At 63.6% G+C, this 108598-nt stretch carries 120 protein-coding genes (1 of these 120 only partly in view); 65 read left to right on the top strand and 55 right to left on the bottom strand.

All coding sequences use genetic code 11. The annotated features are described in order from the left end of the window. Positions 1-140: 140 nt before the first annotated feature. The 3 genes from X750_RS151940 (at position 141) to X750_RS151950 (ending at position 1240) form a co-directional block, all read left to right on the top strand. Complete coding sequence (locus tag X750_RS151940; RefSeq protein WP_023673918.1) at positions 141-563, top strand: metallopeptidase family protein; 423 nt, start codon at positions 141-143, stop codon at positions 561-563. 65 nt (positions 564-628) lie between these two features. Further along, complete coding sequence (locus X750_RS151945; protein ID WP_023673919.1) at positions 629-949, top strand: type II toxin-antitoxin system RelE/ParE family toxin; 321 nt, start codon at positions 629-631, stop codon at positions 947-949. A gap of 9 nt (positions 950-958) precedes the next feature. Then, a complete protein-coding gene (locus tag X750_RS151950) occupies positions 959-1240 on the top strand; it encodes an XRE family transcriptional regulator (protein ID WP_023673920.1) in 282 nt (93 codons plus the stop codon). Positions 1241-1270: 30 nt separating this feature from the next. On the opposite strand, the gene X750_RS151955 is transcribed toward X750_RS151950, so the two are convergent. The 3 genes from X750_RS151955 to X750_RS1000000167535 all read right to left on the bottom strand — a co-directional run bounded on the left by X750_RS151955 (position 1271) and on the right by X750_RS1000000167535 (position 3306). Beyond that, positions 1271-1477 carry a DUF1737 domain-containing protein gene (locus X750_RS151955; RefSeq protein WP_023673921.1) on the bottom strand — a complete coding sequence of 69 codons (207 nt, stop codon included), beginning with the start codon at positions 1475-1477 and terminating at the stop codon, positions 1271-1273. A 39-nt stretch (positions 1478-1516) separates the two neighbouring features. Continuing rightward, on the bottom strand, positions 1517-2392 hold the full coding sequence (locus tag X750_RS151960; RefSeq protein ID WP_023747408.1) for a CoA ester lyase: 876 nt from the start codon (positions 2390-2392) through the stop codon (positions 1517-1519). 539 nt (positions 2393-2931) lie between these two features. Next, positions 2932-3306, bottom strand: coding sequence for a hypothetical protein (locus X750_RS1000000167535; protein WP_348524469.1), 375 nt, complete (start codon positions 3304-3306; stop codon positions 2932-2934). A 100-nt stretch (positions 3307-3406) separates the two neighbouring features. Here X750_RS1000000167535 and X750_RS01000000162875 point away from each other — a divergent pair, with 100 nt between their 5' ends. The 4 genes from X750_RS01000000162875 to X750_RS151975 are packed head-to-tail and all read left to right on the top strand — an operon-like array spanning position 3407 to position 8020. Beyond that, positions 3407-4540 carry a DUF4173 domain-containing protein gene (locus tag X750_RS01000000162875; protein WP_348524468.1) on the top strand — a complete coding sequence of 378 codons (1134 nt, stop codon included), beginning with the start codon at positions 3407-3409 and terminating at the stop codon, positions 4538-4540. A 4-nt stretch (positions 4541-4544) separates the two neighbouring features. Then, the gene (locus X750_RS151965; RefSeq protein WP_023747407.1) at positions 4545-5240 is read left to right on the top strand and encodes a response regulator transcription factor; all 696 of its coding nucleotides are present in this window, start codon (positions 4545-4547) and stop codon (positions 5238-5240) included. Beyond that, positions 5228-6823, top strand: coding sequence for a HAMP domain-containing sensor histidine kinase (locus tag X750_RS151970; protein WP_023747406.1), 1596 nt, complete (start codon positions 5228-5230; stop codon positions 6821-6823). The genes X750_RS151965 and X750_RS151970 overlap by 13 nt, the downstream gene beginning before the upstream one ends. A gap of 30 nt (positions 6824-6853) precedes the next feature. After that, complete coding sequence (locus tag X750_RS151975; RefSeq protein WP_023747405.1) at positions 6854-8020, top strand: FAD-binding oxidoreductase; 1167 nt, start codon at positions 6854-6856, stop codon at positions 8018-8020. 208 nt (positions 8021-8228) lie between these two features. Here the strand turns inward: X750_RS151975 and X750_RS151980 are convergent, their stop codons facing one another. Both X750_RS151980 and X750_RS151985 read right to left on the bottom strand, forming a co-directional pair. Beyond that, a complete protein-coding gene (locus X750_RS151980; protein ID WP_023747404.1) occupies positions 8229-8960 on the bottom strand; it encodes a DUF72 domain-containing protein in 732 nt (243 codons plus the stop codon). Positions 8961-9105: 145 nt separating this feature from the next. Beyond that, positions 9106-9531 (bottom strand): GNAT family N-acetyltransferase, encoded by a 426-nt coding sequence (locus X750_RS151985; RefSeq protein WP_023747403.1) that lies wholly within the window; start codon positions 9529-9531, stop codon positions 9106-9108. Between the two features lie 162 nt (positions 9532-9693). On the opposite strand from X750_RS151985, the gene leuD reads away from it, so the two are divergent. The 5 genes from leuD to leuB all read left to right on the top strand — a co-directional run bounded on the left by leuD (position 9694) and on the right by leuB (position 13588). Continuing rightward, on the top strand, positions 9694-10299 hold the full coding sequence (leuD, locus tag X750_RS151990; protein WP_023694556.1) for a 3-isopropylmalate dehydratase small subunit: 606 nt from the start codon (positions 9694-9696) through the stop codon (positions 10297-10299). A gap of 64 nt (positions 10300-10363) precedes the next feature. Next, positions 10364-11287 carry a hypothetical protein gene (locus tag X750_RS151995; RefSeq protein ID WP_023747402.1) on the top strand — a complete coding sequence of 308 codons (924 nt, stop codon included), beginning with the start codon at positions 10364-10366 and terminating at the stop codon, positions 11285-11287. Positions 11288-11588: 301 nt separating this feature from the next. Next, the gene (locus tag X750_RS152000) at positions 11589-11972 is read left to right on the top strand and encodes a RidA family protein (RefSeq protein ID WP_023683820.1); all 384 of its coding nucleotides are present in this window, start codon (positions 11589-11591) and stop codon (positions 11970-11972) included. 12 nt (positions 11973-11984) lie between these two features. Further along, a complete protein-coding gene (locus X750_RS152005) occupies positions 11985-12335 on the top strand; it encodes a VOC family protein (protein WP_023683821.1) in 351 nt (116 codons plus the stop codon). A gap of 149 nt (positions 12336-12484) precedes the next feature. Then, positions 12485-13588 (top strand): 3-isopropylmalate dehydrogenase, encoded by a 1104-nt coding sequence (gene leuB / locus X750_RS152010; protein WP_023683822.1) that lies wholly within the window; start codon positions 12485-12487, stop codon positions 13586-13588. An 8-nt stretch (positions 13589-13596) separates the two neighbouring features. Here the strand turns inward: leuB and X750_RS152015 are convergent, their stop codons facing one another. The 4 genes from X750_RS152015 to X750_RS152030 form a co-directional block, all read right to left on the bottom strand. Then, on the bottom strand, positions 13597-13974 hold the full coding sequence (locus X750_RS152015) for a MarR family transcriptional regulator (protein WP_023683823.1): 378 nt from the start codon (positions 13972-13974) through the stop codon (positions 13597-13599). A gap of 70 nt (positions 13975-14044) precedes the next feature. Then, positions 14045-14473 carry a polyketide cyclase gene (locus tag X750_RS152020; protein ID WP_023747401.1) on the bottom strand — a complete coding sequence of 143 codons (429 nt, stop codon included), beginning with the start codon at positions 14471-14473 and terminating at the stop codon, positions 14045-14047. Positions 14474-14665: 192 nt separating this feature from the next. After that, complete coding sequence (locus tag X750_RS152025) at positions 14666-15388, bottom strand: DUF805 domain-containing protein (RefSeq protein ID WP_023747400.1); 723 nt, start codon at positions 15386-15388, stop codon at positions 14666-14668. Between the two features lie 324 nt (positions 15389-15712). Next, entirely contained in the window at positions 15713-17554 is a 1842-nt protein-coding gene (locus X750_RS152030; RefSeq protein ID WP_023747399.1) for a DEAD/DEAH box helicase, read from the bottom strand. Between the two features lie 190 nt (positions 17555-17744). On the opposite strand from X750_RS152030, the gene X750_RS1000000167360 reads away from it, so the two are divergent. From X750_RS1000000167360 to X750_RS152040, 3 genes are all read left to right on the top strand, one after another. Continuing rightward, entirely contained in the window at positions 17745-17870 is a 126-nt protein-coding gene (locus X750_RS1000000167360) for a hypothetical protein (RefSeq protein ID WP_023671697.1), read from the top strand. A 106-nt stretch (positions 17871-17976) separates the two neighbouring features. Beyond that, on the top strand, positions 17977-19011 hold the full coding sequence (locus tag X750_RS152035) for an aspartate-semialdehyde dehydrogenase (RefSeq protein ID WP_023671698.1): 1035 nt from the start codon (positions 17977-17979) through the stop codon (positions 19009-19011). 177 nt (positions 19012-19188) lie between these two features. Then, entirely contained in the window at positions 19189-19641 is a 453-nt protein-coding gene (locus tag X750_RS152040; protein ID WP_023671699.1) for a GNAT family N-acetyltransferase, read from the top strand. Positions 19642-19644: 3 nt separating this feature from the next. Here X750_RS152040 and X750_RS152045 read toward each other — a convergent pair whose 3' ends face one another. Beyond that, positions 19645-20052 (bottom strand): ACT domain-containing protein, encoded by a 408-nt coding sequence (locus X750_RS152045; RefSeq protein WP_023671700.1) that lies wholly within the window; start codon positions 20050-20052, stop codon positions 19645-19647. A 357-nt stretch (positions 20053-20409) separates the two neighbouring features. Here X750_RS152045 and X750_RS152050 point away from each other — a divergent pair, with 357 nt between their 5' ends. The 3 genes from X750_RS152050 to X750_RS152060 all read left to right on the top strand — a co-directional run bounded on the left by X750_RS152050 (position 20410) and on the right by X750_RS152060 (position 21788). Beyond that, complete coding sequence (locus tag X750_RS152050) at positions 20410-20820, top strand: DoxX family protein (RefSeq protein WP_023687655.1); 411 nt, start codon at positions 20410-20412, stop codon at positions 20818-20820. Positions 20821-20834: 14 nt separating this feature from the next. Then, a complete protein-coding gene (locus X750_RS152055; RefSeq protein ID WP_023747398.1) occupies positions 20835-21371 on the top strand; it encodes an SRPBCC family protein in 537 nt (178 codons plus the stop codon). Between the two features lie 153 nt (positions 21372-21524). Next, positions 21525-21788: a YMGG-like glycine zipper-containing protein gene (locus X750_RS152060; RefSeq protein ID WP_023687657.1), complete on the top strand. Its 264-nt coding sequence runs from the start codon at positions 21525-21527 to the stop codon at positions 21786-21788. A gap of 87 nt (positions 21789-21875) precedes the next feature. Here X750_RS152060 and X750_RS152065 read toward each other — a convergent pair whose 3' ends face one another. The 7 genes from X750_RS152065 to X750_RS152095 form a co-directional block, all read right to left on the bottom strand. Then, entirely contained in the window at positions 21876-22721 is an 846-nt protein-coding gene (locus tag X750_RS152065) for an acyl-CoA thioester hydrolase/BAAT C-terminal domain-containing protein (RefSeq protein WP_023747397.1), read from the bottom strand. An 87-nt stretch (positions 22722-22808) separates the two neighbouring features. Beyond that, on the bottom strand, positions 22809-23210 hold the full coding sequence (gene rpsP / locus X750_RS152070; protein ID WP_023671705.1) for a 30S ribosomal protein S16: 402 nt from the start codon (positions 23208-23210) through the stop codon (positions 22809-22811). Between the two features lie 105 nt (positions 23211-23315). Further along, positions 23316-23642, bottom strand: a complete 327-nt coding sequence (locus X750_RS152075) for a chorismate mutase (RefSeq protein WP_031242810.1) — start codon at positions 23640-23642, stop codon at positions 23316-23318. Positions 23643-23649: 7 nt separating this feature from the next. Next, on the bottom strand, positions 23650-25236 hold the full coding sequence (ffh, locus tag X750_RS152080) for a signal recognition particle protein (RefSeq protein ID WP_023747395.1): 1587 nt from the start codon (positions 25234-25236) through the stop codon (positions 23650-23652). A 383-nt stretch (positions 25237-25619) separates the two neighbouring features. Then, complete coding sequence (locus X750_RS152085) at positions 25620-26570, bottom strand: type II CAAX endopeptidase family protein (protein ID WP_023747394.1); 951 nt, start codon at positions 26568-26570, stop codon at positions 25620-25622. A gap of 149 nt (positions 26571-26719) precedes the next feature. Continuing rightward, on the bottom strand, positions 26720-27319 hold the full coding sequence (locus X750_RS152090; RefSeq protein ID WP_023683834.1) for a DUF1236 domain-containing protein: 600 nt from the start codon (positions 27317-27319) through the stop codon (positions 26720-26722). Between the two features lie 62 nt (positions 27320-27381). Beyond that, a complete protein-coding gene (locus X750_RS152095; protein WP_023683835.1) occupies positions 27382-28479 on the bottom strand; it encodes a putative zinc-binding metallopeptidase in 1098 nt (365 codons plus the stop codon). A gap of 293 nt (positions 28480-28772) precedes the next feature. Between X750_RS152095 and X750_RS152100 the strand changes: the two genes are divergently transcribed. Then, entirely contained in the window at positions 28773-29570 is a 798-nt protein-coding gene (locus X750_RS152100) for a lytic transglycosylase domain-containing protein (protein ID WP_023671711.1), read from the top strand. Positions 29571-29661: 91 nt separating this feature from the next. Here X750_RS152100 and X750_RS17950 read toward each other — a convergent pair whose 3' ends face one another. Then, on the bottom strand, positions 29662-30240 hold the full coding sequence (locus tag X750_RS17950) for a hypothetical protein (protein WP_023698860.1): 579 nt from the start codon (positions 30238-30240) through the stop codon (positions 29662-29664). A gap of 139 nt (positions 30241-30379) precedes the next feature. Further along, positions 30380-31612 carry an argininosuccinate synthase gene (locus X750_RS152105; protein WP_023747393.1) on the bottom strand — a complete coding sequence of 411 codons (1233 nt, stop codon included), beginning with the start codon at positions 31610-31612 and terminating at the stop codon, positions 30380-30382. Positions 31613-31800: 188 nt separating this feature from the next. Here X750_RS152105 and X750_RS152110 point away from each other — a divergent pair, with 188 nt between their 5' ends. Next, complete coding sequence (locus tag X750_RS152110; RefSeq protein ID WP_023747392.1) at positions 31801-32442, top strand: LysE family translocator; 642 nt, start codon at positions 31801-31803, stop codon at positions 32440-32442. Here X750_RS152110 and X750_RS152115 read toward each other — a convergent pair. The 5 genes from X750_RS152115 to X750_RS152135 all read right to left on the bottom strand — a co-directional run bounded on the left by X750_RS152115 (position 32414) and on the right by X750_RS152135 (position 35816). Then, positions 32414-32881 (bottom strand): hypothetical protein, encoded by a 468-nt coding sequence (locus tag X750_RS152115; RefSeq protein ID WP_023747391.1) that lies wholly within the window; start codon positions 32879-32881, stop codon positions 32414-32416. The two genes, X750_RS152110 and X750_RS152115, sit on opposite strands and share 29 nt — an antisense overlap. Beyond that, the gene (rlmN, locus tag X750_RS152120) at positions 32878-34110 is read right to left on the bottom strand and encodes a 23S rRNA (adenine(2503)-C(2))-methyltransferase RlmN (RefSeq protein WP_023702598.1); all 1233 of its coding nucleotides are present in this window, start codon (positions 34108-34110) and stop codon (positions 32878-32880) included. Before rlmN ends, X750_RS152115 begins: the two co-directional genes overlap by 4 nt. A 109-nt stretch (positions 34111-34219) precedes the next feature. Next, positions 34220-34723 (bottom strand): invasion associated locus B family protein, encoded by a 504-nt coding sequence (locus X750_RS152125; protein ID WP_023671718.1) that lies wholly within the window; start codon positions 34721-34723, stop codon positions 34220-34222. A 314-nt stretch (positions 34724-35037) separates the two neighbouring features. Next, complete coding sequence (locus tag X750_RS152130) at positions 35038-35400, bottom strand: YkvA family protein (RefSeq protein WP_023687669.1); 363 nt, start codon at positions 35398-35400, stop codon at positions 35038-35040. 119 nt (positions 35401-35519) lie between these two features. Then, the gene (locus X750_RS152135) at positions 35520-35816 is read right to left on the bottom strand and encodes a 4a-hydroxytetrahydrobiopterin dehydratase (protein ID WP_023698863.1); all 297 of its coding nucleotides are present in this window, start codon (positions 35814-35816) and stop codon (positions 35520-35522) included. Between the two features lie 104 nt (positions 35817-35920). Here X750_RS152135 and X750_RS1000000164375 point away from each other — a divergent pair, with 104 nt between their 5' ends. Further along, positions 35921-36448, top strand: coding sequence for a low molecular weight protein-tyrosine-phosphatase (locus tag X750_RS1000000164375; protein ID WP_084567134.1), 528 nt, complete (start codon positions 35921-35923; stop codon positions 36446-36448). Here the strand turns inward: X750_RS1000000164375 and thpR are convergent. Together thpR and X750_RS152145 are read right to left on the bottom strand one after the other, a co-directional pair. Beyond that, positions 36352-36948, bottom strand: coding sequence for an RNA 2',3'-cyclic phosphodiesterase (gene thpR / locus X750_RS152140; RefSeq protein WP_023671722.1), 597 nt, complete (start codon positions 36946-36948; stop codon positions 36352-36354). The two genes, X750_RS1000000164375 and thpR, sit on opposite strands and share 97 nt — an antisense overlap. Before the next feature lie 180 nt (positions 36949-37128). Next, a complete protein-coding gene (locus tag X750_RS152145) occupies positions 37129-37773 on the bottom strand; it encodes an arylesterase (RefSeq protein WP_023747390.1) in 645 nt (214 codons plus the stop codon). A 104-nt stretch (positions 37774-37877) separates the two neighbouring features. Here X750_RS152145 and X750_RS152150 point away from each other — a divergent pair, with 104 nt between their 5' ends. From X750_RS152150 to X750_RS152165, 4 genes are all read left to right on the top strand, one after another. Continuing rightward, on the top strand, positions 37878-38579 hold the full coding sequence (locus X750_RS152150) for an ABC transporter ATP-binding protein (RefSeq protein WP_023747389.1): 702 nt from the start codon (positions 37878-37880) through the stop codon (positions 38577-38579). Further along, positions 38579-41128: an ABC transporter permease gene (locus X750_RS152155; RefSeq protein ID WP_023747388.1), complete on the top strand. Its 2550-nt coding sequence runs from the start codon at positions 38579-38581 to the stop codon at positions 41126-41128. The genes X750_RS152150 and X750_RS152155 overlap by 1 nt, the downstream gene beginning before the upstream one ends. A gap of 239 nt (positions 41129-41367) precedes the next feature. Further along, the gene (locus X750_RS152160) at positions 41368-42108 is read left to right on the top strand and encodes a Bax inhibitor-1/YccA family protein (RefSeq protein ID WP_023671726.1); all 741 of its coding nucleotides are present in this window, start codon (positions 41368-41370) and stop codon (positions 42106-42108) included. A 117-nt stretch (positions 42109-42225) separates the two neighbouring features. Next, positions 42226-42807: a GNAT family N-acetyltransferase gene (locus tag X750_RS152165; protein WP_023747387.1), complete on the top strand. Its 582-nt coding sequence runs from the start codon at positions 42226-42228 to the stop codon at positions 42805-42807. A gap of 116 nt (positions 42808-42923) precedes the next feature. Here X750_RS152165 and X750_RS152170 read toward each other — a convergent pair whose 3' ends face one another. From X750_RS152170 to acnA, 3 genes are all read right to left on the bottom strand, one after another. Continuing rightward, positions 42924-43310, bottom strand: a complete 387-nt coding sequence (locus X750_RS152170) for a DUF2794 domain-containing protein (protein ID WP_023683844.1) — start codon at positions 43308-43310, stop codon at positions 42924-42926. Between the two features lie 582 nt (positions 43311-43892). Next, on the bottom strand, positions 43893-44672 hold the full coding sequence (locus X750_RS152175) for a thioredoxin family protein (protein ID WP_023683845.1): 780 nt from the start codon (positions 44670-44672) through the stop codon (positions 43893-43895). Positions 44673-45052: 380 nt separating this feature from the next. Next, on the bottom strand, positions 45053-47743 hold the full coding sequence (acnA, locus tag X750_RS152180; protein WP_023715753.1) for an aconitate hydratase AcnA: 2691 nt from the start codon (positions 47741-47743) through the stop codon (positions 45053-45055). A 285-nt stretch (positions 47744-48028) separates the two neighbouring features. On the opposite strand from acnA, the gene ccmA reads away from it, so the two are divergent. The 4 genes from ccmA (at position 48029) to X750_RS152200 (ending at position 50424) form a co-directional block, all read left to right on the top strand. Continuing rightward, a complete protein-coding gene (gene ccmA / locus X750_RS152185) occupies positions 48029-48637 on the top strand; it encodes a heme ABC exporter ATP-binding protein CcmA (RefSeq protein ID WP_023747386.1) in 609 nt (202 codons plus the stop codon). A gap of 229 nt (positions 48638-48866) precedes the next feature. After that, positions 48867-49532, top strand: coding sequence for a heme exporter protein CcmB (gene ccmB, locus X750_RS152190; protein ID WP_023687678.1), 666 nt, complete (start codon positions 48867-48869; stop codon positions 49530-49532). Between the two features lie 122 nt (positions 49533-49654). Further along, on the top strand, positions 49655-49846 hold the full coding sequence (gene ccmD, locus X750_RS152195) for a heme exporter protein CcmD (RefSeq protein WP_023671735.1): 192 nt from the start codon (positions 49655-49657) through the stop codon (positions 49844-49846). Further along, the gene (locus X750_RS152200) at positions 49843-50424 is read left to right on the top strand and encodes a DsbE family thiol:disulfide interchange protein (RefSeq protein WP_023671736.1); all 582 of its coding nucleotides are present in this window, start codon (positions 49843-49845) and stop codon (positions 50422-50424) included. The genes ccmD and X750_RS152200 overlap by 4 nt, the downstream gene beginning before the upstream one ends. A 185-nt stretch (positions 50425-50609) precedes the next feature. On the opposite strand, the gene X750_RS1000000166365 is transcribed toward X750_RS152200, so the two are convergent. Further along, on the bottom strand, positions 50610-50777 hold the full coding sequence (locus X750_RS1000000166365) for a hypothetical protein (RefSeq protein WP_023671737.1): 168 nt from the start codon (positions 50775-50777) through the stop codon (positions 50610-50612). Between the two features lie 286 nt (positions 50778-51063). On the opposite strand from X750_RS1000000166365, the gene X750_RS152205 reads away from it, so the two are divergent. Further along, entirely contained in the window at positions 51064-51984 is a 921-nt protein-coding gene (locus tag X750_RS152205; RefSeq protein ID WP_023671738.1) for an SMP-30/gluconolactonase/LRE family protein, read from the top strand. 164 nt (positions 51985-52148) lie between these two features. After that, on the top strand, positions 52149-52355 hold the full coding sequence (locus X750_RS152210) for a 4-oxalocrotonate tautomerase family protein (RefSeq protein WP_023683852.1): 207 nt from the start codon (positions 52149-52151) through the stop codon (positions 52353-52355). Positions 52356-52438: 83 nt separating this feature from the next. Here the strand turns inward: X750_RS152210 and X750_RS152215 are convergent, their stop codons facing one another. The 8 genes from X750_RS152215 to X750_RS152250 form a co-directional block, all read right to left on the bottom strand. Continuing rightward, positions 52439-52987, bottom strand: a complete 549-nt coding sequence (locus X750_RS152215) for an NADPH-dependent FMN reductase (RefSeq protein WP_023683853.1) — start codon at positions 52985-52987, stop codon at positions 52439-52441. Positions 52988-53046: 59 nt separating this feature from the next. Further along, the gene (locus X750_RS152220; RefSeq protein WP_023683854.1) at positions 53047-53667 is read right to left on the bottom strand and encodes a pyridoxamine 5'-phosphate oxidase family protein; all 621 of its coding nucleotides are present in this window, start codon (positions 53665-53667) and stop codon (positions 53047-53049) included. 60 nt (positions 53668-53727) lie between these two features. Next, a complete protein-coding gene (locus X750_RS152225) occupies positions 53728-54399 on the bottom strand; it encodes a septation protein A (protein WP_023687683.1) in 672 nt (223 codons plus the stop codon). Positions 54400-54460: 61 nt separating this feature from the next. Continuing rightward, the gene (ftsY, locus tag X750_RS1000000167530; RefSeq protein ID WP_023752719.1) at positions 54461-55357 is read right to left on the bottom strand and encodes a signal recognition particle-docking protein FtsY; all 897 of its coding nucleotides are present in this window, start codon (positions 55355-55357) and stop codon (positions 54461-54463) included. Between the two features lie 1103 nt (positions 55358-56460). After that, positions 56461-57780, bottom strand: a complete 1320-nt coding sequence (gene mtaB, locus X750_RS152235) for a tRNA (N(6)-L-threonylcarbamoyladenosine(37)-C(2))-methylthiotransferase MtaB (RefSeq protein ID WP_023706745.1) — start codon at positions 57778-57780, stop codon at positions 56461-56463. Then, a complete protein-coding gene (gene dapF / locus X750_RS152240; protein ID WP_023706744.1) occupies positions 57780-58664 on the bottom strand; it encodes a diaminopimelate epimerase in 885 nt (294 codons plus the stop codon). The genes mtaB and dapF overlap by 1 nt, the downstream gene beginning before the upstream one ends. Positions 58665-58737: 73 nt before the next feature. Next, on the bottom strand, positions 58738-58899 hold the full coding sequence (locus X750_RS1000000164360; protein WP_023683859.1) for a DUF1328 family protein: 162 nt from the start codon (positions 58897-58899) through the stop codon (positions 58738-58740). A gap of 94 nt (positions 58900-58993) precedes the next feature. Next, positions 58994-59560: a hypothetical protein gene (locus X750_RS152250; protein WP_023671747.1), complete on the bottom strand. Its 567-nt coding sequence runs from the start codon at positions 59558-59560 to the stop codon at positions 58994-58996. 433 nt (positions 59561-59993) lie between these two features. Here X750_RS152250 and X750_RS152255 point away from each other — a divergent pair, with 433 nt between their 5' ends. Next, positions 59994-60533, top strand: a complete 540-nt coding sequence (locus X750_RS152255; RefSeq protein WP_023687689.1) for a protease inhibitor Inh/omp19 family protein — start codon at positions 59994-59996, stop codon at positions 60531-60533. Positions 60534-60717: 184 nt separating this feature from the next. Then, a complete protein-coding gene (gene zapE, locus X750_RS152260) occupies positions 60718-61902 on the top strand; it encodes a cell division protein ZapE (RefSeq protein ID WP_023699243.1) in 1185 nt (394 codons plus the stop codon). A gap of 208 nt (positions 61903-62110) precedes the next feature. On the opposite strand, the gene X750_RS152265 is transcribed toward zapE, so the two are convergent. Beyond that, on the bottom strand, positions 62111-62536 hold the full coding sequence (locus X750_RS152265; RefSeq protein WP_023708755.1) for a GNAT family N-acetyltransferase: 426 nt from the start codon (positions 62534-62536) through the stop codon (positions 62111-62113). Between the two features lie 234 nt (positions 62537-62770). Between X750_RS152265 and mdh the strand changes: the two genes are divergently transcribed. The 11 genes from mdh (at position 62771) to lpdA (ending at position 74653) form a co-directional block, all read left to right on the top strand. Further along, entirely contained in the window at positions 62771-63739 is a 969-nt protein-coding gene (gene mdh, locus X750_RS152270) for a malate dehydrogenase (protein ID WP_023670541.1), read from the top strand. Positions 63740-63772: 33 nt separating this feature from the next. Next, complete coding sequence (gene sucC / locus X750_RS152275; RefSeq protein WP_023706741.1) at positions 63773-64966, top strand: ADP-forming succinate--CoA ligase subunit beta; 1194 nt, start codon at positions 63773-63775, stop codon at positions 64964-64966. 6 nt (positions 64967-64972) lie between these two features. After that, a complete protein-coding gene (locus X750_RS152280; RefSeq protein WP_023706740.1) occupies positions 64973-65344 on the top strand; it encodes a cupin domain-containing protein in 372 nt (123 codons plus the stop codon). A gap of 3 nt (positions 65345-65347) precedes the next feature. Further along, the gene (locus X750_RS152285; RefSeq protein WP_023747383.1) at positions 65348-65839 is read left to right on the top strand and encodes a DUF1579 family protein; all 492 of its coding nucleotides are present in this window, start codon (positions 65348-65350) and stop codon (positions 65837-65839) included. 12 nt (positions 65840-65851) lie between these two features. Beyond that, on the top strand, positions 65852-66757 hold the full coding sequence (sucD, locus tag X750_RS152290) for a succinate--CoA ligase subunit alpha (protein WP_023745419.1): 906 nt from the start codon (positions 65852-65854) through the stop codon (positions 66755-66757). 128 nt (positions 66758-66885) lie between these two features. Then, entirely contained in the window at positions 66886-69873 is a 2988-nt protein-coding gene (locus X750_RS152295; protein WP_023706737.1) for a 2-oxoglutarate dehydrogenase E1 component, read from the top strand. A gap of 48 nt (positions 69874-69921) precedes the next feature. Further along, positions 69922-71214, top strand: a complete 1293-nt coding sequence (gene odhB / locus X750_RS152300; protein WP_023683869.1) for a 2-oxoglutarate dehydrogenase complex dihydrolipoyllysine-residue succinyltransferase — start codon at positions 69922-69924, stop codon at positions 71212-71214. A 16-nt stretch (positions 71215-71230) separates the two neighbouring features. Beyond that, positions 71231-71968 (top strand): DUF4241 domain-containing protein, encoded by a 738-nt coding sequence (locus X750_RS152305; RefSeq protein WP_050485860.1) that lies wholly within the window; start codon positions 71231-71233, stop codon positions 71966-71968. Then, on the top strand, positions 71965-72471 hold the full coding sequence (locus X750_RS152310; protein ID WP_023736766.1) for a hypothetical protein: 507 nt from the start codon (positions 71965-71967) through the stop codon (positions 72469-72471). The genes X750_RS152305 and X750_RS152310 overlap by 4 nt, the downstream gene beginning before the upstream one ends. After that, complete coding sequence (locus X750_RS152315) at positions 72468-73223, top strand: SDR family oxidoreductase (protein ID WP_023683871.1); 756 nt, start codon at positions 72468-72470, stop codon at positions 73221-73223. Before X750_RS152310 ends, X750_RS152315 begins: the two co-directional genes overlap by 4 nt. 23 nt (positions 73224-73246) lie before the next feature. Beyond that, on the top strand, positions 73247-74653 hold the full coding sequence (lpdA, locus tag X750_RS152320; RefSeq protein ID WP_023747382.1) for a dihydrolipoyl dehydrogenase: 1407 nt from the start codon (positions 73247-73249) through the stop codon (positions 74651-74653). Positions 74654-75500: 847 nt separating this feature from the next. Here the strand turns inward: lpdA and X750_RS152325 are convergent. Continuing rightward, positions 75501-76565, bottom strand: coding sequence for a TraB/GumN family protein (locus X750_RS152325; protein WP_023747381.1), 1065 nt, complete (start codon positions 76563-76565; stop codon positions 75501-75503). A 73-nt stretch (positions 76566-76638) separates the two neighbouring features. After that, positions 76639-77577, bottom strand: a complete 939-nt coding sequence (locus X750_RS152330) for a tyrosine recombinase XerC (protein ID WP_023747380.1) — start codon at positions 77575-77577, stop codon at positions 76639-76641. 118 nt (positions 77578-77695) lie between these two features. On the opposite strand from X750_RS152330, the gene rimM reads away from it, so the two are divergent. Both rimM and trmD read left to right on the top strand, forming a co-directional pair. Next, the gene (gene rimM, locus X750_RS152335) at positions 77696-78295 is read left to right on the top strand and encodes a ribosome maturation factor RimM (protein WP_023747379.1); all 600 of its coding nucleotides are present in this window, start codon (positions 77696-77698) and stop codon (positions 78293-78295) included. Further along, the gene (trmD, locus tag X750_RS152340; RefSeq protein WP_023747378.1) at positions 78292-78990 is read left to right on the top strand and encodes a tRNA (guanosine(37)-N1)-methyltransferase TrmD; all 699 of its coding nucleotides are present in this window, start codon (positions 78292-78294) and stop codon (positions 78988-78990) included. Before rimM ends, trmD begins: the two co-directional genes overlap by 4 nt. Here the strand turns inward: trmD and X750_RS152345 are convergent. Then, on the bottom strand, positions 78972-79724 hold the full coding sequence (locus tag X750_RS152345; RefSeq protein ID WP_023706728.1) for a sulfite exporter TauE/SafE family protein: 753 nt from the start codon (positions 79722-79724) through the stop codon (positions 78972-78974). The genes trmD and X750_RS152345 overlap by 19 nt on opposite strands. 325 nt (positions 79725-80049) lie before the next feature. Here X750_RS152345 and rplS point away from each other — a divergent pair, with 325 nt between their 5' ends. From rplS to leuC, 7 genes are all read left to right on the top strand, one after another. Next, the gene (gene rplS, locus X750_RS152350) at positions 80050-80610 is read left to right on the top strand and encodes a 50S ribosomal protein L19 (RefSeq protein WP_023747377.1); all 561 of its coding nucleotides are present in this window, start codon (positions 80050-80052) and stop codon (positions 80608-80610) included. A 152-nt stretch (positions 80611-80762) separates the two neighbouring features. Next, positions 80763-81191, top strand: coding sequence for an organic hydroperoxide resistance protein (locus X750_RS152355; RefSeq protein WP_023706727.1), 429 nt, complete (start codon positions 80763-80765; stop codon positions 81189-81191). Then, on the top strand, positions 81188-81685 hold the full coding sequence (locus X750_RS152360; protein ID WP_023683877.1) for a MarR family transcriptional regulator: 498 nt from the start codon (positions 81188-81190) through the stop codon (positions 81683-81685). The genes X750_RS152355 and X750_RS152360 overlap by 4 nt, the downstream gene beginning before the upstream one ends. 237 nt (positions 81686-81922) lie before the next feature. Continuing rightward, the gene (locus tag X750_RS152365) at positions 81923-82723 is read left to right on the top strand and encodes a transporter substrate-binding domain-containing protein (protein ID WP_023687705.1); all 801 of its coding nucleotides are present in this window, start codon (positions 81923-81925) and stop codon (positions 82721-82723) included. Positions 82724-82892: 169 nt separating this feature from the next. Beyond that, a complete protein-coding gene (locus tag X750_RS152370; RefSeq protein ID WP_023747376.1) occupies positions 82893-83708 on the top strand; it encodes an amino acid ABC transporter permease in 816 nt (271 codons plus the stop codon). A gap of 58 nt (positions 83709-83766) precedes the next feature. Continuing rightward, entirely contained in the window at positions 83767-84402 is a 636-nt protein-coding gene (locus X750_RS152375; protein WP_023747375.1) for a class I SAM-dependent methyltransferase, read from the top strand. A 277-nt stretch (positions 84403-84679) separates the two neighbouring features. Continuing rightward, entirely contained in the window at positions 84680-86089 is a 1410-nt protein-coding gene (gene leuC, locus X750_RS152380) for a 3-isopropylmalate dehydratase large subunit (RefSeq protein WP_023747374.1), read from the top strand. A 108-nt stretch (positions 86090-86197) separates the two neighbouring features. Here leuC and X750_RS152385 read toward each other — a convergent pair whose 3' ends face one another. Then, positions 86198-86509 (bottom strand): hypothetical protein, encoded by a 312-nt coding sequence (locus X750_RS152385; protein WP_023706723.1) that lies wholly within the window; start codon positions 86507-86509, stop codon positions 86198-86200. A gap of 163 nt (positions 86510-86672) precedes the next feature. Between X750_RS152385 and X750_RS152390 the strand changes: the two genes are divergently transcribed. Further along, positions 86673-87869, top strand: coding sequence for a GGDEF domain-containing protein (locus X750_RS152390; RefSeq protein WP_023747373.1), 1197 nt, complete (start codon positions 86673-86675; stop codon positions 87867-87869). 37 nt (positions 87870-87906) lie between these two features. On the opposite strand, the gene X750_RS152395 is transcribed toward X750_RS152390, so the two are convergent. Then, the gene (locus tag X750_RS152395) at positions 87907-88278 is read right to left on the bottom strand and encodes a hypothetical protein (protein WP_023708760.1); all 372 of its coding nucleotides are present in this window, start codon (positions 88276-88278) and stop codon (positions 87907-87909) included. 252 nt (positions 88279-88530) lie between these two features. Here X750_RS152395 and X750_RS152400 point away from each other — a divergent pair, with 252 nt between their 5' ends. The 7 genes from X750_RS152400 (at position 88531) to X750_RS152425 (ending at position 94152) form a co-directional block, all read left to right on the top strand. Then, positions 88531-89001 (top strand): hypothetical protein, encoded by a 471-nt coding sequence (locus tag X750_RS152400; RefSeq protein ID WP_023709350.1) that lies wholly within the window; start codon positions 88531-88533, stop codon positions 88999-89001. Between the two features lie 240 nt (positions 89002-89241). After that, on the top strand, positions 89242-89661 hold the full coding sequence (gene sdhC / locus X750_RS152405) for a succinate dehydrogenase, cytochrome b556 subunit (RefSeq protein ID WP_023747372.1): 420 nt from the start codon (positions 89242-89244) through the stop codon (positions 89659-89661). Continuing rightward, on the top strand, positions 89661-90059 hold the full coding sequence (gene sdhD, locus X750_RS152410) for a succinate dehydrogenase, hydrophobic membrane anchor protein (RefSeq protein ID WP_023683885.1): 399 nt from the start codon (positions 89661-89663) through the stop codon (positions 90057-90059). Before sdhC ends, sdhD begins: the two co-directional genes overlap by 1 nt. A 1-nt stretch (position 90060) precedes the next feature. After that, complete coding sequence (gene sdhA / locus X750_RS152415) at positions 90061-91890, top strand: succinate dehydrogenase flavoprotein subunit (protein WP_023706721.1); 1830 nt, start codon at positions 90061-90063, stop codon at positions 91888-91890. A 40-nt stretch (positions 91891-91930) separates the two neighbouring features. After that, on the top strand, positions 91931-92710 hold the full coding sequence (locus X750_RS152420) for a succinate dehydrogenase iron-sulfur subunit (RefSeq protein WP_023670510.1): 780 nt from the start codon (positions 91931-91933) through the stop codon (positions 92708-92710). Between the two features lie 65 nt (positions 92711-92775). Further along, positions 92776-93513: a nucleotidyltransferase domain-containing protein gene (locus X750_RS0132630; protein WP_023706720.1), complete on the top strand. Its 738-nt coding sequence runs from the start codon at positions 92776-92778 to the stop codon at positions 93511-93513. A 6-nt stretch (positions 93514-93519) separates the two neighbouring features. Further along, positions 93520-94152, top strand: coding sequence for a DUF480 domain-containing protein (locus tag X750_RS152425; RefSeq protein WP_023708761.1), 633 nt, complete (start codon positions 93520-93522; stop codon positions 94150-94152). 205 nt (positions 94153-94357) lie between these two features. Here the strand turns inward: X750_RS152425 and X750_RS152430 are convergent, their stop codons facing one another. Next, entirely contained in the window at positions 94358-94783 is a 426-nt protein-coding gene (locus X750_RS152430; RefSeq protein ID WP_023670508.1) for an OsmC family protein, read from the bottom strand. Between the two features lie 219 nt (positions 94784-95002). On the opposite strand from X750_RS152430, the gene X750_RS152435 reads away from it, so the two are divergent. Further along, positions 95003-95218 carry a hypothetical protein gene (locus X750_RS152435; RefSeq protein WP_023698372.1) on the top strand — a complete coding sequence of 72 codons (216 nt, stop codon included), beginning with the start codon at positions 95003-95005 and terminating at the stop codon, positions 95216-95218. After that, positions 95215-95571, top strand: coding sequence for a YciI family protein (locus tag X750_RS152440; protein WP_023698373.1), 357 nt, complete (start codon positions 95215-95217; stop codon positions 95569-95571). The genes X750_RS152435 and X750_RS152440 overlap by 4 nt, the downstream gene beginning before the upstream one ends. A gap of 12 nt (positions 95572-95583) precedes the next feature. Here X750_RS152440 and X750_RS152445 read toward each other — a convergent pair whose 3' ends face one another. From X750_RS152445 to X750_RS152485, 9 genes are all read right to left on the bottom strand, one after another. Then, positions 95584-97191 (bottom strand): GMC family oxidoreductase N-terminal domain-containing protein, encoded by a 1608-nt coding sequence (locus X750_RS152445; protein ID WP_023747371.1) that lies wholly within the window; start codon positions 97189-97191, stop codon positions 95584-95586. Further along, positions 97188-98726: an FGGY-family carbohydrate kinase gene (locus tag X750_RS152450; protein ID WP_023706717.1), complete on the bottom strand. Its 1539-nt coding sequence runs from the start codon at positions 98724-98726 to the stop codon at positions 97188-97190. The genes X750_RS152445 and X750_RS152450 overlap by 4 nt, the downstream gene beginning before the upstream one ends. After that, on the bottom strand, positions 98719-99561 hold the full coding sequence (locus X750_RS152455) for an aldolase (protein ID WP_023709349.1): 843 nt from the start codon (positions 99559-99561) through the stop codon (positions 98719-98721). Before X750_RS152455 ends, X750_RS152450 begins: the two co-directional genes overlap by 8 nt. Then, a complete protein-coding gene (locus X750_RS152460) occupies positions 99473-101281 on the bottom strand; it encodes a glycerol-3-phosphate dehydrogenase/oxidase (protein ID WP_023706715.1) in 1809 nt (602 codons plus the stop codon). The genes X750_RS152455 and X750_RS152460 overlap by 89 nt, the downstream gene beginning before the upstream one ends. 77 nt (positions 101282-101358) lie before the next feature. Then, complete coding sequence (locus tag X750_RS152465; protein ID WP_023706714.1) at positions 101359-102354, bottom strand: aldo/keto reductase; 996 nt, start codon at positions 102352-102354, stop codon at positions 101359-101361. Further along, entirely contained in the window at positions 102344-103324 is a 981-nt protein-coding gene (locus tag X750_RS152470) for a sugar-binding transcriptional regulator (RefSeq protein ID WP_023706713.1), read from the bottom strand. The genes X750_RS152465 and X750_RS152470 overlap by 11 nt, the downstream gene beginning before the upstream one ends. Before the next feature lies 1 nt (position 103325). Then, entirely contained in the window at positions 103326-104312 is a 987-nt protein-coding gene (locus X750_RS152475; protein ID WP_031196674.1) for an ABC transporter permease, read from the bottom strand. Between the two features lie 17 nt (positions 104313-104329). Continuing rightward, entirely contained in the window at positions 104330-105856 is a 1527-nt protein-coding gene (locus X750_RS152480) for a sugar ABC transporter ATP-binding protein (protein WP_023747370.1), read from the bottom strand. Positions 105857-105926: 70 nt separating this feature from the next. Beyond that, positions 105927-106898 carry a substrate-binding domain-containing protein gene (locus X750_RS152485; RefSeq protein WP_050587743.1) on the bottom strand — a complete coding sequence of 324 codons (972 nt, stop codon included), beginning with the start codon at positions 106896-106898 and terminating at the stop codon, positions 105927-105929. A gap of 402 nt (positions 106899-107300) precedes the next feature. On the opposite strand from X750_RS152485, the gene X750_RS152490 reads away from it, so the two are divergent. Next, a complete protein-coding gene (locus X750_RS152490; protein WP_023747369.1) occupies positions 107301-107831 on the top strand; it encodes a hypothetical protein in 531 nt (176 codons plus the stop codon). 16 nt (positions 107832-107847) lie between these two features. Further along, positions 107848-108486 carry a glycerol-3-phosphate 1-O-acyltransferase PlsY gene (plsY, locus tag X750_RS0132625; RefSeq protein ID WP_023670502.1) on the top strand — a complete coding sequence of 213 codons (639 nt, stop codon included), beginning with the start codon at positions 107848-107850 and terminating at the stop codon, positions 108484-108486. Between the two features lie 22 nt (positions 108487-108508). On the opposite strand, the gene X750_RS152495 is transcribed toward plsY, so the two are convergent. Then, positions 108509-108598 carry the end of a ubiquinone biosynthesis hydroxylase gene (locus tag X750_RS152495; RefSeq protein ID WP_023747368.1) on the bottom strand. The gene runs 1167 nt beyond the window's last position, so 90 of the gene's 1257 nt are visible here — the last part of the coding sequence; the start codon falls outside the window, past its right edge — the gene reads right to left on this strand; its stop codon occupies positions 108509-108511.

Genomic DNA, 108598 nt, shown 5'->3' with positions numbered 1-108598 from the left:
ATTCCTTGATCAAAGGTGACGAGGCCAACCTTGGACTTTGGTCGCAGCCATTCGGCGCAAAGAAACAGTCATTGGCCAGGTACCCGGTCCATTTGCCGAGTCCGGAGGGAAAGCCTATATGCCGGATCAAAGGACAAAGCATGGCCCGCATCTACAAGACCCGCACCTGGCACGATGAACTCTCGCCTTCGATCGAGGAGATCGAGTTTCTGGCGCTGGAGGCGTACGCACATCTGCCCGACGATTTTCGCAAGCTGACCGGCGAGATCGTCATCATGATCGCCGAATTCCCGACCGACGAGATCATGGACGATCTGTCGCTGGAGACACCGTTTGATCTGCTTGGCCTGTTCGAGGGCCGCGGCATCGCCGAGCGCTGGAACCCGCAGACCGGCGAAGGCCCGAACCGCATCACCCTCTACCGCCGCGCCATCCTCGACTATTGGGCCGAAAACGAAGAGACGCTGGGCGACATCGTCACCCACGTGCTGATCCACGAGATCGGCCACCATTTCGGCCTGTCGGACGACGATATGGAAAAGCTTGAAGAGGCGGCGGAGTAAGGCTGTGCGATATTCAGGTGGCGAGCCTGCTTGTGAAATTATACAAGTTTTGATATAAAGTCTGTATGCCGACCAAGCGACTGGAGTTTCTTGGAGATTCTCTTGCCAAGCTCCGGGCTTTTCCAGAGGCGGTGCGCAAGGAAACGGGCGTTCAACTGCACAAGGTTCAACTCGGATTTGAGCCAAGCGATTGGAAGCCGATGACGACGATAGGCCTAGGCGTACGGGAAATCCGTGTCCGAGACGATGCTGGCGCGTTCCGGGTGCTTTACGTCGCCAGCATAGGTGACGCCGTCTTTGTCTTGCACGCCTTCCAGAAGAAGACGCAACAGACGGCGAAACGAGACTTGGCTCTTGCCGCATCGCGGTTCAGGCAAATTCAGTGAGACATGCTCATGGAACGTCAAAGCTTTGAAAATGTCTGGGATGCGCTGGAAGACACCCCGGCTCAGTCCGCCAACATGACTATGCGCTCCAATTTGCTGATCGCGATCGAACAGCGGGTGCGGAGTTGGGACGTTACCCAAGCCGAAGCAGCCAACCGGCTCGGGATTACCCAGCCACGCCTTAGCGATCTTCTGCGGGGCAGGATCGCGAATTTTAGTCTGGACACCTTGATCAATCTGGCCACACAGGCCGGACTTACAGTGCGTCTTGATATTGCCGAGGCAGCCTAGCGCTGTCTTAGACAGGCTGGCAAAGCTCGCCTACCAATCACTCAGCTTCGTATCCGGCCCGTATTCCTGGCCGTCGATATCCTTCACCACCGCCTGGCCGCAGCGCATCGATTTGGTCTTCTTGTCATAGGCGTAGGTCGGTGAGCCGTACAGGTGCCAGCCCTTGTTCAGCGCCGCGGTGACCTTGTGGCAGAAGGTTGAATCGTCGGGGGCGGACAGAAAGCGGTAAAGTCTCATGGGTCAGATCCTGTCGTGAGTTCGTCTTTTCGGGGCGGATCATGCGCCGATGGCCTTCGCCAGCAGTTTTTCGGCTTGCACCAGGTGCAGCCGTTCGACCATCCTGCCATCCAGCGCAATCACGCCCTTGCCGGCATTTTCGGGCAAGGCGAAAGCCTCTTTCACCGCGTGCGCCTCGGCCAAGGCTTCGGGCGCGGGCGCAAAGGCGCGGTTGGCGGTTTCGATCTGGGCGGGGTGGATCAGCGTCTTGCCGTCGAACCCCATGGCGGCGGCTTCCGTGCATTCGCGCGCAAACGCGTCGAGGTCGCGAAAATCGTTGGAGACGCCGTCGAGTATGTCGATGCCGCCGGCCCGCGCCGCCAGCACCATCTGCATCAGCCAAGGCACGAGGTAGCGCCGATCAGGCGTCGCCAGAATGCCGGTTTCCTTGACCAGATCGTTCGTTCCGGCAACGAAACAATTTAGCCGCGAAGCGCGATCGCGGCCGAGTTCGGCAATGGCGCCGATATTGAGCATGGCCTTGGGCGTCTCGATCATCGCCCAGAGCTTGACGCTGTCGGGGGCAAAATTGTCGTCGAGCACGTCGCCGACTTCGAGGATATCGCGCGGCGTGGCGACCTTGGACAACAGGATGCCGTCGGGCTCGAATTTCGCCGCGGTCAGCAGGTCATCGTTGCCCCATTCGCTGGACAGCGCGTTGACGCGCACGATCATCTCGCAGCGGCGTTTCGGTCGGCTGGCGAAAATGCCGGCCAGTTTGTCCCGCGCGGCGATCTTGTCTGAGGGCGCGACGGCGTCTTCGAGGTCGATGATCACGGCATCGCAGGCCAGCGTCGCGATCCTGGCCAGCGCCTTGTCGTTGGAGGCGGGGACGTAAAGCACCGAGCGGCGCGGGCGGTAAGGTTCGCTTGTCATGGCCGATCTATGCCGCGTGGGGGCGGGTGAGGCAAGCGTCCGACCGGTACCTGATGACGAGCCAACTGCGAAAGCTTGCGCTGCCCCGCCCGTCCCGCAGCAGTTGCGGAAGGGGGGCCTTTCCTCTCCCCCGTCGATCGGGGGAGAGGTGTCGAGCGAAGCTCGACGGAGTGGGGGTCGACCCATGCGCTCAGTGCCCTTCCGATGTCCGTTCGCGGCGACTGCCAGGTGGTTCCCCCACTCCGTCTCGGCTTCGCCGAGCCACCTCTCCCCCCTCCGGAGGGAGAGGAAAGGAGCCTGGCTGGGACAGCGCCAACGTCCGGAAAGATGGGGGGGGAGCGCCCCGGCCGTAAGCACAGGTCCTGCACGAAAACTGCACATCCCTGCGGAAAACCTCCTCCGCTCCGCCCCGCCGTTTCCATGCGAGCCCGCGACAACAGCGGCATGCAACAGCGAAACGCTCACCTTTGGTCCTTGCCCTATCGCCTGCGCAGCGAAAGCTGGTGGTTGGTCGATCCGCCCCGGGCGGCGGCCCGCCCTTACCTGGAAGCGAGCCTGCTCCCTTTTATCCGCCCACCGGCCGAGCGGACCCAGCCCATCAGGAAAATCCGCGCATGACATCGTTTGCAAGCTTTTCCAGCCGCTTCGGCATCGCCGTCCTGCTCGTGGCGCTGGCGGATTTTTTCTTTTACGGCCAGCCCGCCGGGATCACGGTGCTGCTGTTTGCCATCCTGATCGCCGGCGCGGTGGTCGCTGTGCATCCTGCCTTGAATTCCCCAAGACCCTGGCTCAAGCCGGCCGCTTTGTTCGTCGCGCTGCTGCCGCTGGCCGAGAATGTCAGCGTGCTGTCGGTCGCGATCGCGCTTGTAGCGTTGATCGTGTTTGCGCTGTCGCTGGTCGGGCGGCTGCGGCACGGCATCGCCCGCATTGCCGGCCAGGTCGCGCTGTTCCTGCTGGCGGCGCCGCTGCGCCTTGCCTGTGACGTCTTCCGCTGGCGCCGCACGGTGCGCCGGCTTGGCGNGGCTTGGCGGCCGCCGTATCCGCCTGGCTTCCATCATCGTCTGGGTCATGCCGGTGACGCTGGGCGCGGTGTTCCTGCTTTTGTTCGGCGCCGCCAACCCGGTCATCGAATACTGGCTGTCGCTGATCGACCTGATGAAGCTGCTCGATCTCATCCAGCTGGCGCGGATCGTCTTCTGGCTGTTCGTGCTCGCCGGCGTCTGGGCTTTCCTGCGGCCTCGCCTGCCGCGCTTGCTGCGCCGCCTTCCACCTTTGACGCCGCCTGCAGCCGTGGCCGCACCGGCCGCGACCAAACCCGCCACAACGATCGAGGACGTCGTCTTCGGCAAGGCCGCGATCTGGCGCGCGCTGATCGTCTTCAATGCCCTGTTTGCGCTGCAGACCGGGCTCGACGCCGCCTATCTCTGGGGCGGGGTCGCCCTTCCCGACGGGTTGAGCTATGCCGCCTATGCGCATCGCGGCGCCTATCCGCTGATCGCCACCGCGCTGCTGGCCGCCGGCTTCGTGCTGGCGGCGCTGCGGCCGGGCAGCGAAACCTCAGGCGATCCGCTGATCCGCCGGCTGGTCTATGCCTGGGTGGCGCAGAACATCGTGCTGGTCATCTCGTCGATTCTCAGGCTCGATCTCTACATCGGCGTCTATGCACTGACCTACTGGCGCATCGCCGCCTTCGTCTGGATGGGGTTGGTGGCGTCAGGGCTTGTACTGATCATTGCCCGCATCGCGCTTGGAAAATCCAACGAATGGCTGCTCTCCGCCAATCTTGCGACGCTATCGGCGACGCTTTATGCCTGCTGCTTCATCAACTTCGCCGCAACGATCGCCAATTTCAATGTCGACCATTCCCTTGAAATGACCGGCGACGGCACGCCTATCGATACCGAATATCTGCGCTCGCTCGGCGCTGCCGCCATGCCGGCGCTGGACCGCCTCTACATGCACCAATTCGGAAACCAAACCACCTATCTGGCCGATCAAATGATGATCGACGACACTATCGCCGAGCAGAGGCAGTGGCGCGCCTGGAGCTTTCGCGGCTGGAGGCTCGTGCAGGTTCTCGACAAGAGAGGTCCGCTCGTGCTTCCTCCACCTACCCAGCCCTCGCAACCTTCAGTGCCGGACCGTTAGATCCATGCCGCATCAGATCCTGGTCGCCGACGACGATCCGCACATACGCGAGATCATCTGCTTTGCGCTGGAAAAGGCCGGGATGAAAACGCAGGCCGTCGCCGACGGCGCGGCCGCCCTGCAGGCGATCGAACGCCGCGAGCCCGACCTCGTCGTGCTCGACATCGGCATGCCGGAGATGGACGGGCTGGAAGTCTGCCGGCGGCTGAGGCAGCGCTCCGACGTGCCGGTTCTGTTCCTGTCGGCGCGAGACGAGGAGATCGACCGCATCCTCGGGCTCGAAATGGGCGGCGACGACTATGTGACGAAACCGTTCAGCCCGCGCGAGCTGGTGGCGCGCGTCAACGTCATCCTGCGCCGCGCCCGCCCGGTGGCGCCCGACCCGGTCGACGACAAGAACTTCGCGCATGGCAAGCTCAGCCTGGCGCCGGCCAGCCACGGCGCCAGTTTCGACGGCAAGGCGCTGGCGCTGACGGCGATCGAATTCTCGATCCTGAAAGGGTTCCTGGCGCGGCCGGCGCATGTGCTGGGCCGCGACCTGGTGGTCGCCAGCGCCTATGCCGCCAACATCCACGTCGCCGACCGTACCGTCGATAGCCACATCCGCAACATCCGCGCCAAGCTGGCGGCGGCGGGCTGTCTCGACGCCATCGAAACCGTGCATGGCGTCGGTTTCCGGCTCGGCCGATGCGGCGCCTGAGCGACGCCAAATGGATCGGCACCAAATGGCGGCCAAGGCTGGCCACGGTGGTTCTCGCCATCCTCATCATGGTGCTGGCGCTGCCGCTGGTCGGCCTGTTCTTCTTCCGGCTTTATGAAAACCAGCTGATCCGCCAGACCGAGGGCGAGCTGATCGCGCAAGGCGCCGTCATCGCCGCCATCTATGCACAGAATATCAGTGACGCCGGCATTGCCCCGGAGAAGCTTGGGGTGCCGATGCAGGCTGACAGCGGCGATGCCAGCCGCGGCGACGACACGCCTTACCAGCCGATCGAGCCGACACTCGATCTCGCCTCCGACTATTTGCTGCCGACCCGGCCCGCCGGCATTGTTGCCGCCACCGATTCGGCCTTTGCGGCGATCGGCGCGCGGCTGTCAGGCATTCTCGACACCACGCAGAAAACCACCTTGGCCGGCTTCCGGCTGCTCGACCCACATGGCGTCGTCATTGCCGGGCGCGATGAGGTCGGACTGTCGCTGGCCAATGTCGAGGAGGTGCGCACCGCCCTTACCGGCCACTATGCCAGCGCGCTCAGGCAACGAATTCCCGACCAGCCGCCGCCGCCGCTCTATTCGGTCAGCCGGGGCACCAAGGTCCGCGTCTTCGTCGCCATGCCAATCGCGGTCGACGGCCACGTCGCCGGCGTGATCTACCTGTCTCGAACGCCGAACAACATCGTCAAGCATCTCTATGGTGAGCGCGGCAAGGTGACGCTGGCGGCCATCGCCATGCTCTTCGGCATGCTGCTGATCGCGCTGGTGTTCCTGCGCACCGTGAGCCGGCCGATCTACGCGCTGATGGAGCGCACGAGGCGCATCGCCGCCGGCGACCGCGACGCGATCCGGCCGCTCGACCATCACGGCACGCGCGAAATGGCCGAGCTGTCCGCGGCCTTTCTCGACATGGCCGAAAAGCTGCAGGCGCGCTCCGACTCGATCCAGACCTTTGCCACCCATGTCTCGCACGAGCTCAAATCGCCGCTGACGGCGATCCAGGGCGCGGCTGAACTCTTGCGCGATTCCGGCGAGGCGATGGACGCGGCAGAGCGCAAGCGGTTTTCCGGCAACATCGTCAACGATGCCGGAAGGCTCAATCTGCTGGTACGGCGCCTGCTCGATCTGGCGCGCGCGGAAAACCTGGCGCCGAGCGGCGAAAGCACGTCGCTCGATGCGGCGCTGGCATTGCTGCCGGTGGACGGCAGGCTGGCTGTGACCATCGAGACGGGCGGCGAAACCGGTCTGCGCATCTCGGCCGAGAATGCGGCGATCGTGCTTGCCAACCTGATCGACAATTCCGCCAGGCACGGCGCGACCCAGGTTTTGCTGGCGGCTGCCAGCGCCGAAGGCAAGGTGACCATTGCGGTCAGCGACGACGGCGCCGGCATCTCGCCGAGCAACAGGGCACGCATTTTCGAGCCGTTCTTCACCACGCGGCGCGAGTCCGGCGGCACCGGCATGGGCCTCGGCATAGTGCTGGCCCTCCTGAAAGCGCATGATGGCACGATCGCGCTGGTTGACTCCGGGCGCGGCACGCGCTTCGAGATCATTGTGCCGGCGGCGTGAAGGATGCCGGCGGCCGGATCGGAGAACAAAGTGCGCTACGACACCGTCATCATCGGCGGAGCCATCGTCGGCTCCTCGGTCGCCTATTATCTGCGCGAGGAAGGCTTTTCCGGCTCCATCGCGCTGATCGAACGCGACCCGCAATTCGCCCATGCGGCAACGACGCTGTCCATGGCCTCGATCCGTCAGCAATTCTCGATTCCGGAAAATATCCGGCTGTCGCAGTTCACGCTCAACCTGTTCCGGCGACTGAAGGAGACCTTCGGCACCGATGCCGATATCGGTTTTCGCGAAGGCGGCTATCTCATCCTGGCCGGCGAGGCCGGGTTGCCGATCCTGAAAGCCAACCACGAGGCGCAGGTCGCCGAGGGCGCCGACATTCTGCTCGAGGACGCCGACCAACTGGCAAAGCGCTTTTCATGGCTGTCGACCGAAGGCATCAGCGCCGGCGCCTTCGGCCGCAGCGGCGAGGGCTGGTTCGACGCTCATGCCATGCTGACGCTGTTCCGCAAGGCGCTGCGCGACAGACAAATCGATTTCATCGCCGCCGACGTCACCGGCATCGAGAGGCAGGGCAACCGCGTCACCGGCGTGGACCTCGACAATGGCGAAAGACTGCAAGCCGGCATCGTCGTCAATGCCGCCGGGCCGAATGCCGGCAAGGTGGCCGGCATGGCGGGACTCGTGCTGCCCGTCGAGCCGCGCAAGCGCAACGTTTTCGTCTTCGAGGCGCGGGAAAAATACGCCGACATGCCGCTGCTGGTCGACCCATCCGGCATCTATGTCCGGCCTGAAGGCTCGGTCTATCTCACCGGCGGCGCCGAGCCGGAGGAGGGCGATGGCCCCGCCGACCCCCGGGATTTCGACGTCGACTGGCCGCTGTTCGAAGAGGTGATCTGGCCCGTGCTGGCAACCCGCATCCCCGCCTTCGAGGCGATCAAGCCGACCCGCGCCTGGGCAGGCCATTACGACTACAACACGCTCGACCAGAACGCCGTGGTCGGCCCGCATCCAGAGGTCGGCAATTTCATCTTCGCGAATGGGTTTTCAGGGCATGGGCTGCAGCAGGCGCCGGCCGTCGGCAAGGCGCTGGCGGAGCTGTTGGTGCATGGCGGGTATCGGACGGTGGATTGCTCGGCGTTTGGGTACGAACGGGTGGTCGAAGGGCGGGCGTTTCGGGAATTGAACGTGATTTGAGGCGGGCGGAATAGGATCGCTCTGTCGAGTTCCCGCCCACCCCCTCTGCCCTGCCGGGCATCTCCCCCGCAAGGGGGGAGATTGGCAGCTTCGGCGAAGGCGCCATTCTTGCAACGTCGGCGATTGGCGAAAGCGGTCGCGGCATCTGATCTCCCCCCTTGCGGGGGAGATGGCCGGCAGGCCAGAGGGGGTGCTGTCCCGCGAGCGTCTAAGCAACCATCGCACTGACAGCCATCGCGTTCCCCAGTGCATGCCCGGCGGCCGTGTTGTCGAAAATCCCCCAGACCTCGGCACCGGAAGCGGCCGTTGCTTCCACTTGCCGCGCAAACCGGTCGAGCGTTTCGGTATCGTAACCCGAATAGTAGATGCGCGGCGCGCCGTGCCAGCGGAAATAGGCAAGGCCGGGCCAGCCACCCGGCCCTGCTGCCTCCGGAACCGAAGCCGGGTCGGCGGCGACCCGGGCGACCTGGTGACCGGCCAGCAGTGCGTCCGTCTCGGCACCGAACCAGGTGGGATGGCGCGGCTCGCATGCCAGCCTTGCCCGGATACGCTTGCCCAACATGTCGAAGAGACCGCCGGCGACCTCCGGCTCGAAGGGCAAGCTCGGCGGCAGCTGCACCAGAAGCACGCTCAGCTTTTCGCCGAGACCTTCGACCTGCCCGAGAAAGTCCTCTGTCAGCCCCTCGCAATCGGCGAGGCGATGCTCATGGGTCATGCTCTTCGGTGCCTTGACCGCGAAGCGGAAGTGCTCCGGCACGGCGTGAGCCCAGCGCTCATAGGTCTCGCGGCGGTGCGGCTTGTAGAACGAGGTGTCGATCTCGACGACCGGAAAGCGTTTTCCGTAACGTTCGAGATGCGAACCGGACTGCGGAAACTCAGCCTTGTATCGAGACGGAATTCCCCAGCCGGCGGTGCCTATGAGAGATCGGCGATTTCCCATGCTGGGGATGTGGACCGGATGAAGCGCGGGTCAAGGGCGGCAAGGAGGCGTTGCTCAGCAGGGTCCTGAACACCGTTCCGCATTGCCCGATAACCTTGCCCGCCTTGACTGCCCAACCCGGTCGGCAATTGCGCCCGATGCGGCGTCAGCCCTCGCGGGAGAACCAGAACGCGTCGGCCATGCGCTTCATGCCGATACGCTCGTAGAAGCCGACGGCGTCGGGCATCGAGATCAGGCTGATGGCGACCGAAGGCCCAAGCTGCCGGCGGGCCTCGTCCATCAGGCCCTTGCCGATGCCGACGCCTTGCGCCGATTGCGACACGGCGAGCTCTGAGACGTAGCACACCCAGGAAAAATCGGTGATGGCCCTGATAACGCCGATCAGCGGCCTGCCTTCGATGTCGAGCCGCGCCGTGAGCACTAGGTTCGCGCCCGAAAGCATCGCCTGCAGCCGGGCGTCGTCATCGACGGGGCGTGTTTCGCCGAGCGTGGATTCGACCAGAACGCGGCGGAACTCGGCGACGTCGAGCTCAGGCTCCCTGGCATAGATAATCTTCGATTGTGCGGTCATGGGCGCAAGGTGCACCAACGGCAGCCGGTTTTAAAGACAGTGCCGCGCCGATCTTTCGATCGGGCCGCGCACCAACAGTTGCCTTTTATTTGCCGGCGGCTTTGTGTAAACCGGGCGCAGCAAACCCTGACGCAACGAATTCGATCAAGAAGGGCAAAAGCCATGGAAAAATTCACCAAGCTCACCGGCGTCGCCGCACCGATGCCGATCGTCAATGTCGACACCGACATGATCATCCCCAAGGATTATCTCAAGACGATCAAGCGCACCGGGCTCGGCAGCGGCCTGTTCGCCGAAATGCGCTACAAGGACGATGGCTCGGAAAACCCCGACTTCGTGCTCAACAAGCCAGCCTACCGCAAGGCGCAGATCCTGGTCGCCGGCGACAATTTCGGCTGCGGTTCGAGCCGCGAACACGCGCCGTGGGCGCTGCTCGATTTCGGCATTCGCTGCGTCATCTCGACGTCGTTCGCCGACATTTTCTACAACAACTGCTTCAAGAACGGAATCCTGCCGATCACCGTCAGCCCCGAAGACCTGGAGAAGCTGATGGACGACGCCTCGCGCGGCTCCAATGCGACGGTGTCGGTCGACCTCGAGGCCAAGGAAATCCGCGGCCCCGACGGCGGCGTGGTCACCTTCGACCTCGACGACTTCAAGCGCCACTGCCTGCTGAACGGTCTCGACGATATCGGCCTGACCATGGAGAAGGCCGGCGCCATCGCCTCGTTCGAGAAGAAGAACGCTGCCGAGCGTCCTTGGGCCTGAGTGGTACGAGATGGCCCGGCCGCCACAAAGCCGGGTTCGTGGCGGCTGAACGGAGGGGACAGTCATGACACGTTTTCTTCTTGCCGGCGCCTGCGCGCTGGCGTGGATGCTGATGCCGGTGGCCGGCGCGCAAGCACAGACCGACAAGATACTCGTGCCGGCAGAAGATCCGTCCGCCGCCGATCCGGGCGCGTCGAACAATGCGGCCCTGGCGGACGATGACAGCCAGGGGCCGGTCCCGTTCGAGGGCGGGCAGCTGACCATCACCCAGCCGGAGCAGGATGGCGAGAAGGTGCTGGCCTATGACGGCAAGCAGCTGGCCAGCAATTACGACGTGTTCTTCGACAGAACAGTCAAGGTCGGCGGCGTCGACGTGGCGCTGGTCGATGTCGGCGACGGCGGCAACCAGTGCGGCCCGGCCAAGGTCATCGTCTGGAAGCCGGAAGGCGGCGAGATACAAAGCCTCAAGGTCGAACAGGACGAATGCGGGGCGCCGCCGGCGGCGGTGGCCGACAACGCCATCTATTTCGTGCCGTATCTGTTGCCGGGCGATACGAAGCAAGCGCTGCAATGGTCGCCCAGCGACGGGCTGACGATCTCGGGCGACCTGACCTACGCGCCGGAGCCGGGTACGGACTGGAAGGACGTCGATCCGGCCAAATACCAGAACATCATCGACGCCTTCCACAATGAGGCCGTCTACAAGGCGGCGCAGACGCTGCTCGGCGACACCATGCCCGACATGGCAACCAGCCTGCTGGTCGGCGGCGGCACCGAAAAGACGGCGTCGGGCGCCTTCTACGCCACCGGCTGCGTGCCGCACGCATGCGGCAGCAATGACGGTTTCATGGCGGTCGACCCGGCCAAGCACACGCTCTACTTCGCCCGCCGCGGCGACAATGGCGAGCCGCAGGCCTGGCCGCCGGTGGCGGACTGGCCGGCGGATGTGAAGGAAGCAATGGACAAGGCGCAGGAGTCGGGGAACTAGGGTTTGCGGCAGCGCGGCGAACACTCGGTGTTCATGCTTGTTCCGTCGCGATCCGTCACACCCCCTCTGCCCTGCCGGGCATCTCCCGCTCAAGGGGGGAGATCAGACGTCACTCTGGCTTTCGCCAATCGCAAAGGTGGAAAGCGAGAAAGGCGTCCGAACTTGCTAATCTCCCCCCTTGAGGGGGAGATGGCCGGCAGGGCAGAGGGGGGTGCTGTCCCGCCGACGACCAAGATTTGCAGGGCCCATGGCCCGGCCGGCCCTTTCCCTGCAAAAGTGTCCGAAACCACAGCGAGGCTCCATGCGCACACTCATCTCCACCGGTTCGCCCTTCGAAAAAACCGCCGGCTATTCGCGCGCGGTGGTGCAGGGCGACTGGTGCTTCGTGTCGGGAACGACCGGCTACGACTATGCGACGATGACCATGCCGGAAACGGTGGAGGCGCAGACGCGCAATTGCCTGGCGACCATCGCGGAGGCGCTGAGGGATGGCGGCTTCGACATGGCCGATGTGGTGCGGGCGCATTACTACATCACAGACCGGGCCATCGTGGACGTCGTCTTCCCCATCCTCGGCGAGGCTTTCGGCGAGATCAGGCCGGCGGCGACGATGATCGTGTGCCAGCTCAACAAGCCGGAAATGAAGATCGAGATCGAAGTCACGGCGCTGCGGCGTACGGCTTGAGGAGGCAAAGCCATGACGGTCCGGCGCATCGTGGCCAATATCGGGACACCAGACGCGGCAGCGGCGAAACGCTTCTATCAGGACGTGCTTGGCCTCGATGTGCTGATGGATCAGGGCTGGATCGTCACCTTAGGCTCCGACGCACGGATGCAGGTGCAGATCAGCTTCATGGCCCAGGGCGGCTCCGGCACGCCGGTGCCGGACCTCTCCATCGAGGTCGACGATGTCGATGCGGCGCTGCAACGCATGAAGGCCGCCGGCTTTGCCATCGAGTATGGTCCCGCCGACGAACCCTGGGGCGTACGGCGGTTTTATGTGCGCGATCCGTTCGGCCGGTTGGTGAATATTTTGTCGCACAAGTGATTTGTTCCTCTCCCCCGCCTCTGGCCACGGCGAGGAACCCAGGTCTTGAGACGCGGGCGCCGTCGTAGCGTTCTTCATCCCCTTGCGCCGCAAGCTCTTGGCGTTTAGCAAGGCCGCGGTTTCTCCAAACAGTGTTGGGACGGTTCTCCATGGCTTCGAAAAATCTTCTCCTGCTCGCCGGCGACGGCATCGGCCCCGAGGCGATGGCCGAGGTGAAGAAGCTGATCGCGGCCATGAACGCAAAGCTCGGCAGCGGTTTTGCCACTGATGAAGGCTTGGTCGGCGGCTGTGCCTACGACGCGCATGGCGCGGCGATTTCGGATGCCGACATGGCAAAGGCGATGGCTGCGGACGCCGTGCTGTTCGGCGCCGTCGGCGGGCCGAAATGGGACAAGGTGCCTTACGAGGTGCGTCCCGAGGCCGGGTTGCTACGGCTGCGCAAGGATATGGAGCTGTTCGCCAATCTCCGGCCCGCCATCTGCTATCCGGCGCTGGCCGCGTCGTCCTCGCTGAAGCAGGAAGTCGTCGAGGGCCTCGACATATTGATCGTGCGCGAGCTTACCGGCGGCGTCTATTTCGGCGAGCCGAAGCAGATCATCGATCTCGGCAACGGCCAGAAGCGCGGGATCGACACGCAGGTCTACGACACGTTCGAGATCGAGCGGATTTCGGGCGTCGCCTTCGAGCTGGCGCGCACGCGCAAGAACCACGTGACATCGATGGAAAAGCGCAACGTCATGAAATCCGGCGTGCTGTGGAACGAGGTCGTCACCCAGACCCAGAAGACTCGCTATGCCGACGTCAAGCTCGACCACATGCTGGCCGATGCCGGCGGCATGCAGTTGGTGCGCTGGCCAAAGCAGTTCGACGTCATCGTCACCGACAATCTGTTCGGCGACATGCTGTCCGACATCGCCGCCATGCTGACCGGATCGATCGGCATGCTGCCGTCGGCCTCGCTCGGCGCGCCCGATGTGAAGACCAGGAAGCGCAAGGCGCTGTACGAGCCGGTGCATGGCTCGGCGCCCGACATTGCCGGACAGGGCATCGCCAACCCGATCGCCATGATCGCGTCGTTTGCCATGTGCATGCGATATTCCTTCGGCATGGTCGATGAGGCCGACAAGCTCGAAGGCGCAATAGCCGCCGTGCTCGACGACGGGCTCCGGACGAAGGATATTTTGTCCGAGGGCATGACCGAAGTCGGCACTGTCGCAATGGGCGATGCCATCATCGCCAAGTTCCTGGCTTAGCGGCCGACTCAGCGGATCTCGCCGGCCAGCCGTTTCAGCAGGCCGACGAGTTGCGCCTCATCCACGGTTGAGAAAAAAGCAGCGTCGGCGGCTTCGACGGCGACGATAGCGCGCTGGACTGCGGCCGTCCCCGTCGTGGAGACGCGGATCACCTTGGCGCGGGAATCCCGCGGGTCGGTGTCCCGCACAATCAGTCCCTTTGCCTCAAGCCGGGCGACGACGTCCGACGTCATCTTCACCTCGGTGCCGGCCTGCGCGGCGAGTTGGACCTGGTTGGGCGGCTCGCCATATCGGCCGAGCCACATCGCCGAAGCCAGCAGCACGAACTGGACATGGGTAAGGTCAAGCGGGGCCAGCGCCGCCGTCATGACGCGCTGCCAGCGCATGGTGGTTCGCCAGAGCAGCAAGCCGGGGCTCTCGGATGGTCCGCTGAAGCGCGTGTTCAGATCCCCTTGATCAGCCACCGTTCGCCAACACCATTGCCTGCTCGAACAGTTTAGCCATCGAAGTGTCGAAATCGCCGCTGATCTGCGGCCCGAGCTCTGGTCCGACCTCGGCGGTCGATGGGCCGGAAATATCGAGGCGATGCGTCACTTGAGTGCCACCCTCGACCGGCGTCAGCGTATGCCTGAACAACAGTTTCGTGTCGCCGAACGAGGTCTCGTCGGCATAGGTTACAGCGTCGACGAGGTCGACGATCGTCGATTCGAAGGTGTCCTGCCCGACGGGCGTTACAGAGACGCGGGTGCCCTTGGCGAACGGGCCGTGCAGTACGAAGGTATCGGACCCTTCGTAGGTGAGGCGGCCTTCGTGAAGCGCCTTGAGCGCGTTCCAGATGGCCTGCGCCGAAAGGGGGGGAATTGCGGTGTACTCGTTGGTCCACATTTGTCTTGGCCCATCATCCGTTTTCGATCGTCGATTTGATGATTGCACAGATTATCTGTGCACAGAGTAAATGGCAAGAGAAATATTTCGTTCGTTCGGTCAAAACAGCAGCTGCCTTCCCGGCTGCGACCTAAGCCATTGTTATAGCACGGCTGTCCGCAAACAGCCGGCTGCTCATTTCTTGGTGCGGGTCTAGGCTCCGCCTCCTCCAGGCACCGGCCCCCACTGGTTTTCGTGGGCCTGGGTCGGGATCAATCCGAGTATCAGCGCGAGGATCAGCGTAGCCGGAGCGAACATGAAGGTGATTGCGAAGTAAGGTATTGCCAGCCAGCCGGTCAGGCCGATGTCGTGCAAGCGGCGCATGACGAGCCCGACCCAGGGCAGGAACGTCGCTAGCCAAAACAGCCCCCAGACGCCGATCATCACAATCGGCCAGTTGCCGGCTTCGAAATTGCCGACGGCCTGGTCGGCGAGGGCGCCGGCAATTCCGACCAGGATGAAGCTGACGGTCCAGAACAGGCAGTAGCCCCAGAATTCCTTGCGGCGGGCGCGTTCGGCGAAGTTGATGTAGTTGCGCGTCACGCCTCGCCAGAAATAACCCGGCATTCCGCTATCGCGAACCGCGCCGTCTTCCGCCAGGCGGCCGAAATGCTGTGGCGCGGCTGAAGCGGCAGCCGCCTTGGGCGGCGCGGCGCTTGCCGCTGGCGCAGCGGTGGCGGGACTGGCGGGCTGGGCGCGGATTGAAAAAACGTCGCGCGCCTGACCGCTTGCCGGCAGAAACTCGACCACAGCGCCGTTCGCGATCACGGTATCACGGCGCAGATCCTCGCGCGCGAAGGTGTAGCGGTTGCCGTCCGCCCCGGTGATGAAGCCGAAACCCTGGGCCTCGTCATAGTGAAGAACTTCGCCGCGCATTTAGCCTCGCCCCCGTGTAGGCACAGACTGTTCAAAGTTGCGGCGGACTGCAAGGGGGTGGACGAAATGGAGGGCAAACGGTTCAGGCATGAGTTGCTTTATTTTCCGGTGCGTTGGCGCTGCCCCTCACCTGCCTGCCGGCATCCTCTCCCCGTATAGTGACGGGGAGAGGGGTCGCTGTTATCGACGATTCCGCCAATCGCCAACGCTGCAAGAAGAGCGCCAAGGCTGCGGTCCGCCCTTTCTCCCGTCACTATACGGGGAGAAATGCCCGGCAGGGCAATGAGGGGCAGCGCCTGCATCTTTAATTGGCCGATAAGAGCCTCAAACCGGCCGCTTCTTCGGCTTCTTGTTCTTCGGCGGTCCCGCCTTGTCGAATTTCGGTTTCCCGGCCCAAGGCTTTGCATCGCCGGCGGGCCGTTCCCGCTTCTCGAATTTCGGCTTGTGTGCGCTTTGCGGCGCCTCGAACGGGCGCTTGCCGCGATGCGGCTTCTTGTCGGGCTTCGGCGCCTGGTAGCCGGCGCGCGACAGGTCGGGCGTGCCGTCCAGCCGCTTCACCACGATGTTGCCCTGCAGCTTCTTGTCGGGGCCGAGGGCGGCGAGGAAGCGATCGGCCCAGTCGGCCGCGATCTGCACGTAGGTCTCATCCTGCTGCATCTTGATGGAGCCGATCTCGCGCTTGGAGATGTTGCCGGTGCGGCACAGCATCGGGATCAGCCAGCGCGGCTCGGCATTCTGCTTGCGCCCGATCGACAGCGAGAACCAGACGCTGTCGCCGAAATCGTCGCGCCGGCCTGGCGCTTCATCGCGGCGCTCGAATTTTTCGCCCGCCGGTTTGTCACGCGAAGGCGTGAACGGTGCGACCTCCGTCAGTTCCTCGGGCGCCGAGCGGCTGGCGCGGCATTGGCGCACGAAGGCGGCGGCCACCTGTTCGGCGCCATGCCTGGCCAGAAGCGCGTCGATGAAGCCGCGCTCGTCCTCGGCAATCGGCTCTTCGAAGGCTGGATCGGCAAGGATGCGCTCGTCGTCGCGCTTGATGACTTCGTCGGCGGAGGGCGGGCTCGCCCATGTCGCCTTCAGCCCGGCATTCTGCAGCAGCCGTTCGGTGCGCTTGCGGGCGCCGTTGGGCACGATCAGCGCGCTGACGCCCTTGCGTCCGGCTCGGCCGGTTCGGCCGCTGCGGTGCAGCAGCGTTTCGGGATTGGTCGGCAGATCGGCGTGGATGACCAGTTCGAGATTGGGCAGGTCGATGCCGCGCGCTGCGACGTCCGTGGCAATGCAGACTTTGGCGCGGCCGTCCCGCATCGCCTGCAGCGCGTGGGTGCGTTCGTTCTGGCTGAGCTCGCCCGACAGTGCGACGACGGAAAAATTGCGGTTGTTGAAGCGTGCCGTCAGATGATTGACGGCGGCGCGGGTGTTGCAGAACACCAGCGCGTTCTTCGCCTCGTAAAAGCGCAGCACGTTGATGATGGCGTTCTCGCGGTCGGGATAGGCGACATTCAGCGCCCGGTATTCGATATCGAGATGCTGCTTTTCCTCGCCGCCGGCCGAGATGCGTACGGCGTCGCGCTGATAGCCTTGCGCCAGCGTGGCGATCGAGCGCGGCACGGTGGCCGAAAACATCAGCGTGCGGCGCTGAGCCGGTGCGGCATCGAGGATGAATTCGAGGTCCTCGCGAAAGCCGAGGTCGAGCATCTCGTCGGCCTCGTCCAGCACCACGGCTTTCAGCGCCGACATGTCGAGGGAGTTGCGGGTGATGTGGTCGCGCAGGCGGCCGGGCGTGCCGACGACGATGTGGGCGCCGCGCTCCAGCACGCGCCGTTCGGAGCGCATGTCCATGCCGCCGACGCAGGACGCGACGGTGGCGCCGGTCGGCGCGTAGAGCCATTGCAATTCGCGCATCACCTGCAGAGCGAGCTCGCGCGTCGGCGCCACGGCCAGCGCCAGCGGTGCGCCAGCCTGGTCAAAACGCTCGGCGCTTCCAAGAAGGGTCGGCGCCAAAGCGAGGCCGAAGGCGACGGTCTTGCCTGAGCCGGTCTGCGCCGACACCAGAGCGTCGGACTCGCCGAGCTCCAGCACGGCCTTCTGCACTGGCGTCAGCTCGGTATAGCCGCGTTTTTCCAGCGCTTCTGCCAGCGCAGGAACAATAGCTTCGAAATTGGACATCTCACTCTTTCGGAATTCAGGGTCTGGGCTCATCATGGAGCACATGCCGGGGCTGACGCACGCCAGCCAAACACTATTTGGGCGTTCGTACTTCTTGCGGCCGCTATTGTACAGGGCAGGCGTGTGCCTGGCCGCAATTGACTCCTGACGCAAACCGCGTAAAAGCCGGCATCGAACGGGATCATTTTCGATGCGCGGCCTTCTGATGGCTCTTCTTGCCTTCGACTTCCCCGGCCACAATCATGGGGCCGGGCGCGTCGGCGCGTCTTACCGTTCCAGCAAAACCATGGCCAAAAAAACCACCACCACGGTGTGATTCCCTTGGCCTAACCACCCTCTCCCGGGTCCGGCCCGGGGGACGGACCCGCATTGGCCGGCGGGTTTTCTCCAAAAACCAAGCGGAGAGGGACAGGAGATTTCTGATGAGTTTCAAGGTTGCGGTAGTCGGCGCCACGGGCAATGTGGGTCGCGAAATGCTCAACATACTGGAAGAGCGCGGCTTTCCGGTAAGCGAAGTCGTGGCGCTGGCCTCGCGGCGCAGCCAGGGCACCGAAGTGTCGTTCGGCGACCGTTCGCTGAAGGTCAAGACGCTCGACCAGTATGATTTTTCCGACACCGACATCTGCATCATGTCGGCCGGCGGCAACGTCTCGAAGGAGTGGTCGCCGAAGATCGGCAAGCAGGGCTGCGTCGTCATCGATAACTCGTCGGCCTTCCGCTATGATCAGGACGTGCCGCTGATCGTGCCGGAAGTGAACCCGGATGCGATCTCGCTGTTCACCCGCAAGAACATCATCGCCAATCCGAACTGCTCGACGGCGCAGCTGGTCGTGGCGCTGAAGCCGCTGCACGATGTCGCCACCATCAAGCGCGTCGTCGTCGCCACCTATCAATCGGTATCCGGCGCCGGCAAGGAAGGCATGGACGAACTCTTTACACAGACCCGCGCGGTGTTCGTCGCCGATGGCGTCGAGGTCAAGAAGTTCACCAAGCGCATCGCCTTCAACGTCATTCCGCATATCGACGTCTTCCTCGACGACGGCTCGACCAAGGAAGAGTGGAAGATGGTCGCCGAGACCAAGAAGATGCTCGACCCCAAGATCAAGCTGACGGCGACCTGTGTGCGCGTGCCGGTGTTCATCGGCCATTCCGAAGCCGTCAACATCGAGTTCGAAAAGCCGATCACCGCCGACGAGGCGCGCGATATCCTGCGCGAAGCGCCGGGCTGCCAGGTCTTGGACAAGCGCGAGGATGGCGGCTACATCACGCCGCTGGAATCGGCCGGCGAGGACGCCACCTTCATCTCGCGCATCCGCGAGGATTCGACCATCGACAACGGCCTGTCGATGTGGATCGTCTCCGACAATCTGCGCAAGGGCGCGGCGCTCAACGCGGTGCAGATCGCCGAGCTTCTGGTCGAGCGCGGCCTGATCCAGCCGAAGAAGAAGGCGGCATAGTTTATTCGCTCACGGGCCGTATCTCCGCTGCCGCGGCGGGCCCTCCGCGGGGGCGCCGGAAAGCCGGCGGCCCGCAGTCGCGGGCTCGGCCTTCGGCCGAAGCCTTCCTTCTCCCGTTCACGGGGAGAAGGTCCCGGCAGGGGGATGAGGGCAGCGCTGACCTCTGTTGAGACGCCTTTGAACGATCCCACCAAAATCGTGCTGCGACCCGCCACGGCTTTGGATGCCGCGACCATCGCCATTGTCATGCGGGCCGCACTTGGCTCGTTCTCCTGGATGCCGGTCATCCACACGCCGGATGAGGATCTTGCCTTCATCCGCGAGATCGTGCTGTCCCGGCAGCAGGTGACGGTCGCCGAGGCCGGCACCGGCATTGTCGGCTTCATTGCCCTGAGCGGCGATTGGGTGGAACAGCTCTATCTCGACCCCGCCTGGACGGGGCAAGGCATAGGCAGCCGGCTGCTGGTGCAAGCGACCGCCGCGCTACGGATCGTTAAACTGCATTGCTTCCAGGCCAACACCGGCGCGCGTCGCTTCTACGAGCGCCATGGCTTTCGCCCCGAGGCGTTCGGCGCGGGCACCACCAACGAAGAAGGCCTGCCGGATATTCTCTACGTGCGTCGAGCTTGATATTCAGCCGGCGTTATCCTTGGCCAGTTGGCGCAATAACTCCATCGCTTCCTCGGCCCGCTCAGCGGGCACGAACAGATGGTCATGATAGAAAGCAGAGACCGGATTGACGCCCATGCCGGCGGCGGCAAGCCGGGCGGTGATGGCGGCGAGGAAGCCGACGGCTTCCAGCGAGGAGTGGACGTTCAGGGTGATCATGCGGCAGCGGAACGAAGCGGTCAGCCCGGCCGCCCGTGCCGCGTCCTCGGTCACGATCAGTGTCACACCCTCGCGCTCGCGAAAGACCATCACGGGATCGAGGCCTGCCTGCCGGCTGATTCCAGGTGTGAGCGTAGCGAACACGTAGACGTCCGGCAGCAGTTCCGGCGTCATCGCCGCCAGCAGCTTTTTCAGATCAGTCTCGCCGGCCATTCGCTCGTCTCTCGCCCAGCCCTATCAATAGCCGTGACTGGTGGATGTCGATAGTCCGTCAAGGTGGAGGGACAGCGCCCCCCTCTGCCCTGCCGGGCATCTCCCCCGCAAGCAGGGAGATCGGCGGTTTCGATGCTCCGCTCATTCATGGAACATTGCCGAAGCGGTCGAGCGTGTAATCTCCCCCCTTGCGGGGGAGATGGCCGGCAGGCCAGAGGGGGGTGTGAAGGATCGCCACGCAGCGGCTTTTGCTTGCTGCTACCCAAAAAGAATCCGCACCCTGTAGGATCGCCGCCCCATCGCTCGTCCTTGGTCCGAAGCCAGCAAACGGCTCGAACCGCTTAGGAGGGAACACCCGTGAGTATTTCTCAAACCATGCCCGTCTCATCGGGCGCCCTGTGGACCGGCCGCGTGCTCAGCGGCCTCATCATCCTGTTTATGATCTTCGACGGCGTCATCAAGCTGCCGCCGCTCGATGTCGTCACCCAGACCATGGTGCCGCTCGGCTGGCCGGCCGATGTCAATGTCGCGCGCACGCTCGGCATTATCGGGCTGATCTCGACCGCGCTCTATGCGCTGCCCCGCACCTCGGTGCTCGGCGCCATCCTGCTCACCGGCTATCTCGGCGGCGCCATCGCCACAAATATGCGCGTCGGCAGCCCGTTGTTTTCGCACACGCTGTTTAGCGTCTATCTCGGCATCATCCTGTGGGGCGGTCTCTATCTGCGCGACCCAAGCGTGCGCGCCCTGATCCCGTTCAGCCGTTAAGCGAGGAGAAAAACATGCTCAGCACCATTCTCATCCTCCTGGTCGTCATCATCGCCGCCGTGCTCATCTATGCGGCGACGAGGTCGAATGATTTCGTCACCGCCCGCACCGCCCGCACCGCCCGCATCAAGGCCGCGCCGGAAGCGATCTTTCCGCTGATCAACAATTTCAAGCACTGGCCGGAATGGTCACCCTACGAAAAGCTCGACCCGCTGATGAAGCGCACGCTGTCGGGCGCTGATGCCGGCAAGGGCGCCGCCTACGCCTGGGAAGGCAATGCCAAGGCCGGCAAGGGACGCATGGAGATCGTCAATTCCGTGCCATCCTCGCTGGTGTCGCTGAAGCTCGACTTCGAGAAGCCGTTCCGGGCCAGCAACAGCGTCGACTTCACCCTGAAGCCCTCGGGCGACACCACCGCAGTCACCTGGGCAATGCGCGGCAGCCGGCCCTTCATTGCCAAGCTGATGGGCCTGTTCATGAGTTTCGATACGCTGATCGGCAAGGATTTCGAGGCTGGCCTCGCCAATCTGAAAAAGGCAGCCGAAAGGTAGAAAAGCCTGGATTTTCAACAAGCTCGGCGGCGGTCGGCACGAATGTGACCGGCGCGGACACCGCGATCTCTCACGTCATCGGGATCAAATCAGCCGTCTGGGAGTTAGAGCCGTGGCGGCGAGGACGGCGATCCGCGTGAGAGAGGAACGATAATGAAAAGAGCGATGATCATTCTGGTACTGGCGACCGCACTGGGTGCGTGCTCGCAAACCGAAAAGGGTGCCGCGGTCGGCGGCCTCGGCGGCGCGGCGGTTGGCGCAGCTGTGGCAAATGATCCGGTTCAGGGCGCCGTCGTCGGCGGCGCCGTCGGCGCCGTGGCCGGCGCGCTGATCGGCCGTGCCAGCGAAAGCGGTCAATGTCGCTACCGCGGCCGCAACGGGCGCACCTACATCGCCAGCTGCCCCGACGGTTATTGAACACAGCCAGGTCCAACATCGGAAACCGGCGGCTATAGATCGCCGGTTTCGCTGTTGCCTAAGGCAGCTGGACCATGGCTGCCTGCGCTACAGCAATCCCCGGATATGCTCCCAAGCCAGGCGGCCCAGGCGTGTGTCGGCGTCGTCATTGCCGCCATGGGCGTGCAGCCCCGAGCGCGGCGTGTTTTCGCCCGGCAGCAGAATGCGGTGGCCGGCGTCGGGCACTGAGACGAGGCAGGTGGTCATTGCTGTGTCCTGGCGACGCCGAACGATCGACTGGGCAAAATCCAGCGATGGCCATAGCGCGTCGTCGCCGCCCGCAACCAGAACAATGTCGGCTGAAATAGCTTCGGCGGGAATGGCAGCCTTGGCCGCTGCGTCCTTGAAGGTTTGCAAGGCACGTAGGAAGAGCCCCCGGTAGGACACCAGACCATCGACATACTCAGCGTTCCAAGCGGGATTGCTTGGGACAAACGGCAAAGGAATCCCCTCGAGCGTCCACGACGATCGTTCCGGCCAGCTGACGCCGTCGCGGCCCGGCCCGATATTGCCCCAGACCACCGATGTCGGGCTGATCGCAACCACGAGGCCGATGCGTGGATCGTGAGCCGCCGCAAGCAGGGAGGCCTCGGCGCCTTTCGAGGTCCCGACATAGACGATGCGCCGGCATCCCATCTGGACAAGATAGTCGGTCGCCGCGAAAAACGTTTCGAGCGGGATCTCGCAAATGCCGGGCACCTGACCTTCGCCGCCAAACCATTGCAGCGCGAGAGCGGATGCTCGTTCCTTGGCAAAGAGCCGGGCGCGGGTGACGTCGATGCGGCCGCTCGATCCGCTGAGCACGACGACGCCTGTCGTGGCGCCGGCGCATCGCAACAGCGTTCCGGCTACGCCGCCGAAAAGGGTCTCTTCCGTGACGGTCCGCTCAGTCATCTTTCGTTCGAACGCATATGACATCGCCGCACATTAGCAAAACGGCGGGCACAGGCCCGCCGTTTTGTCGATGCGATGACGCGATGCTTATTCGGCGGTGGCGGCTTCCGCTTCGGCCGGGGCTGCAGCAGCGGCGGCAACGGCGGCGGCAGCGTCTTCCTGGGCCTTCTTCAGCAGAGAGGCGCGTTCCTGCGCCTTCTTGCCGGGCTCGGCCTTCTTCGGGTTGGAGCGGGCTTCGCGCTTGAGGAGGCCGGCCTCATCGAGGAAGCGCAGCACGCGGTCGGTCGGCTGGGCGCCGTGCGACAGCCAATGCTTGACGCGGTCGGCGTCGACCTTGACGCGCTCGCCGTCCTTGGGCAGCAGCGGGTTCCACGAGCCGATCGACTCGATGAACCGGCCGTCGCGCGGCGAACGGGCGTCGGCGATGACGACGTGGTAGTAAGGGCGCTTCTTCGAGCCCGCACGGGCCAGTCTGATCTTCAAGGGCATTTCATTTCTCCTAAAATTTCTGATCTCAGTGTTGGGTTAATGGCTTTGTCTGGTGCAGGCCGTTGTCCCAAAACCGCTGCGCACTTTTGGGCGACATGCACTTTGTTAGCCGGTTTTGCTTGCGCCGTTGGACGCGGCGATCTGCTCGTGATGGCGGATCACTTCGCGGACGACGAAGTTGAGGAATTTTTCCGCGAAATCGGGGTCGAGATGGGCGTCCTTCGCCAACTGGCGAAGGCGGGTGATCTGCTCCTGCTCGCGCGCCGGGTCGGCGGGCGGCAGGCCATGCTCGGCCTTGAGCACGCCGACCGCCTTGGTGCAGCGGAAGCGCTCGGCCAGCATATGGATGAGGGCGGCGTCGATGTTGTCGATCGAGGCGCGATAGCCGGCCAGGATGGTGCGTGCGTGGGCCATGCTCTTTTCTTCGTTCATAGCGTCCTCACTTCTTCTTTCCGAGCCCGGGCAGACCACCGCCGCCAAGGCCGGGAAGCTTCATGCCGCTGGGCAGACCGGGCAGGCCACCGCCGCTCGGGGTGGGCAGGCCCTTCATGCCGCCAAGACCGGGCATCTGCTTCTGCAAGGCTTCGAGCTGCTTGGGATCCATCTTGGAGAGGTCGGGCATGCCGCCGCCCATCATGCCCCCGGGGCCGCCCGGCATCATGCCGCCGAGGCCCATCTTGGAGGCAAGGCCGCCCATCATGCCGCGCATCAGGCCGCCGCCTTTGCCCTTGCCGCCCATCGCCTTCATCATGTCGGCCATGCCGCGATGCATCTTCAAGAGCTTGTTGATCTCGGCCGCATCGGTGCCGGAGCCGGCGGCGATGCGCTTCTTGCGCGAATGTTTCAGCATGTCCGGATTGGCGCGCTCGGCCTTGGTCATCGACGAGATGATGGCGAGTTGGCGGCCGAACATCTTGTCGTCGAGGCCGGCGGCCGCCATCTGGTCCTTCATTTTGCCCATGCCGGGCATCATGCCCATGATGCCGCCCATGCCGCCCATTTTCGACATTTGCTGAAGCTGGCCGGCAAGGTCGTTCAGGTCGAACTTGCCCGACTGCATCTTTTTGGCCATCGCCGCCGCCTGCTCGGCGTCGATGTTTTCGGCGGCCTTTTCGACCAGCGAGACGATGTCGCCCATGCCGAGGATGCGGTCTGCAATACGCTTGGGGTGGAATTCCTCCAGCCCGTCCATCTTTTCGCCGGTGCCGATCAGCTTGATCGGCTTGCCGGTGACGGCGCGCATCGAAAGCGCGGCACCGCCACGGCCATCGCCGTCCATGCGGGTCAGCACCAGGCCGGTGATGCCGACGCGCTCGTCGAAGCTTTTGGCAAGGTTGACGGCGTCCTGGCCGGTCAGCGAATCCGCAACCAGCAGGATTTCGTGCGGGCTCGACATCTTCTTGATGTCGGCCATCTCCACCATCAGCGGCTCATCGATATGGGTGCGGCCGGCGGTGTCGAGGATGACGACGTCATGACCGCCGAGCTTGGCTGCCTGGACGGCGCGCCTGGCGATGTCGACCGGGTTCTGGCCCGCAATGACAGGCAGGGTCGCGACTTTGACCTGCTCGCCGAGCTGGCGCAGCTGCTCTTGCGCCGCGGGCCGCCGCGTGTCGAGCGAGGCCATCAGAACCTTCTTGTTCTGGCGCTCGGTCAGGCGCTTGGCGATCTTGGCGGAGGTCGTCGTCTTGCCGGAGCCCTGCAGGCCGACCATCATGATGACGACCGGCGCCGGCGCATTGAGGTCGATGGCGACGCCCTCGGCGCCGAGCATGTCGACCAACTCGTCATGGACGATCTTGACGACCATCTGTCCGGGCTTGATCGACTTGACGACAGCCGCGCCGACGGCCTTCTCGCGCACCTTGTCGGTGAAGGAACGCACCACTTCCAGCGCAACGTCGGCTTCGAGCAGCGCACGGCGCACCTCGCGCAACGCCGCCGAGACATCAGCCTCCGACAGCGCGCCGCGGCCGGTCAGGCCGTTCAGGATGGAGCCAAGGCGCTCCTGAAGTGATTCAAACATTGGTCAACCCGCCGCGCGAGAGCGCCTTGGATTCATGGTGATCCCTGTCGGGCCGATGGCCCTCCACGCCTCTTGTGCGCTCCTGCAACGAGTTAAACATTCCGTTTCCTTTTTCTCAGGCACCCCGATGGTGCCCGAGAGGTAGTGCGTTCGCGCCGCTCATCCAAGCAAAGCTCAAAACCAAAAAGCACCCGGGGGCGCTCAGCGCTGCCGGATGTTGGCCTCCAGGATCTGTTTACAGCACCCACCTCAAAAGGTTTTGGCGTCCTGGTCGGCTTGCTCGGAGGGATACTCGTCGCGGATTTCGGGGCTGTAGACAGGAAATCGGCCGAAGAGTCAAGACAAGGGCGGCTTGCCGGTCTCTGGATCGTTCCCTGTTTAGTTCACCCTGCATCCCGAGGGTCGGCCGTAACCTTCAGCGGCGAGCGCGGGTGCAGAAGCAGCAGGATCGTCAGCAAGGTGCAGACGATACCGATGGCGGCGATGATGACGGCATCCGTCGTCGTCCAGTCCGGACCTTCCAGCGGCTTGGCGTTGAACAGGGCGAAGGAATTGTAGTTCTCCTGATGCGAGATCAGCAGGAAGCCGGTGAGATTGTTGCCGAGATGGGCGCCGAAGGCGGCGCCGAGATTGCCGGTGACATAAACCACCAGCGTCAACAGCAAGGCGAAGGCGGCGATCGAGGTCAGCACGCAGGCGTTGATGGCGGGGGTCGAGCCCGGGCTCCAATGCAAGGAGGTGAACAGCAAAGCGGGCAATAGCGCCCACACGTAAGGGCTCTCGAAGCGCCTGGCCAGGCCGCGCACCAGATAGCCGCGAAACAGCATCTCCTCGGACGAGGTCTGCAGCAGGGTCAGCGCCACGATCGGGAGCAGGAACAGCAGCCAGGTCGACAGGTTGATCGTGCCGCGGGCGATTTCGGGCTGTAGCCAGTAGAGCAGGATTTCGGAAAGCGCCGATGTGATCAGCACCGCGACCAGGCCCTTGAGGAAGCCCGACAAGGACAGGCGGCGGCTGGCACCGAAAAGCGCCGAGAGCGGCTCGCCATGGACGAAACGCATGGCAAGCCAGAGGCCGAGCCAGATGCCGGCAAACGAGGTGAGTGCGGTGAGTATGCCGATGGGCGAGCCCAGAAAGCCCTGAAGCGGCCCGCGCGGATCGCCCGGCAATACATGCCAGAGGATGGCGACATAGGTGCCGCCAAGCACCACAACCAGGGTGATCGCCACCCAGAACAGGACGACGACCGCCGTTCCGATTAGCAGCCGCGGCAGGTTCGTCTTTTCGGTGGCCGTGTTGCGATAGCGCTCGAAGGCGGTTGGATCTGATATCACGCGAGTTCCTCTGCCGAACGCATCGGGTCGCATGATCTAGGGGATCGTCGGCTCTCGCGCAATTGCTGCTGTTTCAGCGAGCCCTTGTGCCGCCCTCAGCCTCGGCAGGAGGGCGGCACGAGTTCACTTGTCATTCTTTCCAGGCAAAATCAGCGCACGACGTACATGATGCGCCGTGTCTGCGGGTCGACCAGCGCCTGCTGGCCATTCACATAGACGTAGCGGTAGCGGTAGTCGGGGATTTCGCGTAGTTCGACCGTGTCGGGCAAGGTAGCGCCGGTCACCACCTCGCCCTCGAGATAGACAGGATCGAGCCGGTGCGTGCTGACATAGGTGCCGACTTCCGCCGGTGGCCTGTCGATGGCGTCGACGGGGCCGTCGTCGGACAGAATCGCACCGGTATAGGTATCGGGATAATCATCCTGCGGCGGTGTAACCACGGTGATGGCGGCGTCGGCGGGGCGGCGTGTCAGAACGACCCGGTTGCCGCCGAAATCGGCCGTGACATAGTCGGAATAGACCCAGCCCTGGCCTCCGGCTTCGGCAATGGTGCACCATTTGCTGTTTTCGATGCAGCCATTGAGCGTCGCCGACTGGCCGGCGGCGAGCACGCCGATCACAGGATATTGCGGGCCGGGGCCGGCGCGCACATTAAGATCGGTGACGGCCGAGACGGCGGTATCGGCGAGTGCCGCACCCGACATCGCGACAAGCGCCCCGGCGACGGCCGGAAACAATATGCGTCTCATGGTTTCTCTCCCTTTCATGGTCCCTCGCGACACCAAACGAAACCAGAGCGCATGCGTTCCGGCTAAAATACCGACGCCAGCTCACGATTTGTTCCGGTTTCTTTCGGCAAACCGGTCAAAAGCTCATGCACGAAGCTGAGTTTCTGCGCCGTCACGTCCGAAATGACGAAGGGATAAAGATCGGGCAGGCCCATGCAGCGGTTGATCGAGTTGGAGGCTTCCGAGAGTACCAGCCAGCGGGCGAGAATCTTTCCGAACGGCTCGGGCACGGCGTTGGGTTCCGCGGGCGCCGCCTGCAACCGGCCGCCGGTGTCGCCTTGCGGCAGCACATTGGTCTCCATCGTCTCAAGCTGGCCGAGTGGAAAATTCAGCGCGTGCACCATCTCCAGCGTGTCGGTGATGTGGAGATGGTGCGCCCAGGTCTCGGCCCAGTCCTCCCATGGATGCGACGTCGCATAGGCGGAGATGTGGTTCTGCTGCCAGTCGGGCGCAGCGCCATTGGCGTAATAGGCCTTCAGCGCCTGCTCGTAGTCCGGGCGTTCGTCGCCGAACAGCGCCCGGAAGGCTTCGAGCCGTTGCGGCACGTCGCGGATCAGCCGGTCCCAGTAGTAATGGCCAAGCTCATGACGGAAATGACCGAGCAGCGTGCGGTAATTTTCGCCCATCTCGACGCGCCGCCGCTCGCGCTCGGCCGAGTCCGCCTCGGCGACGTTGAGCGTGATCAGGCCGTTGTCGTGGCCGGTAAGGATGCGTTCGCCGCCGGGACCGCCGCCGATCGGATCGGCAATGAAGTCGAAGGCGAGGCCGATTTCATCGCCGTGCTTGTGCTTGGGCGCTACCGGAAGGCCGAAGGCGAGCAGCGAATAGACGGCGCGCTTCTTGGCCGCCTCGACGCGAATCCAGCGGCGGCGGTTGCCGTCGACGGAGAGGTCGGGGATCAGCTGGTTCAGCACGCAGGCGCGGCAGTAAGTATGGCCCGGTTCGGCCATCCAGTTGCAGGCGCATTCATCCGCATTGGTGCAGTGGAAGATGCCGTCGACATCAGACAAGGCAAAGCGCGCATGCTCGGGATCGTAAAGCACGAGACTCCCGCAATTCAGGCACTGCGCATTCTCGAAGTAGAGGCGGTGGCCGCAATGCGGGCAGTCGAACAGTTTCATGTCGATCTCGATGCGTCAGGCGTTGGCGTATGGCGTCAGAGGAGGAATATGGTGCGGAGCGGCGCCTCGCCCAAACGCCCGCCACGGGCCGCCGTTCCATGCCCCCGTCACCTCTTTTTACCCGAGCAGCGAATTCGCCTGCCCGGCGCCGGGCGTTTCGGCCACAATAAGCACTTGATCGTAAGCAAATTCCGCTGCATTGGCCAGGGTAGCGCCGGGGGTACGGTGACAATGGCGCGTTTCGCTGGCAAGTTCGCAACCGGGACGTGATTCAGGCAATCAGGAGAGAAAGCATGGCATTGCTTGCCAAGGGAAAGATTATTGCTGCCGCGGTGGTCGCGGTACTCGCGCTGGCGACGGGCGCGCAGGCGGCGGCCAGCTGCGGCAAGACCGGCGCGGGCTTCGAAGCGTGGAAGCAGGACTTTGCCGCGCAGGCCAGGTCCGAAGGTGTTGGTGGGAAGGGTCTGGCTGCTCTGGCCGGTGCCAGCTACGCGACAAAGACAATCTCCGTCGACCGCGCCATCCACAAGGCGTTCAGCGGTTCGGTGGACGCCTTCATGAAGCGCCGTGGCGGAGCTGCGATCATTTCCAGGGGCCGTGCGCTGAAGAAGTCGAATGCGGCGATGTTCGACAGGATCGAGAGCAATTACGGGGTGTCGCCGGGCGTGTTGCTGGCCATCTGGGGCATGGAAACCGGCTTCGGAGCCTCCCTGGGCAACCAGAACACGGTCTCCGCCATTCTGACGCTTGCCTATGATTGCCGTCGCCCGGGGTTCTTTTACCCGCACGCCATTGCGGCGCTGAAGCTGGTCGATCGCGGCGCGCTGAGCGCCTCGTCGGTCGGCGCTGCGCATGGCGAGATCGGCCATACGCAGTTCCTGCCCGGCAATGTCCTGAAGTATGGCGTCGGCAACGGAAATCTGCGCGACAAGGCGACGGCCTTGGCTTCGACGGCCAACTTCCTCAAGGCTCATGGCTGGCGGGCGGGTGCGAGCGCGAGTGCGAATATGGGGGCCATCGCCGGCTGGAATTCCGCCAGCGTCTACCAGCAGGCCATCGCCCAGATCGCCGACGCGATCGACGGCGGCTGACAGAAATATCCAGATCGAAGAACGGAAAGCCCGGCCATGCGCCGGGCTTTTTGTTGGTGCGTGAGGCAAGAGCGGCGAGCGCCTGGGTTCCTCAATTGCCCACGTAGCCGCCGCCCGACGGGCATTTCTCGGAAGCGGGAACCTCGAAGGAGCCGCTGTAAACATTTGAGCAGGTACGGAACTTGGAGTTCCTCCGCATTGGCGGAACCGCCTTTGGCCTGCCCTCTATATCGATTTTGGTCGGTTGGTCGAGCTGAGCGTAGCCGCTCACTGGGCATTTGCGGGAAGCGGGAATCTGGTAGGTACCGGTAATACCGTTGCAGGTACGGAAGTTGGAGTTCCGCGGCGCTGGCGCGGCCCTGGCAGCCGCCTTTGACTTGCCCTTGATGACCAGCCATATCTCGGTGGGCAGGTCTAGCTGCACTCTGTTCAAATCGGAGTAGCTGATCCGCCCGCTGCGGACCCCTTCGCCAAGGCGCTGGCAGAACAGGGCTGGCATGCGCTCCTGCGAGACGCCCATGAAAGAGGCGATTTCGTGCTTGAACGTGATGCTCCACAAATGGACTGCGGAGATGCACCCGTCCTGCTCGCGTTTCGCGGCCGCCTGCGAGGACTGGCATCCGGTAAAGACGATGGCCGCCGCAAGCATGAGAAAAATGGCGTTTTTCACGATCAGAATCCCTCGTCCCGCGAAGGAATTTAGATGAGGCTTTTAAAAGGTCAAACGGAAACCATGTCAGCCAGCTTGGCCTCTTATATTAGAGGTACCAAATAAAAACCCTGCGTGACCGCCGGGTTTTCCTGGAACACTAGTTTGGTTCACCCTTGCGGCTCCTTGCCGCCAGCGTCCTCAGCCGCAGCGCGTTGAGGCGGATGAAGCCGGCGGCGTCCTTCTGGTCGTAGGCGCCGCGGTCATCCTCGAAGGTGACCAGTGCGTCGGAATAGAGCGTCTTCTTTGACTTCCGGCCGGTGACCATGACATTGCCCTTGTAGAGTTTCAGGCGCACCGTGCCTTCGACGTCCTCCTGGCTCTTGTCGATCATCGCCTGCAGCATCAGCCGCTCGGGCGAGAACCAGAAGCCGTTGTAGATCAGCTCGGCGTAGCGCGGCATGAACTCGTCCTTGAGGTGGCCGGCGCCGCGGTCGAGCGTGATCGATTCGATGGCGCGGTGGGCGACGATCAGGATGGTGCCGCCGGGGGTCTCGTAGACGCCGCGCGATTTCATGCCGACGAAGCGGTTCTCGACCAGATCGAGCCGGCCGATGCCATTGTCGCGGCCAAGATCGTTGAGGGCCGTCAGCATGGCGGCCGGCGACAGCTTCTTGCCGTTCAGCGCAATCGGATCGCCCTTCAAAAATTCGATCTCGATCTCGGTGACCTTGTCCGGCGCGTCCATCGGCGAGACGGTGCGCTGATGGACGAATTCCGGCGGCTCGCTCCACGGGTCTTCCAGCACCTTGCCCTCGGAAGAGGAGTGCAGAAGGTTGGCGTCGACCGAGAACGGCGCCTCCCCCCGCTTGTCCTTGGCCACCGGGATCTGGTGCTGCTCGGCGAAGTTGATCAGGTCGGTGCGCGACTTGAACGACCAGTCGCGCCACGGCGCGATGACCTTGATGTCGGGATTCAGCGCATAGGCCGACAGCTCGAAACGCACCTGGTCGTTGCCCTTGCCGGTGGCGCCGTGCGCAATGGCATCGGCGCCGACCTCCTGGGCGATCTCGACCAGGTGCTTGGAAATCAACGGGCGGGCGATCGAGGTGCCGAGCAGGTAGGTGCCTTCATAGACGGCGTTGGCGCGAAACATCGGGAAGACGAAATCCGAGACGAATTCCTCGCGCACATCGACGACGCGGATATCCTTGATGCCCATCATCTCAGCCTTCTGGCGCGCCGGCTCCAGCTCGCCACCCTGGCCGAGATCGGCGGTGAAGGTGACGACTTCGGCGCCGAGCTCGGTCTGTAGCCATTTCAGGATGATGGAGGTGTCGAGACCGCCGGAATAGGCGAGCACGACCTTCTTGACGTCTTTTGTCTTGGGCATTGCTGGGGACATTTTGGCGGTTCCGCGCGTGAGTTTCGCGGGCGAGGTATCACGGCATTTCCGGCCAGCGCAAGGGATGAACGGGCGCCGGCCGCCGCAGCCGCTGGACCAGATGCCACGCCAGTCAGTTGCTGGCGTGAGCGGGGAGGCTGCGTTATAGACCGACGATCATTCGCCAGGGGCCACCGATGTCCTTCATTCCCGACACCACAACACTGATCCAGTTCGCCATCGCCACCATGATCCTGGCGATCACGCCGGGGCCGGATATGACGCTGTTCGTCTCGCGAACACTGAGCCAGGGCCGCGCCGCCGGCTTTGCCTCGCTGGCGGGTGCTCTGTTCGGAACGCTGATCCACACAACTTTGGTGGCGGTCGGCATCTCGGCGCTGATCGTCGCCTCGCCGATGGCCTTCCTGGTGCTGAAAATCTTCGGCGCCGCCTATCTGGTGTTCCTGGCCTGGCAGGCGATGACCAAGGGCTCGGCGTTTTCACCGCAGAAGAAGAACGGGCCGCAGATTTCGCTGTTCCGCAGCTGGGCCGCCGGACTCGGCGTCAATTTGCTCAACCCGAAGATCATCCTGTTCTTCATGACGTTTCTGCCGCAGTTCGTCTCGGCTCACGATCCGAACGCGCCGGGAAAACTGTTCTTCCTCGGCCTCATGTTCATCGTGCTGTCGATCCCTGTGACGGCGCCGATGGTGTTTGCCGCGGAAAGGTTTTCGGCGGCGATGAAGGCCAGCCCGCGGGTGACGCGGGTCGTCGACTATCTCTTTGCCGGTGTGTTTTCGGCCTTCGCGCTCAAGATCCTGACCGCTCAGGCGAAGTAGCGGCCTGCCACCAGCTTCCGGCCCAGCGGCCGGCGCTTAGCCAGTAGAAGATGCCGCCGACCATGCCGCAGCCGATCACCGGGGCGATGGCGCGCGGTTCGGTGACGTCGAAATCCACGTTCTGGTGGACGAAGCCGAGGAAGGCCGCGGCCACGACGCCGCCCGCGAGTGCATAGAACAGCCAGTCGCGGCGGCTGAGGACCTCGGAGATCAGGATTGCGACCACCGCCGGTATGAAAGCGAAATAGGCGACAAACAGCGCCACGAACGGGATCGAAAAATACAGCGCCGCGGCCGCCGCTGGGTGCGCATCGTCCGGCATATAACCGACGGAAGCCAGGAACAGCACGTTGAGAAAGGCGCTCGCCGCCAATGAGGCGACGACATAGCCGAACAGGATGACAGCGAAACGGAGGATATAGGCGAAGAGGCGGCTCACGCCTCGCCATGCCCCGCAATCATCATGGCTTCCAGCGCCAGGCGGTCGACCTTGCGCATGCGCTCGGAGTCGGATTTGAGCTGGCCGCAGGCGGCCAGGATGTCGCGGCCGCGCGGGGTGCGGATCGGCGAGGCATAGCCGGCATTGTTGATGTAGTCGGCAAACTTCTCGATCGTCTCCCAGTCCGAGCACTGGTAGTTGGTGCCCGGCCACGGGTTGAACGGGATCAGATTGATCTTGGCTGGAATGCCTTTGAGCAGCTTGATCAGCCCCTTGGCGTCCTCGATGGAATCGTTGACGTCCTTCAGCATCACATATTCGAAGGTGATGCGCTTGGCGTTGGACAGGCCGGGATAGGCGCGGCAGGCCTCGATCAGTTCCTTCAGCGGATACTTCTTGTTGATCGGCACAAGCAGGTCGCGCAGATCGTCATTGGTGGCGTGCAGCGAGATCGCCAGCATGACGCCGATCTCCTCGCCGGCGCGGAAGATCTCGGGCACGACGCCGGAGGTCGAGAGCGTGATGCGGCGCTTCGACAGCGAAAGCCCATCACCGTCGGAGGCGATCAGCAGCGCCTTCTTCACGGCTTCAAAATTGTAGAGCGGCTCGCCCATGCCCATCATGACGACGTTGGAAACTTTGCGGCCCTCGGCCGGGACGATGGCGCCGTCGGGTGTGTCGCGGTCGGGGAAGTCACCCAGCCGGTCGCGGGCGGTGAGCAATTGCGCCAGGATCTCTTCCGCCGTCAAATTGCGCACCAGCTTCTGCGTGCCGGTGTGGCAGAACGAGCAGGTCAGCGTGCAGCCGACCTGCGATGAGATGCATAGCGTGCCGCGGCCTTCCTCGGGGATGTAGACGGTCTCGATCTCGACGGGACGGCCGGCGCCGCGCGGCGGAAAGCGGAACAGCCATTTGCGCGTGCCGTCGGAGGAAATCTGCTCCTCGACGATTTCGGGCCGGGCGACGGTAAAATGCTTGTCGAGTTCGGCGCGCAGATCCTTGGAGATGTTGAACATGCCGGCAAAATCGGAGACGCCGCGCACATACATCCAGTGCCAGAGCTGTTGGGCGCGCATTTTCGCCTGGCGCTCGGGCACGATGCCGGCACTGATGAGGGCCTCGCCGAGCTCGGTCCGGGTCAGGCCGATCAGCGACGGCTTCTCGGGCGTGGCGCGAGTGCGCAACGCGTCGCGTGCGCCCTCATTGGTGAGATCGAAGGAAAGGGTCATATCAGCGCCAATATAAGCGAATTGCGGCCGATTTCATCCATCGTGCCGAAAGAAGCGCGGCGCATAGCACAGGTTGCGGCGAGAGTCATGCGGCGGGAACCGCGCTAGCCTACTTGCACTTGGCGATCGACGTCAGCGCGGCCGAGATGCCTTTCAGCGAAAACACATAAGTCGTCGGATTGCCGCGGCCAGACTTCGCCGAGACCTTCATGTCGGTGCCAGTCTTCATGGCGGCGATCAGCACAGGCTCTTCGGCGGCGTTCTCGACCCAGGCCGACTTGCCGCGGGTGAACATCGAGAACGTCTTCTTGTCGATGGTGACGGTGGCCTTGGAGCCTTCCTGGAATGTGTAGCCGGCGATGAATTGCGGCTCGTAGGACACTTGCTGGCCCGGGCGCTGGCTGACGAAGAAGAACATGTCGCCGTGATCGAGCGTCGGCGGCTGCTTGTCGGTCGGCACGGTGAGCACATAGCAGACCTTGCCGCCCTGCGCCTGGTAGCTGTAGGTGCCCCAGGCATTGTGCTGGCCGATCTTGGTCGCCTGCTGCGCCAGCGCCGGCGCGGCAAAGGCCACCAGGACCAGGCTCGAGACTAGTGCAATCAATCCGCGCATCGCTTTTCCCGTATTCCAAATGGTGCGGGGCAGGCCGGCTTGGCGTCCTGCCCGTCGCTTCATTTTGATTTAATCTGGGTTACCAAACGGTGAATTTCCCTTGGAAAAGGACATTCACCCATGGAAACCACCGCCATTTCCGCGCCGCTTCTTGAAAAAACGGCTTTCGCAATGTCCCTGCGGCGACTTGGAGGCCACGAAAGCGGCAAGAGTTTGACTTTTCGAACGGCCGCAGCGGAACCCGAAGCCAAGCCGCTATCGTCCTGTTTGAGCGGAGGATTTCTTCTGAACCCAGTTGCCAACGCGACGCCGATTCAGCTCTTGTCGGCGATCGCCTCCTTGGCGGCCTTGCGGTGCGCAGGGGTGATATGGGCGCTTACCGCGGAGATCGCGGCGGTCAGCACGGCGATGTCGTCGGTGAAGCCGAGGCCGAAGACGAAATCGGGTATGACATCGACCGGCAGCACGAAATAGCCAAGCGCTGCCAGCAATATGCCCTTGGCACGCAAAGGCGTCTTCCTGTCGAGCGCGCAATAATAGCCGGCGACGACCTCTTCCATGAACGGAATCTGCCGGGCGGCCTTCTTGGCCGTGCGCCAGAATTTGGCGCGCACTTCACTCTCGTCGCCGAGCTTGCTGCCGAAGCCGAAGAAATCAAAACCGGGCTGCTGCGCCATCAATCCTCTCCTTGCCGGCCGTCGCGCTACGCGTTGCGCGCGGCCGCCACGGAAAATGTGGTGAAAGTCCCGGTCCACTGCAAGAGGATGGCGCCGATTTGGCGTTGCCGCCCCAGCGTTCAGCCGCCTGCATACCCATTCATCTTCTTGGCCAGCGCGATGTCGAGCGCGGTGACACCGCCGGCATCATGGGTGTTGAGCGTCACGTCGACAGTCTTGTAGACGTTCGACCAGTCGGGATGATGGTCCATCTTCTCGGCGGCCAGCGCGACGCGGGTCATGAAGGTGAAGGCTTCGGAAAAATTCTTGAAGACAAAGCTGCGCTTGATGGAGGCGCCATCGGCTGCCTGCGACCAGCCAGGCAGTTCGGCCAGTGCGGCGGCGATGGCGTCCTTGCTGAGTTTCTCTCTCTTCATGATGATTTCCCGTGCTATCCCACATATCGACCCTCACCATAATGCAAGTCGCCCAAAAGTCCTTTGCGTTTTGGGCTTCCAAATGCACGAACGGCGCATATCGAATGAGCGTAAAGCCGATAAATTCCATACTCTTCTTCTGCCTCGGCAACATCTGCCGTTCACCCCTGGCCGAAGGCGTGTTTCGCGCCGTGCTGGCGGAGCGCGGCCGCGACATGGTGCTGGACGATATTGTGCTGGACTCTGCGGCGACCGGCGGCTGGAACCTCGGCGAAGCGCCCGACCCGCGCTCGATCGCGATTGCGGCCCGCCACGGCATCGACATATCAGGGCAGCGGGCACGCAAGGTCAGGCCGGGGGATTTTTCGCGCTTCGACCTGATCCTCGGCATGGATAGGCAGAATGTCCGCGACCTCAAGGCGTTGGCGCCGGCCGGTGCGCGCGAACGTATTCATCTCTTGGCAGAGTTTGCGCAGGGCAAAACCCGCGACGTGCCGGATCCCTATTATGACGGGGCCGAAGCGTTCGCTTCGGTCTACCGCATGATCCGCGAAGCGTCGGAGGCGCTGGCGACGAGATTGGTGGCGCGGGCGTCGACGCCGGAGAGCGGCCACGCCTCCTCGACAATGTAGGGGCCGCCGCCGACCGAATCGCGCGACGACATCAGCACGAAGCGGCCGACGCGAAACGGTAGCGTCGCAAAATTGCCGCGCGCCGACAGGTACTGGGCGACGTCGAGCGGGCTCGAATTGCGCAAGCGTGCCAGCGTAACATGCGGGGTGAACTTGCGCGGGTCGGCGGGCAGGCCGAGCCGCTGGCAGATGCGGTCGATTTCGCTCTGCAGCGCCGAAAGGTCGGGCGAGGCGAAGACGCCGGCCCAGACGGCGTGCGGCTTCTTCTGGCCGAAAGCGCCAACTCCGGACAGGGTGAGCGAGAAGGATGGGCGGTGCACCCGGTCGAGCGCGTTGGCGATTTCGTCGGCGATATGGCCTTCGACGTCGCCGATGAAGCGCAGCGTCAGATGGTAGTTTTCGACATCGATCCAGCGGGCTCCGGGCAGGCCGCCCCTGAGCAGGGACAGCGAAAGAGCGGCGTCACGAGGTATTTCGAGGGCGGTGAAAAGACGCGGCATGGTGAGCCTCCCTTCCTCGAATCGAACTGTGCCCCTAGCGAATCATCGATAGTCAAACGGGGCAAGTGGTTTGTTGGTTGCAGGCATTTTTACGAACAGGCGAACCGGGCCCTCTGCAGCCCGGTCTTTTGTCAAAGTTCGCGCGAGGCGAACGCCGCGTTATTCTCGTCAGGCCGGCGTTCAACCGCCACCCTGAACTGCCGCAACAGCCTTCTCCACGGCGGGCAGGATGCGCTCGACCATCACTGCGACGCCCTTCGGATTGGGATGCAGGCCGTCCTCCAACTGCAGGCCGGACTGTCCGGCGACGCCATCGAGAAAGAACGGATAGAGCGGCACATCGTATTTCGCGGCCAGCTTTGGATAGATCGCATCGAAGGCGTTATGGTAGTCGGCGCCGAGATTGGGAGCGGCGCGCATGCCGGCCAAAAGCACCGCGATCTTGCGCGCTTTCAGCTTCGCCAGCATGTCGTCCAGGTTCTTTTCCGTAATGCTGGGCGAGACGCCGCGCAGCATGTCGTTGGCGCCGAGTTCGAGGATAACCAGCCTTGTCCCATCCGGCACCGACCAGTCAAGCCGCGCCAAGCCGCCGCTCGAGGTGTCGCCTGAAACGCCGGCGTTGGCTACGGTGACGTCATGGCCTTTGGCGCGCAGCGCAGCTTGCAATTTGTCGGTAAAGCCATCGCCAGGCCCGAGGCCGAAACCGGCCATCAGGCTGTCGCCGAAGCCGACGATGGTGAACGTCTCGGCGCTCACGGACGAAATGGCGCCGCAAAGGGTGACGAAAAGGACGAGCCCTGCGGCATTCAAGCGTTTGAAAGATATCTTGCGTTTGAAAGACATGTGGCAGGCCCCATATACCCGAGGAATTCTTCCGGCGGCGGCTTCCGGCAAGCAGAGCCTTCATCCTGATATAGGACGCTTTAATTGTGACAGAAGCCGTCATCGCGCTGAAAGACATATCCCTGACCCTGGGCCAAGGGGCTTCGTCGGTGCATGTGCTGAAAGGCGTCAGCCTTGACGTGACGCGCGGCGAGGCGACCGGCATTGTCGGCCCTTCGGGTTCCGGCAAGTCGACCTTGCTGATGGTGCTTGCCGGGCTGGAGCAGGTCGATTCGGGGACGGTGCGGATCGCCGGCGAATTGCTGAACGGCAAAAGCGAGGACGAGATCGCATCGTTTCGGGGCCGAAACATCGGCATCGTCTTCCAGTCGTTCCATCTCATTCCCAACATGACGGCGCTCGAAAATGTCGCGGTGCCGCTGGAACTGGCCGGCCATGCCGATCCGTTCGGTGTCGCGGCGCGCGAGCTGGCAGCGGTGGGCTTGAGCGACCGCGTCACCCACTATCCGGGCGAGCTGTCCGGCGGCGAACAGCAGCGCGTGGCGATCGCCCGCGCGCTGGCGCCGTCGCCGCGCATTCTCATCGCCGACGAGCCGACCGGCAATCTCGACCATGCGACGGGGCGGCAGGTTGCCGACCTTTTGTTCGCCAAGGCGGCCGAGCGCGGCATGACCTTGTTGCTGGTCACGCACGATCCGGCCCTTGCGGCGCGCTGCTCGCGCCAGGTCTCGATGCGCTCGGGCCGCATCGAGGATGCGCCGGTAGCGCAGGTCAAGGTGCCGGCCTGATGCCACTGTCGCAGACGATGAAGCTCGCGTTCCGCTTCTCGCTGCGCGAGATGCGCGGCGGGTTGTCGGGTTTCCTGATCTTCCTTGCGTGCATCGCGCTCGGCGTCGCTGCAATCGGCGGGGTCAATTCGGTGGCGCAGGCGATCACCGCAGGCGTTGCAGGCCAGGGCCAGACGCTGCTTGGCGGCGACTTGCGCTTCCAGCTCAACCAGCGCGATGCGACGCCAGCCGAAAGCACCTTCCTCGACCGCCTCGGCACTGTGTCGCACAGCGCCAATATGCGCTCGATGGCGCGGCTGGATGACGGCTCCGACCAGGCGTTGGTTGAGGCCAAGGCCGTCGACGACGCCTATCCGCTCTATGGCGCGCTCGAGACCGCGCCGCAGCTTGGCAGAGAGGATTTGTTCGGCGAGAAATCAGGCGTCTTTGGCGCCGCCGCGCCCGACCTGTTGTTCGACCGGCTGAATGTGGAGATCGGTGACCGGCTGAAGGTCGGCAGCGCGACATTCGAATTGCGGGCCAGGCTGGTGAGCGAACCGGATGCGGTGTCGGACGGTTTCGGCTTCGCGCCACGGCTGATGGTCTCGACCGCGGGGCTTGCCGCGTCCGGCCTGATCCAGCCGGGCAGCCTGGTCGAGAATGCCTACAAGGTTCGGCTGCCGGCCGGCGCCAGCGAGGCCGATCTCAAGACCATCCAGGATCGGGCGGCGAGCGATTTCCCTGAAGCCGGCTGGTCGATCCGCACGCGTTCCAATGCGGCGCCGGCGCTGTCGGCCAACATCGAGCGCTTCTCGCAATTCCTGACGCTGGTCGGGCTGACGGCGCTGGTGGTCGGCGGCGTCGGCGTTGCCAATGCGGTGCGCGCCTATCTCGACGGCAAGCGCGGCGTCATCGCCACCTTCAAGAGCCTTGGCGCCTCGGGCGGCTTCGTCTTCACCGTCTATCTCGTGCAAATCCTGATGATCGCCGGCCTCGGCATCGCGCTTGGCCTCATCCTCGGCGCCGCCATGCCGTTTGCGGCGAGTGCGGCGCTTCAGTCGGTCATTCCGGTGCCGGCGCAAGGCGGTCTCTATCCGGACGCGCTGGCTATGGCGGCGCTGTTCGGGCTGCTGGTGACGCTTGCCTTCGCGCTGTTGCCGCTCGGCCGCGCCCGCGATGTGCCGGCGACCGCGCTGTTTCGCGAAATGGGTTTTGAGGGCCGCGGCTTTCCACGCCTGCCCTATCTTGCCACGGCGGTCGGCATCGCGCTCGCTTTGGCGGCGCTCGCCATCCTGTTTTCCGGCGACCGGCGCATCGCCTTGATCTTCGTCGGCGCGACGATCTTTGCCTTTCTGGTGTTGCGCCTGGTCGGTGCGCTGGTGCAGTGGGTGGCGCGCAAAAGCCCGCGTGTGCGCTCGGTCGCGCTCAGGCTCGCCATCGGCAATATCCACCGGCCCGGCGCGCTGACGCCGTCCGTCGTGCTGTCGCTGGGCCTCGGGCTGACGCTTTTGGTGACGCTGGCGCTGATCGACGGCAATCTCAGGCAGCAGATCTCCGGCAGTCTGCCGGAACGGGCGCCGAATTTCTTCTTCGTCGACATCCAGAATAGCGAGGTCGATGCCTTCTCGACACTGATCGGCAAAGAAGCGCCGAAGGGAACGCTGGTCAAGGTGCCGATGCTGCGCGGCCGGGTGATGGCGCTGAACGGCGTTAGTGTCGACAAGGCCAATGTGCCATCGGAAGGCGCCTGGGTGCTGCGCGGCGATCGCGGCCTGACCTACCACGCCAAACAGCCGGCCAATGCGACATTGACAGAGGGCAGCTGGTGGCCGGAGAACTACAGCGGCGAACCGCTGGTCTCGTTCTCCAACGATGAAGGCAAGGCGCTCGGCCTGAAGCTCGGCGATACCGTCACCGTCAATGTGCTCGGACGCAATGTGACGGCCAGGATCGCCAATTTCCGAGAGGTGCAATGGGAGACGATGGGCATCAACTTCGTCATGGTGTTCTCGCCTAATACTTTTGCAGGCGCGCCCCATGGCTGGCTGGCGACGCTGACCGAAAAGGATGCCACGGCAGCAGAGGATGCCCGCCTGCTTAACGCCGTCACCCGCGCCCTCCCGGCGGTGACGACAGTTCGGGTCAAGGACGCGCTCGATGTCGTCAACCGGCTGGTCGGCCAGCTCGGCACGGCGATCCGGGCGGCGGCCGGCGTGGCGCTGATCGCTTCGGTGCTGGTGCTGGCCGGCGCGCTCGCCGCGGGAAATCGCGCCCGCATCCACGATGCCGTGGTGCTGAAGACGCTGGGCGCCACGAGGCGCACGCTGATCGCGGCGTTTTCGCTGGAATACATGCTGATCGGCCTGGCCACCGCGGTGTTTGCGTTGGCTGCCGGCGGCATCGCCGCCTGGTACGTCGTTGCCCGCATCATGACGTTGCCGTCGCATTTCATGCCGGAGGTGGCAGTGGCGACCTTGGTGTTTGCGCTGGTGATCACGGTCGGCATCGGCCTTGCCGGCACCTGGCGGGTGCTCGGGCACAAGGCGGCGCCGGTGCTGCGCGACCTCTAGGCCCCAAACGGCAAGGTTGGCCGAATCTGCCGTTTCCGATTAAATCTTGGTAATGTGCAGTCATGGAAGCCCAAGAAAACCGGCTTCCGGAGATTCACCAAGCGTTGCAGCCCGTTACGGTCTTGTTCTTGACGTCAAGAACCATCATATTTCGCCACAGGCATGCTGGAGCCCCGCCAGCGGCGCCCAGGTCCGAAAGGGCCTGACACCGTACGGGGCAGAAGCAACAGAGGATTCCAATGGCTGAGCCCATTCGCAACTACCAGACTTCGGCCGTGCCGGGCGCGCGCGCCGACATCGACCAAGGCCTGCGCACTTACATGCTCAAGGTCTACAATTTGATGGGGCTTGGCCTCCTCATCACCGGCGTCGCCGCCTGGGGCGCTTTCCAGCTCGCCGTCACCGGCGACGGACAGCTGACCGCTTTCGGCACGCTGATCTATGCCAGCGCCTTCCGCTGGGTGGTCATCCTGGCTCCGCTCGCCGCCGTCTTCTTCCTGTCGTTCAGGATCCAGTCGATGAGCGTGGCCGCGGCGCAAACCACCTTCTGGGTCTATTCGGGCCTGGTCGGCCTGTCGCTGTCGACCATCTTCCTGGTCTACACCGGCGCCTCGATCACTCAGACCTTCTTCGCCACGGCGGCCGCCTTCGGCGCGCTGTCGCTCTACGGCTACACGACCAAGCGCGACCTTTCGGCGTTCGGCTCGTTCCTGGTCATGGGCGTGGTCGGCCTGGTGATCGCCATGCTGATCAACATCTTCCTGCAATCGTCGGCGCTCGGCTTCGCCATCTCGGCGATCGGCGTGCTGATCTTCGCCGGGCTCACCGCCTATGACACGCAGACCATCAAGGAAATGTACTACGAAGGCGATCAGGCCGACGTTGCCGGCCGCAAGGCGATCATGGGCGCGTTGAGGCTATATCTCGACTTCATCAACCTGTTCATGTTCCTCCTGCAGTTCATGGGCGATCGCCGCTAGGCGGTCTTCCCATCAGGCAACTGGACCAGCTGATATCAAGAGGGCGGCCAACGGCCGCCCTTTTCTTTTGTGCCGGCCTTTGCTGTCATGGAGGCAGATGAATCGTCTGCATAAATCATGAGCACTATTTCCATCCGCGCGGCCTTGGAAGGCGACCTCGGCCGAATCACCGAGATCTACGGCGATGCCGTGACGCATGGCACCGCGAGCTATGAGCTGGAGCCGCCCAGCCGCACTGAGATGGGTGGGCGCTTCGACAGCCTGACGGCGGGGGGCTTTCCCTATCTGGTGGCGGAACGAGATGGCGCGCTGCTCGGCTACGCCTATGCCGGCGCGTTCCGGCCGCGCCCGGCCTACCGCTTCATCGTAGAGGATTCCGTCTATGTCGCGCCTGATGCGAAGGGCCAGGGCGTCGGGCTGCTGCTGATGCAGGCGCTGATTGAAGCCTGCCGTATGGCGGGCTTTCGCCAGATCGTCGCGGTGATCGGCGACGGCCATCCAGACAGCGCCTCGGTGCGGCTGCATGAAAAGCTCGGCTTTCGCCATTCCGGTCGCCTGGAAGGCTCCGGCTACAAGCATGGGCGCTGGCTTGACACGGTGTTCATGCAGCTGTCGCTGAATGGCGGCGTAACGGTTCCGCCCGATCCGCATTCGCTGCCGGAGCGGAAGTTTCGTGAGAGCCTGAGGAGGGGGAATTGAGGAGTTGAAGAACTGAAGAATTGAGGATTTGAATAGCTGAGAACAAACCCGGCGGTATTTCGACCGTTACATCCTCTTTCTTCAATTCTTCAGTTCTTCAATTCCCCAATTCTCAATTAGGCCTGGACAATCTTCAGCTTAGCATCGAAGACGTTGAGCACGCGACCGAGTTCCTGGCCGCGCTTGAGGATTCGGCCGCCGGCGGCGATGACGGCGAAGGCGCCTTGCCGGCGTGCCAGTTTCGGATCCTTGACGATCTGGAACAGCGGCACTTCGCTGGCCCGGCGGAAGACTGAAAACACAGCCCGATCAGACAGATGATCGATGGCATAGTCGCGCCATTCGTTGGCGGCGACCATGCGTCCGTACAGCCTCAGGATCTCGTCGAGTTCACGCCGGTCGAAACGGACCGGCTGGTCGAGGCGTTCGCGTCGCGCCTCGTGCAGCGGGATCAATATTGCGGATGCGTCCCCATCCTCCGTCCCACCGCTGCGATCGGTCATCCCGCGATCCCTTTGAAAATGAATATCGCTTGCAGAAGTTGGCGTGTTCGCCGGGGAATTGCAAGGCCCGGCTAACCATCCCGGGACTGCGCTGTTTTCGCAACGTCCAGTCACTTTTATAAAACGCGGTGTTTGAATTGGTGATGCCTCGCCACATTTCCGCCATTTTTTATCCGCGCTCATGCCCCAATGTCCGACGAATTTACCGGCGTTGCCTGAGACGGTTCGGTCCGGCACCGGCTCGTAAACCCCAAGCCCCCCGCCCACGGGTCTGCGTCGGATCGAACCAACCTCGGACTTTCCTCAGGGAGAGACCGGGTGCGACGATCCCAAAACCTAAATGACCGACGTCAGAAGCAAGCTGACGTCGGTTTTTTTGTTTTTGGCTGCTTGAAGAATTTGCTGGAGCTGCGGTGCCCAGTTTGCGGGCGCATCCCCTCACCCGGATTGCCAGCCGAATTGCAACAGCAATTCGGGCCAATCCGACCTCCCCCGAGCGGAGAGGAGTTCGCGCCAGCGCTGATTCAGCCTCTTCTCCCCTCGGGGAGAAGATGGCCGAGAGCGGCCGGATGAGGGGGCCTCTTAAGGCTTGTGAATAAACGCCGCGCCCAGAATAGGCCCCGGCAGGCCGTCCTTGCCGACCGATTGCAGCAGCACGGCGCAGCCGCCTTTCTTGGCGATCTCGGTCATCGGCAATTCGTAGCGCTGCGCCTTGCCGTGCCACATGCCGGCGGTCTGGATGCCGGTGACGGCGTTCCAGTAGGTCATGCTGCGGCCGGTGTTCTCGCCCTTGGCGATGGTCACCGTCTGCGGTGGTTCGAAATAGACGATGACGACATGGGCGTCGCTGGGGCCGCTACCGGCGTCGCCGGCATCGATCATGACGCGATCGCTGGTGCGGCTGACCTTGACGCTGACCCGCATGCCTTCACCGGATTTCTCCATGCGGGCAAGCGCGCCGTCGACCTCCTTGCGGCTGGCGCCGTTGACATGGCTGCGACCATTGATGACGGCTTGCGGCGTGTAGACGGAGCGGGTGCCGAAGGCGCGCATATAGTCATATTGCCGGTCGGTATTGTCCTTGCTGCTCAGCGTGTCCTGCCAGCCGAGATAGTCCCAGTAATTGACGTGGTAGGCGAGCGCGACGACGTTGTCCTTGGCCGCCAGCTCGGCAAAGAACGCGTCCGCCGGCGGGCAGGAATTGCAGCCCTGGCTGGTGAACAGCTCGACCACGCCCAAGGGCCTGTCAATCTGCGGTTTGTCGGTCTGGGTCGTTCCCGATTCCTCGGCGAACCCGGTACCGGCAAGCGCCGAGAAGGCCAGCGCAAAAGCCGCAAGCCGCAGAGGGTGTCGAGGTGCCATGATCGTTCCGATTCCCGCCGGTGACGCCGGCCTTGTTCTGGTTGCCCAGATTTGTGGCAGAAGCGACAGTCAACGGGAAGTCACGTTGCGGTGAAATTTTTGCTGCCGCAACCATGGGTATGGCCCCTACAGGCGGAGCACTTCACCGCCCGGTTCGATCGGGAGCATGGCATCATGAGCGTGGGGCAGATCTTGCTGAGCCCAGCCGGTTTTTACTCCTGTCGTACAGGGCGGAGCTTCGATCGGGTCGGGCAATGCTTTGGAAAGACTGGGAGTAGGGAGTAGGGAGTAGGGAGTAGGGAGTAGGGAGTAGGGAGTAGGGAGTAGGGGGATGTCGTTCCCCGCTACCGCCCAATCCCTACTGCCTAAGCCCCTGGCCGCTACGCGGCCAGATCGCGCAGCACGTATTGCAAAATGCCGCCATTCTTGAAGTAATCGAGTTCGTCCAGCGTATCGATGCGGCAGATGATCGGCACGTTCTTCACGGTGCCGTCGCCATAAGTCACCTTGGCGATCATCGTCTGGCGTGGCTTGATGGTGCTTATGCCGTCGATCTCGACCAGCTCGTCACCCTTGAGGTTGAGCGAGGCCCATGAGGTGCCTTCCTCGAAGACGAAGGGGATGACGCCCATGCCGACCAGGTTGGAGCGATGGATGCGCTCGAAGGACTGGGCGATGACGGCACGGACACCGAGGAGATTCGTTCCTTTAGCTGCCCAGTCGCGCGAGGAGCCGTTGCCGTATTCGACGCCGGCGAAGATGACCAGCGGCACGCCTTCCTTTTTGTATCTCATCGCCGCGTCGTAGATCGATTCCTCTTCCTTCGACGGGTAGTGGATGGTGTAGCCGCCCTCGCGGCCGTTCTCGCCCAGCATGTGGTTGCGGATGCGGATGTTGGCGAAGGTGCCGCGCATCATCACCTCATGGTTGCCGCGCCTTGTGCCGTACTGGTTGAAGTCGGCAACGCCGACGCCATGGTCGGTGAGGTATTTGCCGGCCGGGGAAGCGGCCTTGATCGAACCCGCCGGTGAGATGTGATCGGTGGTGATCTTGTCGCCGAACAGGCCGAGCACGCGCGCGCCCTTGATGTCGCCGATCTTGCCGAAACCGGAGGTCATGCCGGCGAAATAGGGCGGGTTCTGCACATAGGTCGAGTTGTCGTCCCAGGCATAGGTCTGGCCTTCCGGCGCCTTGACGTTCTGCCAGTATTCGTCGCCCTTGAAGACGTCGGCATATTTGCGGGCGAACAGCTCACGTGTGACGTTCTTCTCGATGAACTCCTGGATCTCGGCCGAACTCGGCCAGATATCCCTGAGATAGACCGGCTTGCCGTCACGGCCTTCGCCGAGTGGCTCGGTGGTCAGGTCCTTGGTGACGGTGCCGGCCAAAGCATGGGCTACCACCAGCGGCGGCGACGCCAGATAGTTCGCCTGCACGTCAGGCGAAACGCGGCCTTCGAAATTGCGGTTGCCGGAGAGCACCGCGGCGGCGATCAGGCCCTTATCGTTGATGGTCTTGGAGATCGGCGCTGGCAACGGGCCCGAATTGCCGATGCAGGTGGTGCAGCCGAAACCAACCAGGTTGAAGCCGATCTGGTCGAGCTCCTTCTGCAGGCCGGACTTTTCCAGGTATTCGGCGACCACCTGGCTGCCCGGCGCCAGCGAGGTCTTCACCCACGGCTTCTGCTTGAGGCCGAGCCGGTTGGCGTTGCGCGCCAAGAGGCCGGCGCCGATCAGCACGCTCGGGTTGGAGGTGTTGGTGCAGGACGTGATGGCGGCAATGACGACATCGCCATGACCGAGATCATGGTCGGTGCCTTCGACGGCATAGCGCTTGTGGATTTCGGCAGCCTTCTTGTACTCGGTTTCCATCGCCTTTGCGAAGCCGGCCGGAATGCCTTCGAGCGGAACGCGGCCTTCGGGGCGCTTGGGACCTGCCATCGACGGCACGACGCTGTCGAGCTCGAGTTCGAGCAGGTCAGTGAAGACAGGGTCGGCCGAGCCGGCGTCACGCCACATGCCTTGCGCCTTGGAATAGGCCTCGACCAGGGCGATGCGGCTTTCCTCGCGGCCCGACATTGTGAGGTAGCGGATGGTCTCGCCGTCGACCGGGAAGAAGCCGCAGGTGGCGCCATACTCGGGCGCCATATTGCCGATGGTGGCGCGGTCGGCCAGCGTCATGTTGGACAGGCCCGGGCCGAAGAACTCGACGAACTTGCCGACGACGCCCTTCTTGCGCAGCATCTGGGTGACGGTCAGCACCAGGTCAGTGGCGGTGATGCCTTCCCTAAGTTTGCCGGTGAGGCGGAAGCCGATGACTTCGGGCAACAGCATGGAAACCGGCTGGCCGAGCATCGCCGCCTCTGCCTCGATGCCGCCGACGCCCCAGCCGAGCACGCCAAGGCCGTTGATCATGGTGGTGTGCGAATCGGTGCCGACGCAGGTGTCGGGATAAGCGGTGGTTTCGCCGTCTTCCGTGTTGGTCCAGACGACCTGACCGAGATATTCGAGGTTAACCTGATGGCAGATGCCGGTGCCGGGCGGCACGACGCGAAAATTGCGGAACGCCTGCTGGCCCCATTTCAGGAATTTATAGCGCTCTTCGTTGCGCTCATATTCGAGCTCGACATTCCTGGCAAAGGCCAGTGGCGTGCCGAATTCGTCGACGATGACGGAGTGGTCGATGACGAGGTCGACCGGCACCAGCGGATTGATCTTCTGCGGATCCCCGCCGAGCGCCTTGAGGCCGTCGCGCATGGCGGCAAGGTCGACCACCGCCGGGACGCCGGTGAAATCCTGCATCAGGACACGCGCCGGGCGATAGGCGATCTCGACGCCGGCGGTGCCCTTGTCCGTCAGCCAGCCGGCCACAGCCTGGATAGAGTCCTTGGTGACGGAGCGGCCGTCTTCATTGCGCAAAAGGTTTTCCAGCAGCACCTTCATCGAATAAGGCAGCTGGGCAATGCCGGTGAGGCCGTTCCTCTCGGCCTCGACCAGATTGTAATAGACATAGTCCGCGCCACCCACGGTGAGGGTGCGGCGGCAATTGAAACTGTCGAGGGATTTTGACACGTGCGGTCCGTCCTTGTCTGTTCAGCCTGAAAGGGAACGGACGCCGATGGGCATGCAATCACGCGCAAAGGTGCGGGTACGGCCATTTCCGCTGTCCGTTCCCAGCCAACCCGAGCCGTTCAAGGCGGCGCGTGCGCTGGTTCGGCGCAAATTCTGTTCCCGTGCCGACCGCTGGCACGGATGTCCCGCATATAGAGAATTTTCTGGAATAGTTCTAGACAGTTGCGGAGCAAATTTGTGCGATGCGGCAGCTATCGCGCGGTAAAGTTTTCGGGACGGGCAGGCATGCGGCTGATTGCCGAAAATCTGGGCGGCGAACGCGGCGGCGAGACGGTCTTTTCCGGCATCGGTTTTGCGCTCGACAAGGGCCAGGTGCTGGTCGTCACCGGGCCGAACGGTTCGGGCAAATCGACGCTGCTCAGGGTCATCGCCGGGCTGCTGCCGAAGGCGCAAGGCGACGTGCGCATCGAGGGCGGCGGCGAGACGTTTCCGACGATCGCTTCGGCGGTCCACTATCTCGGCCACCTCAATGCAATGAAGACGGCGCTCAGCGTGGCGGAGAATCTGCGCTTCTGGCGCGATTTCAACGGCGATGGGCAGTCGGGTGTGGGGGAGGCGCTGGAGACGGTTGGTCTCGGCGGCATCGGCCATCTGCCTTTCGGATATTTGTCGACCGGGCAAAGGCGGCGGGCGGCGATTGCGAAATTGCTGGTCAGTCATAAGCCGCTGTGGCTGCTGGATGAGCCGACGGCTGGGCTGGACAAGGCCTCGGAGGCGCGGTTTGCGGGGCTGATGACGAGGCATTGCGCAGAAGGTGGGATTATTGTCGCGGCGACGCATTTGCCACTGGGATTGGATGGAGCACAGGCATTGAGGATGGGAGCAACAGGGTGATGCCGGCATTCCCGCCCACCCCCCTCTGCCCTGCCGGGCATCTCCCCCGCAGGGGGGGAGATCAGATGTCATGCCGGCTTTCGCCAATCACCGGCATTGAAAAAGAGGCGTCAGCAGTGGAGCTGTCAATCTCCCCCCTTGCGGGGGAGATGTCCGGGAGGACAGAGGGGGGTGTGAAGGAACGCCACCTTCGGCAAGATGGCGATCAAACCGCAGGCGCGGCTTGGCAATGCTAGCCCTCTTCCTGCGCGACATCCGCCTCTCCGTCCGCGCCGGCGGCGGAGCGCTCACCGGCGTCATCTTCTTCCTCGCCGTCATCGCCACCATCCCCTTCGGTGTCGGACCGGACCTGAAGCTGCTCGCCCGCATCGGTCCGGCGATCCTTTGGATCGGCGCTCTGCTCGCCTGCCTGCTCGGCCTCGACCGGCTGTTTCAGGCCGATCGCGAAGACGGGTCGCTCGATCTTCTGGTGCTGGGCAATGACCGCCACATGCTGGCGTTGACGGTGCTGGTGAAGTGCCTGGCGCATTGGGCGGGCAGCGTTCTGCCGCTGGTGGTTGCGGCACCTCTGCTGAGCCTGTTCATGAACATGGAGCCGCTCAGCATCGGCGCCACGGCGCTCACGCTGCTGGTCGGCACGCCGGCGATCACTTTCATCGGCGCGGTCGGGGCGGCGGTGGCGGTGGCGCTGCCGCGTGGCGGGCTCCTGATCTCGGTGCTGGTGCTGCCGCTGACCATCCCGGTGCTGATCTTCGGGGTGTCGGCGAGCTACGGCGCGGTGGCCGATCCTGATCCGTTCCTGCAGCCCTTCCTCATTCTTGCCGCGCTGACGCTGTTTCTTGCCGTGCTGGGTCCGGTGGCGGCAGCACTGGCGCTGCGGCATGGAACGGATTGATATGACCGCTGCGGCGCGACGATCAATTGCGAAGCCCCAGCCGCAAAGCTAAGAAAGCCGCAAAGCCATGGGAAGGCCATGATCGAGCACGACGAAGTGACGGTGGAAGGGGAGCGAAGCGCATGAGTGCACACGCACTCTATGTCGCGGCCGCCTATGGCATCACGGTGATCGTGCTGGCCGGGCTGATCGGCTGGATCCTGCTCGACCAGCGGACCCGCAAGCGCGAACTGGCAGACCTCGAAGCGGCCGGCGTGCGGCGTCGCTCGGACAAAGCCGGTACTGGGGCCAGCACTGGGGCCAGCAAGCCATGAGCACGGAAAGCGAAACGACGGCGTCGCCGCGCCGCCGCCTGATCGTGCTGTTGCCGCTGCTGGTTTTTCTCGGCCTCGCCGGATTGTTCCTGTCGCAGCTTTTGTCGGGACGCGATGAGGCGGCAGTGCCGTCGGCGCTGATCGGCCTGCCGGCGCCGCAGACCAACCTGCCGGCGCTGGAAGGGTCAAACCTGCCCGGGCTGGATTCGAAAGCCTTCGCCGGCAAGGTAACGCTGGTCAACGTCTTTGCATCGTGGTGCGCGCCGTGCCGGGAAGAGCATCCGGTGCTCTTGCAGCTGTCGCAGGACAAGCGCTTCGTCATGGCCGCGCTAAACTACAAGGACCAAGCGCAAAACGCGCGCCGGTTCCTTGGTGATCTCGGCAATCCGTTCCAGGCGATAGGTGTCGACGAGGCCGGCCGCACGGCCATCGACTGGGGCGTCTACGGCGTGCCGGAAACCTTCGTCATCGGCAAGGACGGCAAGATTGCCTACAAGCATGTCGGGCCGCTGACAGGGGAGTCGGCGAGGGATGTTCTGTTGCCGCAGATTGAAAAGGCGCTCGCGGCACCGAGCTGACGTTGGCGCCATGCCCCCCTCATCGGGCCGCTACGCGCCCCCTCCTCCCCGTGGGGGAGAAGAGGGAAGCATCGGCACAGGCTAGCTCCTCTCCCCGGGGGGAGAGGTCGGATTGCCCGAATTGCTCATGCAATTCGGTTTGGCAATCGGGTGAGGGGGCGGTGCCCCGCTGAGGTCTGAAATGCTCAGCCGTAGATCTGCCTGTGGACCTGGTAGAGCATTTCCGAGCGGTCGGCGCGCAGGTCGGCCAGATCGCGGCTCGTCAGGTTTTCGATTTCCGCGACGAGGCGGTTATAGTGGCGGCGCTTGGCCATCGAGGTGCGCGCGCGGGAGAAGAGGTTGTCAAAAGCCATAGCAAGGGTCCTTTCGTGCCGCATATCAGCGGTGAATTTGTTCCTCCCTTGGTCGTTCGCACCATGACATAGGAATGGTGCGATGCAAAAAGAAGATGTTGCAATGCACCATTGCACAGGGCGCATAGCGGGTTAATACAGCGCTCCAGCACCATAAACGGCCGGACAGGCTGGCGGGCCATGCCGGCCGGGCACCTTTTGTCTTACAAATTGCGCCTGCGCCACCTTGCCATCGCGCCCGCAGGCTGGCTTGATCCGCGCGTCACGTGATGCCCGGAGGAAATGCATGGCGACCGCAGACTATTACGAAATTCTGGATCCGCGTTTCGCGCGGCTGTTCAACGGCAACGCCCAGGTGGAAAAGCTGTTTACCGGATGTCAGTGGGCGGAAGGGCCGGCCTGGTTCGCCGCCGGCCGCTATGTCGTCTGGTCCGACATCCCCAACAACCGCATGCTGCGCTATGACGAGACCGACGGCAATGTCAGCGTCTTCCGTCAGCCCTCCGGCAATTCCAACGGCAACACCGTCGACCGCCAGGGCCGACTGGTGACGTGCGAGCATTCCGGCCGCCGCGTCAGCCGCACCGAGCATGACGGTTCCGTCACCACCATCGCGGCCGAATGGAAAGGCAAGCGGCTGAATTCGCCCAATGACGCGGTCGTGAAATCCGACGGCTCGATCTGGTTCACCGATCCGAGCTACGGCATCGACACCGACTATGAGGGCGACAAGGCCGAAAGCGAGATCGGCGCTTGCAATGTCTACCGGGTCGATCCGGATACGGGCGAGGTCGAGGCCGTCATCACCGACATGGTCCGGCCGAACGGGCTTGCCTTTTCACTGGATGAAAGCCAGCTCTATGTCGTCGACACCGGCCGCACCCATGGCGCGCAGAACCCCGCGCATATGCGGGTCTTCAACGTCGGCAAGCACGGCAAGAAGGTCTCGGGCGGGAAGGTGTTCGCTGACTGCACGGCCGGTCTATTCGACGGCTTCCGGCTCGACGAGGCCGGCCGCATCTGGACCAGTGCCGCCGACGGCATCCATTGCTACGATCCCGACGGCACGCTGATCGGCAAGGTCAAGGTGCCGGAAGTGACCGCCAATTGCGTGTTCGGCGGCAACAAGCTGAACTGCCTCTACATCGCCGGCACCACGTCGCTCTACATGGTGCGGCTGATGGTGAACGGGGCGAAGACGTATTGAGGCTGCTGGAAACGCTTCTCTGGCGGCCCTTGATGGCGTTTCTGCGCCTGCCGGCGGCGCCTGTAGCGCTGCGGCCGCGGAACCACCGCCAAGCGGTTCGCCGGAGCGGATTTCGAAGCCGCCCAGCGGCGGCGGTATCAGACACAATTCAAGGGGAGGACGTCATGCCATTCGTCAACATCCGCATCGTCAAGGAAGTGATCGCCGCTGATCCCGCTGGCAAGAAGGCCGACATTGCCAAAAAGGTCACGGCGGCGATCATGGACGCCACCGGGCTTAGCAATGACGACGTCTGGGTGGTGTTCGAAGAGGTCAACGCGCGCGACTGGTATGTCGGTGTGACCGATGTCGAGACGTTGCGGAAGGGGTAGCACAGCGGCACGTTGGGGTGCGCCGCACCCTTTCGTTCGTCATCCTAGGGTCTGCGCCGCGTCGCTTCGCTCCTTGCTCCGCCCTAGGATGACGAGGCAACGTTTGCGCGTATAAAACTCGCGAAAACCTGCACCGCTTCGCGCATGGCCCGCAGGTTCTCGTCCTCTCCCAGGATCGCTTCTATCTCCGGCGGTTTCTTGCCGAGCAAGGCAATCTCCAGAACCGCATTCTCACAAAGCGCGAACGACATGGTGCGCATGATCTCGGCCAGCGCGGCGCGGGCATAGAGCGAGCGCGCGGAGGCGTGGGCCAGCATGGCGGGCTTGCCGACTGCGGCGTCGCGCGAGACCAGCCAGTCGAGAGCGTTTTTCATGCCGCCGGGCACGCCATGGGCATATTCGGGGCAGGAGACGATGATGCCATCGGCGCTGGTGACGGCCTCGATCAGCCGCATGGCCTCGGCCGGTGTGCGCTCGCCTTCGTCATCCGGGTTGAAGATCGGCAGCAGGCCGAGCCCGTCATAGACAGTTACGCGGCAATCCGAAGGCGCGTTCGCGGACAGCGCCGCCAGCAGCGCCGAATTGGTCGAGGCGGCGCGCAGGCTGCCGGAGATGGCGAGGAGTTCGATCACGGGGAAACAGGGCTAGGGAAAACCGGCAAAGGACCGCAATGGCGAATCGTACCCGAAATCTACCACAGGGTCTTGCTGTAGGCTTCGTCCAGCGAGCGGTCGAAATCGTCGGCAGTTTCGGCATGCGCCATCTGATCGGACAGGATCTGACCGAGCGTCGGCAACGTCGCGCGGTCGTGCCAGCTGTCCGGCTTCCACAATTCGGAGCGCATGAAGGCCTTGGCGCAGTGCATGTAAGCGGCCTTGACGCTCACCACGACGACGCTTTGCGGTTGCTTGCCGTCGACGGTGAGGCGCTCGCGCAAACCGGCATCGACGGTTATGCGGGCGTCGCCATTGATGCGCAGCGTCTCGTTCATGCCGGGGATGAGAAAAAGCAGCCCGACCGAAGGGTTGAGCAGGATGTTTTCCAGCGTGTCCAGCCGGTTGTTGCCGGGCCGGTCGGGAATGGCGATGGTCCTGTCGTCGAGGACAAGGGCAAAGCCCGGTCTGTCGCCTTTCGGCGTCACGTCGGCATTGCCGGCGCCGTCGGAAGAACCGATCAGCACGAAAGGGCTCTTGCCGATGAAAGAGCGGCAGTGGCCGTCGAGCGCCCTGAGTTCCTTGCGCATCGAGGTGTCGGTCGGCCGCGGGGTCTTGTAGATCGTCCTCAGTTCATCGCGCGTGGTGACGAATTCCATGGCCGTCTCCGTTTATTCTGACGCAATTCCGGACGGCTTCACACTTTTCCTGGAATTGCTCTACTTGCCGGCTTCTTCCACCTTCTCGGCCTTATCCTCGATCGAATGGTGCAGGATCAGCGGCATCTGGCTGAAGGTGAACAACAGGGTGATCGGCATGATGCCCCAGACCTTGAAGGTAACCCAGAAGTCGGTGGAAAAATTCCGCCACACCACTTCATTGGCAAGAGCCAGGAACAGGAAGAACAGGCCCCAGCGGAAAGTCAGCTTGCGCCAGCCTTCGGCATCGAGGCGAAAGGCCGAATCGAAGACATAGCCGAGCAGCGATCGGCCGAAATACAGACCGCCGAGCAGCACGCCGCCGAACAGGGTGTTGACGATGGTCGGCTTCATCTTGATGAACACGTCGTCCTGCAGATAGAGCGTCAGCGCGCCGAAGATGAAGACGACGACGCCCGAGACCATCGGCATGATCGGCAAGGTGCGCAGCAGCAGCCAGGAGGCGATCAGCGCGATCGCCGTCGCCGCCATGAAAAGGCCGGTGGCGACGAAGATCGGCCCGCCGAATTCGGCCAGGACAGGAAATTTCTGCACCAGCCAGGCGCCGCGTGCATTGGCGAAGAAGAACACCATCAGCGGCCCGAGTTCCAGCACCAGCTTGAGCAGCGGATTGACGCTTTCTTTCTTCTTTCGCGGGTCGGACGGGTCGCGTTCGAGGATGGGTGGGTTCATGACTTCCTTCTGACGCATGATCTTGTCCAAAAAGCCGTCAGCTCTTCGGGATCATTGCCTGTTACGCTACGCCGGCGATCGCCCTGGCGAATTCGCCGGCCGAGAATGGTTCGAGGTCGTCGACCTGTTCGCCGACGCCGATGAAGTAGACCGGCAGTTTGTGCTTTGCCGCGATCGCGACCAGAATACCGCCGCGCGCCGTGCCGTCCAGCTTGGTCATCACCAGGCCGTTGACGCCGGCGACATTGCGGAAGATCTCGACCTGATTGAGCGCATTCTGGCCGGTGGTGGCGTCGACCGTCTGCAGCACGGTATGCGGCGCTTCCGGATCGAGCTTGCCCAGCACGCGCACGATCTTTTCCAGCTCCGCCATCAGTTCGGTCTTGTTTTGCAGCCGGCCGGCGGTGTCGATGATCAGTACGTCGGAGCCGGCCTCCTTGGCGCGTTCGAAAGCGTCGTAGGCGAGGCCGGCAGCATCCGCGCCGATCTTCGAGGCGATGACCGGAGACTTCGTCCTCTCGCCCCAGATCTTCAGCTGCTCGATGGCTGCAGCGCGAAAGGTATCGCCGGCGGCCAGCATCACCGACAGGCCACCATCGGTCAGTTTGGCGGCGAGCTTGCCGATGGTCGTGGTCTTGCCGGTGCCGTTGACGCCGACCACCAGAATGACATGGGGCTTGTGCGAGAGGTCGAGCTCCAGCGGCATGGCGACATGGGCCAGCACCTTCTCCACCTCGGCCGCCATGATGGTGCGGACATCCGCGTCGGAGACATCCTTGCCATAGCGGCTGGCGGCGAGCGCATCGGTGACGCGCAAGGCTGTTTCCATGCCGAGATCGGCGCGGATCAGCACGTCTTCGAGGTCCTGTAGCGTCTCTTCGTCGAGCTTTCGCTTGGTGAAGACGCCGGCAATGTTGCCGGTGAGTTCTTTCGAGGAGCGGGCAAGCCCGTCGCGCATGCGCTGGAACCAGGAGCGTCGCGGCGCCGGTTCGGGCGCCTTTTGCGGCTCGGCTTTCTGCTCGACCTTTTTGGTGACGGTGACTTTGCCGGGAGCTGGTTTTGACTGTGGCGAAGGTTGCGGGGCCGGCGCGGGCGCTAGCTCGGCAACGATGGTCTTGGCTTCGACCGGCGCGGGTACAGCTTCAACCGACGTGCGGTTTACCTCCCCCTTGATGGGGGAGGTCCCAAGCGAAGCTTGGGGGTGGGGGTGATTTGCGCTGGCGTCGGCGCCATCACCCCACCCCGCCGCTTCGCGTCGACCCTCCCCACCGAGGGGAGGGTGGGGCGCCTCGTCCTTCTCCCCGTGGCTATACGGGGAGAAGGTGCCGGCAGGCGGATGAGGGGCGGCGCTGACCTCTGAGGTAGGCTGTGCGGGAGGCGCGGACGGTTGCGGCACTTCGATCGGGGCGGCCGGTTCTGCTGGAGTCTCGGCAGGCGTCGGCGCTTCGACGGGAGCGGGCTCCAGCTGCGGTTCCGGACGCGATGGTTCGATCTCCGGCTCGGCCGGCGCCGGCGGCACTTCTTGGGGCTGCGGCTCGGGAGCCGGCTCCGGAACCGCTGGCGGCGCAGGAACTTCTTCCGGTGCAGGCGGCTCGGGTATCTCCGGCTCAGGCTGCGGTTCTTCTACCGGCGCGGGCTCCGGCAACGGTTCCGGCTCGGATGGGACGACCGGTTCCGGCGCGGGCGGGATGGTCGGCGCGGGTTTGGGCTTCGGTTCTTCTGGCGCCGACTGCGGCGCAGGCTTTACCTCCCCCTCGATGGGGGAGGTCCCAAGCGAAGCTTGGGGGTGGGGGTGNGAGTGGCGCCGGCGTCGGCGCTCTCACCCCTCCCCGCCACTTCGTGGCGACCCTCCCCATCGAGGGGAGGGTGGGGCGTCGGCGGCTCGGGCTCCTCGCGCTTCAAGAACTCCGGAACGACCTGCTCGGCCGCCGGCTTCAGCGCCTCAAGCGCATCCCATTTGATCGGCGGCAGGGGAGCGGTTTCGTCGATGCGCTCCTCGACGACTTCCTTCTTGCCGAACGAAAATATGTTCTTGAAAAAACCGGCCATGCTTCAATCGTCTCAGGGGGCGCGGGCAGTGAGCGGGGCTGCTATCAGGCGCGCGCCGTCATGGCCGGTGATGTCTGCCTCGACGATCTCGCCCGGCGCGCCTGTGCCGAGCGCGGCAAGCGTGAACCCTTCGGTGCGGCCGAGGCCGTCGCGCTCGATAAGGATCGTTTGGCGCGTTCCCGGGAGGGATGACAGATGGCGGCGATACGCAGCCTCACCAGCGGCGCGCAGCTGGGCCGCGCGCTGCTTGACCAATTCGCGGCGGACCTGCGGCATGCGCGCGGCGGGCGTGCCTTCGCGCGGCGAAAACGGGAAGACATGCAGGTGCGTCAGCCCACATTCCTCGACAATATTTGTCGAATTCTCGAACATTTCCTCGGTCTCGGTCGGGAAGCCGGCGATGATGTCGGCGCCGAAGACGATTTCGGGGCGCAGCTTGCGCACATCCTCGCAGAAGCGGATCGACTGGTCACGCAAATGCCTGCGCTTCATGCGCTTCAGGATCATGTCGTCACCTGATTGCAGCGACAGATGCAGATGCGGCATCAGCCTGGGTTCGGTGGCGATGGCGTCGAGCAGATCATCATCCGCCTCGATCGAATCGATTGAGGACAGCCGCAGCCGCCTCACATCAGGCACCTGCTTCAGGATGGTCTTCACCAGCTTTCCCAGCTTCGGCGCGCCCGGCAGGTCGGCGCCGAAGCTGGTCATGTCGACGCCGGTCAGCACGATCTCGGCGTAGCCGTTGCCGGCCAGACGCTTGACCTGCTCGACAACCGCGCCCATCGGCACCGAGCGTGAGTTGCCGCGGCCATAGGGGATGATGCAGAAGGTGCAGCGATGGTCGCAGCCGTTCTGCACCTGGACGAAAGCACGCGCCCGGCCCTCAATGGCGTCGACCATGTGGCCGGCGGTCTCGCGCACCGAGAAAATGTCGTTGACGCGCGCCTTTTCGGTGTCGTTGACGCCGAAATCCGGCAGCGCGCGATAGGAGTTCGCCTTCAGCTTCTCCTCATTGCCGAGCACGAGGTCGACCTCGTCCATGGCGGCAAAATTCTGCGGTTCGGTCTGCGCGGCGCAGCCGGTGACGATGATGCGCGCCGCCGGGTTTTCGCGGCGGGCTTTGCGGATCGACTGCCTGGCCTGGCGCACCGCTTCCGAAGTGACGGCGCAGGTGTTGAAGATGATAGCCCCGCCTTTGAGCGCGCCGAGGCCGGCACTTTCGGCCTCGCGCCGCATCACCTCGGATTCATAGGTGTTGAGACGGCAGCCGAAGGTGACGACGTCTATGCCTTGGGAGTTGAGGCCCTTGGTATCGGCAAGTGCAGACATCAGGCCGCGCTTTCGGTGTCGCGGGCCCAGGTGCCGGTCGACGGATCGAAACTGCCGGAAAATTCCCATTCAGCGGCACCGGTCAGGATGACGTGGTCGTCGTCGCGCCATTCCACATGCAGCGAGCCGCCGCCGGGCGTCATCAGCGTAACGCTGCGGCCGGTGCGCCGGGTGCGGGCAGCGGCGACGACGGAAGCGCAAGCGGCCGAGCCGCAGGCCTTGGTCAGGCCGGCGCCGCGTTCCCAGGTGCGGATGATCATCGTCTCCGGCGACGTTACCTGGGCGATAGTGATGTTGGCGCGCTCGGGGAAGATCGGATGGTTTTCGAGCAGCGGGCCGAAACGCTCGAGTTCGTAGGACCAGACATCGTTTTCGACCCAGAAGATGGCGTGCGGGTTGCCCATCGAGAGAGCCGAAGGCGAATGCAGCACCGGCGCGTCGATGGGGCCGATCTGCAACTCGATCATGCGGGTGTCGCGGAATTCCTCAGCCAGCGGGATATCCTGCCAGCCGAAGCGCGGCGTGCCCATGTCGACCGAGATGGTGCCGTCGGCATGTTCGACGGCGTTGAGGATGCCGGCGCGGGTCTCAAAGGTGAAAGTCTTCTGGCCGGTTTCGGCGGCCAGCGCCTGGACGACACAGCGCATGCCGTTGCCGCAGGCCTGCGCGCCCGAGCCGTCGGAATTCAAGATGTCGATGTAAAAGGCGGTGCCCGGCGTGCGCGAATCGTGGATCGCCATGATCTGGTCGAACCTGGTCGCCGCATCGGCGTTCAGCGCGACAGCCGACGCCGCCGTGACCCTATCGGCACGGCCACGCATGTCGGCGACGATGATTTCGTTGCCGATGCCGTTCATCTTGGCGAAGGGGGCAGTGCCTGCCATGATCTGAGGTAATTCCTGTACGTTTCGCCGCTATATGGCGGAAACGGGCGGGAATTACCAGTGTGGGCTGCGTTTAGGTTACCGCGAAAACGCCGAGCACGATCAGCAGGAAGATGACGAGAACGATGCCGATCAGCACGCGCGCGCCGGTGGCGGCGGCACCGGCCAGCGCCGGCATGCCGAGCAGGCTGGCGGCGGCAGCAACGATGAGAAGAATGATGATCCATTTGATCATGGACAATGCCTCGCAAATTGACTGCAGCGGCCTAAGAACGCATCTGCCGCGCTCTGGTTCCCTCTTGCCGCGAGGCTCTCTCCGACTGGGCGCGCTATTCGGCAATCTCGAAGTCGGTCGTGAAAGGCGCCGTCTTTTGCGAGTTCTCGTCATGCATGAGGAAATCCGCTCGGTATTTGCCGGGGGGAACGCCATCCAGGGAGACGTTTAATTTGAAGAACATCTCTCGGTTATGCGAGCGCGAGGCGAGCTGGACCCGGCCAAGCTTTTCGACGGTTCCCAGCTTCTCGCCCGACTGGGAAAGCACGGTAAGGTCAACGTAAAGCGCGATCTGGTTGTTGCCGAGCCCATCCGAGCCGTAGCCGTAACCGACCGGCTCCATATAAAGCACAATCTCTTCGCCCGGCTTGTAGACATGGTTCGGGCGCTCGGCGTAGGCGCCGAACCCGCTGGCCGACAGGATATGCTTCACATTTTGCACGCCAAGCGGCATCGCTTGCCACAGAGCGTCCTCGGCGCTGCGGAATTTGTCCAGCGCGCCGGCGCCATCACCCGCCTGCAGTGCCTTTTCGGCTTCAGCGGCGCGATCGGAGATTTCGCCCGCGAAAGCGGCCGGCGTCGAAATTACCAGCGCGATCAAAACTGCCAAGATTGATTTCATCTGTTCCCCCTGTTGCGATAGACCATCGGCTAAAACGGCAGTGCCGTAAACGGCCAAATGCAGACTTCAGCCGCGCTCGATCTCGGGAACGTCCCAAAGCTCGCCCGGACGGAAGGCGCGAAACCGCTCACGCGCCAGGCCTTGCGCCTCAAGCGCTTCAGTCAGTTTTGCGCCGGCAGTTGCGCTCGACCGCCGATGCGCCGACCTGCTGCGGGCTCCGGTGCCGCTTTCGCAACCAATGTACCGGTTGGAACCGCGCTAGAGCGAAGACATGCCTTTTGTCCGCCAGCCATTTTGCGACAAATTTACAACAATTCGTGGTGCAAACCCTATTTTAACCATATCGGGTTGAAATTTCGCCACCTTCTCCATCTTGGTGAGGGGTGAGATTGTGCGGACGGCTTCCCCCCAGCCGGATCCGACGGAGGTTGGAATGATTTTTTCGAGAAGCGGGCTGATGGCCGTATCGCTGGCAGCGCTCGTTGCGAGCGGCTGTTCGACCTCGCGTTTTTCATCGATGGATGACCAGCAGCCCGCCCCGCTGCAGCCCGCGCCCGCCGGCACGGTGAGCGGAAGCCAACTGCCGCCCCCGGCAGCGCCGGGCACCACCGACCCATCGCAATTCCCGACCGCGCCGGCAGGCGCGCAGGTCGCCTCGCTGCCGCCGGACGGATCGGCGCCGGCCGGAGCCTCCGACCTTACCGCTGCGAGCGTTGCCGGCGTCTGGAACGCCAGCGTGTCCGGACAGAGCTGCAAGGTGGCGACGCCGCAGACCAAATTCGGCGCCGGCTTCCGCGCCGGGCCGCTGCATTGCCCGCCGCCCATCGACGGCATCAAATCGTGGAACGTCGCCGGCAAGCAGCTGACGCTCTATGACGAGAATGGCGGCACGCTGGCGCGGCTCTATTCCTCGGGCGGTTCGAAATTCGACGGCCAGACTACCAACGGCTTGCCGATATCGCTTACAAGGTAGGCAGGGTATGCTGATATTCAGGTGAGGCCGGCCTGCGAACGGCGGCTTCCTGCGCTTCCGGTGCGTACTTAAGTACGCTCCGCTCCGGTTCTCAGGAGCCACCATTCTCGGCTCGGCCTGACCTGAACCTCAACACACCCTGATCTTTCCTGGAGCAATCCGCTCAAAGTAAGCGACGTGACCGATGCATCTGCGTGACGGCCTCCAGACCCATGCGACCGTCAGGCAGCGCTACGACCATCTGGTCGCAACCGGCGCCATCGAGCGCGATCCTGCGCAGGAGCGCATCGCCGCCGCGCTCGACCGGCTGACCGACGAGATCTCGGTCAAGCGGCTGGCGCACAAGTCGAGCGCGCTCGGCTGGCTGTTTGCCCGCAAGCGCGAGACGCGCGAGGTCGTCAAGGGCCTCTACATTCATGGCGGCGTCGGTCGCGGCAAGACCATGCTGATGGATATGTTCTTCGAGCTGTTGCCGGTCAGGCGCAAGCGCCGCGTTCATTTCAACGACTTCATGGCCGATGTGCAGGACCGCATCCAGAAGCACCGGCAGGCGCGCAAGAACGGCGACGTCAAGGAGGACGACCCGATCCCGCCGGTCGCGCTTCAGCTTGCCGAACAGGCCTGGGTGCTGTGCTTCGATGAGTTTTCGGTCACCGACATTGCCGATGCGATGGTCCTGTCGCGGCTGTTTTCGGCGCTGTTCGCCAATGGCGTGGTTCTGGTCGCCACCTCGAATGTCGCGCCGCAGGACCTTTATCGCGACGGGCTGAACCGCCAGCTTTTCCTGCCCTTCATCAGCATTCTCGAGCGCCACGCCCATGTGCTGACGCTTGATGCCGACAAGGACTACAGGCTGGAAAAGCTCGCCCGCACGCCGGTTTATGTCACCCCGGCGGATGCCGAAGCCGACCGTGTGCTCGACGAGGCCTGGCAGGCGATGACGCGTGGAGCGCTGACGGCCGAGACCTCGCTGACGCTCAAGGGGCGGCAAGTGAGGATACCGGCTGCCGCCGGGGATGCAGCGCGGTTTTCCTTCGCCGACCTCTGCGAAAAGCCGCTCGGCGCACGCGATTTCCTGGCCATTGCCGGCCGCTTCTCGACCGTCTTCATCGATCACGTGCCGGTGCTGGGCGAAGGCAAGCGCAACGAGGCCAAGCGGTTCATCCTGTTGATCGACACGCTCTACGATCATCACACGCGGCTGGTGGTGAGCGCAGAGGCTCCCCCGCCTGAGCTTTACACGGCCAGGCGCGGCGTCGAGGTGTTCGAATTCGAACGCACCGCCTCGCGGCTGATCGAGATGCAAAGCCGCGACTGGCTGGAGGACTGGGCGGAACGGCAGAAGGACAACGCGGAAGCGCAGGTCTGAGGGTTCCAAGAGGTCATTATGTAGTGATCCTTCGCGCCCCCCTCTGTCCTGCCGGACATCTCCCCCACACGGGGGGAGATTGGCGGTTTCGGCGCTCCGCTCATTCCTGCGGCCATTGGAGATTGGCGAAAGGTCGCGTGACGTCCGATCTCCCCCCTCGTGGGGGAGATGCCTGGCAAGGCAGAGGGGGGCGCTGTCCCGCCGACGCCTAAAGCTCGTACACATACATCACAAACGACTCCGCCGGCCCATGCACCTCCCGCGATTCATAAAGCGCGCGCGCTGGGACATTGTCCGGTTCGGTGCCGACCCAGGCTTCGCCGCATCCCTGCTCGCGGCCGAGCGCGAACATGGCGTCGAGCATCTTTCGCGCGATGCCATGGCGCTGGTAGGCGGGTGAGACGCCGACCTCGTCGATGTAGAGTTCGCTGACCTTGTCCAGGTGGCGGTGGATGACGGCAGCACACTGGCCGACGACGACGCCATCGGCCAGTGCCACAATCATCATATGACCTGAGGAGGCGAGGTAGGCGGACAGTCTGTCGGCCCGTACCGGTTCATCGAACACGTCTTCGGCGATGCGCTTCACAAGGGCGTCATCGCCTGGATATAGTCTTCTGATTTCCACGCTCATTGGGTAAAATCTCCCAAGCTGGCCTACAAACTTTGACGTTTACGTAAGTACCAATGTTTCTAACCGATTGAAATCATTCACTCGAAAATAATCGATTGAATATATTTTCCACCGGGGCTACTGGATGCGGCGAAATCTAGCTGAGACCATAGCATTCCGGCCTCTTCCTCGACGCCGTCAACAGATCGCCAGGGATTTTGGGCGTCGTCACAGACAAAGGGAAAATTTCCTCACATGGCACGCAACAAGATAGCGCTCATCGGCTCCGGCATGATCGGCGGCACGCTCGCTCACATGATCGGCCTCAAGGACCTCGGCGACGTGGTGCTGTTCGATATTGCCGAGGGCATCCCGCAAGGCAAGGGGCTCGATATCGCGCAGTCGTCGCCGGTCGACGGTTTTGATTCCCGGCTGACCGGCGTCAATGATTATGCCGGCATCGAGGGCGCCGACGTTTGCATCGTCACCGCGGGCGTGCCGCGCAAGCCAGGCATGAGCCGCGACGATCTGCTGGGCATCAACCTCAAGGTCATGGAACAGGTCGGCGCCGGGCTGAAGAAATATGCACCCAAGGCCTTCGTCATCTGCATCACCAACCCGCTCGACGCCATGGTCTGGGCGCTGCAGAAGTTTTCCGGCCTGCCCAAGACCCATGTCGTCGGCATGGCCGGCGTGCTCGACAGCGCGCGCTTCCGCTATTTCCTGGCCGAGGAGTTCAAGGTCTCGGTCGAGGACGTTACCGCCTTCGTGCTCGGCGGCCACGGCGATTCCATGGTGCCGATGATCCGCTACTCCACTGTGTCAGGCATTCCGTTGCCCGATCTCATCAAGATGGGCTGGACCTCGAAGGAAAAGCTCGACCAGATCGTCCAGCGCACCCGCGACGGCGGCGCCGAGATCGTCGGTCTGCTCAAGACCGGCTCGGCCTTCTACGCGCCGGCAGCCTCGGCCATCTCGATGGCCGAATCCTACCTCAAGGACAAGAAGCGCGTGCTGCCTTGCGCGGCGCATCTCTCGGGCCAGTATGGCGTCAAGGGCACCTATGTCGGCGTTCCCGTTGTGATCGGCGCCGGCGGCGTCGAGCGCATTATCGAGATCGACCTCAACAAGGCCGAGCAGAAGATGTTCGACGCCTCGGTGGCGACGGTGCAGGGCCTGACCGAGGCCTGCGTCAAGATCGCCCCGCACCTCGCCTCGAAGTGATCCCCCCAAGCAGCCGATCCGGAGACCATCCAGATGAACATCCATGAATATCAGGGCAAGGCGCTGCTGAAGAGCTTTGGCGCGCCGGTGGCCGAGGGCGTGCCGGTGTTCAAGGCAAGCGAGGCGGAAGCCGCGGCACAAGCGCTGCCCGGTCCGCTCTATGTGGTGAAGAGCCAGATCCATGCCGGCGGCCGCGGCAAGGGCAAGTTCAAGGAACTGTCGCCCGACGCCAAGGGGGGCGTGCGGCTGGCGAAGTCGGTGGCCGACGTCGTCGCCAACGCCAATGAGATGCTCGGCCACACGCTGGTCACCAAGCAGACCGGCCCGGCCGGCAAGCAGGTCAACCGCCTTTATATCGAGGACGGCGCCGACATCGATCGCGAGCTTTATCTGTCCATCCTGGTCGACCGCTCGGTCGGCCGCATCGCTTTCGTCGTCTCGACCGAGGGCGGCATGGACATTGAAGGCGTCGCCCACGACACGCCGGAAAAGATCATCACCCGCGCCATCGACCCGCTGGCCGGCGTGACGACCATCGACGTCGACATATTGGTGGAAGCGCTGGGCCTCACCGGCGATGCCGCCAAGGATGCCGGCACGCTGTTCCCGATCCTCTACAAGGCCTTTGTCGAGAAGGACATGAGCCTGCTCGAGGTCAACCCGCTGATCGTGATGAAGAACGGCAGGCTGCGCGTGCTCGACGCCAAGGTGTCGTTCGACAACAATGCGCTGTTTCGCCATCCCGAGCTGATGGAACTGCGCGACACCACCGAAGAGGACGAGAAGGAGATCGAGGCGTCGAAATACGACCTCGCCTATGTCGCGCTCGACGGCAATATCGGCTGCATGGTCAATGGCGCCGGCCTTGCCATGGCGACGATGGACATCATCAAGCTCTATGGCGCGGAACCCGCCAACTTCCTCGATGTCGGCGGCGGTGCGTCCAAGGAAAAAGTGACGGCAGCGTTCAAGATCATCACCAGGGACCCGGCGGTCAAAGGCATTTTGATCAACATCTTCGGCGGCATCATGAAGTGCGACATCATTGCCGAGGGCGTCATTGCCGCGGTCAAGGAAGTCGGCCTGGAAGTGCCGCTGGTGGTGCGCCTCGAAGGCACAAACGCCGAACTCGGCAAGAAGATCATCAACGACAGCGGCCTCAACGTGGTGTCGGCGGACGATCTCGACGACGCAGCCAAGAAGATCGTGGCGGCGGTGAAGGGCTGAAGGCGAATGCCTCCGCGCAAGATAAACCTCGTCGAGGCGGCGGATCGAACGATCACCAAGGTCTTCGATCCGCATATTGCCGGCGACGTCAATGACAGCCAGGCCAAGGTCGCCAAGTTCGGCGAGACCTTCGACTGGCATGCGCACGAGCATGAGGACGAGGCTTTTCTCGTGCTGCGGGGCAAGATCGCCATCGATTTTCGCGACGGCCCGGTCGAGCTCGGCGAGGGCGATTTCATTGTCGTGCCGAAGGGCGTCGAGCACCGACCGCGGTCGCTGACCGCCGAGCCGGTGGTGCTGATGTTCGAGCCGGCGACGACGCTCAACACCGGCAACGCCAAGAGCGACCTTACCGTCTCCGATTTGAAGCGGCTCTGACCCATGAACGCGTTCTCCTCGCTCTCGGCCGATCACCAGCGCCTGCAGGCACTGGTCGGCGCTTGGCGCGGCGAGGAAGAGGTGGCGGAAACGCAGTGGGCCGATGGCGGACCGGCGGCGTCGGAAGTGCTGGCGGAGGCACAGTTCGGCGGCCTGTTCGTGGTGCAGCGCTATCGCCAGCGCCGCGACGGCACGGTCTCGTTCGGCTCGCACTCAGTGTTCGGCTTCGATCAGCAAAACAGCCTCGTCACCATGCACCAGTTCGATTCCATGGGCTTTGTGCCGGCCTCGCCGGCCACAGGCGCATGGAACGGCAGCGAGCTCACTCTTGATCGGTCGTCGCCGCGCGGTTCCGCGCGGGTCACATATATTTTCGACAATGCCGATACCTACCGCATGCGATTGCATTTCAAACCTGCCGGCAGCGACAGCTGGCAAGACATGGTGAGCGGCGTCTACCGGCGCGTCTCGCCTTCCTCGATCAACGGTTTTTAGAAAAGGGCTCCGATGTCCATTCTCATCGACAAGAACACCAAGGTGCTGGTGCAGGGCCTGACCGGCAAGACCGGCACGTTCCACACCGAACAGGCGCTGGCCTATCACGGCACCAGGATGGTGGGCGGTATCCATCCCAAGAAGGGTGGCGAGACCTGGACCGGCGCCAAGGGCGAAAACCTGCCGATCTTCGCTTCCGTTGCCGAGGGCAAGGAAAAGACCGGCGCCAATGCCTCGGTGGTCTATGTGCCGCCGGCGGGCGCCGCCGAAGCCATCCTCGAAGCCATCGAAGCCGAGATCCCGCTGATCGTCTGCATCACCGAAGGCATTCCGGTGATGGACATGGTCAGGGTCAAGGCGCGGCTCGACCGCTCGACCTCGCGGCTGATCGGCCCGAACTGCCCCGGCGTGCTCACCCCCGACGAATGCAAGATCGGTATCATGCCCGGCAACATCTTCCGCAAGGGCTCGGTCGGCGTTGTTTCGCGCTCGGGAACGCTTACCTATGAGGCAGTGTTCCAGACCACCAATGTCGGCCTCGGCCAGACCACTGCCGTCGGCATCGGCGGCGACCCCGTCAAAGGCACCGAATTCATCGACATGCTCGAAATGTTCCTCGCCGACGACGAGACCAAGTCGATCATCATGATCGGTGAGATCGGCGGTTCGGCCGAGGAAGACGCCGCGCAGTTCCTCAAGGACGAGGCCAAGCGCGGCCGCAGGAAACCGATGGCGGGCTTCATCGCCGGGCGCACCGCGCCGGCCGGCCGCACCATGGGCCATGCGGGCGCGGTCATCTCCGGCGGCAAGGGCGGCGCGGAAGACAAGATCGCGGCGATGGAATCGGCCGGCATTAAAGTATCGCCATCGCCGGCGCGTCTGGGCACGACGCTGGTCGAGGCGATCAAGGCCAAGTGAGTAGCGAGTAGTGAATAGCGAATAGGGAAAAGAGAGTAACGGCGCGACCCGGGAAAAATCCCTACTCGCTATTCGCTACTCACTATTCGCTTTTGAAAAGGAGACGGAGCCAGGCTCCGCGGACAAAAATGGCAAGACAAGATCAGGCCAACGACCAATTTTCGCTCACCTCTTTCCTCTATGGCGGCAATGCCGACTATATCGACGCGCTGTACGCGTCCTATGAGGACGATCCGGAGTCGGTAAACCCCGAATGGCAGGATTTTTTCGCCGGGCTGAAGGACGACGCCGGCGATGTGCGCAAGAACGCCAAGGGCGCTTCCTGGGCAAAGCCCTCCTGGCCGCTGCAGGCCAATGGCGAACTGGTGTCGGCGCTCGACGGCAATTGGGGCATCGTCGAGAAGCATCTGGAAAAGAAGGTCAAGGACAAGGCGGTCACCAATGGCGTCGTGCTGTCGGATGCCGACGTGCATCAGGCGACGCGCGATTCGGTGCGCGCCATCATGATGATCCGCGCCTTCCGCATGCGCGGCCATCTGCATGCCAATCTCGACCCGCTCGGCATCGCCAAGCCGCTTGAGGACTATAACGAGCTGTCGCCGGAAAATTACGGTTTTACCGCAGCCGACTACGACCGGCCGATCTTCCTCGACAATGTGCTCGGCCTCGAATTCGGCACCATCCGGCAGATGCTGGAGATCCTGACCCGCACCTATTGCTCGACGCTCGGTGTCGAGTTCATGCACATTTCCGATCCCGAAGAGAAGGCCTGGATCCAGGCGCGCATCGAGGGTGCCGACAAGGAGATTTCCTTCACCGCTACGGGAAAAAAGGCGATCCTGCAGAAGCTGGTCGAGGCCGAAGGCTTCGAGCAGTTCATCGATGTCAAGTACAAGGGTACCAAGCGCTTCGGCCTCGATGGCAGCGAAGGCCTGATCCCGGCGCTGGAGCAGATCATCAAGCGCGGCGGCCAGCTCGGCATGAAGGAGATCGTGCTCGGCATGGCGCATCGCGGCCGGCTGAACGTGCTGTCCCAGGTGATGGCCAAACCGCATCGCGCCATCTTCCACGAATTCAAGGGCGGCTCGGCCGCTCCTGACGAGGTCGAGGGCTCGGGCGACGTCAAGTACCATCTCGGCGCCTCGTCGGACCGCGAATTCGACGGCAACAAGGTGCATCTGTCGCTGACCGCCAATCCTTCGCATCTGGAAATCGTCGATCCGGTTGTGATGGGCAAGGCGCGCGCCAAGCAGGACTATCTGTTCGGCCGCAGCCGCGAGGAGATCGTGCCGCTGGAAGAGCGCGCCAAGGTGCTGCCGCTGCTTCTGCATGGCGACGCCGCCTTTGCTGGCCAGGGCGTAATCGCCGAAATCCTCGGCCTGTCGGGCCTGCGCGGCCACCGCGTCGCCGGCACGCTGCATTTCATCATCAACAACCAGATCGGCTTCACCACCAATCCGCGCTTCTCGCGCTCGTCGCCCTATCCGTCCGACGTCGCCAAGATGATCGAGGCGCCGATCTTCCACGTCAATGGCGACGACCCGGAAGCGGTGGTGCATGCCACGAAGGTGGCGATCGAATTTCGCATGAAGTTCCACAAGCCGGTGGTGGTGGACATGTTCTGCTATCGCCGCTTCGGCCACAATGAGGGTGACGAGCCGGCTTTCACCCAGCCGATCATGTACGCCAACATCCGCAACCACAAGACGACGGTGCAGATCTATGGCGAGCGGCTGATCGCCGAGGGCCATATCAGCCAGGCCGAACTCGACAAGATGAAGGCCGACTGGCGCGCCCATCTGGAGTCCGAATGGGAAGTCGGCCAGCACTACAAGCCCAACAAGGCCGACTGGCTGGACGGCGCCTGGTCTGGTCTGCGCACCGCCGACAACCAGGACGAACAGCGCCGCGGCAAGACCGCCGTGCCGGTCAAGGTGCTGAAGGACATCGGCAAGAAACTGACCGAGGTGCCGAAAGGTTTCGAGGCGCACAAGACCATCATCCGCTTCCTCGAAAACCGCCGCCAGGCGATCGACTCCGGCGAAGGCATCGACTGGTCGACGGCCGAGGCGCTGGCCTTCGGCGCCATCCTGCTCGACGGCAATCCGATCCGGCTCTCCGGCCAGGATTCAGAACGCGGCACCTTCTCGCAGCGCCATTCCGTGCTCTACGACCAGAAGGACGAGACCCGCTACATCCCGCTCAACAATCTGTCGGCGGCACAGGCCGGCTACGAAGTCATCAACTCGATGCTGTCGGAAGAGGCGGTGCTTGGCTTCGAATATGGCTACAGCCTGGCCGAGCCGAAGGCGCTGACGCTCTGGGAAGCGCAGTTCGGCGATTTCGCCAACGGCGCCCAGGTGGTGTTCGACCAGTTCATCTCGTCGGGCGAGCGCAAGTGGCTCAGAATGTCAGGCCTGGTCTGCCTGCTGCCGCATGGCTATGAAGGCCAGGGTCCGGAGCATTCTTCGGCCCGGCTCGAGCGCTTTCTGCAGCTTTGCGCCGAAGACAATATGCAAGTCGCCAACTGCACCACGCCGGCCAACTACTTCCACATATTGCGCCGGCAGCTGAAGCGCGACTTCCGCAAGCCGCTGATCCTGATGACGCCGAAGTCGCTGCTGCGCCACAAGCGGGCAGTGTCGACGCTGCCGGAGATTTCGGGCGAAAGCTCGTTCCACCGGCTGTTGTGGGACGATGCCCAGCTGTTGCAGAACCAGGCGATCAAGCTCACCAAGGATTCCAAGATCCGCCGCGTCGTGCTTTGCTCGGGCAAGGTCTATTATGACCTCTACGAGGAGCGCGAGAAGCGCGGCATCAACGACATCTACCTGCTGCGCGTCGAACAGCTCTATCCGTTCCCGGCCAAGGCGCTGATCACCGAACTGTCGCGTTTCCGCAATGCGGAGATGGTGTGGTGCCAGGAAGAACCCAAGAACATGGGCGCATGGTCGTTCATCGACCCTTATCTGGAATGGGTGCTGGCGCATATCGACGCCAAGCATCAGCGGGTGCGCTACACCGGCAGGCCGGCGGCGGCGTCGCCGGCGACCGGGCTGATGTCGAAGCATCTGGCACAGCTCGCCGCCCTGCTCGAAGACGCGCTCGGCGAATAGAACAAACCCGGCGAATAGAACAGACAGAGAAGAAACGGAACAGGCACAATGGCTACCGAAATCCGCGTTCCCACTCTCGGCGAATCCGTCACCGAGGCGACCATCGGCAAGTGGTTCAAGAAGGTCGGCGATGCCATTGCCGTCGACGAGCCGCTGGTCGAGCTCGAAACCGACAAGGTGACGGTGGAGGTGCCTGCCGCCGCCGCCGGCACGCTGGGCGAGATCACCGCCAAGGAAGGCGAGACCGTCGGCGTCGGCGCGTTGCTGGGTTCGATCTCGGCAGGCGTCGCCACGGCCGCCCCGGCGTCCAAGCAGGAGACCAAGCCGCAAGCTGTGTCGCAGGCGTCGAGCCCCGACGCGGCACATACGACCAAGCAGGCCGCGGCCGAGACCGCCAAGATAGCCGGCGATGCCGGGCCGGTCGAGCCGCGCACAATGCCGCCGGCGCCAGCTGCCGCAAAGCTGATCGCCGAGAACAATCTGTCGGTCGACCAGGTTTCTGGCTCGGGCAAGCGCGGCCAGGTGCTGAAGGGCGACGTGCTCGACGCGATTTCCAAGGGCGCGCCGTCGCAGCCGGCCGAAATTCCGAAGGCCGCACCGGCTCCGGTCGCCGTGCGTGCGCCGTCCTCGGGCGACGATGCGTCGCGCGAGGAGCGCGTGCGCATGACCAAGCTGCGCCAGACCATTGCGCGCCGGCTCAAGGAAGCGCAGTCGACCGCCGCCATGCTGACCACCTTCAACGAGGTCGACATGTCGGCGGTGATGGCGCTCAGGACCAAGTACAAGGACATCTTCGAGAAGAAGCACGGCGTGAAGCTCGGCTTCATGGGCTTCTTCACCAAAGCGGTTACGCACGCATTGAAGGAAATCCCCTCGGTCAATGCCGAGATCGACGGCACCGACATCATCTTCAAGAACTATGCCCATATCGGCGTTGCCGTCGGCACCGAAAAGGGTCTCGTCGTGCCAGTGGTGCGCAATGCCGACCAAATGTCGATTGCCGAGATCGAAAAGGATATCGGCCGGCTGGGCATTGCCGCGCGGGACGGCAAGCTGTCGGTCGCCGACATGCAGGGTGGTACGTTCACCATCTCCAATGGCGGCGTTTACGGCTCACTGATGTCGACGCCGATCCTCAATGCGCCGCAGTCCGGCATTTTGGGCATGCACAAGATCCAGGACCGGCCGGTCGTGGTCGGCGGCCAGATCGTGATCCGGCCGATGATGTACTTGGCGCTGAGCTACGATCACCGTATCGTCGACGGCAAGGAAGCCGTGACCTTCCTGGTCCGCGTCAAGGATAGCCTGGAGGATCCCGAACGGCTGGTGCTTGATTTGTGATCGGAGCTGATCCGTCATGAGCGGCTGGCTGGCGCGGTTTGGGTTCAAGCTGGGTCGAGTAGCGGGTAGCGTATTGAGGCGTTCCCGGCCGGCGGCTTCCGCCGCCATCTCTCCGCCGGCGACCTCGACTGAATGGGATTCGGCGCCGGCGAGCAGCAATCTCGGTGTCTTCGCTCTCAGCGAAGCCGAAATGGCGGAGCGGAAGATCATCGTCACCGCGATCGGTGAGCTTGAGCTACCGACCGGCGAAATCATCGCTTGCGATCCACTGATTACCGGGCTGGAACGGCCTGTGTTTAGCCGTAAGGTCAGGCCGGGATGCTATCCAGTCACGTTGCTTGAGGCGCAAGGCCGTGTTGCTGCAGCGGTATTGCGGTTTGGCACTGGCTTGCCGGTGCGGTGGGAGTTGGCTGCCTTCGTCCGCGACGTCGGCACATCGTCCTGGAAGTCTGGATTTATTGTCGATGACAATGTTGCTTCGTTCATGGACAAGTCGGTTCTGACGCTGATGTCCGAGCAGGAGGAACTCGACAGCTATCTTGCTGACGTTGCATGCTCGTTCGACAAGTTCCGCATGGATAATCCGGTTGATGGAAATCCGCTTAATATAGCCATGTTCGACACTGGCTTCGGTGATGGGAACTATTATTCCTTCTGGGGACTGGATGCGGCCGGCGAGCCGCTGGTCTTGATGACCGATTTCGAGGTGCTCGAAAACGCCGACGGCCGCGAGAGCAGCCCGAGCAATTCATGACAAACATCGCTTCGCCAATGATCGGATTTATGGCCGGGCTGGCTGTTCTCGCAGCGGGTTACGAGGCGCATGCCGCCTGCCCGCTGGCGCTTGCTGTCTATGGCGATGCCGAAAGCGAGGCCGGCATTGATTTCCGGCCGACGACGGATGCGGTCACCGTCACCAACTCGTTCAAGATGGTGCTCGACAAGGGCATCGTTCTCGACGGCATTGTCATGTGGACATCCGGTGTTTCGCGACCGCAAGGGTCGCTGATGTACAAATGCCCGACCGGCGACGTCACCGGTGACGAGCTTGCCGCCTGCACGGTCTGGCATGGCGTCATCTACAGCGCCGACGACAAGGGCAACATCGCGCTCCTGGCGGCGGAAGGCACGGACGCGCCGCAGAGCCTGATCTTCCCCGATCTCGGGCCGTCGCTGCAGATGTCGACGGCCTTCGGCCCGAACGGTTTCTCAAAACTGCCATGGGACGTGTTTCTGCTGAAAGGTTGCCAGGAATGAGCGCGTCCAAGAAGGTGCTTCTGGTCACCGGCGGCAGTCGTGGCATTGGCGCGGCCACCTGCCGGCTTGCGGCAAAGGCGCGCTACCGGGTCGCGGTCAACTATGCCTCGAACGAGGCTGCCGCCAAGGCGCTGGTCGACGAAATCGAGGCGGCGGGTGGCGAGGCATTTGCCGTCAAGGGCGACGTCGGCGTCGAAGCCGACATCGTCGCCATGTTCGAAGCCGTCGATCGCGCCTATGGCCGGCTCGACGCGCTGGTCAACAATGCCGGCGTCGTCGACGTCAAGGCGCGCGTCGATGAGATGAGCCTGGCGCGGCTGGAGCGCATGATGCGCATCAACGTCATCGGCTCGTTCCTGTGCGCGCGCGAAGCGGTCAAACGCATGTCGAGCAAGCATGGCGGCCAGGGCGGCGCCATCGTCAACATCTCGTCCGCGGCGTCGCTACACAGCTCGCCCGGCGAATATGTCGACTATGCAGCGTCCAAGGCGGCGATCGACACTTTTACGCTCGGCCTGGCGCGCGAAGTCGCGACCGAAGGCGTGCGCGTCAACGCGATACGGCCGGGCATCATCGACACCGAGATCCACGCTTCGGGCGGCCAGCCGGACCGGGTCGAGCGGTTCCGCGACATGCTGCCGATGAAACGAGCCGGCACGGCGGATGAAGTCGCGCATGCCGTTCTCTATCTTTTGTCGGATGAAGCGTCCTACACGACGGGCGCAATCCTGAATGTAAGCGGCGGCCGCTGAGCCCCAAGCTAAGGGAAACGAACATGGCTTATGATGTCGTTATCATCGGGTCGGGACCGGGCGGCTATGTCTGTGCCATCAAGGCGGCACAACTCGGGCTCAATGTCGCGGTGGTCGAGAAGAACGCCACTTTCGGCGGCACCTGCCTGAACATCGGCTGCATCCCATCCAAGGCGCTGCTTTATGCCTCGGAGATGTTCGCCGAGGCCGGCCATTCCTTCGATGCGCTGGGTGTCGAGATACCGGCGCCGAAACTCAATCTGAAGAAGATGATGGCGCACAAGGACGCGACCGTTTCGGCCAACGTCAATGGCGTCGCCTTCCTGTTCAAGAAGAACAAGATCGACTCGTTTCGCGGCACCGGGAAGGTGGTCGCGGCCGGCAAGGTGTCGGTGTCGGCTGAGGATGGCAAGGTCGAGGAGATCGAGACGAAAAACATCGTTATCGCCACGGGCTCCGATGTCGCCGGCATTCCCGGCGTCAAGGTCGACATCGACGAGAAGGTGATCGTATCGTCGACCGGCGCGCTGTCGCTGGAGAAAGTGCCGGGACATCTGGTGGTGGTCGGCGGTGGGGTCATCGGTCTGGAGCTCGGCTCGGTCTGGGCACGGCTCGGCGCCAAGGTCACCGTGGTCGAATTCCTCGACACCATCCTGGGCGGCATGGACGGCGAGGTCTCCAAGCAGTTCCAGCGCCTGCTTTCCAAGCAGGGTTTCGAGTTCAAGCTCGGCGCCAAGGTGACAGGGGTGACCAAGGCCAAAAAGGGCGCCGCCGTTACCTTCGAGCCGGTCAAGGGTGGTGCGGCCGAGACCATCGAGGCCGACGCGGTGCTGATCTCGACCGGACGCCGGGCCTATTCCGACAGCCTCGGGTTGAAAGAAGCCGGCGTCGAGGTCGACGAGCGCGGCCGGGTCAAGACCGACGGGCATCTCAGGACCAACGTGGCCGGCATCTACGCCATTGGCGACGTCATCGCCGGGCCGATGCTGGCGCACAAGGCCGAGGATGAAGGCGTGGCGGTGGCCGAGACCATTGCCGGCCAGGCCGGCCACGTGAATTACGACGTCATTCCGAGCGTCGTCTACACCAGCCCGGAAATCGCTTCGGTCGGCAAGACAGAGGAAGAGCTGAGGAAGGCCGGCATCGACTACAGGATGGGCAAATTCCCGTTCACCGCCAACGGCCGCGCGCGCGCCATGCTGCACACGGACGGCTTCGTGAAGATCCTCGCCGACAAAGCCAGCGACCGCGTGCTCGGCGTCCACATTGTCGGCTTCGGCGCAGGCGAGATGATCCATGAGGCGGCGGTGCTGATGGAGTTCGGCGGCTCTTCCGAAGACCTCGCCCGCACCTGCCACGCGCATCCGACAATGTCGGAAGCGGTGAAGGAAGCAGCGCTGGCGACGTTCTTCAAGCCGATCCATATTTAAGGAAACGCTGGAGGGACAGCACCCCCCTCTGGCCTGCCGGCCATCTCCCCCTCAAGGGGGAGATTGGACTTCACCGCCGCGTCGCGAGCTTTCAAGTTTCTCACGTTTCTAACCTGGCGCTGTTCGTGAACTGCCGATCTCCCCTCTCGAGGGGGAGATGTCCGGCAGGACAGAGGGGGCGGTGAAGAATCGCGACGCTCGCCGATAGGTGCCCCAAACAAAACGGCCCGCTTTTCAGCGGGCCGTTCTTGGCTGGAATCAAGATGCCAGATCAGTTGGCCAGATTACGGGCTCGGCGCCGGAGCAGGCGCGGGTGCCGGAGCTGGCGCAGGAGCCGGTGCGGGCGCAGGGGCTGGTGCGGGAGCCGGTTCGGCGGGCTTCATCGGCTCAGCCGGTGCAGGTGCGGGCGCCGGTGTGCTGGCTGCCGGCGGCTCTGCGGGCGCAGGATGTTCGCCGCTTCTGCCGAAAACATAGTACGCGACAATCGCAAGGATGACGACGACCAGCGCAATCAGCCAGCCGCTGCCACCACCCGACCTGGGCGCTGGATCGTTAGGGTTCGCCATAAAAGTGTCCTCCGTGGATGAAAAGCATCAATCAACACCCCTCAACGCGCAACCGTTGAACGGGTTCATACTAGGCCTTCAAATTGACGAACGCAGGAAAATTCTGATTCGCAACCGCTTGTTGGCCTGTATTTCCCCCGCAAAATCAATCACGAACGAGGTAGAACGAGCTTAGCTGGCCTTTTCCGCCAAAAATAGGGCCAACCGCCTCCGCTTTGCGAATCAGTTGCGCACCGCACAGAGCCGGGCTTACGTGATTCGGTATTCAAGACGGGCGCTGCTCAGTCGACGGCGGTGACGGTATAGCCGGCCTTGCGAAAATCCTCGACCAGGCCTTCGGGGCCGGGAAGATGCATGGCGCCGACGGCCATGAAGGCATTGCCCTTGGCCAGGATCGGTGCGGCATGGTCGGCCATGACCTTGTTGCGGCCGGTGATCATCGTCCGGTCGAATTCGGCGTAACCTGCGTCGTCGTCTTCGTCGGGCGAGATCGAACGCAACAGCGGCCAGAAGGTGCCGGTGTCGCCGCGCTGGTAAAGCACGATCATGGTTTCGTTGATGTCGTTTATCTTGTCGCCGAGCTTCAGGGTCTCGACCAGCCCTTTGAGGTGGAACGCAATCGGCAGCGAGGCCATGGCGTGCAGCTGGCTGGCAGCGGTCTCCAACCCTTCCACCGGCTTCCCCAAGGCCTTGGCGTCCTGCGCCAGCTTGACGTCGAGAACCGGTGCGCCGCCTGCCTGACGGGCGACCTCACAGACCGGCAGCGCGACCATGGCCGACAGCAGCCACGGCTTCATCTTGGAGACGCTCGCCGGCGGAATGCCGCGCGCATCGAGCCCTTTGTTCACCACTGCCGCATCCTCCGGCGACAACAGCGACGACAACGTCGTGTTGTCGGTGAACATCATCAGCTCGGGTTCCTTGAGCATGGCCTCGATCATCTTCTGCTTGTCGAGCACGTCGGTGGTCTCGATGATGATGGTGCCGGCGGCGTCATAGGCTTTCCTGGCTGCCGGCGGCAGAGTGGTCACGCGCGGGTCGGTCATGTGCATGGTGCCGAACAGGAAGGATGGCTTTTCGCCTGATTTCTCCAGCTTCCACAACAAGCCCTTGCCGTTCAGCGTCGCTGCTGCTTCCGTCTCGATCCTGGAATAGGTGGCGGGGTCTTCCTTCTGCAGGGCCGACAGCAGATCGGCGCCGGCGCAGGCCGGGGCTTCGGCATGCGCCCTGCCCATGGCAAGCAGCAGCACGATGAGGAAAGACAGGAAAAACAGGGCGTTGAGCGCGACGAGCAGCTTCAGCGACACAAGGGCGGCGCGGTCGGCGATGGCAAGGTCGCGTTTCATGGTGCGGTTCTAGGACTGAAAAGCGGCGAAACGGTTAACCGGCGTGGGGAAATTGTCCTGGACTTATACAGTGTCACGCGCGGGGATGGGCGGATTCGTAAATCTCGAGCAGTCTTGCGGTGTCGACGCCGGTATAGACCTGCGTCGTTGACAGGCTGGCGTGGCCGAGCAGTTCCTGGATGGTGCGCAGGTCGCCGCCGCGCCCGAGCAGATGGGTGGCGAAGGAATGGCGCAACGCGTGCGGCGTCGCGGTGTCGGGCAGGTTCAGCGCCGAGCGCAGCCTGGCCATGTCGCGCTGGACGATGGCCGGGTTGAGCGGCCCGCCGCGGGCGCCGCGAAACAGCAGGCCCTTGGGATCGAGATGGTAGGGACACAGTTTTCGGTATTCGGCGATTGCCCTGAGCGCCACCGGCAGCACCGGCACCAGCCGTGTCTTGCCACCCTTGCCGGTGACGCGCAGCACGGTGTCGGCTTCCGATGCCAGGTCGGCGGCGCTGAGGCCCAGCGCTTCGGAAATGCGCAGGCCCGATCCATAAAGCAGCGTCAGCACGGCGGCGTTGCGGGCGGCGATCCAGGGCTCTTCAGCCAGCTGGCCTTCCACCGACACGACATGTTTGGCATCGCTGGCGGTCAGCGGCTTGGGCAGCGATTTCGGCTGGCGCGGCGCGCGCAACGCAGCGGCACCGGCGGCATTGGCGAGACCGCGCCGTTCGAGGAAGCGCAGCAGCGAGCGGATGCCGGCGAGGCCGCGTCCGAGCGTGCGGGCGCCAGCGCCGGCGTTGCGCCGCGCGGCAAGAAAGCCGCGCAGATCGGCCGGGCGCAGAGTGGCGATGTCGGAAAGACCAGGCGAGCCGCCGCAATGCCCTGTGAGGAAATGCAGGAACTGGCGCGTGTCGCGCTCATAGGCTTCGACGGTCGCCGGCGCCAGCCGGCGCTCGCGCGCCAGCATCTTCAGCCAGCTTTCGCGCGCTGCCTGGAGGTCGGGTTTTGCCGGGATGAGAAATTCCTGCATGCCGCCATTGTCAGGCAGCCGGGTTAGGAAGCGGTGAAGAACCTGTCATTGAAATGGCCACGGGCGATCATTGAAATGACGCCGGTAGGGCGCTAGAGCAGGGCAAAGGATATCAGCCATGTCGAAGCCCCAGAACCCCGTGCAAATGGCCGTGATCGGCGCCGCCCACGGCATCAAGGGCGAATTGCGGGTGAAGACTTTCACCGGCGAGCCGATGGCGCTGGCCGATTATGGGCCGCTCTATGCCAAGGACGGCCGCGCCTTCCAGATCATCGACATCAGGCCCGCCAACACCGTCGTGGTGGTGCGCTTCAAGGGCATTGCCGACCGCAACGCCGCCGAGGCGCTGGCCGGAACCGAGCTGTTCGTCGACCGCTCGATGCTGCCCGACGATGGCGAGGAGGACGAATTCTACCACGCCGATCTCGTCGGACTTGAAGTCCGCGACGATAAGGACGCGGTCATCGGCAAGGTGGTGGCGGTGCATAATTTCGGCGGCGGCGACATTCTCGACGTTACCCTCGGCGTGCGCAAAGGCGTGCTGATCCCGTTCACCCAGGCCGCCGTGCCTCAGGTTTCGATCGCCGAAGGTTTTCTCCGCGTCGACCCGGCAGCCGCCGGCCTTGTCGAGGATGAGGATGGCGACGTGCCGCGCGAAGAAGATTTCGACGCGAAGGGCCGACCGCGCGGGCCGCGCGAAGCCGGAGGCAACCGGTGACGTTCAAGGCGTCGGTGCTGACGCTCTATCCCGAGATGTTTCCGGGCGGGCTAGGCCTGTCGCTGGCCGGACGGGCGCTCGAAGTCGGGACATGGTCGGTGGAAGCTATCCAGATCCGCACCTTCGCCAGCGATCGCCATCACACCGTCGACGACACGCCGGCCGGCGGTGGCGCCGGCATGGTGATGCGCGCCGATGTGCTGGCCAAGGCGATCGACCACACGTCGCCGGCGGGCGATCCGCGGCCGCGTTTGCTGATGAGCCCGCGTGGAAAGCCGCTGACGCAGGCGCGCGTGCGCGAACTGGCTGGCGGGCCAGGCGCCGTCATCGTTTGCGGCCGGTTCGAGGGCGTCGACCAGCGGCTGATCGAGGCGCGTGGACTGGAAGAGGTCTCCATCGGCGATTTCATCCTGTCGGGCGGCGAGCCGGCGGCGCTTGTGCTGCTCGACGCCGTTGTGCGGCTGTTGCCCGGTGTCATGGGCAATGCGGTGTCGGGCGAGGAAGAAAGTTTCGAGAACGGCCTGCTCGAACACCCGCATTACACGCGGCCACAGGAGTTCGAGGGCAGGCCGATCCCCGACGTGCTGGTCTCCGGCAACCACAAGAAGATCGCCGCCTGGCGGCGTGCGGAGTCCGAGAAGCTGACCAGGGAGCGCCGGCCGGATTTGCTCGCCGCTCAGCCCTTGGCAAAATAGTAGACGGCGAGAAACAGGCCGACGGCGATGACGAAGCCGCGTACTGCGTTTTGCGGCACGCGCTTGGCGATCCATACGCCGGCATAGCCGCCGAGCGCGCCGCCGGGGATCATGATGATTGCCTGAGGCCAGGCAACAACGCCGCCGGAAACGAAGACCAGTATGGCAACGGCGGCGATGACCACGGCCAGCATGTTCTTCAGCGCGTTCAGCCGGTGATAGTCGCCGGCTTGCGTCAGGCCGAGCGTCGCCAGCATCATCACGCCCATGCCGGCGCCGAAGAAGCCGCCATAGATGGCGGTGGCGAACTGTGCCAGCGAACCGGCCAGCGAGCCGACCGTGGCTTCATGCCCAGGCTTCGGCGCCGGTTTCAGCCACGGCCCGGCGGCGAACAAGGCGGTTGCGGCCAGCAGCAGCCACGGCACCAAGGCGCGGAACGACGGGTTGGAGAGCGCCAGCAGGATGAGCGCACCGGCCAGCGCACCCAAAGCCGAGATCAGACAGAGCAGCAGCGCGCCGCGCCAGAAATGCTTGATGTCGGTCCAGTAAGCCAGCGTCGAGGTGATGTAGCCGGGAAACTGCGTCACCGAAGAGGTGGCGTTGGCGACGATCGGCGGCAGGCCGGCCAGCGTCATGGCGCCGAAGGTGATGAAGGTGCCGCCGCCGGCAACGGCGTTGACGGCGCCTGACAGAAAACCCGCGAGGAAGAGCAGGACTGCGTCGAAAACAGACATTGTGAGGCCGCCGGACAAGAGTGCTGCCCCCGGATTAGGAAGCTTGAAGGGTCGGCGCAACCCCGCACTGGACGATTGCGTGGTGGCATGCGACCAAAAAAGACAGGGCCAAGGCGTGACAAAGCCTCGAAATAGCTGTATGTGCCCGCCCGTACTGGCGAGAAAAATCTCCCGGACCCGTCAACAATGACGGTGTAGTCGCCCCTGCCCAATGTTTCGAAGACAAGATGTCTTTGGACAAAAGGCATAGCCGAGCGGTCATAGGAACTGCAAGGCGAGTGTCGGACGCTCTGACTGTCGGAAGAACAAGAAGTGGATTACTGACATGGATATCATCCGTCAGCTCGAGGCCGAACAGGCCGCCAAGATCGAAGCCAAGCGCAAGCTTCCCGAATTCCAGCCCGGCGACACCGTGCGCGTCCAGGTCCGCGTGACCGAAGGCACCCGCACCCGCGTCCAGGCCTATGAGGGCGTCGTCATCGCCCGCGCCGGCGCCGGCTTCCAGGAAAATTTCACCGTCCGCAAGATCTCCTACGGCGAAGGCGTCGAGCGCGTGTTCCCGGTCTATTCGCCGATGGTCGAGGGCGTCGAGATCGTGCGCCGCGGCAAGGTGCGCCGCGCCAAGCTCTATTATTTGCGCGACCGTCGCGGCAAATCGGCCCGTATTTCGGAAAATACCGGCGTGCGCGCCCGCAAGCTGAACGATGAGGAGCGCGACGCGCTGAACGCCGAAAAGGCCCGCATCGAAGCTGAGAAGGTTGCCGCTGCCCAGGCGCTGGCCGCCGAGACGGCCGCCAAGGAAGCTGCCGAGAAGAAGGCCGCCGACGAAGCCGCCAAGGCCGCCGACGAGGCTGCAAAGGCGGCGGAAGCGACCCCGGCCGAATAAACCTGGTCCAAGGATTTTGAAAAGGCGGCTTCGGCCGCCTTTTTTCGTTTCACCAGACTGTGAACGATTGCCGGCCGAGAGTTTGGCCACGGCTGTTGACCCGAATTACATTGTACACTAAATAATCGTTTACAACCAAATGGAGAACTGACATGGCACTCTACACCACACAGGCTCGCGTCACCGGCGGCCGCGCCGGCCACGGCGAGACCAGCGACGGCCTGCTGAAGGTCGACCTCGCTTTGCCGAAGGAGCTCGGCGGACAGGGTGGCGCCACCAATCCCGAGCAGCTGTTCGCGGTCGGCTATGCCGCCTGCTTCGAAAGCGCCATCCGCTTCGTCGCGCGCAAGCAGAAGCTGCCGCTGCAGGATGCGGCGGTGAGCGCCACCGTCAGCCTGCTTCCCAATGGTGAAGGCTTCAAACTTGGTGTCGCACTGGCCGCGGAGACGAAAGGCCTTGATCAGGCGGTGGCGGAAGCGCTTGTATCGGCCGCGCATCAGATTTGCCCCTATTCCAATGCGATCAAAGGCAATGTCGAGGTGGCGCTTTCGACCGTGGCGCTTCCGGCAAAGGCAGCATGACGACGAAGACCGAAACCAGGGCCAGCGAAGTCCCGGCGGACACCGCCGGGAGGATCGCCGTTCCGCGCCTCGACCAGCAGCTCTGCTTCGCGCTCTATTCGGCGAGCGGGCTGATGACCAAGCTCTATCGGCCGCTGCTTGACCCGCTCGGCCTGACCTATCCGCAATATTTGGCGATGCTGGCGCTGTGGCAGCATGCGCCGAGCACGGTCGGCGAACTCGGCGAGGCGCTGGGGCTGGATTCGGCGACATTGACGCCTCTGCTCAAGCGGATGGAAGCGGCTGGTCTCGTCACTCGCCGTCGCGATCCGGCCGACGAGCGCCGCGTGCTGGTCGAACCGACTGCCAAGGGCCAGGCGCTGCGCGCCCGCATCAAGGACGTATCCGCAGGCCTTGCCTGCGCCATGCCGCTGGAAGTCGAGGAGCTGAAGTCGCTGCACCGGACCTTGACCGGATTTGTCGCCAAGCTGCGTGAGGCTACGTCACCATCCTGATCCGTCATCTGACGGGTTCCCGTGTCCAGGAGGGGCCTGGTTTGCCGGCGGCGCAATCACGGAATAAATTCCGACCACGGGGCGTTCTAAAACCGCGTTGGTTGAAGGCATTGGAATCCGCTTTCACCGGACGCTGAGCACCGGACCGGCTTGCAAGCCGTCTGCGGACGGCTAAAGTCGCGCCTGGATTTTCATGCGAGCCCGGCTGCAAGCGGGCTTCTCATCCTGGAGCGTGTCATGACCAAATCGAAGCTGCTGCTGGCCGCCCTCGCGGCCTGTTTCCTCGCGCCCGTCGCTGCATGGGCGGCCGATGCGCTGCCCGATCTCGGCGGCAAGAAGGTCGTGGTGGTGACGGAAAACGCCTATCCGCCGCTGCAGTTCATCGACGCCAAGACCGGCAAGCAGATCGGCTGGGAGTATGACGCGATGGACGAAATCGCCAAGCGGCTGAACTTCAAGGTGGAGTACCAGAACACCTCCTGGGACGCGATGATCCAGGCGGTTTCCGACAACCAGTACAACATTGGCATGACCGGCATCACCATCAAGGACGACCGAAAGGAGAAGGTCGATTTCTCCGACCCCTATATGCGTTCGGAGCAGTTCATGCTGGTGCGCGCCGATGAAAGCCGCTTCACCGACGCCAAGACCTTCGCCGCCTTCAAGGACGGGTTGATCGGCGCGCAGGCCGGAACGACGCCGTTCTACACCGCCGTCTACAGCGTGCTCGACGGCAATGAGCAGAACCCGCGCATCAAGCAGTTCGAGACCTTCGGCGCTTCGGTGCAGGCACTGAAATCCGGCGACGTCGATGTCGTCCTGACCGACGGCACCGCCGGCAAAGGCTATGTCGATGCCTCCGGCGGCAAGCTCAAGCTGATCGGCGGCCCGCTCGGCACCGAGGATTTTGGCTTCATCTTCCCGAAGGGCTCGGACCTGGTGAAGCCGGTCAACGCGGCGATCGCGGCGCTGAAGGCCGACGGCACGATCGAGGCGCTGAACAAGAAGTGGTTTCTCGACTACAAGATGGGGCAGTGATGTCCGACTCCTTACCCTCCCCCTTGTGGGGAGGGTCGATCCGCGAAGCGGAGCGGGGTGGGGGTGCCAGCGCCGGCGCTTTGTCACGACCCCCACCCCGGCTCACCAGCTTTGCGATGCAAAGCTTGTTCGCCGACCCTCCCCACAAGGGGGAGGGTGAAGCGCCCTGATGGCCACGCCCCCCGCTTCGACTCTCAAACCCGATTTTCCCTGGTGGCTTGCCGCCGCGATCGCGCTCGCCGTCGTCGCTGCGCTCTCCATTGCCGCCAGCGATCTCTACGCCCAGGTTTTTGCCACCGTCGCCAAAGGCATCGGCATCACCATTCTTGTCACCGTGGTCGCCTTCGCGCTGGCTTCCGCCACCGGGCTCGGCATTGCGCTGATGGGGCTGTCGGGGTCGCGTTGGCTCAAGCAGATCGCTCGTTTCTATGTCGAGATCATCCGCGGCGTGCCGATCCTGGTGCTGTTGTTCTGGATCGCCTTCGCCGGCGCGCCGGCCTTCGTAGCTGCGTGGAATGCCCTGACCGCACCGCTGCAAAACGCCGGCTATCTCGGCGAGCTTTTGGTGCGCGACGTGTCGCTGTTGTGGCGTGCAATCATGGCGCTGACCATCGGTTATTCCGCCTTCATCTCCGAGGTTTTTCGCGCCGGCATCCAGTCGGTCGAGAAAGGCCAGATCGAGGCTGCCAAGGCGCTCGGGCTGACGCGCTCGCAGCGCTTCCGGCTGATCGTCTTCCCACAGGCGATCCGCACCATCCTGCCGCCGCTCGGCAATGACTTCGTCGCCATGGTCAAGGATTCCTCGCTGGTCTCGGTGCTCGGCGTCGCCGACATCACCCAGATGGGCAAGATCTACGCCGCCGGCTCGTTCCGCTTCTTCGAGACCTATTCCATCGTCGCCTATATCTATCTCATCCTCACCGTCAGCCTGTCGCTGGCGCTGCGGGGGCTGGAGCAGCGACTGCGGCGGGCGCAGCAGGAATAGAAGTCCGACGCGGGCACGGCTACGATCGCGGGGGACAGGATTCCGGAGGATGCATGCGATGACGATCGACAAGGCCAATGCGGCGCTGGGCACCGTCTATTCGGCCGACACGCCGGAAGGGCTGGCCAAGGCCTATGCGGACTGGGCCGCGACCTATGACGGCGAAACCGCTTCGCTAGGCTATCTGCTGCCGTTCCTGATCACCGCCTGGGTGGCGCGCCATGTGCAGGTGGGCGAAGGACCGCTGCTCGACGCCGGCTGCGGCACCGGCCTGTCGGGCCCGTCATTGAAGGCGCTGGGTTATCACGACATTGCCGGGCTCGACCTCTCCGACGACATGCTGAAGATCGCCGGCAGCCGCAATGCCTATGGCGATCTGAAGCAGGCAATGCTCGGCGGGCCGCTGCCCTGGCCGGACGGGCATTTCCGCGCCTTCTTCTCGACTGGCGTGTTCACCATCGGCCATGCGCCGGCGTCCGGCCTGCACGAGCTTGTCCGCATCACCAGAAAAGGCGGCCACGCCATCTTCACCGTGCGCGACCAGGTGTTTGACAGCGGCGGCTTCCAGGCCGTGTTCGACGGGCTGGAGCGGGCCGGGAAATGGCGGCCGGCCGAGCAAAGCCCATGGTTCCGCTGCTATGCGATCGCCGAGGCGGACGCGCTGGTGAAGACTTTTGTGTTCGAGGTGCTTTGAGCGCCGCCCTCTTCGCCTTCTCTCACAAGGGGAGAAGCGAAAACACGCCGCAATTGCCGAAAAGCCAAAACATTGGTATGAGCCACGCCATGGAAGAGCTTTTTGGCGATCCGGCCTATAAGGGTTTCGTGCTGCAGGACAGAAAACGCCTGCCGTCGCGTTTCTCTTCGCGCATTTCCGGCGCGCTCACCAGCCGACTTAGCTAAGCCGCTTTCGCCGCGCCGAAGGCTTCGCGCGTCTGCCCTTCCCCTTTTTGCAAATCGACGGATTTACGCACATGAGCGCACCGCGCACCCTCTACGACAAGATTTTCGACGACCATGTCGTCGACCGCCAGGATGATGGCACCTGTCTGCTCTACATCGACCGCCATCTCGTCCATGAAGTGACCAGCCCGCAGGCCTTCGAAGGTCTGCGCATGACCGGCAGAAAAGTCCGGCATCCGGAAAAGACGCTGGCCGTGGTCGATCACAATGTCTCGACCTCGCCCGAGCGCAAGTTCGGCATCAAGAACGAGGAAAGCCGCATCCAGGTCGAGGCCTTGGCCAAGAACGCTAGGGATTTCGGCGTCGAATATTACTCCGAAAACGATATCCGCCAGGGCATCGTCCACATCATCGGGCCGGAGCAGGGCTTCACGCTGCCTGGCATGACCATTGTCTGCGGCGACAGCCACACCTCGACGCATGGCGCCTTCGGCGCATTGGCACATGGCATCGGCACCTCCGAGGTCGAGCATGTGCTGGCGACCCAGACGCTGATCCAGCGCAAGGCCAAGAACATGCTGGTGCGTGTCGATGGCCAGTTGCCGGAAGGCGTCACCGCCAAGGACATCATCTTGGCCATCATCGGCGAGATCGGCACCGCCGGCGGCACCGGCTATGTCATCGAATATGCCGGCGAGGCGATCCGCGCGCTGTCGATGGAAGGCCGCATGACGATTTGCAACATGTCGATCGAGGGCGGCGCGCGCGCCGGCCTGATCGCGGCCGACGAAACCACCTTCGCCTATGTCAAGGGCAAGCCGCGCGCGCCGAAGGGCGCGTCGTGGGACGCCGCGCTCGAATACTGGAAGACGCTGCAGTCCGACGAGGGCGCGCATTTCGACAAGGTGATCGTGCTCGACGCGGCCAAGCTGCCGCCGATCGTCTCCTGGGGTTCCTCGCCCGAGGACGTCGTTTCGGTGCAGGGCGTCGTTCCCGATCCGGAAGAGATCACGGACGAGAACAAGCGGACGTCAAAGATCCGCGCGCTCGACTATATGGGGCTGACGCCGGGCACGAAGATCACCGACATCACGCTCGACCGCGTCTTCATCGGCTCCTGCACCAATGGCCGCATCGAGGATCTGCGTGCGGTGGCCAAGGTGGTCGAAGGCAAGACGGTGAGTGCGCATGTCGATGCGATGATCGTGCCGGGCTCCGGTCTGGTCAAGGAACAGGCGGAGGCCGAGGGTCTCGACAAGATCTTCATGGCCGCCGGTTTCGACTGGCGCGAGCCGGGCTGCTCGATGTGCCTGGCCATGAACGACGACCGGCTGAAGCCGCATGAGCGCTGCGCCTCGACCTCGAACCGCAATTTCGAAGGCCGGCAGGGCTTCAAGGGCCGCACCCATCTGGTATCGCCGGCAATGGCGGCGGCGGCGGCGATCGCCGGCCATTTCGTCGACATCCGCGACTGGAAATAGCGCAGACTGGTTCAAGCCTGATCTGAGCGTATGCAAAACCCCGAACGGCAAAACCGTTCGGGGTTTTGTTTAAAGCGCGCCGCTCTAAGACCCTTGGGGTATTATGCCCTAGCCGGCACGCCGGATGATTTCATGAAATTCCTCCCGGCTGCCGGGTTCGTCGGTCGCGACCACCAGCGCCAGTTCGCGCTCGTCGAAGATCTTGAACCACTCGTCCCATTCGACCAGCTCGTAGCCGCCTGCGTTGACCGGGCGTTCGGGCTGATCCTGGTCCTGATAGGCGTGCTGGCCGAAGACGAGCCTCAGCAACGGCTGCGTTCCGGTTTCGGGCGATACATCGACGATCGCCGGAAATCCGGCGCGCCCTGCGGCCCATGAGCGAATTGCTTCGTGATCGGTCAGCGTGATCGTGTCGGCCATGAACAACTTCTCCTTGATTGCTGTCAGGAAACGCCGGCCTCAGGTCCCGGTTCCGTGCACCAGCTTCATGAGTGGCGACTTGCATATTCGTCCCGGCTTAACCGCTTGTTGGGGCTTGCGCTCTAAGGTCTTCCCTGACGTCAAGCGGGGAAGTCACCGTCCTTTGGACACCGGCCTGTTCATAGCGCTGCTCAATCCGACGATCGCGCTGGCGCTCGGCGCGGCGTTCCTCGTGCTGTGGTTCTATCAGCGCCACCGGCCCTATCTGGCTGTGCTCGGCACGAGCTATTGCGTGTCCGCGCCCGGCTTCCTGCTGCAGTATTTCACGCTGCCCGGCGGCATGGTGCTGACCAAGCTGGTCTCCAACCTCTGCTTCACGCTCGCCGCCTGTTGCCTCGTCGGTGCGATCATCTCGCGCTACGGCAGGCGCGTGCCCTATATCGCGATCGGCATTCTGGCGGGTGGCGGGATGGTGGCATTCTGCTGGTTCCTGTTCGTCCAGCCGGACTTGACTTGGCGCATCCTGTCGATCAATTTAGGCTTTGGCGGCCTCAGCCTGCTGGTCGCTGCCGAGCTGCGCGCCGTGCGCAAGAACGGCCCGACGGAAAAAATCCTGTTCGTACTGTCGCTGCTGTCCGGGCTGAACTTCATCGGCCGCACGCTGCTCGTCGTCATCTCGCACGGGCCGTTCACCAGCTATGACGGGTTTTATGGCTCGTCCTACTGGACGACGGCGCTTTTGACGCACGCGCTGCTGTCGTTGCTGATCGCGCTCTGCCTGTTCTCGGCAGCTGCGCTCGACGTGATGAAGGCGCTGAAGACCGAGACGCACACCGATCCGCTGTCTGGCCTGCTCAACCGCAGGGGTTTCGAGGAGCGCGCCTTGCTGGTGCTGCAGCATTGCGCTGTTACCAAGGTGCCGGTCGCGCTGGTGCTGGCCGATCTCGATCACTTCAAGGCGCTCAACGACAAATACGGACATGCCGCGGGCGACCAGGTGATCGCCGACTTCGCCGCCAAGCTTCGCGCGGCCGCCGGCACGCGTGCGGTTGCCGGCCGCATCGGCGGCGAGGAGTTCGCTGTGCTTCTGTCGCTGAGCGATCTTGCCACGGCGCGGCTGTTTGCCGAAGCCGTGCGCACGCACTATTCGGCCGGCAGTGTCGACGGGTTGCCGCCGGGCACCAGGGTGACCGCGAGCTTCGGCGTCGCGGCGCGCACCGGCGACGAAGGGCTGGAGCCGCTGATGCGGCGCGCCGACGAAGCGCTCTACAAGGCCAAGAAGAACGGCCGCGACAGCGTGCGATTGTCCTATGAGCGGGCGGAAACGGTGTTCATCCCGGATACAGGCAGCGTCGGTTAGCGTCTCGCTTAAACGGCCTCTCGGCCGTGCCGGATCATCAGCGGCAAGGGCTGAGGTTGGGCATTTCGCCGTCGGAGAGGCCGTACATATAGGAGCGGCCCTTCACGAACACCGGCGGCTGGTAGCAGCCACGCCTGGAGATGTGATCCGCCTCGTCTTCATAAAGGACTTCCGGTTCCGCTTCCGGCTGCCCGGCGCTGGTGTAGTCGGACAATTTCTTGGCCAGCCTGCCTTGGCCGGCAATGATGCGCTTGTAGCCGGCGGCGCTGTCGATGACGAGATTGCCTAGGGAATCGGCATAGACGCGGTCATGATGGCGCGACCAGGCCATTGCCGGGGCGGCGAAGCCGAGACTGGCTGTCGCCAGCACAAGCGCCGCAAGGCGCGCTCTTCCTGAATTCGAAAGCATGGTGTCCTCTCTGCTGTGGACCCGATCGAATCGGAAATTAACCTTTTCTTAACCTTTGTTAAGAGGGCAGGCGCATCCGGCGGCGATCTCTCGCCAAACATGGTTAATATCCGACGGGATGGAAACCCGGGCGTCATCATTCGGCCATGCTTGCCCGCACCATCGGCCGCGACGCACACAACTACGCTGACGTCGGGTGAGCTTGATCTTGGTGGAACATCGCGGCTAGTTAGCCGTGCAGGAGGACAGCATATGGCGTTACGCCGGACGTTTCGGGTGACGCTGTTGTCGATCCCCTTGCTGACTGCCGCAGCCTGCGTGCCGCAGAACGGCGCGCCGACGGCGGTGAATACCGTACCACCCACTGTCGCGCCCGTGCCGGCTCAGCAGTCCGCCGCACCTGTGGCGCCCCCGGCTTCCGCAACGGCTCCGACAGCGCCTGCCGCACCTTCAGCCAAGATCGTCACCGACCTTACCGCGCCGCGGTCTGCTGTCGGCACGGCAACTTACAGATGCGGCAATGGCGGCATGATCACCATCCAGAACCTCGGCACGGCGTTGCGCGTTGTCAGGCCCGATGGCACGACCGAGGAGTTTGCCGCATCACCCGCCAACCAGTCCAGCCGCTACCAGGAAGCTGCGTCGCATGACGCAATCGTGATCGACGCGCGCGAGGCGCTGGTGATGAAGAGGGGCTCGACACCACAGACCTGCAAACGATAGCCTGGCGTCGATTGCAAAGGAAATGCCGCACTGCAGCGAACGGTGCGCTGGCTTTCGACGGTGGCCAAATCGATTGAAGCGAAACAGCAGCCTTTTGTCAGACTAAATGACGTTTTCAAAACGATTTTCCGGCTTTGACGCGGTGCAAAAAGAGCATTAGAAACCGGCTGTCTGAAGTCATATATCGAGGCGGTAAGTGCCGCTTTCCACCGCGGCTCCGGACATCGAACTGGGGCAGCCATGAGCAAATCACCAGCCACCCGAACCGCCAGACGTGAACGGCCGCTCTCGCCGCACCTGACGATTTACCGCCCACCGATCACCATGACGATGTCGATCATTCACCGCATCACTGGCGGGGCGCTGTATTTCGGCACGCTGCTGGTCGCCGCGTGGCTGATGGCGGCGGCGAGTTCGCAAGGCGCTTTCGATTGGATCAACTGGGCCTTCGGCACCTGGCTCGGCCGGCTCATCCTGTTCGGCTACACCTGGGCGCTGATGCACCACATGCTGGGCGGCGTGCGCCATCTCGTCTGGGACACCGGCGCCGGGCTGGAGAAAAACACGGCATCGAAGATCGCCTGGGCGACGCTCGCCGGTTCCATCCTGCTCACGCTGCTGATCTGGGTCGCCGGCTACATGGCGCGGGGAACCTTGTGATGAGCGGCACGAACAACAACGATATGCGCACGCCGCTGGCCAAGGTCCGCGGTCTGGGCTCGGCCCGCGAAGGCACCGGGCATTTCTGGCGACAGCGGCTGACGGCCATTGCCAACATCCCGCTGATACTGTTCTTCGTCGGGTTCCTGATCGCGCTCAATGGCGCCGGCTTCGCCGAGGTGCGGGCGGCGCTCGCCAGTCCGTTCGTGGCGCTGGTGTTGGCGCTGGTGCTCGTTTCCGGTCTCACCCATATGCGTGTCGGCATGCAGGTCATTATCGAGGATTACGTGCATGCCGAAGGCATGAAGCTGGCGCTGATCGCACTCAGCACGTTTTTCACCATAGCGGTCGGCGTCGCCTCGATCTTCGCCCTGCTCAAACTGGCATTCGGAGGCTGATTTGGCCAAGGACGCGAAATCGGCCACCGGCTATACCTTTGTCGACCACAAGTTCGACGTGGTGGTCGTCGGCGCCGGCGGCGCCGGCCTGCGCGCCACGCTCGGCATGGCCGAGCAGGGCCTGCGCACGGCCTGCATCACCAAAGTGTTCCCGACCCGCTCGCACACGGTGGCGGCACAAGGCGGCATTGCCGCGTCGCTGTCCAACATGGGTCCGGACTCCTGGCAGTGGCACATGTACGACACCGTCAAGGGTTCGGACTGGCTGGGCGACGTCGACGCCATGGAATATCTGGTGCGCGAGGCACCGGCGGCGGTCTACGAGCTCGAGCATTACGGCGTGCCGTTCTCGCGCACCGAAGAGGGCAAGATCTACCAGCGGCCGTTCGGCGGACACATGATGAATTATGGCGACGGCCCGCCGGTGCAGCGCACCTGTGCTGCCGCCGACCGCACCGGTCACGCCATCCTGCACACGCTCTACGGCCAGTCGCTGAAGAACAATGCACAGTTCTTCATCGAGTATTTTGCGCTCGACCTGATCATGGAACCGGACGGCACCTGCACCGGCGTCGTCGCCTGGAACCTCGACGACGGCACCATCCATCGCTTCTCCGCCAAGATGGTGGTGCTGGCGACCGGCGGATATGGCCGCGCCTATTTCTCGGCGACGTCGGCGCACACCTGTACAGGCGACGGCGGCGGCATGGCGGCACGGGCCGGCTTCCCGCTGCAGGATATGGAGTTCGTGCAGTTTCATCCGACCGGCATCTACGGCGCCGGCTGCCTGATCACCGAAGGCGCGCGCGGCGAGGGCGGCTATCTCGTCAATTCCGAGGGCGAGCGCTTCATGGAGCGCTACGCGCCGTCGGCCAAGGACCTGGCGTCGCGCGACGTCGTCTCGCGTTGCATGACGCTGGAGATCCGCGAAGGCCGCGGGGTCGGCAAGAACAAGGACCATATCTTCCTGCATCTCGACCATCTCGATCCGGCCGTGCTGCATGAGCGGCTGCCGGGCATTTCGGAATCGGCCAGGATTTTCGCCGGCGTCGACCTGACCAAGGAGCCGATCCCCGTGCTGCCGACGGTGCACTACAATATGGGCGGCGTGCCGACCAATTACTGGGGCGAGGTGCTGAACCCGACGGTCGAGAATCCTGACCGGGTGTCACCCGGGCTGATGGCGGTCGGCGAGGCCGGCTGTGCCTCCGTGCACGGCGCCAACCGGCTGGGCTCGAACTCGCTGATCGATCTGGTGGTGTTCGGCCGCGCCGCCGCAATCCGCGCCGGCCAGGTCATCGACCGTAATTCGGCGATCCCTTCGCCCAACGAAGCCTCGGTCGAAAAGATCATGGACCGCTTCGACCGGCTGCGCCACGCCAATGGCTCGACGCCAACCGCTGTTCTGCGTGAGAAAATGCAGAAGGCGATGCAGGAAGACGCCGCCGTGTTCCGCACACAGGAGTCGCTCGAAAACGGCTGCAAGCGCATTTCGCAGATATGGACCGAGCTCAAGGACCTGAAAGTCTCCGACCGCTCGATGATCTGGAATTCCGACCTGGTCGAGACGCTGGAGCTGGAAAATCTGATGGCCAACGCCATCACCACGGTCTACGGCGCCGAGGCGCGCAAGGAGAGCCGCGGCGCGCATGCGCGCGAAGATTTTTCGGCCCGAGACGACATTATCTGGCGCAAGCATACGCTGGCTCGGCTAAGCGAGGACGGCCAGGTGAGCCTCAGCTATCGTCCCGTGCACACCGAGCCGCTGGTGGCGGAAAAGGACGGCGGCATCAGCCTTGCCAAGATCGCGCCGAAGGCCAGGGTGTACTGACCATGGTGCCGAAGCCCGTCATCCGAAAGGACCAGAGGTAATGGTCGAACTAACGCTTCCCAAGAACTCCAAGGTGCAGCCGGGCAAGACCTGGCCGAAGCCGGAGGGCGCCACCAACCTGCGGGAATACCGCATCTACCGCTGGTCGCCCGACGATGACGAGAACCCGCGCATCGACACCTATTTCGTCGACATGGACGATTGTGGGCCGATGGTGCTCGATGCGCTGCTCTGGATCAAGAACAAGATCGACCCGACGCTGGCGTTGCGCCGCTCCTGCCGCGAAGGCATTTGCGGCTCCTGCGCCATGAACATCGATGGCTCCAACACGCTGGCCTGCACCAAGGGCTGCGACGACATTTCCGGCGCCGTCAAAGTCTACCCGCTGCCGCATATGCAGGTGGTCAAGGACCTGGTGCCCGACCTCACCAATTTCTACGCCCAGCACGCCTCGATCCAGCCATGGCTGAAGACAGTGTCGCCAGAGCCAGCCAAGGAATGGCTGCAGAGCCATGAGGACCGCGAAAAGCTCGACGGGCTCTACGAGTGCATCCTATGCGCCTGCTGCTCGACCTCGTGCCCGAGCTATTGGTGGAACGGCGACCGCTATCTCGGCCCGGCGACGCTGCTGCAGGCCTATCGCTGGCTGATCGACAGCCGCGACGAAGCCACGGGCGAACGGCTCGACGATCTCGAAGACCCGTTCCGGCTCTACCGCTGCCACACCATCATGAACTGCGCCCAGACCTGCCCGAAGGGGCTCAACCCGGCCAAGGCGATTGCCGAGATCAAGAAGATGATGGTGGAGCGCAGAGTCTGACGCCGTCGCTACCCGCCGACTTTTCGCCGGACGCCGTCGCGGCGCTGCGCGCCCGCCTCGATCTGGTGCGAAGCCAGCCTGTAAAAATCCTGTTTGCCATCGAAAGCGGCAGCCGCGCCTGGGGGTTTCCGTCTCCCGACAGCGATTATGACTGCCGCTTTGTCTATATCAGACCGGTAACCGATCACCTCGTGCTGCAGCAGGCGCGCGATGTGATCGAGTTTCCGATCGAAGGCGAGATCGATGCCGGCGGCTGGGATCTGCGCAAGGCGTTGCTGCTGGCGCTTGGCGGCAATGCCGTCATAGTCGAATGGGCGAAGTCGCCGATCGTCTATGAGGAGGTTTCGGGGTTTCGCCAGCGCCTTCTCGATTTGCTGGCCGAGATCGTCGATCCGGCGAAGGTATCGCACCACTATCTCGGCCTTGCGCGTTCGCATGTCGCCAAGATCGGCAGTTTCTCCGGCGAGGTGAAGCTGAAGAAGCTGTTCTATCTGATCCGCCCGCTCGTGGCGCTCGACTGGATGGAACAGCGCGGCTTTGCCAGCCTGCCGCCGATGAACCTTGGCGAATGCCTCGATCAGACCGAGATACCGGCTCAAGCCAGCGACGAAATCCGCGGCCTGATCGAGCGCAAAAGCCGGACGCGGGAGATGGGTCTCGGGCCTCATCCCGACCGCAATCGCGCGCTATCTCGAAGCCCGCTATGGTCACCACGAAATGAACCTAGTCGGCCCCGTCAGGGACAAAGCCGGCCAAGCGCGCAAACATGCCCTTGCAACCGAATTTTACCGCCGGGAGGCTGAACTTCAATGAGCGATGACCTTCCCATTCTCAATCCCGTCGAAGCCCGTGTGCTCGGCTGCCTGATCGAGAAGAGGGAGCTGACGCCGGATGTCTATCCGCTGACGCTGAATGCAGCACTTGCAGCCGCCAACCAGAAGACGGCGCGCGAGCCTGTCATGGCGCTGGAGCAGACGGAGGTGCATCGGACTCTCAAGCTGCTCGAGCAGAAGGGGCTGGTGCGTCAGATGTTCGGCTCGCGCGTCGAGCGCTATGAGCATCAGATGGCGCAGCGCTTCTCGCTGACCACGCCGCAGACCGCGGTGATCGGCCTGCTTTTGCTGCGCGGGCCGCAGACGGCGCATGAGTTGCTGGCGCGAGCTGAGCGCATGGCGCGGTTTTCGTCCGTCGAGGACCTGCGTGGCGAACTCGACATGCTGATCGGCCGCCGCCCGCCGCTCGTCCAGGAAATACCGCGCGGGCCGGGGCAGCGCGAGGACCGTTTTATGCATCTGCTCGCAGGACCGGTGGACGTCGCGGCGTTATCGGTGCAGCGGAGCGCGCCGGCCTTGCCTGCTTCCGACCTGGAAGCGAGATTGGAGGCTCTGGAGCAGGAAGTCGTAGCCCTTCGCGCCCGGCTTGATGCGCTGGGCGCCCAATAGTATCCGAGACGTCGGCGGGACAGCACCCCCTCTGGCCTGCCGGCCATCTCCCCCTCAAGTGGGGAGATCAGATGTCACGCCGGCCTTCGCCAATTACGAACGTCGAAAGAAGAGTGCCAGCTACCGAGCTTCCAATTTCCCCGGGAGATGCCCGGCAGGGCAGAGGGGGGCGCGAAGAATCGCTACCCCGGGCAAAATCGGCGGATCACCCCAGTTTCGCGTCGAGCGACACTTTGATGGCGCCGAGCGCCTTCGAAACCGGGCATTCGGCCTTGGCCTTCTCGGCCAATTCCTTGAACTTCGCCGCATCGATGCCCGGTACCTTGCCGATCAGGGTGATGGCGCTGCCGGTGATGCCGGTGCCGGGGACCAGCGTCACCACCGCCTTGGCGTCGAGCTCGGTGGCGGGCGTGCCGTTCTCGGCCAGGAAATGCGACAGCTGCATGGCGTAGCATCCGGCGTGTGCCGCCGCGATTAACTCTTCGGGATTGGTGCCGGATTTGCCGCTCTCGTCCTCGAAGCGAGCCTTGAACGAATAGGGCGTGCCCTTCAAGGTGCCGCTCTGGCTGTCGAGCGTGCCCGTGCCCTCCTTCAGATTGCCTTTCCAGACGGCGTTTGCGGTACGGTCCATAGAATTCTCCTTGATTACAGCGACAGCGCCGGCCACGCGGCGTTCCCTCCAACTATAGCGCGGCGGCAGGGGAAGACCACCGCGCTGTTTCGGCCGGATGCGACGCCGGCGTGCCCTGCAAATTTTTCTGAAAAAATGTGCGTGCAAAAATGTCGACTTGCATCGGCGCCGGCCGTCCTGCGAGCGTCCACGGATTCTCGTGGCGGATGGAGATCCAAGATGAACAATCTGTTTTCTGCCCATTGGAACGACGCCGACAAAAGCGCGCGTCTACACGAGATCGAGTGCTCGCGACCTTCCGGCTTCGGCCGGCTGCTTGCTGCGGTCGCCGTGATCGGCATTGCGGTCTGCGTGCTCGACCACGCTGCTGCCGGCAAGGATGCCGCCGGCGCCGTGATCACCTATGGTTCGTCACAGCAAGGGAGCTGGAAATGAAATATGTCTGTCTGGTCTACGGCGAGGAAAAGGACCTCCATGCCATGACGCCTGAGCGTCTGGCCAAGCTCGACGCCGATTCGATGGCCTATGACCGGTCATTGGACCAGCAAGGCAAGCTGATCATCGCGCAGGCGCTGCAATCGGTGAAGACGTCGAAGACGGTGCGGCGGCGCCAAGGCAAGCGGCTGATCACTGACGGTCCGTTTGCCGAAACCAAGGAGCAGTTGCTTGGTTTCGTCATGATCGAAGCCGACACTCTCGACAAGGCGCTGGAGATCGCCGGCAAAATTCCGCTGGCTGAAATCGGCACCGTCGAAGTCAGGGCGATCTACGACGTGCCGGGGTCATAGGCGGCGGCGACGTCATGCAGGCCGGCGGATCATATCCGCCGCCTTCTCGGCGATCATCACCACTGGCGAGGCGGTGTTGCCGGAGACGATGCGCGGCATGATCGACGCGTCGATGATCCGCAGCCCCTCGATACCGGTCACGCGCAGGTCCGGGCTGACGACGGCGCGGCCGTCGACACCCATCCTACAGGTGCCGACCGGGTGGAAGATGGTCGTCGCGATCGAGCCGATCTGGTGCAGCAGGTCCTCGTCCGACTGGTGGGCGAGACCAGGCAGGATTTCTTCCGGATGGAAGCCGGCAAGAGCCTTGGCGGTCATGATGCTGCGCGCCTGGCGCACCGAACGCAGCGCGATCTCGCGGTCGCGCGCCGTAGAGAGGTAGTTCAGCCGGATCTCCGGCTGCACGGCCAGTTCGCGCGTCGTAGCGTGCACCGAGCCGACGCTCTCGGGCCGCAGATTGCAGACCGACATGGTGATTGCCGGGAACGGGTGCAGCGGGTCGCCCAGCCGGTCGGTAGACAAGGGCTGGACGTGGTACTCCAGGTCCGGCGTCGCCATCGACGGATCGGATTTCGAGAACATGCCGAACTGGCTCGGCGCCATCGACATCGGTCCCGAGCGGCCAAAGGCATATTGCAGCGCGATCTTCGCCTTGCCGCTCAGGCTGTTGGCTAGCGTGTTGAGCGTCAGCGCCGACGACACTTTGTAGACAGTGCGGATCTGCAGATGGTCCTGAAGGTTCTCGCCGACATCGGGGCTGGCGTGAACCACATCGATGCCGAGCGCGGCGAGGCGATCCGGCTCGCCGACCCCGGAAAGCTCCAGCAGTTTCGGCGTGTTGATCGAGCCGGCGGTCAGCAGCACCTCGCTCCTGGCCTTTGCCTCGATGGTTTGGCCGCCGACGCGATAACAAACGCCGATAGCACGCTTGCCCTCGAACAACACCGTCTCGACATGGGCGTTGACGACCAGCCTGAGGTTCGGCCGTCGCAGCGCCGGGCGCAAGAATGCCTTGGCTGTGTTCCAGCGCACGCCCTTGCTCTGGTTGACTTCGAAGAAGCCGGACCCCTCATTGTCGCCGTCGTTAAAATCCTCGCGCGGCATGATGCCGAATTCCTTGGCCGCCTCCTGCACGGTGTTCAGGATCGGCCAGGACAGGCGTTGCCGCGCCACTTTCCATTCGCCGCGGGAGCCATGCAGCTCGGTCTTGCCGCCATGATGGTCCTCGGATTTGAGGAAGTAGGGCAGCACATCGTCCCAGCCCCAGCCGACATTGCCCATCTGCCGCCAGCCATCGTAGTCCGCCGCCTGGCCGCGCATGTAGATCATGCCGTTGACCGAGGTGCAGCCGCCCAGCACCTTGCCGCGGGGATAGACCAGCGAGCGGCCGTTCAGGCCGGCTTCGGGGGCAGTCTTCATCATCCAGTCGGTGCGCGGATTGCCGATGCAATAGAGATAGCCGACCGGGATATGCACCCAGTGATAATTGTCGCTGCCGCCGGCCTCGAGCAGCAGCACGCGCGTCGCCGGGTTTTCGCTCAGGCGATTGGCCAGCACGCAGCCGGCGGTGCCTGCGCCGACAATGATGTAGTCGTAGTCGCCATCGAGCCGTTGGGTCATTGCGGTGGTTTACTCGGCGGTGTTCTACTCGGTTCTGCGGCGTGTTCGGCCCAGAACGATCGCAGCGTATCGGCAAGGCCGCAATAGGCGCGATAACGCCTGTTGTAATGGTCCTGCATGGCCGGGTTCGGACGGTAGGCGGCGCTTGACCGGGTCATGGCGTCGACGCCGGCCTCATAGTCGGCGAACAGGCCGGCCGCGACCCCGGCGCCGATCGCCGCACCAAGTGCGCCGGTCTCGCGTGCTTCAGGGACGGTGATCGGCACGCCAAGCCCGTCGGCGAAGATCTGCGGCCAGTGCTCGCTGCGCGAACCGCCGCCGGACAGGACCGCTTTGTCGAAGCTGACACCGGCGTCCTTCAGAACATTGATGTGGCGCCGGTGCTCGAACATCACGCCCTCGAACAGCGCGCGCAGCATATGGCCTTCCCTATGCCAGCCGGCGAGGCCGTAGAAGCCGGCGCGGAACTCCGCCCCTTGTCCCGACCCGTAGAGAAACGGGTGGAACATCGGATCGTCCCAGGTTGGCGTCACCGCGCCGACAGCCGCGTTGCAGTGGCCGAACGGATCGTCATAATGGGCACCGCGCTCGACGAGTTCGCGTACATACCATTCGAGATTGGCGGCCGATGTAGCGCTGGATTCGATGTTGACGAAACGGCCGGGACCGAAGCGCGCCACCATGAAAACATCTGGGTCGACGACCGGCGCGGTGGAGAAGACCTGATTGACCGACCAGGTGCCGGCGATAACAGAGGCTTCGCCGGGACGCACGACGCCGGCTCCCATGGCGCTGGCGACGACGTCGAAATAGCCGGCGATGACCGGCGTGCCTTCCGCCAGTCCGGTCTCTTCAGCCGCTTGTGTGGTGACCGCGCCGGCGATGTCGGCGCTGTCGAGCAATCGAGGCAGTTTGGCTTGCGCATCCTCGATGCCGTAGAGCGCGAGAAGCTCGGAATCATAGACGCCTTCGGGCATGCGGACGAGGCCGCAACCGGACATGTCGGAGACATCGCTGACCCGCTCGCCCGTCAGGCGGTAGGCGATGAAATCCTTGCACAGCATCGCCGTGCCGGTTGCGGCATAAAGGTCGGGCGCATGCTGCTTGACCCAGGCCAGCAAGGTCGGCGTCTGCGCCGGCCACGGCTTTTGCAGGCAGATCGCATGCAGCGCTTCGGCATTGCGCGAGGCCAGCGTCGACGCCAGGCCGGCGGCGCGGGTGTCGAGCGACTGGATGCCGATCAGCGGTTCACCGGCACGGTCGACCAGATAAAGGCCGTTGCCATGGCCGGCGCAACCGATGGCGGCGATTCCGCGGGCATCGATGCCGGCCTGCGCGATGCAGGCGCGGATGGCGTCGCGCGCATCGGCCCACATGCCGCCGAGGTCGCGCTCGACATAGCCGGGTTGCGGCGTCTGCGAACGGCCGGCGACCGCATGCATGGCGAGCTGCCGTCCCGTATGATCGAACAGCACCGCCTTGATGATGGTGTTGCCGGCGTCGAGGCCGAGCAGATAGGCGGCTTGATCAGCCATTGTTGTAGATGTCCCAAGCCTCTTCGCCGCCGGCGTCGTTGTGGATCATCGCCATCAACGCACTCACTACCGCCTTCGGATTGGCATGCTGATAGATGTTGCGGCCATAGACCAGCCCCTTGGCGCCTTGTCTGAGCAGGGCTGACGATTTTGCCAGCACCGTCTTGAGATCGTCCTTGCCGCCGCCACGTACCAGCACCGGCACGCGTGCCGCCTCGACGACGCGGTGGAAATCTTCCGCGTGCTCGGTGGGGTCGGCCTTGATGATGTCGGCGCCCATTTCGGCGGCGAGCCGCACCAGCGTCACGATCTTTTCCGCATCGCCGTCGACCTGGTAGCCGCCTCTGATATCGTTGGGCAGCATGACCAGCGGCTCGATCATCAAGGGCATGCCGTATCGCTGGCAGGCGGCGCGGACCTTGGCGATGTTTTCGACGCATTGGCGAAACAGCTCCGGCTCGTCGGGCAGCATGAACAGATTGACGACGACGCAGGCCGCATCCATTTGCAGCGCGCCGATGATCGGCTCGTCATGGTTCTGCAGCATCGACCACATCACCCGGTGGCGCTGTGCATTGTAAGGGTTGCCCATGTCGATGCGCATGACCAGCGCCGGCTTGTCCTTGTCCGGCCGCGATTGCAGCAGATCGGCCTGGCCATAGGCGAGCTGCAGCGCATCGGGCCCTGCCGCGATCAGCGTGTCGATGACACGTGGCATGTCCTCCAGGCCGATGAGAAACCCCGGTTCATTGCAGACGCCGTGATCGAGCGCCACGTCGAGGCAATTGCCGTTGGTGAACATCCGGTTCATCCGGGCCTTGGCGCTGACTTTCATGTTCTGCTCCTGCGATCGTGCGTTGGTCGAGCATCTCTTGCGAGACGCCGTGATAGGTGTCGAGTTCGGCGATGAGACTTTTTATCTCCTCGTCGCGGTGCGGATCGCTCCAGCCGTGTTCAGCGGCCAGTGCATCGGCGATGCGCTCGATTGATACCGTCGAGATGTCGCCGGCAATGGCAAGCGACGTGCGGCGCAAGACAACATCCGAGAGGCAGGTCACGAACTCATGTCGGGCGAGATAGACGATCTCGGCCGTCGTGGTTTCGGTCCTGTCGTCGAGCCTGATGTCGTCGGAACGACCGAGGCAGAACTGGATGATGTCGCGCGCGCCGCTGCCGTAGCGATCGATGAGATAGGCGGCGCGGTTGGCACTGATCGCGAACTCACCCGCCAGCTCGGTTGCCAGCGATGCCGGATTCTCGGGGAACCCGAGGCCGCCGCCAATCGCCAGGGCCAGCGTACTGCAAACGCGCTCGCGGCCAAGCTCGGCTAGCACGTCATCGCCCGCCTGCTCGGCGAAGGCGCGGAAGGTCGTCCACTTGCCGCCGATCATGCAGAATTGCGGGATGTCGCCGGCAATGCGGTGTACGGAATGGCCGCGCGATATTCGGCCGGTGAAGGCATGATCGCTCTTCGGCAGCGGCCGGATGCCGCTATAGGTGAAGACGACGTCGGCGGCACGGACCGAAATGGACGGGAATACCAACCGCGCCGCCGCCAATATGTAGTCGGTCTCGGCCGGTTCGCAGCGCACGCGCCCGGCTTCGCTGACGCGGATATCCGTCGAGCCGACCAGCACCTTGCCGAGATAGGGAAACATGATGCAGACGCGACCGTCGGCATTCTCGAAGAAAATCATGTGACCGCCGAGCGCACGGTAGAGCGGCTCGTTGTCGAGGATGAGGTGCGAGCCCTTGGTGCCCTCGACCAGGGGCGCCGCGGGCTTTTCGGAGGCGTCGAGCCGGGCGATCGCCGAATCCAGCCATGCGCCGGTCGCATTGACGATCGCCTTGGCGGTCACGGTGAAGCCTTCACCACCCACCGTATCGGTGAGCTCGAAGGAGGAGCCCGCGCGCGCGATCTCGGCGCGATTTAGCGCGAGGCTGTCGGGCGCCAGGCGTGCGGTATCGAGCAGCAATTCGATGCCGAGCCGTTCGGGGTAGCTGATCCAGGCGTCGTAATAGGTAGCGGAAAAGCGCAGTTTGGGATCGAGCGTCGGCCATTGCGCGAAGGTCGCCCTGGCGCCACGGAAACTGTGGCGCGGCAGCACCCGGCGCTTGCGCGTCGTCCAGTCGTAGAGCGCGAGGCCTGCCTTGATCGCCAGCGCGCCGCGGCTGGAAGGCGTTTCCGAAAGCCCGAGAAAGCCTGCCGCGCCGTTCATCAGCCCGGAGAAGACGGAGCGGATCGGAATTGTCGTCGGCAGCGGCCGCACCATATGCGGCGCATTGGCCAGCAGCGCGTCGCGTTCGCGCAGCGATTCCTGCACCAGGCCGAACTCGCCATTCTCGAGATAGCGCAGGCCGCCATGGATCATGCGCGAGGGTGCCGCACTGCAGCCCGAACAGAAATCGTTGCGTTCGACCAGCAGAACTCGGAGACCCTGCAGCGCCAGTTCGCGGAAAACGCCGATGCCGTTTATGCCGCCGCCCATGACAACGACATCGAACGCGCCGTTGCGGCGGATCGTGTCGAGGATGACGGTTCTCTGATCAGGCATGGCTTTGCCGGGCAAGGTTGGGCCGTTCTGCCGTCCGGTGGACGGCAGCTCAACTTGGTTCGGGTTACTGGTGGCGGTCAGGCGTCGAGATTGGTCAGATGGCGGCTGGCGGCCTCACTGATCTGGTTGATCTCCTGTCCCGACAATTTGATGCGGCCGGCCTGCGCGTTTTCCCTGGCTTGCTGCGGGCTGCGCGCGCCGCAGAGTGAGAAGGCGATGCCGGGCTGCTGCAGCGTCCAGGCGATGACCACCTGCGCCTCGCTGGCGCCGTGCGCCTCGGCACTCGGCTTGATCGCTTCCATCAGCGCTGCCACCTTGCGGCGGTTGGGCTGCGAGAAGCGCGGATTGTCCTTGCGCTGGTCGTCGCCGGTAAAGAGGCGGTCGGGACCGATCTTGCCCGAGAGCAGACCGAGCGCCAGCGACGAATAGCTGAGCACCGACACGTTGTTCCGGGCGCAGAAGGGCAAGAGATCCTGTTCCATGTCACGCGCAACCATGCTGTATTCCTGCTGGACCGCATCGAGTTGGCCGGCCGCGAGATAGGCCTTCACATCGGCGACGCTGACATTGCTGGCGCCGATGGAGCGGATCTTGCCCTGGGTCTTGAGGCGGTCGAGCGCTTCCATCGTTTCAGTGACCGGCGTGGTCGGATCCTGCCAGTGGGTGATGTAGTGGTCGATATGGTCGGTGCCGAGGCGGCGCAGGCTCTGCTCGACTTCGTAGACGACAGAGTCGGCACCGAGATAGCGATGCACCGGCGCGCCGTCATAGTCGAAGAAGTGGTTGCCCTTCTTGGTATGCCAGACCAGCCCAAGCTTGGTGGCAAGGACGACCTTGTCACGGCGACCCTTTATCGCCTTGCCGACGATTTCCTCCGACAGGCCTTGGCCATAGGCAGGCGCGGTGTCGATCAGCGAAACGCCTTCGTCGATCGAGGCGCGGATGGTGTCGATGGATTGCGCCTCGTCGGTGCCGCCCCACATCCAGCCGCCAATGGCCCAGGTGCCAAGGCCGATTGCGGAGGCGGATATTCCCGACGCGCCAATGGTGCGCGTCAACATTTCAGGCGACATTGCGTATGCTCCCCGCATTGCTCAGGACTGCATTGGCCGTCTCTTCGTCGACGACCAGTGATTTGAGATAGTTGCCGCGAAGCGCGGCACGGATCGGCCAGATCTTTTCGGCGCCGCTGGCCACCCCCATCACCGACCGGCAGCGGCCAAGTTCCGAAGGCGCCAGCGCTACCAGGCGGTCATTGGGCGGGTAGTCGGCCAGCGCGCCGTCGTCGCGGATCAGATGCGCAAGGAACTCGCCGACCGCGCCGCTGGCGGCGAGTTTTTCGCGGTCGGGATCGAGGCCTGGGTGGAGGTCGTAGTAGCTCGATCCCGGCGTCTGAATCGACCCGACGCCGACCAGCGCGATCGCCGCCATGCGCGCCAGGTCGAAGATCTCGCGCACCGAGGCCATGTCCAGCAGGAGATCGCGCTGCTCGCGGCTTTCGGCAAAGAGTGGCGCATGCAAGAGCATGCTGGTGCCGCCGAGGCGTTCGGCCAGCCGCGTCGCCAGATGGTTGACGTCGGTATAGTGCTTGCCCTGGACGCCGCCGGTCAGCGGCACGACGGTGACGTCGAAGGCGCGCTCGGGCTGCAGGTTTTCGACCAGCGCGCTGATCGCCTTGCCGCCGGTAATGGCGATGACGTCGCCGTCGCGCAAGGTCTCGAGCAACTGGTTGGCCGCCGCGCGCCCCACCTGCTGCAGCGTGCTGTCGGGACTGCCGGCCACGGTCGGCGTCACGATCGCGGCTGCCAGTTGCGCGACCTCGATCAGCTGCTTTTCGATGTCGACAAGGCGCTGGAACGGGCTCTCGACCGCGATCCTCAGCATGCCGAGCTTGCGCCCTTGCGCGATCAGCCGATTGACTTTCGACGCCGAAAGGTTGAGCGCCGCCGCAATGTCGTTCTGCTTCATGCCGTCGACGAAGTGCAGCACCAGAACGGTGTGGATCTGCCGGATCGCCTCGAAATCTTCCCTGCCGTCCGCCATCTCAGCCCCGCCGCTTGTTGAAGTAGTAATCGGCGGTGACCGCCGTCAGCAGAATGGACCCGCGGATGATGTCCTGCCAATAGACGGACACGTCGAGCAGAGCGAGCGAGCTTGAAACGACGGAGAGCAGGATGGTGCCAAGGATGGCGCCGAGAATGGTGCCGGAGCCACCAGTGAGGCTGGCGCCGCCGATCACCGCGGCGGCGATGACGTTCAGCTCCATGCCGGCGCCGAAGGTCGGCTGGGCCGAGCCGAAACGGGCCATGTAGATCACGCCGGCAAAGCCGCACAGGGTCGAGCAGAGCGTCGTCGTCAGGAACACGACCTTCTTGGTACGGATGCCGGAATAGGCGGCGGCCTTCTCATTGCTGCCGGTGTAGAAGACTTTGCGAAACATCGTCGTGCGGCGCAGCATGAAGTCGGACACGATGACGAAGACGATGAAGATGATGATGACGACCGGAATGCCGCCAATGGCGCCCTGGCCGATGAATTTGAACTCGGGCGGCAGGGTATAGAGCCCGAGCGGGCGGCCGCCGGTGCCGAGCAGGCAGAGCCCGCGCGCAATCACCATCACGGCCAGAGAGACGATGAAGTGGTGCAATCCCACCCTGGTGACGAAGAAGCCCATAAAGGCGCCGATGCCTGCACAGGCCGCTATTGCAATCAATGATGCCAGCCAGGGGTCGACGCCGCCGAGGAAGAGCAGGCCGGCAATGACCATGGCGAGTGCGGTGACCGAACCGACCGAAAGGTCGATGCCGCCTGAGATCAGAAGGATCGTCATGCCGACGACGACGATGCCTTCGACCGCGAAGGCCATCGCCATCGCCCGCATGTTGTCCCAGGTCAGGAAGTACGGCGATGCGAACGACATAACCGCAAAGAGCACGGCGATGATGAGGATCAGACCGGTCTCGCGCATCCTGATCAGGCCGCCAAGCCTTTCACCGAACCCGATGCGGGCCGGCGGCGTCACGCTGTCCATGCTTTCCCCCACGATGCTTATGCGGCGCTCCGTTGCCGGCCGTCATCGGCAAGCGATGCCAGGACCATGATGTTTTCTTCGGTCATTTCCGCGCCGGTGACCTCGCCGGTGATGCGTCCCTCGCGTACGATCAGCACCCGGTCGCAGACACCGATCAGTTCCGGCAGTTCCGACGAGGTGACCACGATGCCGACGCCGTCGCGCGCCAGCTTGCGCAGGATCCGGTGGATTTCGGCCTTGGCGCCGACATCGACGCCGCGCGTCGGCTCGTCGAGGAAGATCACTTTCGGGTCGACCGACAGCATCTTGGCGATCGCCACCTTCTGCTGGTTGCCACCCGAGAGCGTCGAAACCGGCTGGCCGACGTGGCCGCATTTCAGCGACAGCTGCCTGCCGATGGTTTCCGCCCGCTGCTTCTCGTGGCGGTCGTTGATGAGGCCGAAGCGCGTCGAGATCCGATCCACCGCCATCGCCGAGATGTTGGCGGCGATCGACATGTCGAGGAACAAGCCGTCGCCCTTGCGGTCCTCGGAGAGGTAGACGATGCCGGCGGCGATGCTGTCGCCATAATGGGCCAGCGACAGCGGCTTGCCATGCAGGCTGACATTGCCGGTCACCTGACCCTCCAGCCGGCAGATACCCCGAACGATCTCGCTGCGACCGGCGCCGATCAGGCCGCCAATGCCGAGGATTTCGCCCTTGCGCAACTGGAAGCTGATGTCGCGGAAGGTGGTCGTCTCGCAGAGGTTGCTGACCTCGAGCAGAATTTCCTCGGACTGCTCGTCGCCGCGCAGCTTCTCGGGATAGAGGCTGTCGATGACGCGGCCGACCATGGACGCCACGACCTGTTCTGGCGTCGTCGCCGATATGTCGAGCGTGGTGATGTACTGGCCGTCGCGCAGCACCGTGACGCGGTCGCAGTTTTCGAAGATTTCGGCCATGCGGTGCGAGATGTAGATGATGCCGATGCCTTCGCCGGCAAGCTGGTGGATGATCTCGAACAGCTTCTTGGCCTCGCGCTCGGTCAGCGCGGCGGTCGGCTCGTCGAAGATGAGGATGCGGCAATCGAGCGTCAGCGCCTTGGCGATCTCGACCAGCTGCTGCTGGGAGATCGAAAGGCTGCGCACCATCGCGGTCGGATCGATGTTGCCAAGTCGCGCCAGGATGGCTGTCGCACGTTTCTCGAGGTCGCGGTAATTCATCAGCAGCGCCTTGCTGGCGTTGGTGATCGACATGAAGATGTTTTCGGCCACCGAGACATCGGGGCAGAGCGCGATCTCCTGATGAACGAAGCCGATGCCGAGCTTTTGCGCCGCCAGCGGCGAGGGGATCGAAACGGAGCGGCCATCGATCTGGATGTCGCCGCTGTCGGGCGGCAGTATGCCGTCGATCACCTTCATCAACGTCGACTTGCCGGCGCCGTTCTCGCCGGCAATGGCGTGGATTTCGGCGGCGCGCAGCTCGAAACCAACATCGCGCAACGCACGGACAGGGCCGAACGATTTGCGGAGGCCGGATATTTTGAGGAGGGCCGGGATTTCCACTTGTGTGCTCACCTGCTCAGGGAGGGATAAGGCAACCGCGCCGGATGGCGCGATTGCCTGATGGACGCGATTAGCTGGGATCGCGGCCCTGCATGTACTTGTTCAGGTCGAACGAGTCGGCATTCTCCTTGGTGATGACGGCAAAGCCGTTATCGGCGAAGGGGATGCTCATCGGGTTGTGGCCCGACGTCTTGTAGTCGTTGAACGGGTCGATCAGTTCCGGATGCGCCGCCATGAAGGTGGCGACGAAGCCGAGATAACCCTGCATTCCCTGGTTCGGGCTCAGCGCCATGTGGATGTTGCCGGCCTTGATCTGCTCTAGCGTCGCCGGGGTGATGTCGGCGTGCATGATCAGCACCTTGGCCTTGGCTTCGAGAACGGCCGCGACCGCGCCTTCGGCTGAACCGGCTTCCGGAATCCAAAGCGCCTTGAGGTTCGGGTTGGCTTGCAGCATCGAGGCCACCGCCTTGTTGGCGACATTGGCGTCCTGGTTAGAGGCCTGGCGTCCGACCAGCTTCATCTTCGGATAGTTCTTGGCGAGATAGTCGATTAAGGCGGTGACGCGCAGATCGTGGTTGCTCTGGCCGGGGTTCTCAAGCACGCCATATTCGGCGTCGTCGCCGACCTGCTTGACGATCTCCTCGGCGGCAAACTTGGCTTCCGCCAGATTGTCCGAGGTGATGTAGGAGACGCGCTTGGATTTTGGCGAGTCGGCGGCGAAGGTGACGACGGTGGTGCCGTTCTCGATGGCGCGGTTGATCGGCTCGATGAACGGATCGGCCTGCATCGGGTGCAGCAGCACGCCGGCCGGCTTCTTGATCAGATCCTGTTCGAAGGAAGCGATCTGCTTGGCGATGTCATAGTCCGGCGTGCCCGAAAACACTGTCTTGCAGCCCATCGCCGCAGCCGCCTGCTTGAAGCCCTGATAGACCGGCACCCAATAGGGATGCGCGGAGACCATGACGTTCATCACGTAGGTCTCATCCGGCTTGCACTGAAACTTGCTCTCTGCCGACGCTGGCATCGCCAGGGTCAACGTCATCACGGCGGCGCTCAGCGCGCCCACCAGCCCAATCCTGTTCATTCTCTCCTCCGGGTTCCCCGACGATGAAAGCCTCGTCGCATCAGCTTTGCAAGAAATTTCATAAAATGAAATCTCTGGCGGGGTTGAATACGGCGGGATTTGTGCCATGTCAATGATGGCGAACGAAATTTCAGTATGTGAAATATCTTGCAGGTAGAGTGGGGTGGATGCGAAGTCGGCGTTATCGCCAGGCGGTTGCATCATTAGTGCCCGTGACGAGCGACCTGAACACAGGACGTCCGATCTCGGCGTCTGGATGATTAGGGGGCCAGCTCTGTTTTCTCATCAGATACAATTCTTGCGTGTTGAAGCAACGCCGGAGTTCTCCTATCGTCGCCGCAATTTTCGGGGGAATTCGACATGCCTTTCCTGATTGCTATTCTCGGCGTGCTGGGAGCCGGGGCGTTCTGGTGGTATCGCATGAAGGCCATGAACGAAGCCGCGCGCGAGGTCGCCGACGTCGTCGGCCGCGTCCAGGGCAACATAAGGCGCAAGAAGCTGCGCAAGCAGGCGGCGCTGTCGCCGCTGACGGCGATCGACGATCCGGTGGTGGCGGCGGCAACGCTGATCACCGCACTGGCAGCGGAGCACGGCCCGATCATGCCGAAGCGCGAAACGGTCATCCGCGAGGTGATCTCGCAGATTGCGGACAACCAGAAGAAGACCGATGAAGCCGTCGTCTACGCCAAATGGGCCGCGGCGCAGATCGACGACACGACGATCGTCATCGACAAGCTGGCGCCCTTCCTGCGCGAGCGCCTCGATCCGCATGAGCGCGAAGACCTGCTGCAGATGCTGGATCGTGTTGCCAAGAGCGGCGAGCAGAGTTTCAAGGTCGCCGACCAACGCATGCTGCGACTGCGGCAGAAGCTGGGGTTTGAGGTCAACTGAGAAACAGCCCGGGCGCATGTCATTCTGGATAGCGAGCGTGGTAGGATCGGCTGCCGCTTACCTTATCGGCTCTACGCCTGCCGGCTATCTGGCGGGGAAACTGCTTAAGGGCATCGATATCCGGGAGCACGGCTCCAAGTCCACCGGTGCGACAAATGTATTGCGCACACTCGGGAAATGGCCAGCATTGGTGGTGCTTCTGGTGGACGTGCTGAAAGGGGCGGCAGCGGTCATCTTTGCCCGTTGGTTTTGTTTCTGGTCTTCCGCAACGCCGCCGTCGGCAATATCTGATATGCCCGTTTGGGCTCCTTGGGTTGTATGCCTGGCCGGACTCGCTGTTTTGCTTGGGCATAGCCGTTCGATCTGGCTGAATTTCACCGGCGGCAAATCGGCTGCGACGGGGTTGGGTGTTTTGTTGGCGATGTCCTGGCCTGTGGGTCTAGGCGCGGCGACGGCATTTGCCGTAGTGTTGGCAGTTTCCCGAATTGTGTCCCTGAGTTCGATGCTGGCGGCGCTCACCGCGATCGCCCTCGTCGGCGGCATGGAACAACCATTGCCCTACCGGTTGCTGGTCATCGCCGGCGGCATCTACGTGATCGTGCGCCACCGCGCCAACATTGCGCGGCTGATGTCAGGAGCCGAGCCGCGTCTATGACAAAGCGGCACTCATTCCCGGCCTAAATCGCCTCACCCTTGAGCAGCCGTGGTCTGCCGTTGGACAACCCCGACGCCTGGCGGATGAAGAACTCCTTCAGCCTGGGCATCCG

The sequence above is a fragment of the Mesorhizobium sp. LNJC391B00 genome (assembly GCF_000502535.1).
Classification (GTDB): domain Bacteria; phylum Pseudomonadota; class Alphaproteobacteria; order Rhizobiales; family Rhizobiaceae; genus Mesorhizobium.
This window is presented reverse-complemented; position numbering and strand designations above follow the sequence as displayed.

What these genes read in the sequence shown, in the direction of transcription:
- X750_RS151940 (WP_023673918.1), top strand. Translation starts at nt 141, where the DNA reads ATGGCCCGCATCTACAAGACCCGCACCTGGCACGATGAACTCTCGCCT.
- X750_RS151945 (WP_023673919.1), top strand. Translation starts at nt 629, where the DNA reads ATGCCGACCAAGCGACTGGAGTTTCTTGGAGATTCTCTTGCCAAGCTC.
- X750_RS151950 (WP_023673920.1), top strand. Translation starts at nt 959, where the DNA reads ATGGAACGTCAAAGCTTTGAAAATGTCTGGGATGCGCTGGAAGACACC.
- X750_RS151955 (WP_023673921.1), bottom strand. Translation starts at nt 1,477, where the DNA reads ATGAGACTTTACCGCTTTCTGTCCGCCCCCGACGATTCAACCTTCTGC.
- X750_RS151960 (WP_023747408.1), bottom strand. Translation starts at nt 2,392, where the DNA reads ATGACAAGCGAACCTTACCGCCCGCGCCGCTCGGTGCTTTACGTCCCC.
- X750_RS151965 (WP_023747407.1), top strand. Translation starts at nt 4,545, where the DNA reads ATGCCGCATCAGATCCTGGTCGCCGACGACGATCCGCACATACGCGAG.
- X750_RS151970 (WP_023747406.1), top strand. Translation starts at nt 5,228, where the DNA reads ATGCGGCGCCTGAGCGACGCCAAATGGATCGGCACCAAATGGCGGCCA.
- X750_RS151980 (WP_023747404.1), bottom strand. Translation starts at nt 8,960, where the DNA reads ATGGGAAATCGCCGATCTCTCATAGGCACCGCCGGCTGGGGAATTCCG.
- X750_RS151985 (WP_023747403.1), bottom strand. Translation starts at nt 9,531, where the DNA reads ATGACCGCACAATCGAAGATTATCTATGCCAGGGAGCCTGAGCTCGAC.
- leuD (WP_023694556.1), top strand. Translation starts at nt 9,694, where the DNA reads ATGGAAAAATTCACCAAGCTCACCGGCGTCGCCGCACCGATGCCGATC.
- X750_RS151995 (WP_023747402.1), top strand. Translation starts at nt 10,364, where the DNA reads ATGACACGTTTTCTTCTTGCCGGCGCCTGCGCGCTGGCGTGGATGCTG.
- X750_RS152000 (WP_023683820.1), top strand. Translation starts at nt 11,589, where the DNA reads ATGCGCACACTCATCTCCACCGGTTCGCCCTTCGAAAAAACCGCCGGC.
- X750_RS152005 (WP_023683821.1), top strand. Translation starts at nt 11,985, where the DNA reads ATGACGGTCCGGCGCATCGTGGCCAATATCGGGACACCAGACGCGGCA.
- leuB (WP_023683822.1), top strand. Translation starts at nt 12,485, where the DNA reads ATGGCTTCGAAAAATCTTCTCCTGCTCGCCGGCGACGGCATCGGCCCC.
- X750_RS152015 (WP_023683823.1), bottom strand. Translation starts at nt 13,974, where the DNA reads ATGCGCTGGCAGCGCGTCATGACGGCGGCGCTGGCCCCGCTTGACCTT.
- X750_RS152020 (WP_023747401.1), bottom strand. Translation starts at nt 14,473, where the DNA reads ATGTGGACCAACGAGTACACCGCAATTCCCCCCCTTTCGGCGCAGGCC.
- X750_RS152025 (WP_023747400.1), bottom strand. Translation starts at nt 15,388, where the DNA reads ATGCGCGGCGAAGTTCTTCACTATGACGAGGCCCAGGGTTTCGGCTTC.
- X750_RS152030 (WP_023747399.1), bottom strand. Translation starts at nt 17,554, where the DNA reads ATGTCCAATTTCGAAGCTATTGTTCCTGCGCTGGCAGAAGCGCTGGAA.
- X750_RS1000000167360 (WP_023671697.1), top strand. Translation starts at nt 17,745, where the DNA reads ATGCGCGGCCTTCTGATGGCTCTTCTTGCCTTCGACTTCCCCGGCCAC.
- X750_RS152035 (WP_023671698.1), top strand. Translation starts at nt 17,977, where the DNA reads ATGAGTTTCAAGGTTGCGGTAGTCGGCGCCACGGGCAATGTGGGTCGC.
- X750_RS152045 (WP_023671700.1), bottom strand. Translation starts at nt 20,052, where the DNA reads ATGGCCGGCGAGACTGATCTGAAAAAGCTGCTGGCGGCGATGACGCCG.
- X750_RS152055 (WP_023747398.1), top strand. Translation starts at nt 20,835, where the DNA reads ATGCTCAGCACCATTCTCATCCTCCTGGTCGTCATCATCGCCGCCGTG.
- X750_RS152060 (WP_023687657.1), top strand. Translation starts at nt 21,525, where the DNA reads ATGAAAAGAGCGATGATCATTCTGGTACTGGCGACCGCACTGGGTGCG.
- X750_RS152065 (WP_023747397.1), bottom strand. Translation starts at nt 22,721, where the DNA reads ATGACTGAGCGGACCGTCACGGAAGAGACCCTTTTCGGCGGCGTAGCC.
- rpsP (WP_023671705.1), bottom strand. Translation starts at nt 23,210, where the DNA reads ATGCCCTTGAAGATCAGACTGGCCCGTGCGGGCTCGAAGAAGCGCCCT.
- X750_RS152075 (WP_031242810.1), bottom strand. Translation starts at nt 23,642, where the DNA reads ATGAACGAAGAAAAGAGCATGGCCCACGCACGCACCATCCTGGCCGGC.
- ffh (WP_023747395.1), bottom strand. Translation starts at nt 25,236, where the DNA reads ATGTTTGAATCACTTCAGGAGCGCCTTGGCTCCATCCTGAACGGCCTG.
- X750_RS152090 (WP_023683834.1), bottom strand. Translation starts at nt 27,319, where the DNA reads ATGAGACGCATATTGTTTCCGGCCGTCGCCGGGGCGCTTGTCGCGATG.
- X750_RS152095 (WP_023683835.1), bottom strand. Translation starts at nt 28,479, where the DNA reads ATGAAACTGTTCGACTGCCCGCATTGCGGCCACCGCCTCTACTTCGAG.
- X750_RS152100 (WP_023671711.1), top strand. Translation starts at nt 28,773, where the DNA reads ATGGCATTGCTTGCCAAGGGAAAGATTATTGCTGCCGCGGTGGTCGCG.
- X750_RS152105 (WP_023747393.1), bottom strand. Translation starts at nt 31,612, where the DNA reads ATGCCCAAGACAAAAGACGTCAAGAAGGTCGTGCTCGCCTATTCCGGC.
- X750_RS152110 (WP_023747392.1), top strand. Translation starts at nt 31,801, where the DNA reads ATGTCCTTCATTCCCGACACCACAACACTGATCCAGTTCGCCATCGCC.
- rlmN (WP_023702598.1), bottom strand. Translation starts at nt 34,110, where the DNA reads ATGACCCTTTCCTTCGATCTCACCAATGAGGGCGCACGCGACGCGTTG.
- X750_RS152125 (WP_023671718.1), bottom strand. Translation starts at nt 34,723, where the DNA reads ATGCGCGGATTGATTGCACTAGTCTCGAGCCTGGTCCTGGTGGCCTTT.
- X750_RS152130 (WP_023687669.1), bottom strand. Translation starts at nt 35,400, where the DNA reads ATGGCGCAGCAGCCCGGTTTTGATTTCTTCGGCTTCGGCAGCAAGCTC.
- X750_RS152135 (WP_023698863.1), bottom strand. Translation starts at nt 35,816, where the DNA reads ATGAAGAGAGAGAAACTCAGCAAGGACGCCATCGCCGCCGCACTGGCC.
- X750_RS1000000164375 (WP_084567134.1), top strand. Translation starts at nt 35,921, where the DNA reads ATGAGCGTAAAGCCGATAAATTCCATACTCTTCTTCTGCCTCGGCAAC.
- thpR (WP_023671722.1), bottom strand. Translation starts at nt 36,948, where the DNA reads ATGCCGCGTCTTTTCACCGCCCTCGAAATACCTCGTGACGCCGCTCTT.
- X750_RS152155 (WP_023747388.1), top strand. Translation starts at nt 38,579, where the DNA reads ATGCCACTGTCGCAGACGATGAAGCTCGCGTTCCGCTTCTCGCTGCGC.
- X750_RS152160 (WP_023671726.1), top strand. Translation starts at nt 41,368, where the DNA reads ATGGCTGAGCCCATTCGCAACTACCAGACTTCGGCCGTGCCGGGCGCG.
- X750_RS152165 (WP_023747387.1), top strand. Translation starts at nt 42,226, where the DNA reads ATGAGCACTATTTCCATCCGCGCGGCCTTGGAAGGCGACCTCGGCCGA.
- X750_RS152170 (WP_023683844.1), bottom strand. Translation starts at nt 43,310, where the DNA reads ATGACCGATCGCAGCGGTGGGACGGAGGATGGGGACGCATCCGCAATA.
- X750_RS152175 (WP_023683845.1), bottom strand. Translation starts at nt 44,672, where the DNA reads ATGGCACCTCGACACCCTCTGCGGCTTGCGGCTTTTGCGCTGGCCTTC.
- ccmA (WP_023747386.1), top strand. Translation starts at nt 48,029, where the DNA reads ATGCGGCTGATTGCCGAAAATCTGGGCGGCGAACGCGGCGGCGAGACG.
- ccmB (WP_023687678.1), top strand. Translation starts at nt 48,867, where the DNA reads ATGCTAGCCCTCTTCCTGCGCGACATCCGCCTCTCCGTCCGCGCCGGC.
- ccmD (WP_023671735.1), top strand. Translation starts at nt 49,655, where the DNA reads ATGAGTGCACACGCACTCTATGTCGCGGCCGCCTATGGCATCACGGTG.
- X750_RS152200 (WP_023671736.1), top strand. Translation starts at nt 49,843, where the DNA reads ATGAGCACGGAAAGCGAAACGACGGCGTCGCCGCGCCGCCGCCTGATC.
- X750_RS1000000166365 (WP_023671737.1), bottom strand. Translation starts at nt 50,777, where the DNA reads ATGGCTTTTGACAACCTCTTCTCCCGCGCGCGCACCTCGATGGCCAAG.
- X750_RS152205 (WP_023671738.1), top strand. Translation starts at nt 51,064, where the DNA reads ATGGCGACCGCAGACTATTACGAAATTCTGGATCCGCGTTTCGCGCGG.
- X750_RS152210 (WP_023683852.1), top strand. Translation starts at nt 52,149, where the DNA reads ATGCCATTCGTCAACATCCGCATCGTCAAGGAAGTGATCGCCGCTGAT.
- X750_RS152220 (WP_023683854.1), bottom strand. Translation starts at nt 53,667, where the DNA reads ATGGAATTCGTCACCACGCGCGATGAACTGAGGACGATCTACAAGACC.
- X750_RS152225 (WP_023687683.1), bottom strand. Translation starts at nt 54,399, where the DNA reads ATGAACCCACCCATCCTCGAACGCGACCCGTCCGACCCGCGAAAGAAG.
- ftsY (WP_023752719.1), bottom strand. Translation starts at nt 55,357, where the DNA reads ATGCGCGACGGGCTTGCCCGCTCCTCGAAAGAACTCACCGGCAACATT.
- mtaB (WP_023706745.1), bottom strand. Translation starts at nt 57,780, where the DNA reads ATGTCTGCACTTGCCGATACCAAGGGCCTCAACTCCCAAGGCATAGAC.
- dapF (WP_023706744.1), bottom strand. Translation starts at nt 58,664, where the DNA reads ATGGCAGGCACTGCCCCCTTCGCCAAGATGAACGGCATCGGCAACGAA.
- X750_RS1000000164360 (WP_023683859.1), bottom strand. Translation starts at nt 58,899, where the DNA reads ATGATCAAATGGATCATCATTCTTCTCATCGTTGCTGCCGCCGCCAGC.
- X750_RS152250 (WP_023671747.1), bottom strand. Translation starts at nt 59,560, where the DNA reads ATGAAATCAATCTTGGCAGTTTTGATCGCGCTGGTAATTTCGACGCCG.
- X750_RS152255 (WP_023687689.1), top strand. Translation starts at nt 59,994, where the DNA reads ATGATTTTTTCGAGAAGCGGGCTGATGGCCGTATCGCTGGCAGCGCTC.
- zapE (WP_023699243.1), top strand. Translation starts at nt 60,718, where the DNA reads ATGCATCTGCGTGACGGCCTCCAGACCCATGCGACCGTCAGGCAGCGC.
- X750_RS152265 (WP_023708755.1), bottom strand. Translation starts at nt 62,536, where the DNA reads ATGAGCGTGGAAATCAGAAGACTATATCCAGGCGATGACGCCCTTGTG.
- mdh (WP_023670541.1), top strand. Translation starts at nt 62,771, where the DNA reads ATGGCACGCAACAAGATAGCGCTCATCGGCTCCGGCATGATCGGCGGC.
- sucC (WP_023706741.1), top strand. Translation starts at nt 63,773, where the DNA reads ATGAACATCCATGAATATCAGGGCAAGGCGCTGCTGAAGAGCTTTGGC.
- X750_RS152280 (WP_023706740.1), top strand. Translation starts at nt 64,973, where the DNA reads ATGCCTCCGCGCAAGATAAACCTCGTCGAGGCGGCGGATCGAACGATC.
- X750_RS152285 (WP_023747383.1), top strand. Translation starts at nt 65,348, where the DNA reads ATGAACGCGTTCTCCTCGCTCTCGGCCGATCACCAGCGCCTGCAGGCA.
- sucD (WP_023745419.1), top strand. Translation starts at nt 65,852, where the DNA reads ATGTCCATTCTCATCGACAAGAACACCAAGGTGCTGGTGCAGGGCCTG.
- X750_RS152295 (WP_023706737.1), top strand. Translation starts at nt 66,886, where the DNA reads ATGGCAAGACAAGATCAGGCCAACGACCAATTTTCGCTCACCTCTTTC.
- odhB (WP_023683869.1), top strand. Translation starts at nt 69,922, where the DNA reads ATGGCTACCGAAATCCGCGTTCCCACTCTCGGCGAATCCGTCACCGAG.
- X750_RS152305 (WP_050485860.1), top strand. Translation starts at nt 71,231, where the DNA reads ATGAGCGGCTGGCTGGCGCGGTTTGGGTTCAAGCTGGGTCGAGTAGCG.
- X750_RS152310 (WP_023736766.1), top strand. Translation starts at nt 71,965, where the DNA reads ATGACAAACATCGCTTCGCCAATGATCGGATTTATGGCCGGGCTGGCT.
- X750_RS152315 (WP_023683871.1), top strand. Translation starts at nt 72,468, where the DNA reads ATGAGCGCGTCCAAGAAGGTGCTTCTGGTCACCGGCGGCAGTCGTGGC.
- lpdA (WP_023747382.1), top strand. Translation starts at nt 73,247, where the DNA reads ATGGCTTATGATGTCGTTATCATCGGGTCGGGACCGGGCGGCTATGTC.
- X750_RS152325 (WP_023747381.1), bottom strand. Translation starts at nt 76,565, where the DNA reads ATGAAACGCGACCTTGCCATCGCCGACCGCGCCGCCCTTGTGTCGCTG.
- X750_RS152330 (WP_023747380.1), bottom strand. Translation starts at nt 77,577, where the DNA reads ATGCAGGAATTTCTCATCCCGGCAAAACCCGACCTCCAGGCAGCGCGC.
- rimM (WP_023747379.1), top strand. Translation starts at nt 77,696, where the DNA reads ATGTCGAAGCCCCAGAACCCCGTGCAAATGGCCGTGATCGGCGCCGCC.
- X750_RS152345 (WP_023706728.1), bottom strand. Translation starts at nt 79,724, where the DNA reads ATGTCTGTTTTCGACGCAGTCCTGCTCTTCCTCGCGGGTTTTCTGTCA.
- rplS (WP_023747377.1), top strand. Translation starts at nt 80,050, where the DNA reads ATGGATATCATCCGTCAGCTCGAGGCCGAACAGGCCGCCAAGATCGAA.
- X750_RS152355 (WP_023706727.1), top strand. Translation starts at nt 80,763, where the DNA reads ATGGCACTCTACACCACACAGGCTCGCGTCACCGGCGGCCGCGCCGGC.
- X750_RS152360 (WP_023683877.1), top strand. Translation starts at nt 81,188, where the DNA reads ATGACGACGAAGACCGAAACCAGGGCCAGCGAAGTCCCGGCGGACACC.
- X750_RS152365 (WP_023687705.1), top strand. Translation starts at nt 81,923, where the DNA reads ATGACCAAATCGAAGCTGCTGCTGGCCGCCCTCGCGGCCTGTTTCCTC.
- X750_RS152370 (WP_023747376.1), top strand. Translation starts at nt 82,893, where the DNA reads ATGGCCACGCCCCCCGCTTCGACTCTCAAACCCGATTTTCCCTGGTGG.
- X750_RS152375 (WP_023747375.1), top strand. Translation starts at nt 83,767, where the DNA reads ATGACGATCGACAAGGCCAATGCGGCGCTGGGCACCGTCTATTCGGCC.
- leuC (WP_023747374.1), top strand. Translation starts at nt 84,680, where the DNA reads ATGAGCGCACCGCGCACCCTCTACGACAAGATTTTCGACGACCATGTC.
- X750_RS152385 (WP_023706723.1), bottom strand. Translation starts at nt 86,509, where the DNA reads ATGGCCGACACGATCACGCTGACCGATCACGAAGCAATTCGCTCATGG.
- X750_RS152395 (WP_023708760.1), bottom strand. Translation starts at nt 88,278, where the DNA reads ATGCTTTCGAATTCAGGAAGAGCGCGCCTTGCGGCGCTTGTGCTGGCG.
- X750_RS152400 (WP_023709350.1), top strand. Translation starts at nt 88,531, where the DNA reads ATGGCGTTACGCCGGACGTTTCGGGTGACGCTGTTGTCGATCCCCTTG.
- sdhC (WP_023747372.1), top strand. Translation starts at nt 89,242, where the DNA reads ATGAGCAAATCACCAGCCACCCGAACCGCCAGACGTGAACGGCCGCTC.
- sdhD (WP_023683885.1), top strand. Translation starts at nt 89,661, where the DNA reads ATGAGCGGCACGAACAACAACGATATGCGCACGCCGCTGGCCAAGGTC.
- X750_RS152420 (WP_023670510.1), top strand. Translation starts at nt 91,931, where the DNA reads ATGGTCGAACTAACGCTTCCCAAGAACTCCAAGGTGCAGCCGGGCAAG.
- X750_RS152425 (WP_023708761.1), top strand. Translation starts at nt 93,520, where the DNA reads ATGAGCGATGACCTTCCCATTCTCAATCCCGTCGAAGCCCGTGTGCTC.
- X750_RS152430 (WP_023670508.1), bottom strand. Translation starts at nt 94,783, where the DNA reads ATGGACCGTACCGCAAACGCCGTCTGGAAAGGCAATCTGAAGGAGGGC.
- X750_RS152435 (WP_023698372.1), top strand. Translation starts at nt 95,003, where the DNA reads ATGAACAATCTGTTTTCTGCCCATTGGAACGACGCCGACAAAAGCGCG.
- X750_RS152440 (WP_023698373.1), top strand. Translation starts at nt 95,215, where the DNA reads ATGAAATATGTCTGTCTGGTCTACGGCGAGGAAAAGGACCTCCATGCC.
- X750_RS152445 (WP_023747371.1), bottom strand. Translation starts at nt 97,191, where the DNA reads ATGACCCAACGGCTCGATGGCGACTACGACTACATCATTGTCGGCGCA.
- X750_RS152450 (WP_023706717.1), bottom strand. Translation starts at nt 98,726, where the DNA reads ATGGCTGATCAAGCCGCCTATCTGCTCGGCCTCGACGCCGGCAACACC.
- X750_RS152455 (WP_023709349.1), bottom strand. Translation starts at nt 99,561, where the DNA reads ATGAAAGTCAGCGCCAAGGCCCGGATGAACCGGATGTTCACCAACGGC.
- X750_RS152460 (WP_023706715.1), bottom strand. Translation starts at nt 101,281, where the DNA reads ATGCCTGATCAGAGAACCGTCATCCTCGACACGATCCGCCGCAACGGC.
- X750_RS152465 (WP_023706714.1), bottom strand. Translation starts at nt 102,354, where the DNA reads ATGTCGCCTGAAATGTTGACGCGCACCATTGGCGCGTCGGGAATATCC.
- X750_RS152470 (WP_023706713.1), bottom strand. Translation starts at nt 103,324, where the DNA reads ATGGCGGACGGCAGGGAAGATTTCGAGGCGATCCGGCAGATCCACACC.
- X750_RS152475 (WP_031196674.1), bottom strand. Translation starts at nt 104,312, where the DNA reads ATGGACAGCGTGACGCCGCCGGCCCGCATCGGGTTCGGTGAAAGGCTT.
- X750_RS152485 (WP_050587743.1), bottom strand. Translation starts at nt 106,898, where the DNA reads ATGACGTTGACCCTGGCGATGCCAGCGTCGGCAGAGAGCAAGTTTCAG.
- X750_RS152490 (WP_023747369.1), top strand. Translation starts at nt 107,301, where the DNA reads ATGCCTTTCCTGATTGCTATTCTCGGCGTGCTGGGAGCCGGGGCGTTC.
- plsY (WP_023670502.1), top strand. Translation starts at nt 107,848, where the DNA reads ATGTCATTCTGGATAGCGAGCGTGGTAGGATCGGCTGCCGCTTACCTT.